Source organism: Bordetella genomosp. 6 (assembly GCF_002119705.1).
GTDB lineage: Bacteria > Pseudomonadota > Gammaproteobacteria > Burkholderiales > Burkholderiaceae_B > Bordetella > Bordetella bronchiseptica_F.
Genome location: NZ_CP021107.1, coordinates 3332343 through 3441747, shown reverse-complemented (window position 1 = coordinate 3441747; position 109405 = coordinate 3332343). Strand labels below are relative to the sequence as shown.

At 68.1% G+C, this 109405-nt stretch carries 110 protein-coding genes, 4 tRNA genes and 1 pseudogene (2 of these 115 only partly in view); 77 read left to right on the top strand and 38 right to left on the bottom strand.

Annotation, left to right across the window (positions count from 1 at the left end; all coding sequences use genetic code 11):
* The 3 genes in view from CAL11_RS16100 to bopN are tightly spaced (at most 4 nt apart) and all read right to left on the bottom strand, a layout consistent with a single transcriptional unit that may run on beyond the window.
* Positions 1-228, bottom strand: the 5' portion of a protein-coding gene (locus tag CAL11_RS16100) for a hypothetical protein (protein WP_086093477.1). The gene continues 183 nt to the left of window position 1, outside the view; 228 of the gene's 411 nt are visible here — the first part of the coding sequence; its start codon is at positions 226-228; its stop codon lies off the left edge, out of view.
* A 4-nt stretch (positions 229-232) separates the two neighbouring features.
* Positions 233-610, bottom strand: coding sequence for a type III secretion chaperone SycN (gene sycN, locus CAL11_RS16095; protein ID WP_086093476.1), 378 nt, complete (start codon positions 608-610; stop codon positions 233-235).
* On the bottom strand, positions 607-1704 hold the full coding sequence (gene bopN / locus CAL11_RS16090) for a SctW family type III secretion system gatekeeper subunit BopN (RefSeq protein ID WP_086093475.1): 1098 nt from the start codon (positions 1702-1704) through the stop codon (positions 607-609). The genes sycN and bopN overlap by 4 nt, the downstream gene beginning before the upstream one ends.
* Positions 1705-1866: 162 nt before the next feature.
* Here bopN and bsp22 point away from each other — a divergent pair, with 162 nt between their 5' ends.
* Genes bsp22 through bscC form a run of 21 tightly spaced genes read left to right on the top strand, consistent with a single transcriptional unit; the run spans position 1867 to position 17478 of the window.
* Entirely contained in the window at positions 1867-2484 is a 618-nt protein-coding gene (bsp22, locus tag CAL11_RS16085; RefSeq protein ID WP_086093474.1) for a type III secretion system needle tip complex Bsp22, read from the top strand.
* Positions 2485-2506: 22 nt separating this feature from the next.
* On the top strand, positions 2507-2782 hold the full coding sequence (locus CAL11_RS16080) for a type III secretion system chaperone Btc22 (protein ID WP_086093473.1): 276 nt from the start codon (positions 2507-2509) through the stop codon (positions 2780-2782).
* Positions 2783-2798: 16 nt separating this feature from the next.
* Positions 2799-3284, top strand: coding sequence for a SycD/LcrH family type III secretion system chaperone (locus tag CAL11_RS16075; protein ID WP_033466717.1), 486 nt, complete (start codon positions 2799-2801; stop codon positions 3282-3284).
* 47 nt (positions 3285-3331) lie between these two features.
* On the top strand, positions 3332-4273 hold the full coding sequence (gene sctB, locus CAL11_RS16070) for a type III secretion system translocon subunit SctB (protein ID WP_068925551.1): 942 nt from the start codon (positions 3332-3334) through the stop codon (positions 4271-4273).
* 29 nt (positions 4274-4302) lie between these two features.
* A complete protein-coding gene (sctE, locus tag CAL11_RS16065; RefSeq protein ID WP_086093472.1) occupies positions 4303-5505 on the top strand; it encodes a type III secretion system translocon subunit SctE in 1203 nt (400 codons plus the stop codon).
* Between the two features lie 24 nt (positions 5506-5529).
* Positions 5530-5991, top strand: coding sequence for a SycD/LcrH family type III secretion system chaperone BcrH2 (gene bcrH2, locus CAL11_RS16060; protein ID WP_033466711.1), 462 nt, complete (start codon positions 5530-5532; stop codon positions 5989-5991).
* 4 nt (positions 5992-5995) lie between these two features.
* Positions 5996-6517: a tetratricopeptide repeat protein gene (locus tag CAL11_RS16055; RefSeq protein ID WP_086093471.1), complete on the top strand. Its 522-nt coding sequence runs from the start codon at positions 5996-5998 to the stop codon at positions 6515-6517.
* Positions 6514-6942 carry a type III secretion system inner rod subunit SctI gene (gene sctI, locus CAL11_RS16050; protein ID WP_086093470.1) on the top strand — a complete coding sequence of 143 codons (429 nt, stop codon included), beginning with the start codon at positions 6514-6516 and terminating at the stop codon, positions 6940-6942. The genes CAL11_RS16055 and sctI overlap by 4 nt, the downstream gene beginning before the upstream one ends.
* The gene (sctJ, locus tag CAL11_RS16045; protein WP_086093469.1) at positions 6939-7760 is read left to right on the top strand and encodes a type III secretion system inner membrane ring lipoprotein SctJ; all 822 of its coding nucleotides are present in this window, start codon (positions 6939-6941) and stop codon (positions 7758-7760) included. Before sctI ends, sctJ begins: the two co-directional genes overlap by 4 nt.
* Positions 7753-8415, top strand: coding sequence for a SctK family type III secretion system sorting platform protein (locus CAL11_RS16040; protein ID WP_086094603.1), 663 nt, complete (start codon positions 7753-7755; stop codon positions 8413-8415). The genes sctJ and CAL11_RS16040 overlap by 8 nt, the downstream gene beginning before the upstream one ends.
* The gene (locus CAL11_RS16035; RefSeq protein ID WP_086093468.1) at positions 8385-9023 is read left to right on the top strand and encodes an HrpE/YscL family type III secretion apparatus protein; all 639 of its coding nucleotides are present in this window, start codon (positions 8385-8387) and stop codon (positions 9021-9023) included. Before CAL11_RS16040 ends, CAL11_RS16035 begins: the two co-directional genes overlap by 31 nt.
* A gap of 4 nt (positions 9024-9027) precedes the next feature.
* Positions 9028-10362: a SctN family type III secretion system ATPase BscN gene (gene bscN, locus CAL11_RS16030; protein WP_086093467.1), complete on the top strand. Its 1335-nt coding sequence runs from the start codon at positions 9028-9030 to the stop codon at positions 10360-10362.
* The gene (locus CAL11_RS16025; protein ID WP_086093466.1) at positions 10362-10871 is read left to right on the top strand and encodes a type III secretion protein; all 510 of its coding nucleotides are present in this window, start codon (positions 10362-10364) and stop codon (positions 10869-10871) included. Before bscN ends, CAL11_RS16025 begins: the two co-directional genes overlap by 1 nt.
* Positions 10868-11416, top strand: coding sequence for a hypothetical protein (locus CAL11_RS16020; protein WP_086093465.1), 549 nt, complete (start codon positions 10868-10870; stop codon positions 11414-11416). Before CAL11_RS16025 ends, CAL11_RS16020 begins: the two co-directional genes overlap by 4 nt.
* On the top strand, positions 11413-12492 hold the full coding sequence (gene sctQ / locus CAL11_RS16015; protein WP_086093464.1) for a type III secretion system cytoplasmic ring protein SctQ: 1080 nt from the start codon (positions 11413-11415) through the stop codon (positions 12490-12492). Before CAL11_RS16020 ends, sctQ begins: the two co-directional genes overlap by 4 nt.
* Complete coding sequence (gene bscR, locus CAL11_RS16010; RefSeq protein ID WP_086093463.1) at positions 12489-13160, top strand: SctR family type III secretion system export apparatus subunit BscR; 672 nt, start codon at positions 12489-12491, stop codon at positions 13158-13160. The genes sctQ and bscR overlap by 4 nt, the downstream gene beginning before the upstream one ends.
* Before the next feature lie 5 nt (positions 13161-13165).
* Positions 13166-13432 carry a SctS family type III secretion system export apparatus subunit BscS gene (gene bscS, locus CAL11_RS16005; protein ID WP_167382520.1) on the top strand — a complete coding sequence of 89 codons (267 nt, stop codon included), beginning with the start codon at positions 13166-13168 and terminating at the stop codon, positions 13430-13432.
* A gap of 11 nt (positions 13433-13443) precedes the next feature.
* Positions 13444-14244, top strand: coding sequence for a type III secretion system export apparatus subunit SctT (gene sctT, locus CAL11_RS16000; protein ID WP_086093461.1), 801 nt, complete (start codon positions 13444-13446; stop codon positions 14242-14244).
* Complete coding sequence (gene sctU, locus CAL11_RS15995; RefSeq protein WP_086093460.1) at positions 14241-15290, top strand: type III secretion system export apparatus subunit SctU; 1050 nt, start codon at positions 14241-14243, stop codon at positions 15288-15290. Before sctT ends, sctU begins: the two co-directional genes overlap by 4 nt.
* Positions 15287-15685: a CesT family type III secretion system chaperone gene (locus CAL11_RS15990; protein ID WP_086093459.1), complete on the top strand. Its 399-nt coding sequence runs from the start codon at positions 15287-15289 to the stop codon at positions 15683-15685. Before sctU ends, CAL11_RS15990 begins: the two co-directional genes overlap by 4 nt.
* Positions 15676-17478 carry a SctC family type III secretion system outer membrane ring subunit BscC gene (gene bscC / locus CAL11_RS15985; protein ID WP_086094602.1) on the top strand — a complete coding sequence of 601 codons (1803 nt, stop codon included), beginning with the start codon at positions 15676-15678 and terminating at the stop codon, positions 17476-17478. Before CAL11_RS15990 ends, bscC begins: the two co-directional genes overlap by 10 nt.
* A 22-nt stretch (positions 17479-17500) precedes the next feature.
* Here bscC and CAL11_RS15980 read toward each other — a convergent pair whose 3' ends face one another.
* A complete protein-coding gene (locus tag CAL11_RS15980) occupies positions 17501-18103 on the bottom strand; it encodes an RNA polymerase sigma factor (protein ID WP_033464135.1) in 603 nt (200 codons plus the stop codon).
* A gap of 174 nt (positions 18104-18277) precedes the next feature.
* Positions 18278-18978: pseudogene (bspR, locus tag CAL11_RS15975) on the bottom strand (type III secretion system regulator BspR).
* Between the two features lie 36 nt (positions 18979-19014).
* On the opposite strand from bspR, the gene CAL11_RS15970 reads away from it, so the two are divergent.
* Positions 19015-20499 (top strand): glutamate-cysteine ligase family protein, encoded by a 1485-nt coding sequence (locus CAL11_RS15970; RefSeq protein ID WP_086093458.1) that lies wholly within the window; start codon positions 19015-19017, stop codon positions 20497-20499.
* An 11-nt stretch (positions 20500-20510) separates the two neighbouring features.
* On the opposite strand, the gene CAL11_RS15965 is transcribed toward CAL11_RS15970, so the two are convergent.
* Both CAL11_RS15965 and CAL11_RS15960 read right to left on the bottom strand, forming a co-directional pair.
* Positions 20511-21731 (bottom strand): ABC transporter substrate-binding protein, encoded by a 1221-nt coding sequence (locus CAL11_RS15965; RefSeq protein WP_086093457.1) that lies wholly within the window; start codon positions 21729-21731, stop codon positions 20511-20513.
* Positions 21728-23749: a SpoIIE family protein phosphatase gene (locus CAL11_RS15960; RefSeq protein ID WP_086093456.1), complete on the bottom strand. Its 2022-nt coding sequence runs from the start codon at positions 23747-23749 to the stop codon at positions 21728-21730. The genes CAL11_RS15965 and CAL11_RS15960 overlap by 4 nt, the downstream gene beginning before the upstream one ends.
* Before the next feature lie 84 nt (positions 23750-23833).
* On the opposite strand from CAL11_RS15960, the gene CAL11_RS15955 reads away from it, so the two are divergent.
* Complete coding sequence (locus CAL11_RS15955; RefSeq protein WP_086093455.1) at positions 23834-26269, top strand: MFS transporter; 2436 nt, start codon at positions 23834-23836, stop codon at positions 26267-26269.
* On the opposite strand, the gene alr is transcribed toward CAL11_RS15955, so the two are convergent.
* On the bottom strand, positions 26266-27426 hold the full coding sequence (alr, locus tag CAL11_RS15950) for an alanine racemase (RefSeq protein ID WP_086093454.1): 1161 nt from the start codon (positions 27424-27426) through the stop codon (positions 26266-26268). The genes CAL11_RS15955 and alr overlap by 4 nt on opposite strands.
* A gap of 83 nt (positions 27427-27509) precedes the next feature.
* Positions 27510-27938, bottom strand: a complete 429-nt coding sequence (locus CAL11_RS15945; RefSeq protein WP_033464116.1) for an ATP-binding protein — start codon at positions 27936-27938, stop codon at positions 27510-27512.
* A gap of 143 nt (positions 27939-28081) precedes the next feature.
* On the opposite strand from CAL11_RS15945, the gene CAL11_RS15940 reads away from it, so the two are divergent.
* On the top strand, positions 28082-28432 hold the full coding sequence (locus CAL11_RS15940; protein ID WP_086093453.1) for an STAS domain-containing protein: 351 nt from the start codon (positions 28082-28084) through the stop codon (positions 28430-28432).
* Here CAL11_RS15940 and CAL11_RS15935 read toward each other — a convergent pair.
* Entirely contained in the window at positions 28429-29886 is a 1458-nt protein-coding gene (locus tag CAL11_RS15935; protein ID WP_033464111.1) for a phospholipase D-like domain-containing protein, read from the bottom strand. The two genes, CAL11_RS15940 and CAL11_RS15935, sit on opposite strands and share 4 nt — an antisense overlap.
* A gap of 160 nt (positions 29887-30046) precedes the next feature.
* Between CAL11_RS15935 and CAL11_RS15930 the strand changes: the two genes are divergently transcribed.
* A tRNA-His gene (locus tag CAL11_RS15930) sits at positions 30047-30122 on the top strand.
* 169 nt (positions 30123-30291) lie between these two features.
* Here the strand turns inward: CAL11_RS15930 and CAL11_RS15925 are convergent.
* Positions 30292-30759 carry an acetyltransferase gene (locus CAL11_RS15925; protein WP_086094601.1) on the bottom strand — a complete coding sequence of 156 codons (468 nt, stop codon included), beginning with the start codon at positions 30757-30759 and terminating at the stop codon, positions 30292-30294.
* 155 nt (positions 30760-30914) lie between these two features.
* On the opposite strand from CAL11_RS15925, the gene CAL11_RS15920 reads away from it, so the two are divergent.
* Positions 30915-33626 carry an autotransporter outer membrane beta-barrel domain-containing protein gene (locus CAL11_RS15920; protein ID WP_086093452.1) on the top strand — a complete coding sequence of 904 codons (2712 nt, stop codon included), beginning with the start codon at positions 30915-30917 and terminating at the stop codon, positions 33624-33626.
* Positions 33627-33966: 340 nt separating this feature from the next.
* Positions 33967-34239, top strand: a complete 273-nt coding sequence (locus CAL11_RS15915; protein ID WP_003809939.1) for a hypothetical protein — start codon at positions 33967-33969, stop codon at positions 34237-34239.
* A gap of 72 nt (positions 34240-34311) precedes the next feature.
* Here CAL11_RS15915 and CAL11_RS15910 read toward each other — a convergent pair whose 3' ends face one another.
* From CAL11_RS15910 to ypfJ, 3 genes are all read right to left on the bottom strand, one after another.
* The gene (locus tag CAL11_RS15910) at positions 34312-35076 is read right to left on the bottom strand and encodes a DUF1828 domain-containing protein (protein WP_068925587.1); all 765 of its coding nucleotides are present in this window, start codon (positions 35074-35076) and stop codon (positions 34312-34314) included.
* Complete coding sequence (locus tag CAL11_RS15905; RefSeq protein ID WP_080699819.1) at positions 35073-35672, bottom strand: hypothetical protein; 600 nt, start codon at positions 35670-35672, stop codon at positions 35073-35075. The genes CAL11_RS15910 and CAL11_RS15905 overlap by 4 nt, the downstream gene beginning before the upstream one ends.
* A gap of 90 nt (positions 35673-35762) precedes the next feature.
* Positions 35763-36614, bottom strand: a complete 852-nt coding sequence (ypfJ, locus tag CAL11_RS15900) for a KPN_02809 family neutral zinc metallopeptidase (RefSeq protein WP_033464105.1) — start codon at positions 36612-36614, stop codon at positions 35763-35765.
* A gap of 61 nt (positions 36615-36675) precedes the next feature.
* Between ypfJ and CAL11_RS15895 the strand changes: the two genes are divergently transcribed.
* The 4 genes from CAL11_RS15895 to bamC all read left to right on the top strand — a co-directional run bounded on the left by CAL11_RS15895 (position 36676) and on the right by bamC (position 40133).
* Entirely contained in the window at positions 36676-37302 is a 627-nt protein-coding gene (locus tag CAL11_RS15895) for an L-threonylcarbamoyladenylate synthase (protein ID WP_086093451.1), read from the top strand.
* A 54-nt stretch (positions 37303-37356) separates the two neighbouring features.
* The gene (locus CAL11_RS15890) at positions 37357-38004 is read left to right on the top strand and encodes a site-2 protease family protein (RefSeq protein WP_033464102.1); all 648 of its coding nucleotides are present in this window, start codon (positions 37357-37359) and stop codon (positions 38002-38004) included.
* Positions 38005-38088: 84 nt separating this feature from the next.
* Complete coding sequence (dapA, locus tag CAL11_RS15885) at positions 38089-38994, top strand: 4-hydroxy-tetrahydrodipicolinate synthase (RefSeq protein WP_086093450.1); 906 nt, start codon at positions 38089-38091, stop codon at positions 38992-38994.
* Positions 38995-39005: 11 nt separating this feature from the next.
* The gene (gene bamC, locus CAL11_RS15880; protein ID WP_080699817.1) at positions 39006-40133 is read left to right on the top strand and encodes an outer membrane protein assembly factor BamC; all 1128 of its coding nucleotides are present in this window, start codon (positions 39006-39008) and stop codon (positions 40131-40133) included.
* Between the two features lie 87 nt (positions 40134-40220).
* On the opposite strand, the gene CAL11_RS15875 is transcribed toward bamC, so the two are convergent.
* From CAL11_RS15875 to mutS, 4 genes are all read right to left on the bottom strand, one after another.
* Positions 40221-40847 (bottom strand): fimbrial protein, encoded by a 627-nt coding sequence (locus CAL11_RS15875; protein WP_086093449.1) that lies wholly within the window; start codon positions 40845-40847, stop codon positions 40221-40223.
* A gap of 244 nt (positions 40848-41091) precedes the next feature.
* On the bottom strand, positions 41092-41304 hold the full coding sequence (locus CAL11_RS15870; RefSeq protein WP_049806325.1) for a hypothetical protein: 213 nt from the start codon (positions 41302-41304) through the stop codon (positions 41092-41094).
* Positions 41305-41572: 268 nt separating this feature from the next.
* Entirely contained in the window at positions 41573-42760 is a 1188-nt protein-coding gene (locus CAL11_RS15865; protein WP_086093448.1) for a cupin domain-containing protein, read from the bottom strand.
* On the bottom strand, positions 42757-45408 hold the full coding sequence (mutS, locus tag CAL11_RS15860) for a DNA mismatch repair protein MutS (protein ID WP_432206076.1): 2652 nt from the start codon (positions 45406-45408) through the stop codon (positions 42757-42759). Before mutS ends, CAL11_RS15865 begins: the two co-directional genes overlap by 4 nt.
* 199 nt (positions 45409-45607) lie before the next feature.
* On the opposite strand from mutS, the gene CAL11_RS15855 reads away from it, so the two are divergent.
* Entirely contained in the window at positions 45608-45823 is a 216-nt protein-coding gene (locus CAL11_RS15855; protein ID WP_033463305.1) for a dodecin, read from the top strand.
* 445 nt (positions 45824-46268) lie between these two features.
* Here the strand turns inward: CAL11_RS15855 and CAL11_RS15850 are convergent, their stop codons facing one another.
* The gene (locus tag CAL11_RS15850) at positions 46269-46823 is read right to left on the bottom strand and encodes an NADPH-dependent FMN reductase (protein WP_003809968.1); all 555 of its coding nucleotides are present in this window, start codon (positions 46821-46823) and stop codon (positions 46269-46271) included.
* Positions 46824-47090: 267 nt separating this feature from the next.
* On the opposite strand from CAL11_RS15850, the gene CAL11_RS15845 reads away from it, so the two are divergent.
* The 6 genes from CAL11_RS15845 to CAL11_RS15820 all read left to right on the top strand — a co-directional run bounded on the left by CAL11_RS15845 (position 47091) and on the right by CAL11_RS15820 (position 53725).
* Positions 47091-47651, top strand: a complete 561-nt coding sequence (locus tag CAL11_RS15845) for an antibiotic biosynthesis monooxygenase (protein ID WP_086093446.1) — start codon at positions 47091-47093, stop codon at positions 47649-47651.
* Positions 47652-47762: 111 nt separating this feature from the next.
* Positions 47763-49067, top strand: coding sequence for an imelysin family protein (locus CAL11_RS15840; RefSeq protein WP_086093445.1), 1305 nt, complete (start codon positions 47763-47765; stop codon positions 49065-49067).
* On the top strand, positions 49064-50575 hold the full coding sequence (locus CAL11_RS15835; protein WP_086093444.1) for a di-heme oxidoredictase family protein: 1512 nt from the start codon (positions 49064-49066) through the stop codon (positions 50573-50575). Before CAL11_RS15840 ends, CAL11_RS15835 begins: the two co-directional genes overlap by 4 nt.
* Positions 50576-50604: 29 nt before the next feature.
* Positions 50605-51693: an imelysin family protein gene (locus CAL11_RS15830; protein WP_086094600.1), complete on the top strand. Its 1089-nt coding sequence runs from the start codon at positions 50605-50607 to the stop codon at positions 51691-51693.
* Positions 51683-52789, top strand: coding sequence for a DUF1513 domain-containing protein (locus tag CAL11_RS15825; protein ID WP_167382519.1), 1107 nt, complete (start codon positions 51683-51685; stop codon positions 52787-52789). The genes CAL11_RS15830 and CAL11_RS15825 overlap by 11 nt, the downstream gene beginning before the upstream one ends.
* Positions 52790-52891: 102 nt before the next feature.
* Positions 52892-53725 (top strand): mechanosensitive ion channel family protein, encoded by an 834-nt coding sequence (locus tag CAL11_RS15820; protein ID WP_086093442.1) that lies wholly within the window; start codon positions 52892-52894, stop codon positions 53723-53725.
* A gap of 13 nt (positions 53726-53738) precedes the next feature.
* Here the strand turns inward: CAL11_RS15820 and CAL11_RS15815 are convergent, their stop codons facing one another.
* On the bottom strand, positions 53739-54497 hold the full coding sequence (locus CAL11_RS15815; RefSeq protein ID WP_033463297.1) for an IclR family transcriptional regulator: 759 nt from the start codon (positions 54495-54497) through the stop codon (positions 53739-53741).
* 161 nt (positions 54498-54658) lie between these two features.
* On the opposite strand from CAL11_RS15815, the gene CAL11_RS15810 reads away from it, so the two are divergent.
* On the top strand, positions 54659-55651 hold the full coding sequence (locus CAL11_RS15810) for a tripartite tricarboxylate transporter substrate binding protein (protein WP_033463295.1): 993 nt from the start codon (positions 54659-54661) through the stop codon (positions 55649-55651).
* A gap of 186 nt (positions 55652-55837) precedes the next feature.
* Here the strand turns inward: CAL11_RS15810 and CAL11_RS15805 are convergent, their stop codons facing one another.
* The gene (locus CAL11_RS15805) at positions 55838-56614 is read right to left on the bottom strand and encodes an RNA methyltransferase (protein ID WP_068925594.1); all 777 of its coding nucleotides are present in this window, start codon (positions 56612-56614) and stop codon (positions 55838-55840) included.
* A 107-nt stretch (positions 56615-56721) separates the two neighbouring features.
* On the opposite strand from CAL11_RS15805, the gene CAL11_RS15800 reads away from it, so the two are divergent.
* The 3 genes from CAL11_RS15800 to CAL11_RS15790 all read left to right on the top strand — a co-directional run bounded on the left by CAL11_RS15800 (position 56722) and on the right by CAL11_RS15790 (position 60133).
* Positions 56722-57504 (top strand): inositol monophosphatase family protein, encoded by a 783-nt coding sequence (locus CAL11_RS15800; RefSeq protein ID WP_033463291.1) that lies wholly within the window; start codon positions 56722-56724, stop codon positions 57502-57504.
* Between the two features lie 154 nt (positions 57505-57658).
* Entirely contained in the window at positions 57659-59245 is a 1587-nt protein-coding gene (locus CAL11_RS15795; RefSeq protein ID WP_086093441.1) for a TerC family protein, read from the top strand.
* Between the two features lie 24 nt (positions 59246-59269).
* Positions 59270-60133, top strand: a complete 864-nt coding sequence (locus CAL11_RS15790; protein ID WP_086093440.1) for an undecaprenyl-diphosphate phosphatase — start codon at positions 59270-59272, stop codon at positions 60131-60133.
* Between the two features lie 45 nt (positions 60134-60178).
* Here the strand turns inward: CAL11_RS15790 and CAL11_RS15785 are convergent, their stop codons facing one another.
* The 3 genes from CAL11_RS15785 to CAL11_RS15775 form a co-directional block, all read right to left on the bottom strand.
* Positions 60179-60955, bottom strand: a complete 777-nt coding sequence (locus tag CAL11_RS15785; protein WP_033463285.1) for a UDP-2,3-diacylglucosamine diphosphatase — start codon at positions 60953-60955, stop codon at positions 60179-60181.
* Positions 60948-61457, bottom strand: coding sequence for a peptidylprolyl isomerase (locus CAL11_RS15780; protein WP_033463310.1), 510 nt, complete (start codon positions 61455-61457; stop codon positions 60948-60950). Before CAL11_RS15780 ends, CAL11_RS15785 begins: the two co-directional genes overlap by 8 nt.
* Before the next feature lie 128 nt (positions 61458-61585).
* The gene (locus CAL11_RS15775) at positions 61586-62269 is read right to left on the bottom strand and encodes a tetratricopeptide repeat protein (protein WP_033463282.1); all 684 of its coding nucleotides are present in this window, start codon (positions 62267-62269) and stop codon (positions 61586-61588) included.
* Between the two features lie 239 nt (positions 62270-62508).
* On the opposite strand from CAL11_RS15775, the gene cysS reads away from it, so the two are divergent.
* The 20 genes from cysS to CAL11_RS15675 all read left to right on the top strand — a co-directional run bounded on the left by cysS (position 62509) and on the right by CAL11_RS15675 (position 80346).
* Positions 62509-63966 (top strand): cysteine--tRNA ligase, encoded by a 1458-nt coding sequence (gene cysS, locus CAL11_RS15770; RefSeq protein WP_086093439.1) that lies wholly within the window; start codon positions 62509-62511, stop codon positions 63964-63966.
* Positions 63967-63985: 19 nt separating this feature from the next.
* Entirely contained in the window at positions 63986-64630 is a 645-nt protein-coding gene (locus CAL11_RS15765) for a DNA-3-methyladenine glycosylase family protein (RefSeq protein WP_003810006.1), read from the top strand.
* Positions 64631-64665: 35 nt separating this feature from the next.
* Positions 64666-65631 carry an acetyl-CoA carboxylase carboxyltransferase subunit alpha gene (locus CAL11_RS15760; protein WP_033463275.1) on the top strand — a complete coding sequence of 322 codons (966 nt, stop codon included), beginning with the start codon at positions 64666-64668 and terminating at the stop codon, positions 65629-65631.
* Positions 65632-65759: 128 nt separating this feature from the next.
* A complete protein-coding gene (gene tilS / locus CAL11_RS15755) occupies positions 65760-66770 on the top strand; it encodes a tRNA lysidine(34) synthetase TilS (protein ID WP_208617588.1) in 1011 nt (336 codons plus the stop codon).
* 55 nt (positions 66771-66825) lie between these two features.
* Positions 66826-68091: an aspartate kinase gene (locus CAL11_RS15750; protein ID WP_033463980.1), complete on the top strand. Its 1266-nt coding sequence runs from the start codon at positions 66826-66828 to the stop codon at positions 68089-68091.
* Positions 68092-68175: 84 nt separating this feature from the next.
* Positions 68176-68268 (top strand) — tRNA-Ser (locus CAL11_RS15745).
* 258 nt (positions 68269-68526) lie between these two features.
* Positions 68527-69537 carry an NAD(P)-dependent oxidoreductase gene (locus tag CAL11_RS15740; protein ID WP_086093437.1) on the top strand — a complete coding sequence of 337 codons (1011 nt, stop codon included), beginning with the start codon at positions 68527-68529 and terminating at the stop codon, positions 69535-69537.
* Between the two features lie 62 nt (positions 69538-69599).
* Complete coding sequence (locus tag CAL11_RS15735) at positions 69600-70751, top strand: mandelate racemase/muconate lactonizing enzyme family protein (protein ID WP_033465589.1); 1152 nt, start codon at positions 69600-69602, stop codon at positions 70749-70751.
* A 30-nt stretch (positions 70752-70781) separates the two neighbouring features.
* Positions 70782-71753 (top strand): Bug family tripartite tricarboxylate transporter substrate binding protein, encoded by a 972-nt coding sequence (locus CAL11_RS15730; protein ID WP_086093436.1) that lies wholly within the window; start codon positions 70782-70784, stop codon positions 71751-71753.
* A 61-nt stretch (positions 71754-71814) separates the two neighbouring features.
* Complete coding sequence (locus CAL11_RS15725) at positions 71815-72516, top strand: FadR/GntR family transcriptional regulator (protein ID WP_033465585.1); 702 nt, start codon at positions 71815-71817, stop codon at positions 72514-72516.
* Between the two features lie 104 nt (positions 72517-72620).
* Positions 72621-73121 carry a cupin domain-containing protein gene (locus CAL11_RS15720; RefSeq protein WP_086093435.1) on the top strand — a complete coding sequence of 167 codons (501 nt, stop codon included), beginning with the start codon at positions 72621-72623 and terminating at the stop codon, positions 73119-73121.
* A gap of 41 nt (positions 73122-73162) precedes the next feature.
* Entirely contained in the window at positions 73163-73477 is a 315-nt protein-coding gene (locus CAL11_RS15715) for an NIPSNAP family protein (RefSeq protein WP_033465581.1), read from the top strand.
* 9 nt (positions 73478-73486) lie between these two features.
* Positions 73487-74428, top strand: a complete 942-nt coding sequence (locus CAL11_RS15710; RefSeq protein ID WP_086093434.1) for a 3-hydroxyacyl-CoA dehydrogenase — start codon at positions 73487-73489, stop codon at positions 74426-74428.
* Positions 74425-74949, top strand: a complete 525-nt coding sequence (locus CAL11_RS15705; protein ID WP_033465577.1) for a TRAP transporter small permease — start codon at positions 74425-74427, stop codon at positions 74947-74949. Before CAL11_RS15710 ends, CAL11_RS15705 begins: the two co-directional genes overlap by 4 nt.
* 2 nt (positions 74950-74951) lie before the next feature.
* Entirely contained in the window at positions 74952-76220 is a 1269-nt protein-coding gene (locus tag CAL11_RS15700) for a TRAP transporter large permease (RefSeq protein WP_086093433.1), read from the top strand.
* A gap of 28 nt (positions 76221-76248) precedes the next feature.
* Positions 76249-77232, top strand: a complete 984-nt coding sequence (locus CAL11_RS15695) for a TRAP transporter substrate-binding protein (protein ID WP_004568037.1) — start codon at positions 76249-76251, stop codon at positions 77230-77232.
* Entirely contained in the window at positions 77229-78038 is an 810-nt protein-coding gene (locus tag CAL11_RS15690; protein WP_086093432.1) for an alpha/beta fold hydrolase, read from the top strand. Before CAL11_RS15695 ends, CAL11_RS15690 begins: the two co-directional genes overlap by 4 nt.
* A complete protein-coding gene (locus CAL11_RS15685; RefSeq protein ID WP_033465569.1) occupies positions 78035-78838 on the top strand; it encodes an aspartate dehydrogenase in 804 nt (267 codons plus the stop codon). The genes CAL11_RS15690 and CAL11_RS15685 overlap by 4 nt, the downstream gene beginning before the upstream one ends.
* Positions 78839-78852: 14 nt before the next feature.
* A complete protein-coding gene (locus CAL11_RS15680; protein ID WP_086093431.1) occupies positions 78853-79620 on the top strand; it encodes an SDR family oxidoreductase in 768 nt (255 codons plus the stop codon).
* Between the two features lie 87 nt (positions 79621-79707).
* The gene (locus tag CAL11_RS15675; RefSeq protein WP_033465603.1) at positions 79708-80346 is read left to right on the top strand and encodes a TetR/AcrR family transcriptional regulator; all 639 of its coding nucleotides are present in this window, start codon (positions 79708-79710) and stop codon (positions 80344-80346) included.
* Between the two features lie 4 nt (positions 80347-80350).
* Here the strand turns inward: CAL11_RS15675 and CAL11_RS15670 are convergent, their stop codons facing one another.
* Entirely contained in the window at positions 80351-81304 is a 954-nt protein-coding gene (locus CAL11_RS15670) for a LysR family transcriptional regulator (protein WP_086094599.1), read from the bottom strand.
* 111 nt (positions 81305-81415) lie between these two features.
* Between CAL11_RS15670 and CAL11_RS15665 the strand changes: the two genes are divergently transcribed.
* The 6 genes from CAL11_RS15665 (at position 81416) to CAL11_RS15640 (ending at position 87071) form a co-directional block, all read left to right on the top strand.
* A complete protein-coding gene (locus CAL11_RS15665) occupies positions 81416-82540 on the top strand; it encodes an ABC transporter substrate-binding protein (RefSeq protein WP_086093430.1) in 1125 nt (374 codons plus the stop codon).
* A 10-nt stretch (positions 82541-82550) separates the two neighbouring features.
* Entirely contained in the window at positions 82551-84191 is a 1641-nt protein-coding gene (locus tag CAL11_RS15660) for an amidohydrolase (protein ID WP_086093429.1), read from the top strand.
* Positions 84192-84193: 2 nt separating this feature from the next.
* Positions 84194-85021: an ABC transporter permease gene (locus CAL11_RS15655; protein WP_033465561.1), complete on the top strand. Its 828-nt coding sequence runs from the start codon at positions 84194-84196 to the stop codon at positions 85019-85021.
* Entirely contained in the window at positions 85018-85821 is an 804-nt protein-coding gene (locus CAL11_RS15650) for an ABC transporter permease (protein WP_086093428.1), read from the top strand. The genes CAL11_RS15655 and CAL11_RS15650 overlap by 4 nt, the downstream gene beginning before the upstream one ends.
* Positions 85818-86909, top strand: coding sequence for an ABC transporter ATP-binding protein (locus tag CAL11_RS15645; protein WP_086093427.1), 1092 nt, complete (start codon positions 85818-85820; stop codon positions 86907-86909). The genes CAL11_RS15650 and CAL11_RS15645 overlap by 4 nt, the downstream gene beginning before the upstream one ends.
* Before the next feature lie 85 nt (positions 86910-86994).
* A tRNA-Arg gene (locus CAL11_RS15640) sits at positions 86995-87071 on the top strand.
* 237 nt (positions 87072-87308) lie between these two features.
* Here CAL11_RS15640 and CAL11_RS15635 read toward each other — a convergent pair.
* The 8 genes from CAL11_RS15635 to CAL11_RS15600 form a co-directional block, all read right to left on the bottom strand.
* Positions 87309-88337, bottom strand: a complete 1029-nt coding sequence (locus CAL11_RS15635; RefSeq protein ID WP_086093426.1) for an NADH:flavin oxidoreductase — start codon at positions 88335-88337, stop codon at positions 87309-87311.
* Positions 88334-89200 carry an IclR family transcriptional regulator domain-containing protein gene (locus CAL11_RS15630; protein ID WP_086093425.1) on the bottom strand — a complete coding sequence of 289 codons (867 nt, stop codon included), beginning with the start codon at positions 89198-89200 and terminating at the stop codon, positions 88334-88336. The genes CAL11_RS15635 and CAL11_RS15630 overlap by 4 nt, the downstream gene beginning before the upstream one ends.
* 8 nt (positions 89201-89208) lie before the next feature.
* Complete coding sequence (locus CAL11_RS15625; protein WP_086093424.1) at positions 89209-91341, bottom strand: acetate--CoA ligase family protein; 2133 nt, start codon at positions 91339-91341, stop codon at positions 89209-89211.
* Positions 91342-92298: a Bug family tripartite tricarboxylate transporter substrate binding protein gene (locus CAL11_RS15620; protein ID WP_086093423.1), complete on the bottom strand. Its 957-nt coding sequence runs from the start codon at positions 92296-92298 to the stop codon at positions 91342-91344.
* 68 nt (positions 92299-92366) lie between these two features.
* Positions 92367-92759: a RidA family protein gene (locus CAL11_RS15615; RefSeq protein ID WP_033465546.1), complete on the bottom strand. Its 393-nt coding sequence runs from the start codon at positions 92757-92759 to the stop codon at positions 92367-92369.
* A 3-nt stretch (positions 92760-92762) separates the two neighbouring features.
* Positions 92763-93251 carry a MaoC family dehydratase gene (locus CAL11_RS15610; RefSeq protein ID WP_086093422.1) on the bottom strand — a complete coding sequence of 163 codons (489 nt, stop codon included), beginning with the start codon at positions 93249-93251 and terminating at the stop codon, positions 92763-92765.
* 13 nt (positions 93252-93264) lie between these two features.
* Positions 93265-93600 (bottom strand): MaoC family dehydratase, encoded by a 336-nt coding sequence (locus tag CAL11_RS15605; RefSeq protein WP_086093421.1) that lies wholly within the window; start codon positions 93598-93600, stop codon positions 93265-93267.
* Positions 93601-93606: 6 nt separating this feature from the next.
* Positions 93607-94056: a PaaI family thioesterase gene (locus CAL11_RS15600; RefSeq protein WP_086093420.1), complete on the bottom strand. Its 450-nt coding sequence runs from the start codon at positions 94054-94056 to the stop codon at positions 93607-93609.
* A 207-nt stretch (positions 94057-94263) separates the two neighbouring features.
* Between CAL11_RS15600 and CAL11_RS15595 the strand changes: the two genes are divergently transcribed.
* Together CAL11_RS15595 and CAL11_RS15590 are read left to right on the top strand one after the other, a co-directional pair.
* Entirely contained in the window at positions 94264-94563 is a 300-nt protein-coding gene (locus CAL11_RS15595; RefSeq protein ID WP_080699872.1) for an ArsR/SmtB family transcription factor, read from the top strand.
* A gap of 40 nt (positions 94564-94603) precedes the next feature.
* Positions 94604-95716, top strand: coding sequence for an alkene reductase (locus CAL11_RS15590; protein ID WP_033465537.1), 1113 nt, complete (start codon positions 94604-94606; stop codon positions 95714-95716).
* Between the two features lie 4 nt (positions 95717-95720).
* Here CAL11_RS15590 and CAL11_RS15585 read toward each other — a convergent pair whose 3' ends face one another.
* Genes CAL11_RS15585 through pgaA form a run of 4 tightly spaced genes read right to left on the bottom strand, consistent with a single transcriptional unit; the run spans position 95721 to position 101711 of the window.
* The gene (locus CAL11_RS15585; RefSeq protein WP_086093419.1) at positions 95721-96371 is read right to left on the bottom strand and encodes a hypothetical protein; all 651 of its coding nucleotides are present in this window, start codon (positions 96369-96371) and stop codon (positions 95721-95723) included.
* Complete coding sequence (gene pgaC, locus CAL11_RS15580; protein WP_003820153.1) at positions 96352-97611, bottom strand: poly-beta-1,6-N-acetyl-D-glucosamine synthase; 1260 nt, start codon at positions 97609-97611, stop codon at positions 96352-96354. The genes CAL11_RS15585 and pgaC overlap by 20 nt, the downstream gene beginning before the upstream one ends.
* 3 nt (positions 97612-97614) lie before the next feature.
* Positions 97615-99720 (bottom strand): poly-beta-1,6-N-acetyl-D-glucosamine N-deacetylase PgaB, encoded by a 2106-nt coding sequence (pgaB, locus tag CAL11_RS15575; RefSeq protein ID WP_086093418.1) that lies wholly within the window; start codon positions 99718-99720, stop codon positions 97615-97617.
* Between the two features lie 5 nt (positions 99721-99725).
* Positions 99726-101711 carry a poly-beta-1,6 N-acetyl-D-glucosamine export porin PgaA gene (pgaA, locus tag CAL11_RS15570; RefSeq protein WP_068925621.1) on the bottom strand — a complete coding sequence of 662 codons (1986 nt, stop codon included), beginning with the start codon at positions 101709-101711 and terminating at the stop codon, positions 99726-99728.
* 208 nt (positions 101712-101919) lie between these two features.
* Between pgaA and CAL11_RS15565 the strand changes: the two genes are divergently transcribed.
* From CAL11_RS15565 to CAL11_RS15535, 7 genes are all read left to right on the top strand, one after another.
* Entirely contained in the window at positions 101920-102156 is a 237-nt protein-coding gene (locus tag CAL11_RS15565; protein WP_033465529.1) for a hypothetical protein, read from the top strand.
* A 51-nt stretch (positions 102157-102207) separates the two neighbouring features.
* Positions 102208-102284, top strand: a tRNA-Arg gene (locus tag CAL11_RS15560).
* Between the two features lie 210 nt (positions 102285-102494).
* The gene (gene bpsR, locus CAL11_RS15555) at positions 102495-102980 is read left to right on the top strand and encodes a MarR family transcriptional regulator BpsR (protein ID WP_086094598.1); all 486 of its coding nucleotides are present in this window, start codon (positions 102495-102497) and stop codon (positions 102978-102980) included.
* Between the two features lie 317 nt (positions 102981-103297).
* Positions 103298-104506, top strand: a complete 1209-nt coding sequence (locus tag CAL11_RS15550; protein ID WP_086093417.1) for an ABC transporter substrate-binding protein — start codon at positions 103298-103300, stop codon at positions 104504-104506.
* 91 nt (positions 104507-104597) lie between these two features.
* Entirely contained in the window at positions 104598-106547 is a 1950-nt protein-coding gene (locus CAL11_RS15545; RefSeq protein WP_086093416.1) for an ABC transporter permease, read from the top strand.
* Positions 106544-107320 carry an ABC transporter ATP-binding protein gene (locus tag CAL11_RS15540; RefSeq protein WP_033465520.1) on the top strand — a complete coding sequence of 259 codons (777 nt, stop codon included), beginning with the start codon at positions 106544-106546 and terminating at the stop codon, positions 107318-107320. Before CAL11_RS15545 ends, CAL11_RS15540 begins: the two co-directional genes overlap by 4 nt.
* Positions 107317-108084, top strand: a complete 768-nt coding sequence (locus CAL11_RS15535) for an ABC transporter ATP-binding protein (protein WP_086093415.1) — start codon at positions 107317-107319, stop codon at positions 108082-108084. The genes CAL11_RS15540 and CAL11_RS15535 overlap by 4 nt, the downstream gene beginning before the upstream one ends.
* 68 nt (positions 108085-108152) lie before the next feature.
* Here CAL11_RS15535 and CAL11_RS15530 read toward each other — a convergent pair whose 3' ends face one another.
* On the bottom strand, positions 108153-109405 hold the 3' portion of the coding sequence (locus CAL11_RS15530; protein WP_086094597.1) for a molybdopterin-dependent oxidoreductase. 1591 nt of this gene lie beyond the right edge of the window; only the last 1253 of its 2844 coding nucleotides appear in the window; the start codon falls outside the window, past its right edge; its stop codon occupies positions 108153-108155.

The window sequence follows — 109405 nt, the reverse complement described above, 5'->3', positions numbered from 1 at the left end:
TGCGCCATCCGTCAGGCGCGGCCGCGCCGACTCGTCGAGCATCGCGGCCAGGTCCGGGTGCACGAGCAGCGCCTTCAGATGATCGACCGCGCCGGTGTCGGGCGGCTCGAGCCAGCGCTCGGGTGGCAGGGCCGGGGCAGGCTCGCGGAGGGGGCTGCGCACGATGTGGTCGACGCCGCGCTCCAGGCCAAGGTGCATGGCATGCATGCCGGGTACGGCGGCGGACATGGCGTTACGCCTCCAGGCGGTCGAGCCAGTTCGCCAGGCTCAGCGCCGCCAGGCGTAATGCCGCCGCGTCGAGCGGGCGCTCCGGCAGCCGTGTCTGCGCGACGACCCAGTCTTCGCCGTCCCCGGACCAGAGCGACGTCTGGATGGCTGAGGCGCCGCCGCGCTGCTCATGGGCGCGTTTCCATGCCGCCAGCAACACGGAGGCGGCGTCGCGCTCCACACGTTGGGCGAGGTGGACCAGGGTCGCGCCGGCGACGCATTCGACGCCCAGGCGGCGCCCGTTGGACAGCGCTAGCGCCACCGATCGGGATGGCCCGAATGCCAGGCGATCGATGCCGATATCCTGGCCGAACTGCCGCAGCGCCATGTCGACGGTGCTCATGTGTTCTCCATTGCGATCGCGTTGTCCAGCGCGTCCTGCGCGGCCGCCAGGATGGCGGCCCGCACGTCCATGTCTGCGTAGATCTGCGTGGGCAGGTCTTTAAGAATCTGGCGCACCCCGCCGAGGAAGGCGATGCGCTCGGGGAGGGCATTCGCGCCATGGCGTTCGGCCAGCTTCTCGAACCGCGAGGGCGCAATCCATTTGTCCTCGCTGATTCCCACAAGATCGCGCATCAGACCCTGGGCGTCCACGCACGGCTGCACGCATGCGTTGCCCAGCCGTTGTTTCAGCGCATTGCATTCCTCCAGTACCGTGGCGGCCACCTCGACTTGATAGAGATCGCTCACCAGCACCTGCAGCCTGAGGCCGTCCGTCGACGGTGTCGCCGCGGCCAGGTCGTGTCCCAGCGCCTGAGTCAGCGCGCCCAGCGCGCCGTGGATGTCGTCGTTCCCATAGCGTTCCAGCACCATGTCCAGCGTACGCGCCAACGACAGCTGGCCCAGGGCGATGTCGCGGTACGCGTGCTGGAAGCCGGCCAGTTCGTCGGCGGAGCGCACGAAGGCGCCGGCCGCCGGCAGGGTATTGATGCCGGCGCGGATCTCGGGGCCATGGGCGAGTTCCAGATCGGCCAACGCATCGCGCAGGGCTTCGAGCGCGTGCGGCGCGGCGTCCTCGTGCTCGCCGCGCCGCAGCGCATGCTGCAGCGCGAGGTATTGCTGCGTGACGCCGGGGAACGCTTGCGCGGCCAGCTGCATGGGGGCGCCCCGGCCGCGCAGCAGCTCGGCGGTCAAGGCTTCCAGCTTTGCCTGCGCGTCGGGGTCATGGGTGTGGGAAAACAGTTCCGCCAGTTGCGCCGCGTCCAGCCAGAGCATCGGCCGTTCGGCGGTGACCTTGCGTTCCGAGTGATGTTTTTCCTCGGCAGTCTGCGCCATGTGCAGGCTGAGCTCCTCGGCCGCGTCCGCCAGCGATATGCCGGCGGGCGTCGGTGCGATGCGCTGGCCTTGCAGCCAGCCGGAAAGGGTGTTGGCGGGAGCATCGTGGCGCCCCTGCATGGCGGCATGGAAGGGATCGGGGGCGGCATCGATACGAGTCATGAGGAGTCCCGGAGAAAGAAGCCATTCGCTTACTGGAGCAGTGAGTGTCGCGTGTGCGGCCATGGTTCCCGGAATGGGCGCGATATCGGGCGGATCGCGGCCTGGAACTTGCCGCGGGCGGAGGGTTACTCAGCATGCGTCTTTCAATTCGAAGGAGCCCTGATGAGCATTGATCTCGGAATTTCACGCATGTCGCAGGCCGGCGGCCTGCAAGGCATCGACCTCAAGAGCATGGATATCCAGACTCTCATGGTGTATGTGCAGGGCCGCCGCGCCGAACTCCTCACGGCTCAAATGCAAACCCAGGCCGAAGTGGTGCAGAAGGCCAATGAACGCATGGCGCAGCTCAACGAGGTTCTGTCCGCGCTTTCCCGGGCCAAGGCCGAGTTTCCGCCCAATCCGAAACCGGACGACACCATTCCGGGCTGGGACAGCCAGAAGATCGACCGGATCGAGGTTCCGCTCAATGATGCGTTGCGCGCCGCCGGCCTGACGGGCATGTTCGAGGCGCGCGATGGTCGCGTGACCGGCCCCGACGGCCGGGGTGAGCAGGTCGTCAACGGAACGGGCGTCATGGCCGGCTCCACGACCTATAAGGAACTCGAAAGCGCCTACACCGCCATAAAGGGAATGCTGGATACGGCGTCCAATACGCAACAAATGGACATGATCAGGCTGCAGGCCGCCAGCAACAAGCGCAACGAGGCTTTCGAGGTCATGACCAACACCGAGAAGCGGCGCAGCGATCTGAACAGCTCCATCACCGGCAACATGCGCTGAGCGCTGCGCAAGGGGGTATTCCATGCAGGACCAAGACATTCAATCCATCATGCGCGCCGCGGAAGAGCTGGTCGAGCAGACCCGCCAGGCGTTGCGCAACGTCGACGAGATCTACGCCCACGTTGGCGTCGACCCCGCCCGACTGCGCAGCCTGGCGGTCGAGCAGGCACGGATAGAGGCCGAGGCCCAGGCGGCGTTTCGTGATGATCTCGCGGACATCGAGCGCGAGGCGGCGCGCGTCAAGGTGGCGTGCACCGATGCGCCGCCGGCTCGCAGGGTACCTTACAACCACGTCTGAGCGCGGAGGTCTTGCCATGGCAAAGTCAGCCAGCCAGGACGGCTCCCCGGCGTCCGCTTCACATGAGGCGTTGCGCCATATTCTCGATGCAGGCGCTTCGATGGGCGGCTTGCAGGGGTTGGATGAAGCGCAGCAGCAGACGTTGTACGCGGTCGGTCATGGCGCCTACGAGCAGGGGCGCCATGCCGACGCGCTGAAAATGTTCTGCCTGCTGGTCGCGTGCGATCCGCTCGAAACCCGTTATCTGATGGCCCTGGGCGCCGCGGCCCAGGAGCTGGGGCTGTACGAGCATGCCTTGCAGCAATACGCGGCCGCCGCGGCCTTGCTACTGGATTCTCCCGGGCCCCTGTTGCACGGCGCCGAATGCCTGTATGCGCTGGGTCGCCGTCGCGACGCCCTGGATACGCTCGACATGGTGCTTGAGCTGTGCGGGTCGCCGGACAGCGCGGCCCTGCGCGAACGGGCCGAGTTGCTGCGCAGGAGCTACGCGCGTGACGACTGAAGCGGCGCCATGTCCGCCGTCAAGATTTCAATTCGAGGAGGTTCCATATGTCAGTTTCCCCGACTTCGCCCGGCTCGTTCGGGGCCGGCCCTGTCTTTGATGCCGAATTGCAGGTCCCGGCCGCATCGGCGCAACGCCGCGGTGGCGCGGCGCCCGTGCCGCCGCCCGTCGATCGGCGCGGCGTCGAGCCGGGCGATCCCGCGCTGGGCATGCTGCCCGTGCCCGACCTGGCCGCGGGCGACGCAATCAGCCGCACCCGCGCGGCGCTCGACGATCTGGACGCCGCATGGCTCGGTGAAGACATCTACGCCTTGATGGCGGTATTGCAGCAGGCCAGCCAGCAGATGCGGGAGGCTGCCCGTGTCGCGCGTGATGCCGAAGCCACCCGGCAGACGCAGGCTCTCGGCGATGCGGCCAGCCAGATGCGCCAGGCGGCGAACGAGCGCATGGCCGGGGCGATCGTGGCGGGCGCCATGCAGATGGCGGGTGGCCTCGTGCAATTGGGGGCGGGCCTGGCGGCGGGCGTGCAGGCCATGGGCGGCGCCGCGGCGCAAGCCAAGGGCGCCGCATTCTCCGAGCAGGCCTCGACAAGCCGCAAGGTGGCGGCCGGCCTGCACGATGCTCCCGAACTGCAGGCCACGGTGCAGGCCCGCGCAGCCCAGTTCGAAGCGCAAGCTGCCTCGTTTGGTGCCGACGCCGCTCGTTCTTCGGCGAAATCGCAGCGTGTATCGAGTGTCGCCCAGGCCGGCGCCGCGGCGGCCGGCGGCATCGGCGGCTTGACCGGTGCCGCCCAGGAACGCCGTGCCGCCGAGCACGAGGCCAGGCGCGCCGAGCTGGAGGTCGAGGCGAAGGTGCATGAAACGGCTTCGCGGCGGGCCGACGAGGCCATGCAGCAGATGCTCGACATCATCCGCGGCATCAGGGAAAAGCTGGCCGGCATGGAACAGTCCCGCAGCGAGACTGCCCGTAGCGTGGCCCGCAATATCTGAGCGTGCGGCTTCAACCTTCGATCTAGAGGATGACCGTCATGAGTACGACCATATCCACAGCCCCGAGCGGCGCCGCGCTTTCGCCGGCTCGCGTAGATATGCGGACGCCGGAGCCCGGCAATGCCGGCGAAGGTGCCGGTATCCTGGCGCCGGTGACGAAGCTGGCGCTGGCGGCGGGCCGGCCGGCCTTTACGGATTCGCCGCCGCTGCGCGCCGCACCGGTCCTGGATCCGCCGGTGCGCGATCTCAGTCCCGCCGACCTGGCCGACCTGCTGCGCGCCTTGCGGTCAAGGGCGGTAGACGGGCAGTTGGCCACGGCGCGCGAGAACCTGCAGGACGCGCAAGTCAAGGCGAAGCAGAACACCCAGGCCCAGCTCGACAAGCTGGACGCATGGTTTCGGAAGGCCGAAGAGGCCGATGGCAAGGGTCGGCTGAGCAAGGTGTTCGGCTGGATCGGCAAGGTGCTGGCTGTCGTGGCATCGGCCCTGGCGGTGGGCTTTGCCGCCGTCGCCAGCGCTGCCACCGGGGCGGCGGCCGCACCCATGCTGGTGCTCAGCGGCATGGCATTGGTCAGCGCCGTGACGTCGTTGGCCGACCAGGTCTCGCGAGAGGCGGGAGGGCCGCCGATCAGCCTGGGCGGGTTTCTGTCCGGGCTGGCCGGACGTCTGCTGGTCGCGTTGGGGGTGGCTCAGTCGCAGGCCGACGATATCGCCAAGATCGTCGCTGGCCTGGCCGTGCCCGTCGTGCTGCTGATCGAACCCCAGATGCTGGGCGAAATGGCGCAGGGCGTGGCCAGGCTGGCGGGCGCCGACGATGCCACCGCGGGGTACGTAGCCATGGCGCTGTCCATCGTGGCGGCGATCGCGGCCGCCGCAATCAATGCCGCCGGCACGGCCGGCGCGGGCAGCGCCTCTGCAATCAGCGGTGCCTGCAACCGGGCCGCCGCGGTAGCCACCCAGGTCCTCCAGGGGGGAACGGCTGTGGCGCAGGGCGGGGTCGCTGTCTCGATGGCGGTCGATCGCAAGCAGGCCGATCTCCTGGTTGCCGACAAGGCCGATCTGGCGGCTAGTCTGGCCAAACTGCGGGCGGCCATGGAGCGTGAGGCTGACGATATCAAGAAGATCCTGGCGCAATTCGACGCGGCGTATCAAATGATCGCGCGGATGATCAGCGATATGGCGAGTACGCATAGCCAGGTCAGCGCCAACCTCGGACGGCGCCAGGTGGTGTAGCACCGGGCACTCAAGGAACTTTCCATGACTGTTCATGACGACGCGGCCGCGGCGCTGCGCGCCCGGCTGGATGCGCTGCCGGGCAGCCAGCGCCTGACGGCCGAGCAATTGGAAGTGATCTACGCGATGGCGTATGCGCACGTCGCCAGGTGTGAGTACGGCAAGGCGCTGCCCATCTTCGCCTTCCTCGCGCAGTATGGTCCCACGCGCAAGCACTATTGGGCCGGGCTGGCTTTGTGCCTGCAGAGGACGGATCGTCCCGACGAGGCGCGCAACATCTATGCGTTGATCCTCACGCTCTTTCCAGATTCCGCGGATGCCGTGTTGCGCACGGCCGAATGCGAGCTGGCGTTGGGTGAAAACGAACGGGCGCAGGCGGCCCTGTTCGGCGCCATTGCCATAGACGCGGAAAGTGGGCGGCCCGGTCCGGTCTCGCACCGTGCGCGCGCTTTGCTCGATCTTATTTCAGTTTCACATCCGGAGTAACTCCATGCATTCAGACTCAGGTTCAGATTCAGGCTCAGGCTCAGGTTCAGGCTCACCCATGGCCTCGTCGATACATCCATCGGAACCGATACAGCCGGTGGAGCATGTGCTCGAGGAGGCCGACGCCCGCCTGCTGACCGAAGTGGGTTTTCTGGCAGCGGCCGTCAGCGATCTGACGCGTGCCGACGCCATTTTCAATGCATTGCAACGTGTACGGCCGGGCCGGACGTATCCCTGCATCGGCCTGGCGGTCGCCCGCATGAATGCCGGGCTGCCCGACGAAGCCGCCGAGGTGCTGGCGAACTTCCAGCCGGCTGCGGCGCAGGACCGCTCGGAACTGGACGCCTGGTGCGGCTTCGCCCTGTTGCTGGCCGGCCGTTCGGACGAGGCGCGCCGCATGCTGCAGCGAGCCATCGATGCCGGCGGCGACGCGGCACAGCTGGCGCGGGTCGTGTTGGAGAGCGGACCCGCCATGATGCGGCCCGCGCCGTTGCAGTCCGAGCCATCGCCTGGAGCCTCTGGATGAATTTGGATCTGACGGCAATCAACGCCGTGCAGGAACGGTTGCTCGCCCGATCGTTCGATATGCCGCGGTCTCCCGCGGTGGCGGATCAGGCGCGCTTCGAGTCGGCGCTGGGCGAAATTCCCGGCGCGGCGATCCCGGACGGGGCCGCCGCCTTGGCGCCTGCTGAAGGCCCGGCGGCGCCGGTCGCGCTCGACGAGCCGTTGGGCCGTCGCATACTTGGGCAGTTGCGCGGCGGCCTGGCCGAGGTGGCGGGGAAATGGCAGGCGGTGCACACGGGCTTGGCCGAGGTGGGCCAGGCGCCTACCTTGGCGGGTATGCTCGATCTGCAGGCCAGGTTGCTGCAGGCGTCGATAGAGTACGAGCTGGTGGGCAAGGCGATAGGGCGCGCCACTCAGAACGTCGACACGCTGGCGAGGATGTCATGAACGCGATCGGGGCGATCCAACGGTCTTGGCGCGGCGCGGGATGGGCGGCCTTGGCGCTCTCCCTCGCATTGCTGGCCGGCTGCGGTGCTCGCGTCGAGCTGTTGGGCGCGGCGCCCGAGAACGATGCCAACGAAGTATTGGCGGCGTTGCTCGAGGCAGGCATCGCCGCGCAGAAGCAGTCCGGCAAGACCGGCTACGCGGTTTCGGTGCCTGCCGAGGCCGTGGCCCGGTCGCTGGAGGTCCTGCGGGCTGGCGGCCTGCCCCGCGAGCAGTTCGACGGAATGGGGCGCATATTCCGCAAGGAAGGCCTGGTTTCCTCCCCGCTTGAAGAGCGCGCCCGCTACATTTATGCGCTGTCGCAGGAATTGGCCGACACCCTGTCGCAGATCGACGGCGTGCTCAGCGCCCGCGTGCACGTGGTGCTTCCCGAGCGTGGCGCGGTTGGCGAGCCTGCCACGCCCTCGACGGCGGGAGTGTTTCTCAAGTATCGCGACGGACAGAGCCTCGACGCGCTTGTGCCCGAGATACGCAAGCTGGTTACGCATTCCATCCCGGGCCTGGTCGAAGACCGTGTGTCGGTTGCTCTGGTCGTGGCCCAGCCCGTTCAAGCGGCGCCCGTGCCAGTCGCGTGGCGCCGCGTGCTTGGCGTACAGGTCGCGGACGGATCGGTCTTGCGATTTTCGTTGTTGCTGCTGTCGCCGGTTCTGTGCCTGGTATTGGCGGGGGGCGCGTTCCATGTCTGGCGGGCGCGGCGCGCGCGCGGCGCAGGGTACGGTGGCTCCGACGCCGGCGCCACGGCGGGAGTCGGGCATGACTGAGGCGCGCTTGCCGTTCTCCGAGCGGCTCATGACATTCAATCTCCTGCCCAGCCTGACTCTGCATGCCAGCCGCCACGACGAGACGTTTCCAGCCGATTGGGTGCGCGCGTTGTGCAATGCCGACGCGGTGCTGGCCAACGCATGGCATCGCCATTGGTCGCGGTGGATCTTGTGCGAGCTGGGCCTGGAGAACCGGCCGGTTCTGAGTCTCGATCCGCCGCAGTTGAAGGTCGCGCTATTGTCCGCCGACGCCTTGCGCGTCTGCGCCGCCCACGCCGGAGCCCTTCTTTGCGCGCCGCGCCTGCGGCGCACGATAGACGGCGCCGAGGTCCGTACCTTGCATGCCGCGCTCGGGCGCGAGGTCGTGAATTTCGCCGTGTCTTCCGCCGCGCAGGCCCTGCATGACGGCATCGCCGCCAGTTCGGACTGGACCCTGGCCGCCACCGTCCAGGCGGCGCAGAAGCTGGGCTGGGGCCTGCTGCGCGACGCCGTGCGGGGCGCCTCCGACGAGATAGCGCTGCGTTGCGCGCTGAAATTGCCGCGCGACCTCGATCCCGCGCCCATCCTGCAACCCGAGGCGGCGCTTGCGCTGGTGCTGTCCATGCTCGAAATCCTGGATGCCGAATGGCTTTCCTCGTTCCCCGACCAAGCCTGATCCAGAGGGTGCGGCCCGGCCGTCCGGATCCCGCGGCCGAAGTCTTGCGCGGTGAGGACTACGCCGAGCTGCTCAGCGCCACGCAGATCGTTGCCCAGGCGCATCGGCAGGCCGAGGAAATCCTGGCCGAGGCGCGAGAGGAGTCCGAGCGCGAACGCAAACGAGGCTATGAGGAGGGACGCCGCGAAGCCCTGACTGATCAGGCGGAGAAGATGATAGAAACGGTAAGCCGCACCATCGATTACTTCGCGGGTATCGAGAACGAGATGATCGAACTGGTCATGAGCGCGGTCCGCAAGATCGTCGAGGGTTACGATGACCGCGAGCGCACCGTGATCGCCGTGCGCAACGCATTGGCGGTCGTGCGAAATCAGCGCCAGATGACCTTGCGCCTGCACCCCGCCGAGGTGGACGTGATCCGGGAAGGCATGAACCAGCTGCTGGCGGCCTATCCGGGCGTGGGCTACCTGGACCTGCTGCCCGACGCCAGGTTGGCGCCGGGAGCGTGCATACTGGAAAGCGAGATAGGCATGGTCGAGGCCAGCATCGAGGATCAATTGTGCGCCCTGCGGGCGGCCTTCGAACGTACATTCGGCCGGCGCGGATAGGGGCATGCGTCAGTACCACTACATTACCGAGATGATGCGGGTGGCCCTGCAGGACCTGTCCACGTTGCGGATAAAGGGCCGGGTGATGCAAGTGGTGGGAACGATCATCAAGGCCGTCGTTCCCATGGTCAAGATCGGCGAAGTGTGCCTGCTGCGCAATCCCGGCGAGGACTTCGAGATGCACGGCGAAGTGGTGGGCTTCGTCCGCGATGCCGCCCTGCTCACGCCGATCGGCGACATGTATGGGATTTCCTCGGCGACCGAAGTGATACCGACCGGACGCACGCATATGGTGCCGGTCGGTCCGGGCTTGCTGGGACGCGTGCTGGACGGGCTGGGACGTCCGCTGGACGTCGCCGAGTCGGGGCCGCTGCATGCCCACAAGTTCTATCCGGTCTTCGCCGATGCGCCAGACCCGCTTACGCGTCGCATCATCCATGCCCCGCTGGAGCTGGGTGTGCGCGTGCTGGATGGTCTGCTTACATGCGGGGAAGGCCAGCGGCTGGGCATCTTCGCCGCCGCAGGCGGCGGTAAGTCCACCCTGCTGGGCATGCTGGTAAAGGGCGCCGCGGTCGACGTGACGGTGGTGGCGTTGATCGGCGAGCGTGGGCGGGAAGTGCGCGAGTTCCTTGAGCACGAACTCGGTCCGGATGGCAGGCGCAAGAGCGTCATCGTCTGCGCGACCAGCGACAAGTCCTCGATGGAGCGTGCCAAGGCGGCGTACGTCGCCACCGCCATCGCCGAGTACTTCCGCGATCAAGGGCAACGCGTGCTTTTCCTGATGGACTCGGTCACCCGCTTTGCGCGAGCCCAGCGTGAAATCGGCTTGGCGGCGGGCGAGCCGCCGACGCGGCGCGGCTATCCGCCGTCGGTGTTCGCCACCCTGCCCAAGCTGATGGAGCGGGCCGGCATGAACCAGATGGGTTCGATTACGGCGCTGTATACGGTGCTGGTCGAGGGTGACGACATGAACGAGCCGGTGGCCGACGAGACACGCTCGATACTGGACGGCCACATCGTGCTCTCGCGCAAACTGGGAGCGGCGAATCACTATCCGGCCGTCGACGTGCTGGCCTCTGCCAGCCGGGTCATGAATGCCGTGGTGTCGCCACGCCACAAGTACCTGGCCGGGCGGATGCGCGAGCTGATGGCCAAGTACCAGGATGTCGAGCTGTTGGTGAAAATCGGCGAATACAGGCAGGGCGCCGATGCGTCGACTGATGAGGCGATACAGAAGATCGGACAGATCAATGCGTTTCTCAGACAACAAACTGACGAACGCCAAGCATTCGAGGATACCGTACTGCGTATGGCTGAAATCATCGAATCCGAATCCTGATGGACCTGGAAAGCCTGCTTGCGATCAAGCAATTTCGTGCCGACCAGGCCCAGCTTGCGCTGAAACGCCGACAGCAGGCCTGCGCGGTTGCCGCCGCGGCGCAGCGCCAGGCGCGAGAACGTCTCGACGATTTTCGTCTGCGGGCCAGGCAGCTCGAAGACCGCCTTTATGCGGAGCTCTGCCGGCGCATCGTCAGAACACGCGACATCGACGAGGTGTTGCAGCGAGTGGGCCAGGCTCGCGACCGCCAGGCCAGCCTGGCGCTGCAGTGCGATGACGCCGCGCGCCGTCTCGAGCGGGAAATCCAGTTGCTCACGCAGCAGCGCGAGCAACACCGGGAGTGCTTCAAGGCGCAGCAGCGCATCGCCGAGTTGGTGCGGCTGCAGCAGGTCGAGGCAGCGGCCTTGCGCGAGAGCCAGGAGGATCGTGAAATTCAGGAAGCCATTGAATTGTCGGCGCATGGGCGCGACGAAGCATCGCGAGCCGGTGATGGTCCGGCGCGGCCATGAACCGGTCGGACGGGCTGGGTTCGCCAATGCCGGGCGGCGAGCGGCACGCGGGCTTGGCGCGCACGCCGCATGCGCGTCAGCCGGATCGGGATGCGCAGCGCATCTTCGAGCGCGAAATGGAACACGGGCAAGCGAAGGAAGCGCTGTCCGAATCGCAACGCCTGGGGCCGGGTCCCGCCTGCGTCGGCTGGCTGGCGCCGATGGAGCCTGCGACCGGCGGTCCGCCAGCCAGTCTTGGCCTGGCGCTGGCCAGCGTGGCTGCGGGGCTGGCGGTGGGCGACGTGCGGGAGGGGCATCGCGAAGCCAGTATCGTTCTGGACGATACGCTGCTGCCCGACACCACCTTGTCGGTGCGGGAGTGCGGCGGCTGGATCGTGGCCGCTTTCGCATGCCGGCAACAGGATGCTTGCGAGCGCCTGCGCGCGTGCGCCGACAGCATGGCCATGGAGCTCGCGCTGGACTTGGAGCGCGACGTCGAGGTTGCGGTGGCATGCGACGGCGAGCCGCACGGACAGGTGGCGCGCGCGCAACGGCCGTGGCGATGAATCGATTGACCGGCGGCGCAGCGGCGCAGGCCGCTGCCATGGTGGAGCTGGCGGTTCCGCGGTTGAGCGCCGGCGAGGCGCATGCCCTGTCAAGAATCGCATGCCACGGCGCGCGCTTCGACGTTCGGCTTGGCGAACCGGCCGTGCGCTGGCACTGCGCCCTGACGCCTTACCGGCATGGCGACCTTGCCGATGCCGAAGTGGAAAGCCTGCAGCTGCAATGGGCCGGGACATACATCGGCCTGACGGTTCCGCGCGCGGCCGCGGCGGGATGGCTGGCGGCGCGCCTGCCCCGGTTTGCCGGCGTGCAGTTGCCGCAAGCCATTGCGACGGCGGCCCTGGAGGCCATGCTGGAGGAGGTCTGTCGAGGCATGGCCGGACTCGACCAGCAAGGCCCGGTCCGCTTGGCGCCGCTTGACGGGGCGCCACCGCTCCAGCCGCATCGCTGGACCCTGACGGTGCGGGCGCCTGACGGTGGCGTCTGGCGCGCGGCGGTAGCGTGCGACGCATGGGCGTTGCAGGCGATCGCGGCGGCGCTGGATTCTGTTGCGATTGCCGATGGTCCGGTCAGTCCGGAGCGGGTGCCGGTCAGATTGCGCGCCGATGTCGGCGCGGCGTTCGTGGCCGCAGGCCAGCTGCGGACGCTGCGACCGGGCGACGTCGTGCTGCTCGCGCAGTATCGGGTGGGCGATGCCGGAGAACTATGGCTGTCGGCCGGACCCAACGCGATCCGGGTACGGGCCGAGCACGCGTCTTTTCGTGTAACTCAAGGTTGGACTGCCATCATGACGGAACCCGCGACACCTGACCCTGGCGAGACCCCGGCACAGGCCGGGGCGACGCTGGACACCGACCAGATACCCGTGCGCCTGACGTTCGACCTGGGCGAGCGCGAGTTCACGCTGGCGCAGCTGCGCAGCCTGCATCCGGGCAGCACGTTCGACCTCGAGCGGCCTATCGCCGACGGGCCGGTCATGGTGCGGGCCAATGGCCTGTTGCTGGGCAGCGGCCGGCTGGTCGACATCGACGGCCGCATCGGGGTGGTATTGCAATCGGTCAGGCCTGGACTCGCATGAGCGATACCGACCCCTTCAGCCTGGCCCTGTTCCTGGCGCTGCTGGCGCTGGTTCCGCTCGTCGTCGTCATGACCACGTCGTTCCTGAAGATCGCCGTCGTGCTGGCCTTGGTGCGCAACGCGCTGGGCGTGCAACAGGTGCCGCCCAACATGGCCCTGTACGGCCTGGCGCTTATTCTTTCCGCGTATGTGATGGCGCCGGTCGTTCACCGGATTGGCACCGAGGTCCAGGCCTTGACCGCGCCAGCCGGGGAGGCCGGCGCCGCCGGGCCGATGGCGCTGGACGCCGTGCTTGGCGTGGTCGAGCGTGGAGCGGCGCCGTTGCGGGACTTCATGCTGCGCAACAGCCAGCCGGCCCAGCGTGATTTCTTCCTGCGCACAGCCCGTCACTTGTGGGGCGAGGAGGCGTCGCGGGGCCTGTCGGAAGACGACTTACTGGTACTGACGCCCGCGTTTCTGGTTTCGGAGCTGACGGCCGCATTCCAGCTCGGCTTTCTGCTTTACCTGCCGTTCATCATCATCGACCTCATCGTATCCAACATTCTTCTTGCCATGGGGATGATGATGGTTTCTCCCGTGACGATCTCCATGCCGTTGAAGCTGTTCCTGTTCGTCATGGTGGATGGCTGGACGCGCCTGATCCAGGGCCTGGTGCTCTCCTATCGGTGACCGGCATGCAAACCCAGGACCTGGTTTCGTTCATGACGCAGGCGCTGTACCTGGTGCTCTGGCTGTCGTTGCCGCCCATCGCCGCGGCGGCGATCGTGGGAACGCTGTTTTCCCTGTTGCAGGCCTTGACGCAGGTGCAGGAGCAGACCCTGTCCTTCGCGGTGAAGCTGATAGCCGTGTTCGCCACGCTGATGCTGGCGGCCCGGTGGATAAGCGCGGAGATCCATAACTTCACGATCGCGGTGTTCGATGTCTTTCATCGGATTCACTGAGCGGCCAGGCAATGCACACGGAGTTCAATTATGCCGAGGCAAAGGTTTTTCTGGGAACGCTGGCCATGACGCAACCGCGGATACTCGCGGCCATGCTCTTTCTGCCGATGTTCAACCGTCAGTTTCTGCCTGGTCCGCTGCGTTACGCCGTCGGCGCCTGCCTCGGGCTGGTCGTGGCGCCCTTGCTGGCGCCGCAGTACGCCACGCTGGATATCGGCTGGCTCCGGCTGCTGGCGCTGCTGGCCAAGGAGGCGATGGTGGGCATGTTCCTGGGTTGGCTGGCCGCCTTGCCGTTCTGGATCTTCGAGGCAATCGGCTTCGTCATAGACAACCAACGGGGCGCCAGCCTGGGCGCCGTCCTCAACCCGGCCACGGGCAACGACTCGTCGCCCTTGGGCATACTCTTCAATCTGGGATTCATGGTGTTCTTCCTGACGGCGGGCGGATTCGGGTTGTTCGCCACGATGCTGTATGACAGTTTCGGGCTGTGGAACATATGGGCGTGGTGGCCGTCCATGCCCGCGCAAGGCGCCGTGCGGATGCTGGACCAGTTCAGTGGATTTGCCGCGCGTGTTCTGCTGCTGGCCTCGCCGGCCATCGTGGCCATGTTCCTGGCCGAGCTGGGCCTGGCCCTGATCAGCCGCTTCGCGCCTCAACTGCAGGTGTTCTTCCTGGCCCTGCCGGTAAAGAGCGCGCTGGCGCTGCTCGTGCTGGTGTTGTACATGGCAACGCTGTTCCAGTATGCGGGCGAGGCACTGGGGGCCGTGGGACGAATCGTGCCGTTCCTGCACTCCGGCTGGAGCGGCTCATGAGCGGCGAGAAAACGGAGCAACCTACCCCGAAGCGCCTGCGCGACTCCCGCGAGAAGGGAGAGGTCGCACACAGCCGGGACTTTACCCAGACGGTGCTGATCTGCGCCTTGTTCGGATACTTTCTGATCAATGCCCCGTCGATTCTTGCTTCGCTGCGAGCGCTGATGCTGGCGCCGGCGGCTTTCGCCAATCAGGCGTTCGCCGCCGCACTGGGGCCTGTGTTGACGGAAATCTTCGATCAGGCCGTCCGCGTGCTCGCTCCGCTGATTCTCATCGTGCTTGGGGTGGGAATGTTCGCCGAATTCCTGCAGGTGGGCTTCGTGCTGGCGTTTCGAAAGCTCAAGCCGTCGGCGGAGAAACTCAATCCCGCCAGCAATCTGAAGAATATCTTCTCGTCGCGCAATCTGATGGAGTTCATCAAGTCCGTATGCAAGATCCTGTTCCTGACGGTGCTGGTCGCGTTGGTGATACGGGATTCCTTGCAGGCACTGATGGCCGTTCCCCATAGCGGGCTGGGCGGGTTGCGAACGGGCGTAGGCCGCATTCTGCGCACCATGCTCTGGAACATCGGACTGGCGTACGGAGCGATTTCCCTGGCGGATCTGGCTTGGCAGCGTTACCAGCATCGCAAGGGCTTGCGGATGAGCAAGAACGAAGTGAAGCAGGAATACAAGGAGATGGAAGGCGATCCCCATATCAAGCAGCAACGCAAGCACCTGCACCAGGAACTGATCATGCATGGCGCGGCGGCCCGGGTTCGCCAGGCGACGGTGCTGGTAACCAATCCGACGCACCTGGCCGTGGCCCTGTACTACGCGGCGGGCGAGACGCCCTTGCCACGCGTGCTGGCCATGGGGCAGGGAGCCGTGGCCGCGCTCATGGTCGAGGCCGCGCGGGATGCCGGTGTGCCCGTCATGCAGAACATCGCGCTGGCCCGCGCCTTGCACGAACAGGCTGAGGTGGACCAATACATCCCCGGCGAATTGGTGGAACCGGTCGCCGCGGTGTTGCGGGCGGTGCGCCAGGCGCTCAAGGAGCAGACATGACAGGAACCATTCATCCAGATATTGCCGATTATGCGCGACGCCATGGCCTCGACCCCCTGGTCGACGCCGACGGCGGGTTCGCCGTCCGGATCGATGGACGGCATCGCATCAGGTTGATGCCCGCCGGCGACGGCATGCTGGTGTTGCGGGCGCGGCTGGCCGAGCTGCCCGGTGAGTGGCAGGCGCGCGCGGCGCACTTGCGCCAGGCTGGCCTGTTGGCCAGCGCCATGGCCCCCGCGACGGATGCGTACTGCGGCATAGACGAGGGCGAAACCGCGTTGTATCTGCACCAGCGTGTCGCGCCGGCCGGAAGTGCGCTGGCGGTGGACGAGGCGGTGGGCGAGTTTGTCTATGCCCTGGCCACATGGAAAAGGGCGATGGCGCGATGGCAATAGGTCGGCTTGGGCATTTTGTTCGCGGCGCATGGGCTGGAGGTGCCATGCTGTGGGCGGCGGGTGGCGCGTGGGCGGCGCCGAACTGGCCTATGGCGCCATACACTTACTACGCGCAGCAGCAGGGCCTGTCCGATGTGCTGCGCGAGTTCGCCGCCGGCTTCAGCCTGGCGTTGCAACAGGGCAAGGGGGTGCAAGGCGTGGTCAATGGACGCTTCAATGCGCGCACACCCACGGAGTTCATCGAGCGCCTCGGCGGTATCTATGGGTTCAACTGGTTCGTGTATGCCGGCACGCTGTATGTCAGCCGCACCAGCGACGTGGTCACCCGCGCGGTGGATGCAGCCGGCGCTTCGACACCGGCGTTGCGCCAGGCTTTGCTGCAACTGGGCATCCTGGACGAGCGCTTCGGATGGGGAGAGCTGCCGGCGCAAGGCGTGGCCATGGTGTCAGGGCCGCCGGCCTATGTCGCGCTGGTCGAGCAAGCGGTAGCCGCGCTGCCAAAGGGGGCCGGCAATCAGCAGGTGGCGGTGTTCCGCCTCAAGCATGCTTCCGTGAACGACCGGGTGATCCATTATCGAGACCAGCAGGTCGTCACGCCGGGGATGGCCACCATGCTGCGCCAGTTGATCCTGGGGACGGGCCCGGGCAACGACGCGGCGCTGGCCGCGGTGGCGGCGCCGCTGCGGGAAAATCCACCGGTGTTCGGCGATGCGGAAGCCGACGGGAAAGAGCCGCTCTCTGGCGCGGTCCAGGCAGCTGGCCGGCGCCTGAGCGAGCCCAGCGTGCAGGCCGACACGCGTCTCAATGCCTTGATCGTGCAGGATATTCCCGAACGGATGCCGATCTATCGTGCCCTGATCGAGCAGCTGGATGTGCCCAGCACTCTGATCGAAATCGAGGCCATGATCGTGGACGTCAACACCGATCTGGTCAACGAACTGGGCGTCACCTGGGGGGCACAGATCGGAACCACCAGCCTGGGCTACGGCGATCTGGGGCTGCGCCCGGGCAATGGCCTGCCCGTGGACGGCGCGGCGGCCGACCTGGTGCCCGGAACCTTGGGGATCAGCGTCAGTACCCGGCTGGCGGCGCGCCTGCGTGCCCTGGAGTCGGACGGGCAGGCCAATATCCTGTCTCAGCCGTCCATCCTCACCGCCGACAACCTCGGCGCCATGATAGACCTGTCGGACACCTTCTACATTCGTACCCTGGGCGAGCGCGTAGCGACGGTCACGCCCGTCACGGTGGGTACGTCCTTGCGTGTGACGCCACGCTATATCGCCGCCAAGGGAGGGCGCAGGGTGGAGTTGGCGATCGATATCGAGGACGGGCGGGTCCTGCAGGAGTATCCCATCGATGGTCTGCCCCGGGTGCGGAAAAGCAGCATCAGCACGCTGGCCGTGGTGGGGGACGACCAGACGCTGCTGATCGGTGGCTACAACAATCGCCGCGACGAAGAGCAGGTCGAGAAGGTGCCGCTGTTGGGCGATATTCCCGGCCTGGGACTCCTGTTCTCGAGCAAGTCCAGGGCGGTGCAGCGCCGCGAGCGGCTGTTCCTGATCCGGCCGCGTGTCGTGGCCATCGAGGGCAAGCCGGTCTTTACTCCCATTGCGGGCACGTCGCAGGTGTTCATGAGCACGGCCTGGGGCGGGCATGGCAGCAGCCTGAGCATTGCGCCTGGCGAGAGCGGGCGTACGCGAGTGCGCCATGATGCCCGGGCGGGCAAGCGGACCCGGCTTGTGCCGGATTCATTGCATGTGGAGTATGGCGAGGCGGGGGAGGCGTCGCCCTGAGAGTGGTGCGTGCCAGGGCAGGCTACGGCACGCTGTCGTAGCCTCGTTCGCGCAGCGCCTCCCGCAAGGCACAGCGGGCGCGGGAAAGTCGGCTGCGAATGGTTCCTACGGGAACCGACAACAGCGCGGCCGCCTCTTCATAGGAGAGTTCTTCGACACCGACCATGAGGATCACGTCGCGCATGCTTTCGGGAAGCTGCTCCAGCGCTTCGCGTAGCAAGCGCATGCGCTGGCGCTGCTCGGTCACGGCTTCGGGGTTGGGCGCATTGCATGGCATGACACCCAGGCTGGCGTCGGAGGTGAATTCATACCGGCGCTCTGGGGCGCGCGACAAATGATTGCGGACCAGATTGAGCGCGATGCCGTACAGCCAGGTCGAAAGCTGCGAGTCGCCACGGAAAGATTGATATGCGCGCGCCGCTTCGGCGAAAGCCTGTTGCGCAAGGTCCTCGACGTCGCTGCTGTGGCCGATGTGCTTGGCGATGAATCTCTGCAATCGGCCGGCATGTTCGGCTACCAGGCTGCTCAGCAACTGCTGGTCCGATCGCTCGGTGGCGATATCGGGATATGCGTTGTCCGGCTTTTCGAGAGAAGCGGGAAGACCGGATGACGGGGGAGAAACCATGCAAAGCGATACCAAGTGAAAGGGTGATAATTCACGTCACCAAGATACTGACTGCCGGTTTTATCTGGCAGTTGTTAAGTTCCGAAACTAATGTCGGATCGCGGTCGCTGCCGGAGCATTCAGATACAACGCGCTGAATGTCTTCCGCAAAACTGACGACGCAATGTATGTGGACTACATCAGGTGGTGCGCAAGGAGCTCGCGCAACCATTCTTGCGCCGTATGGGCGGATACCGGCGCCTTACCTGACTGTGCGGCGGATGCGAAGCGTAGCTGCATGCTTTCGTCGATCGCGGCGCGCAACGTTCCGGATATCTGATCGGGAGAGACACCGGTGTCGTGACAGACTTGTCGGAAGCCGGCGGTGTCGGCGCGGGCAGACCAGGACAGGAAGGTGAGGAAATCCACGCCCTGCAGGGCGTTGCGCGAGGTTTCCGCCATGTCGACGGCGCGCGCGACGACGCGCGCCGACAGCGATGTCGCCGGGACCGCGTGCAGATCGAGTTCCTTGGCGACGGCGCGGGCGATTCCCGTGCCGTAGGTCAGCGCCAGCGCGCTGGAAAACATGACAAGCGTGTCCTCGTCGGTGGCGACCCAGGATACGTTGCGCCCTGATGGAGTCGTGCCGGATGCAATGACCTGGAACTGTTCGCCTGCTTTGGTGACATAGAGGATCTCTCCTTGGCTGGCGGCGCGCGCGAAGACATCAAGCTCCAAAGCAGGTAAAGCGGGTGGGATCTGGAAGTTCATGCGGTGTGGGCCGTTGTCTCGAATCCTTGGGTGTATCGCGTTCTACGGAGCGGGAACATGGAATATGCACTGTGTGACGCTTTCGGCTCTTCGGTTCCATGCCGGCACGGCAAACCCGACTGCATGCATGTCTCGTTCCCGTCCGACGCGGGAGGCTCGCCTTGAGCGCCGCGCCATGTGTCGGCCATACGCTGGGCCTCGAACTGGAAATGGTGGTCGCCTGTCGCGCGACCGGGGCCAGCCATCCGGTGGCGCGCCACTTCGAATCGCTGCGCAACTTGCGCCGTCAACGCGGAGAGTCGGTGCGGGAGTACCGCCTGGGCGCGCGCCTGTGCGGCGTAGGCGGTCCCCATGGCCTGAGCGGACTGGATAACGGCTACAACCTGCTCGAAACCGCATTCGCGCCCGTGGGCGGCGGCGCGGGTGGGCTGCGACGATTGGCCGAGGCGGTGCGCCGCGAGCTGCGCGACACGCAGCGCGCCCTGGCCGCGGAAGGGGCGATGCTGATCAACGCGGCCGAGCATCCCGCCGCCAGCCTGGATGCCGACTGGTACCGGCGAGTGCGGGTGCCGCGGCCCATCTACGAGGAGCTTGTCGGCCAGCGAGGCTGGCTGCACCGGATCGGGATGGACGCCAAGGCGCAGAACAGCCCGTGCACGTCGGTTCCCGTGGCCATCGCCGCGCGCTGCCTGAACGTCGTGCTGGCGCTGGCTCCCGCGCAGATCGCCATGTTCGCCAACAGCCCGCTGGAGGCGGGGCGGGTGACGGGGCTCAAGGAAAACCGCCTGACCCTGTGGCCGCGCATGTTCCGAGGCGCGCGCTACCTGGGCGACGACCTGCTGCATCGCCTGCCGGCAAGGCCGTTTCGCGACCTCGGCGATTATTTCCGCTGGATGTTCGGCGGCTTGACCGCCAGCCGGGCGCTACCGCTGGGCGACGCCTGCGACTACAAGAACGCCGACGTGGCCTGCCTGGTGGGAGCCCCCTCGCTGGCCGAGTTCCTGTACGCGGGTGCGTGGCCCGCGCGCAACCTGAATGATGGCGGTTCCATTCGTCTGACCGCTCGCAGCGGGCATTTCGTCTATTCGCAGTTCGCGCAGTTCCTGGACGCGCGTTGGCGCTACAGGGTGTCGGTTGTCCCCGCCTTGCCGGCGCTGTTGCGAGCCTGGGACAGGCGCGGCGGCCTGGAGGGGCTGTTTGAGCAGGCCGGCGCGCAAGGTTACATAGAGGGGCGTGCGCCGGGCGCCGTATTTGCCGATGCCGAATTGCTGCACGCGGCCGGCGATGCCGTCGCGGCCAGTGCGCCGATGGCGGCGTCGGCGCTGCAGTTGGGGCTGCTGCGCAATCTGCGCGACGCCGAGGCCCTGGTGAGGCGATGGGGCTGGTTGCGATTGCGCGCGTTGCGCGATCGGGCCATCGCTTTTGCATTGGACGATGCGCAGGTACGCCGCCTTTGCCAACAGGTCGTGGCGGTAGCCGAAGGCGGACTGGCCGGCGACGAGCAGCAATGGCTCGATTACGTGCGCTACGTGGTGGAAACCGGCGAGACCGCCGCGGACCGCATGCTGCGCTTGTGGCGCCAGGCGCGCGGCACACCTGAAATGCGCTGCGCTCAGGTGTGCCGGCAGCGCGCGGTGTTGTCCTAGGATCCGACACTTTATCCTCCGGGTCCTGCTGGCCGGACCTGCCATTGTTCCGCTTGGTACACCTCGTCGGCCGCCAGCAGAATATCCACCGGCGGATCAAAGCCTATGCGCCGCGCCGTTTCCAGATTGATGGCTATCTTGGCGGGGGCATTCCAGACCTGGCTGATGCTGCGCGGTTTTTCCCCGTTGAAGATGCGGGCAATGGTCTGGGCGTGGAACATGCCGACGCTGGAGTAGTCCGCCTTGGCCAGGCTCATCAGCAGGCCGGCCTTGACCTCGTCGGAGCCTTGCATCGAGAAACTGGGAACGCGGGCGTCGCGCAGCAGCGTGGCGAGCTGCTTGATGGACGTCGAGGTGATGCCCCGGTGCTCGGTGACGTAAAAGGCGTCGACTTTGCTCGACAGCTCCTGGTAGCAATGCAGGACGTTCTGGATTGCCACGGCGATTGAGACGCCGGTCGCGCGTGCGTCGCAACGCTTGACGGAGAAACCCAATGTCGGCATCAGTGCGGCAACCTTGTCGATGGCCGCGTAGGTGCGGCCTGCTCCGGTGTCTTCGTAGACCAATCCAAGCGTCTTGAATGGCACGATGTCATGGAACAGCTGGATCTGCCGCTGGTAGTGAGCGGGTTGCACCCGCGCATGCAGGTTGTCCTGGCCGCTGTCGGCCGCATTGGGTACGATCCGGGCGCTTATCGGGTCGGTCGACGAGACGACCACGGTGGGTACGGGCGTGCCCAGTTCGACCATGTCCTGTCCGGCCCAGGTGCCCATGGCGATGATCAGGTCGATGTCCTTGGCGTCGCGCAGGCGCGCCGCGACTGCTTCGCGCAGGGCGGGCCGCAGGGCGGTGTCGAAGTTGCCGGGCTGCCACCACGCGTCGGGCACGAACTCGATGTAGTCGCTGCGGGCGTGCGTGGCCAGGTAAAGCCAGGCCTTTTTCATATCGGCTATCTCAGGCATGTTGTCGATACGCAGCCATCCGAGTTGTTGCAATCCGCGCGCGATAGCGTAGAGCGTGCGCGAATACTCTTGGTATTCGCCACTTCCCACATAGCCGATACGCCATTTCCGGCCGGAGAGATGGGAGGGGGGCGGGCGGCGGGGCGAGGTAAGGGCGGCCCCGGAGCCCAGGGCCGCCGCGGCAGGGGGAGGGCTGGATGCCGCCGCGACTGGCCACGCGAGGCCGAGAAACAGGGCGAGCGGGGCGAGTATTCCGAGGCGAAGGCTCATGGTCGATGAATGGCGATGATGGTGAGATCGTCGGACTGTTCGGAATCGGCGGCGAATTCGCGTAGGTCGTGCAGAATGTGCTCGATGAGTTCGGCCGCTCCGCGCGGAGCTCCCTGCAACAGGGCAACCAGTCGTGGCAGCCCATACTGGGCGCAGCCGCCGTGGATGGCTTCGGTGACGCCGTCGGTAAACGCGACCAGCGAGGTGCCGTTCGGCAAGGTGGTGCTCAAGGTCGCATATGCCTGGTTGTCCAGCACGCCACAGGCCGCACCGCTGCTTCCTTGAAGCAGAGAAACTTCGCCGCGTTCGTCGATGAGCAGCGGCGGCGGGTGGCCGGCGTTGACCCAGGCCAGGACGCCGGTTTCCGGAGTGAATACGCCTATCAGCAAGGTGACGAACATCAGCTTGGGATTGTTCTCGGCCAGACGGTGGTTCACCTTGGCGGCGATGGCGCCGGGGTCGTGCTCTTCTTCCGCCACGCTGCGTATCAAGGTCCGGACGATGGCCATGAACAGGGCCGCGGGTACGCCTTTTCCGGATACGTCGCCGATGGCAAAGCACAGAACGCCGTCTGCCAGCAGGAAGTAGTCGTAGAAATCTCCGCCGACCTCCCTGGCGGGGTACATGACGGCGCGCAACTGGCTGCCCTGCAGGGTCGCATCGGACAACGGCCGGGGCAGCAGGCCAAGTTGGATGGAGCGGGCAATGCTCAATTCGCTTTCGAGGCGCTCGCGGTTCGATATCTGCGCCATCAGGGCCCGCACATTGTGGTGCAGCTGTTCGTTCATGAACAGGAACGATTCGGCGAGCTGTCCGACCTCGTCGCGCCGCCGGGTCGGCAGGCGCGCCACGGACGGCGGAACCTGGACCGGCTGGGTGAGGTCCTGGGTGGGAAGCTGGCGCGCGTAGTTGCTCAGTTGCGCCAACGGCCGGGCGATGCGCACTGCCACCGCCCATGCCAGCATCAGCGCGGCCAGCAGAGTGGCGGCGAAGATCAGCGCCTGCCGGCGCACCAGATTCTGCGCCGGGTCGGTCAGGTCCGGCTCGGGAACGACACCGATGATGGTCCAGCGCAGCGGCTTGTATCGCAGGGCGTCGATCTGCCAGGCGCTTTCGCCGTTGGTGAAGCGCAACGTCAGGCCGCGGGTGGACGAGATTTCGCCAAGCATCGTACGTAATATCCGTCCCGATTCGGCGTCTCTCGAGTCCAGCAACCGGGCGGCCGACGGAGGAGGCGGCACGATCACTGTGCCGTCGTCCGCAACCACGAAGACGAAACCATGGCGGCTGAGCCGCAGCTCCGACAGGTTCCGGTCTATCGCGGCAATCATGTGGGCTTTCTGGGCGGCGACCTTGTCGATGATGGCTTGCGAGCTATCGGAGACGGCAAGAACCCACTTCCACGCGGGGAAATACACGAAATAGCCGTGCCGCATCCGGGCGGGATCGCCCAGAGGAGACGGATAGATGGCGAAGCCGCGACCGTTATTGCGGCTTTCTTCGTACATGGCGGCGGCGAGCGGCTGGCCCTTGAAGTCGCGGATCCCGGAGAGGTCCCGGTCGATCAGCCTGGGGTTGGTGCTGGCCAATACGGTGCCTTCCGCGTCATAGGCGAATGCGGCGCGCCGTGGTCCCAGGTCGAGATGGTTGAGCCAGACACGCGCCATGCCCTTGGCGGCGCCGGCAGTGACGTGTCCGCGCTCGGCCTGCGCGGCATAGTCGTTCAGTACCGATATCACGACCGAGCTGAGCTGGATCAGTTGCTTGCGGCTTTCCCGGATGGTGCGGATCTTGTCGTCGAGCAGCGTGGACCAGCGCGTGTCGGTGTCACGAACTACCAGGTCCATGATGTTACTGACGGCATGCAGTTCGTTCTTGATGATGTTGTTCGTGACATCGCGCTGGGTCACGAGCATCACGACCATGCCTACGAGCACCAGCGTGGATGCAATGAGAAGGAAGAACTTCCCACGCAAGGAAAGCGGAAACTCCAGCCGGGAAATGCGGCGCATGAACATGAAAAGGTTTTGTACTACGCGTGGACAGGGCGCGTTGGATGGCGTGATGTGCCGCCACAGGCTGTCGCATGGTCGGGCTCAGCCATGAGTACGCTGTTCGACCGCGCAAACGGGGCGCTGCGCAAGCTGAGCTCGCGCCCGTTGCTGGGCGTGACGCTGGCATGCGTGACGCTGCTGTGGCTGGCGCAGGGACTGACCGGCGTGTTGACGCTGAGCGCCCTGCAGCGGCAGATCGTGGACGCGACCGCTGCGCGGGTCGAGGTGAGCGCGCGGCAATCGGCGATCGCCATCGAGAACGGCGTGCGCCTCGGCAAGCCGCTGGAGCAGTACTTCGGCCTGGGCGGCTTGCTGGACGGGTTGCTGGAGGAGTCCCATGGTGTCACCGGAGTAGCGGTTGTGCTGAAAGACGGCCGATTAGTGGCATCGGCCGGAGCGTTGGTTCCGCATGCGGCGCGCCTGGCGCGCGCCCTGGCCTTTCCCGATGACGAGCCGGGTGTGCCGCGCCAGCCGTCGGGCAGCGTGCGCCTGGTTGGCGACGAAGCGGTTTCGCTGGGTATTCCGTTGGCGGGAAGCGACGGGAACGTGCGTGCCGCGCTGGTGCTGGGCTGGCAGCGCGATCCCGCCTTCATGCATGCGCTGATGTGGCGTAACCTGCGGGTCCTGGCCTTGGTCACGGCGGCCGTTGCGCTGGCCCTGGCGCTGGCCCTGCGACGCGGCGAACGGCGCACGCGGGAAAGCGGCGGCGCCCGGGCCCGTTTCGTGCTGCCCCTGGTTGCGCTCTTGATGGCGCAGGGCGTGTACGCGGGCTACACGATAGGCATGTTCCGCGAGGTGTGGCTGGACGTTGCCCGCCACAACGCCGTCGTGCTGGCCACGGGTTTGCAGCGCGGCCTGGATCGCGTATTGAGCTACGGCCTGGAACCGCGCGAGTTGCGCGGCGTGGACCGGCTGTTTTCCCGCACCATACGCGCCTATCCATTGATCGGCTCGATCGCGCTGGTGGCAAGCGATGGCAGGGTGTTGCAGGAGGTGGATGCGCACGGCAGCGTCACCGGCGATGCGCAGCGGCGCTTTGCGGACGACCCGGGCTACACGGTCTCGCTGCCGCTGGGCGTCTCTGACGCCAGCCGCGGCGCGCTGGCCCTGCGGCTGGACGGCGGCGCGGTCGCGGCGGCCTTGCGCGATCGCGCCCTGGACGCGGCGACGGTGGCGGTCGTGGCGCTGGTGGCGGCGGTCGAGTTGCTGCTGCTGTTGGTGGTGGTCATGAACCGGGCGTTGCCAAACGGCCAAGGTCGGCAAGCGCCTGCCGACGGTTCGGATGTGGGCGGATCGGCGCGTCCCGTGATGTTCGGCTACCTGTTCGCCTGCGCCATGCCGGCCAGTTTCTTGCCGCTGTTTGCCCGCAGTCTGCCCGCCGCGAGCCTTCCCCTGCCGCCCGCCCTGCTGATCGCCTTCCCGATCTCCATGGAGATGGGCTGCGGGTTGCTCGCGGCCCTGGTGACGGGCAGATTGAGCGAGCGCAGGGGTTGGCGCCATGCCGTGCTGCAGGGCTTGCTGCTTTCATGCATCGGATTCGTGGCCAGTGCGCTGGCGTCCGACCTGGCATGGCTCGTGGCGGCGCGTGGCGTCGTCGGCCTGGGATACGGTTTGACGTGGATGGGGCTGCAGGCATTGGTCGTCAGCCGCAGCCCGCCGACGCATCGCGGCCGCAGCATGGCCGGTGTGGTCGCGGGCCTGTTCGCCGGGCAGCTTTCGGGAGTCGCCGTGGGCGCAATGCTGATGGAGCAACTCGGCTTCCGCGCCGTTTTCGCGATCGGGGCGGTCCTGCTCCTGCTGCCCCTGGCCGGCGTTTTCTCGCTGTTGCGGGCCTACGCGCTTCCTCCCGCAATGGCCGCGTCGACGTCCGCCCTGCCGGGCGGGCGCGCGCCCTTGGGGGCGCTGCTGCGCGGGCGCGGCTTCGGCATGTTGCTGTTGACGAGCGTGATTCCCTTTTCCATAGCCCAGGCGGGCCTTATGTCGTTCGCCTTGCCCCTGTACCTGGAAGCCGAAGGCGCGACGCCGGCGAGCATCGGTCGCGTACTCATGATCTATGGGGTTTGCGTGGTCTACCTGGGGCCGCTCGTGGCGAAGTGGGTGGACCTGTCCAGCGTGCGCTGGCCGTGGATCGGACTGGCGGGTGCGCTCGGGACCGCCGGCTTGCTGGTGTTCCGGCTGCAGCCTGACGGATTGCTCGCCGCTGGCGTGGCGCTCTCGCTACTCGCCTTGGCCGGCTGTTTCGCGGGCGCCTCGCAAATGCCTTATGCGCTGGAGTTGCGCGTTGTTCGCGAGCATGGCGCCGCGGGCGCGGCCAGCGTGATGCGCGCGGCCGACAAGCTGGGGCAGATGCTGGGGCCCTTGCTGATCGGGGCGGTGGCTGGCCCGCTCGGATTGGGCGCCGCCATGGCGGCGCTGGGGATCCTGTACCTGGGCGCCACGCTGTGGTTCGTGCTGGCGCGTTCTTGGCGGCGGGAGGAGGGTTAGCCAGGAGGTCGGCGCAGCGCCGCGTGGTCGGCGCGCATCAGGGGTACGCGCGCCGTCAGCCCGGTGAGGAGCTCGGCGGCGATGGTGCCCGCCGCGTGCGCGATATGTTCCACCGGCAGCTGTGGCGAGCCCCACAGTACGACGGGCGCGCCCCGGGCCGCGGTCGGGACCGGCCGCAGATCGACAGCCATCAGGTCCATCGACACCCTGCCCACCGTCCGTGTCAGTGTGCCGTTCACCTGGACAGGAAGGCTGGCTCGCGGATTGTGCGGGTAGCCGTCGCCGTACCCGCAACGCACCAGACCCAGCGCCATCGGCTGGTCGGCCACGAACGTGGAGCCGTAGCCGACCGAGGCGCCGGCAGGCAGCTCCTGCGTCGCGCACAAGGTGCTGCGCAAGGTCATGGCCGGGCGCAAGCCCAGGTCGCGCCCGACGCGACCCGGAATGGGGCTTACGCCATACAGCGCCAGGCCGGGGCGGACCCAGTCGGTTCGCGCCGCCATCGTCGGCATGAGACAGGAGGCCGCCGAGTTGCAGGTGGAAACCGGCCCGGGCAGGCCCCATATGCAGGTTTCGAAATCGGCGTGCTCGCGTTCGAGATCGCGGACGCTGGCGGCGTTCGCGTGGTGGTTCAGATGGCCCACGCCACGCAGCGCGCCGTGCTGTTGCAGCTCACGGCAGCGCGCATAGGCGCGTCGGTAGTCGCCGGCGTCCAGCCCGCCCAGCCGCGTGGCGCCGATGTAGCGCAACCATACCCAAGGCGCGCACGAGTACAGGGGCGTGCCGGGCAGCCATTCGAGTTGCGTCATGTCGGTGATGACCAGATGCAGCTGTTGCAGCGTCAGGAGCGCCGCCTCGCGTTCGTGGGTCAGCCCGGCATAGACCATGATAGGGCCGCGCCAGCCGGCGCGGCGGCACTGGTGGGCTTCGTGCAGGTGTCGGACGGCCACGCCATCGGCGGCGCGCAGTCCTGGCAGCACGTTGTGCAGTCCGTGCCCGTAGGCATCGGCCTTGACGGTGGCCCATATGCGCGGACCGTCGACGCCCACGCCAAGCCGTTGGCGCAGGACCTCCAGGTTGTGGGCCACCGCGACCGGGTCGATGCAGGCATGGGGGCCGGGAGTCGGGGCGTCGAACGGATCGGACGCGAGGGGCATGGCTGTGGCCTCGTCGATGTCGATGGGTGCAGGACGATCACGCCGGGCATGGCATGCGTAGCGGGCGGCGCACGGCGCGGCGATCAGGATTCAGGCGCTGAGTGCGATGTCAGGGTGAGATGGTTCCATCCGTCGCGGCGCTGGTAACTGATCGCGTGCATGAAGTGGCGCATCAGCCGCAGACCGTGCCCGCCCGGCTGCGCATCGTCCAGGCTGCGGGCCAGCGGGGGGGAAGAGGCCTGCGTGGGGTCGCAGGCGGCGCCGTTGTCGGCAATGTGCAGACGAACTTCCTGTCCTGTCTGGCGTAGCGCCAGGTGTATCGCGGTCGGATAGCCCGGCGTCGACGCATGGGACATGATGTTGTTGAGCGCCTCGTCGGCGCACAGCGTCAGCGTGAAGCGCAGGTGGGCGGACCAGCCGTCGCGCCGGGCGATATGCTCCAGCCAGTACAGCGCGTCGGTTGCCGTCGTGGCGGTGACGGACAGCTCCAGCGTATCGGTTCTGCTTGTCATGACGTATCGCGCAACGCAATGCCGGCAAGTATGCCCGAGTCGTGGGAACGCAGAGGATTCGTACAACGTCGGATATTTCGCGCACTAACGCTGTCCCGTATTATTTGCGCAGACGAAGGCGCGTTAGCAAGCGAGGTCAGCGCATGAAGTTGACGATGGACAAGATGGACGGCATGTTGATTGCGTGCCCGCAGGGTGTGGTGAACAGCGCGAATGTGGAGCAGTTCGAAGCCGAGCTGATGGCGCAGGTCGACAAGGGCGAGCGCCGTGTCGTGCTGGATCTGGGGCGGCTTGACTACATTTCCAGCGCCGGGCTGCGCGTGGTGTTGCTGGTGGCCAAGCAACTGCGGCAGGTCCAGGGCGAGCTGGTGCTGTGCGAACTGAAGCCGCACGTGCGGGAAGTATTCGAGATCAGCGGGTTTCTCACCATATTCCCGGTAGCGGCTTCGCGAGAGGCCGCCGCCGCCGCGTTCAAGACGGCCTCGCCCCGCTAGAGATACGGCGTGGCCAGCCAGATCACCTTGTTGCGCAGGCGCTTGATGAACGGCTGCGCGTTCAGGGCCTGCAGCGTTTCCTGCCGCGCCTGGCGGATCTGCGCGTCGATGCGCTGCCCGATCCAGCCGGCCAGTTCACGGTCGTAGATTTCGGTGTCCAGCTCGAAGTTCAGGCGCAGGCTGCGCGGGTCCATGTTGGACGAGCCCACATAGGACCAGGCATCGTCCACCGTCAGCAGCTTCGAGTGGTCGAAGGCGCCGGCCGAGCGCCAGACGCGGCAACCCGTGCGTATGACCTGGTCCAGCTGCGCGCTCATGGCGTAGTTGACCAGGCGCAGGTTGTTCGAGCCCGGTATCACGATATCGACCTGGATGCCGCGGCGCGCGGCGGTGCCCAATGCGCCGATCAGCGTCTGGTCCGGCAGGAAATAGGGCGACTGGATCCGCACATGGCGCTGCGCCACCGCCAGCGCGCCCAGCAGCATCTTGTGCGTGCTGCCCAGCGCGCTGTCCGGCCCGGAGGCCACGCAGCGCATCGGCACCGAACCCGGCGCGCGTTCCGGAGCCGGCGGGAACCAGGTCGGGCCTTCCAGCGATTCGCGGGTCGTGAAATTCCAGTCGTGCGCGAACACCGCCATCAGTTGCGCCACGACCGGACCCTCCAGGCGGAAGTGGGTGTCGCCGTTGGCGGCCTTGCCGGCCAGGGCGGTCACGAAGGCGGCGCGGATGTTCATGCCCCCGGTGAAGCCGACATGTCCGTCGACCACCAGGATCTTGCGGTGGCTGCGCAGGTTGGCGTAGGGCATGCGCATGACGCCCAGCGGGTTGGTCATGAAGCGCGCGGTGCGCACACCGCCACGCACCAGCGTACGCACGATCGGCGGGCGCGAGTACTTGCTGCCGATGGCGTCGATGAGCACGCGCACCTGCACGCCGCGTTGCTGCGCCTCGACCAGGGCCTGCGCCATTTCGCGGCCGATCGGATCGCAGTCGAAGATATAGCTCTGCATGGCGATCGAGACGCGCGCCTGGCGTATCGCCTGCATCATGGCCGGATAGGCCTCGTCGCCGCCGGCCAGCGGCCGCACTTGGTTGCCGCCCAGCAGGCGGAAACGGCTGACCTGATCGCCCAGCACGCGCAGCGAGGCGAATTGCGGCCCGCTGCAGGGCACCACGTCCTCGACCTGGGCGTCGGGATGGCCCGTGTAGGCCAGCATGGCGTCGTCGTGCTGCTGCGAAACCAGCGAACGGCGGATGCGGTTGATGCCGGCGACGAAATAGAGCAGGGCGCCAAAGAGCGGCGAGAACAGGGCGACTCCGACCCAGGCGATGGCGGCGCGCACGTCCTGCTTGGTCATGGCGGCATGCACGGCGGCGCCGGTGCCGGCGACCAAGCTGATCGCGAAGACGATATGCGGCCAATAGTCGCGCAGCAATTGTTCCAACGGGTCCATGGCGTCCTGGAGTAAGGCCTGCGTGGCGGCGGGGGGCCGCACGCGGCGGTGCCGGTATGTGGGTACGGATGCGCAAGGATAGCAACAAGCTCTGCCTGCTGAAAGCACGAGGGCTGATACGGCATTTATTTTTGTGCTAGAATCTCGTTTCTTTGCTGCGGTGGCTGTAGCTCAGTTGGTAGAGTCCCGGATTGTGATTCCGGTTGTCGTGGGTTCGAGTCCCATCAGCCACCCCACCCGAATTCGTTGGAAAACAGGCACTTAGGCGCAAGCCGGGTGCCTTTTTTCTTGGGCGGATGGTGGCAATATCCCGATTCGGTGGCAAGGCGTTCGCGCAGAACGCCGGCTGCCGCCCTGATCCTGATTGGGTTGCGCAAAACTGCCCGGCCCTCGCAGAGGCGGGACCTAGGTGAACGATCCCGCCAAAAGTGGCCTGGCCTGCGAGAGCTCGAGGTGGATCAGCGGATAGGGCCTGCCCTGATCGTCGAGCGGTGAGCGTCCTGTGCGTTGGAAGCCCAGCTTTTCATAGAAACCGATTGCCTGGGCATTTTGTTCGTTGACGTCGGTCGTCATCCTGGGATACAACATGGCGCCGTGGCGCACCAGGGCGGCGCCGATTCCCCTGCCACGGGCGGCAGGGTCGACGAACAGCGCCTGCATGTGGCCGTCTTCGATGAGCATGAAGGCCATCGGATAGTCGTTGTCATCGACGGCAAGCCAAAGCGGAGCCTGGGGCAGGAAGCCACATACCATCTCGTCGATCGCCAGGCGGTCTTGCGGCGTCAGGAAATCATGGGTGGCGTCCACCGCGGCTCGCCAGATTTCAACGGTGCGCGCGCCGTCTGCGGGGCGGGAAGCTCTGATGCTGGTCATCCTGGCATGATATATCGGTTGGACGTCGGCTTCGCCGGGCGACGCCGGCGCGGGGCAACCCGCGTCCACCTCCTGCACGTGATGCCTGTTAAGAATTCGTGCACGATGCCGTATTGAGCGTATATATTTCGCGTCTACTTGGGGGGGGGCTGGTCATGGTCGGCAGGAGTTGTCATCGTGCAGGGTGGTTATACCGGGCGACCTTCCTCTTATACGCCGCAAACTGTGCTTATCCCGCGAACGCCCAATCGGTTTCTGGTTCCGGCCAGGTGTCGAGCGGGCCGATCCAGTCACCGCACTGGGTGGTGGGCAGGGAACTGATCGTCGCGGATACGGGCGCCGGGACCTTGCTCATCGAGGCCGGCGGCACCGTGCTCAACGACTGGGCCTATATCGGCAGTGACAATGGCGCTGTGGGCACCCTGACGGTGTCGGGCCGCGACGGCGCCGGGGCCGCGTCGACCTGGACGACTGTCGAAGATGTGTCGATCGGCGTTGGGTCGGGCAGCAGGGGCACGCTCGAGGTGCTCGATGGGGCCATGGCGCAAAGCGGATGGGGCACCATCGGCGTCGCTTCAGGCAGCGTCGGAAGCGTGACCGTGTCCGGGCCCGGGTCGGTGTGGAATATCGCTACGGTCAATTCGTTCCAGATCGGCTCGGGCGGCAGCGGGACGCTGTGGATCGACCAGGGGGGCGCAGTGTATAGCGGGCAGGGCGTCATCGGTTGGAACCCCGGCAGCGACGGGCACGTCACGGTATTGGGCCCGGCAACGGTATGGAACCCGCTGAACAATATCTATGTCGGTCTCGGCGGGACTGGTGAACTGGATATCCGGGACGGCGCGGCCGTTGCGACGGCAGGGTCGAGCCCGCCGGGCGCCGCGGCATCGATCTACATCGGGACGAGCGCAGGGAGCGCCGGCACGGTAACGGTGTCGAGCGCGACGGCCGACATCTCGACGCTCACGTCGACCGACCGTATCGAAATCGGCTCGGGCGGCGCCGGGGTGCTGACTGTCGCCAAAGGCGGGATGGTGGGCGTCGCCAGCGACGCCTGGATAGCCATCACCGGCACATCCTCCGGAACGCTGAACCTGACCGGCGATGCCAGCGGCCGAGGCGTGCTGGAAACGGGCTCGGTCATCAAGGGCGCCGGTAACGCGACCTTCAACCTGGATGGCGGGGTCCTGCGCGCCAATCGTGACGAGGCCAATTTCCTCAATGGTTTCTCCACGCAGGCGGTGGGAAGCGGCGGCGCCTGGTTCGATACGAATGCCCATGACGTGGGCGTTGTCACCGCCTTCTCGGGTACGTCCAGCTTCAACAAGCTGGGCGCGGGCACGCTGACCCTGTCGGGCGACAGCGCCGCGTTCACGGGAGACACCGAAGTCCAGGCAGGTACGCTGCAGGTTGACGGTACGCTGGGCGGGCCGGTGAATGTGCTTGCGGGAGCGCGGCTGACCGGCACGGGACGCGTCGGTGCGACGGCCAACCACGGCACCATCGCGCCGGGCCCGCGCAGCGGCTTCGGCACGCTGACCGTCGCCGGCGACTATGCGGGCCAGGGCGGCAACCTGGAGATCCGCACGCAGCTGGGCGCCGATGACTCTCCCACCGACAAGCTGGTGATCACGGGCGCCAGTTCGGGCGTGACGCCGGTCACGGTGACGAATATGGGCGGCGCCGGCGCGGCGACCCAACAGGGCATACGGGTCGTGCAGGTGGACGGCGTGTCGGCGGGCCGGTTCAACCTGGCCAATGGCGATTACGTCATCAATGGCCGTCCGGCGCTGGTGGCCGGTGCCTATGGCTACGTCCTGCAGCAGGACTCCGGCGACGGCAGCTGGTATTTGCGATCGTCGCTGGCCGACCCCGGCACGCCCCAGGGCGGCGGCGGTTCGCCGGCCGCGGGACAGCCCGTGCTTTATCAACCCGGCGTGCCGGTATATGAAGCCTACGCCAACACGCTGCTTCAATTGAGCCGGCTTTCCACCTTGCGCCAGCGGGTCGGCAATCGGCTCTATGATCCGGCCGATACCGGCCGCAACGGCGTATGGAGCCGGGTGGAGGGCGCCACGGGCCGCCTCGATCCTTCCGTGTCCACCACCGGCCAGCACCAGGATATCGACAGTTGGAAGGCGCAGTTCGGCGTCGATCGCGTGCTGGCCGGCGAGCAGGAGGGTGCGCGCCTGGTTGGAGGCCTGGCCCTGCACTACGGCAAGGCCGACACGCGTGTCGCGTCGATGTATGGCAACGGCACGATCGATACCACCGCCTATGGCCTGACCCCGACGCTGACGTGGTACGGCAGGAACGGTGTCTATGTCGATGCACAGGCCCAGGCGACCTGGTTCGACAGCGACCTGCATTCACGATTGGCCGGCAAGCTCAAGGATGGCCGCAAAGCGCGCAGCTATGGGCTGGGCATTGAAGGAGGCAAGGCCTTTGCGCTGAGCGAAGGGCTGGCCCTGATCCCGCAGGCGCAATTGACGTACGTATCGACCCGCTTTGACAGCTTCCGCGACAAATTCGGCGCACGCGTCGAAGACGACAAGGGCGACGGCTTGCAGGGCCGCCTGGGCATTGCGCTGGACTACCAACGAAGCTGGCAGGCGGCCGGCATGAATCGGGAGTTGAGCGTCTTCGGCGTCCTCAATGCGAAGCATGAATTCCTGGATGGAACACGGACGCGCGTTGCCGGCGTGCCGGTGGCCAGCCGGATGGCGCGTACCTGGGGCAGCGTAGGGGTGGGGGCCGATTACGGCTGGGGAGAACGCTACGCCATCTACGGCCAGGTGGATGCCGATGCGGACTTCGCCGGTAGCTATGTCGTCACCGCCACCGCCGGATTCAGGATGGCATTCTAAGCGAGCGGTCGAGCGTGTTCGGTCCGCGGTGCAGCGCGATCCTTTTGCGCACGCAGAGGCCGTTTTGCCCATCGACGACGTGGCACTGGCTTGCCTGGGCCGGCGCGTCAAACGCTGCCTGCAGGCCGGCTTTTGCCAGGCAACGGCCGGGATCTGCATGGTTTTCCCGTCGCGCCGGGACCAGTATGCACCCCGCATGGGTATGGGCGGAAGCTGATGGCTCTCAGGGAAATTACGGGTGGTTCGACGGAGATGTGTATCTTTTCTCTGCCATAGTTACAAAATATAAAGACCACTGCACGCGGATGCGGGGTATGCTCAATGAAGAGAGGGCATCCGCGTGTATCAGAACAATTTGATCTACAAGGGATACCGCTTGACCGCCAAAGTAGCCAGACACACTGTCGAGGTTAACGAAGCCGCGCCGAGCGGCCCCTTATTCCAGGCAACCGTTTCGGTGGTTCAGGCCGATTCCATCCAGGATACGGGTGACGAGTACCCCGTACCGTATTTTGCCGACGGCGGTTTCGTGTACAGTCCGCGCGAAGCAGTGCACCAGGCAATCAGCCACGGCCGCGAAATCGTCGACGCGCTGATCGGCCTGCCGGCCTGAGGCTTCCCGAGACCATCCCCGCCGCGCCGTCATGGCCGCATCCGTGCGGCCAGTGCGCATCGGCGGCATGCTTCAGGTCGCGAAGACTTCCTGCCAGTCGCGGGTCTTGGCCAGCGTGCGCACGGCCGCCGATTGTTCCAGGATGGCGACCGCTTTCTTGAATTCCTCGGCCGAGGCGCCGTCTTCCAGGATGACCAGGCGGGCGTTGCGCGCATCGGCCATTTTCACATCCGACATCTTGCCGTGGGTCTGGTAGACCTGCGTCCAATCGACCTTGCGGCCGGCCTTCAGCGCGATGGGTTCGATGTAGGTCATCGAAGTCGAGGTCGCTCCGCGCACCGCGAAGGCGAAGTCGGCGGTGTGTCCGCTGCTTCCCTGCGCCTTGGCGCCCTTGACCATGCGGTTCGCGCCGACGGCCTCGGCCAGGGTGCGGCCGACCTGGGCGCGAAAGCGCAGCCGGCTGAACTTGGGCATCCATTTCGCGCACTGGAACGACAGCGCCATGGCCAGCTTGACGGCATCCCACAACGCGTCCTGCAACTGCTCGTTGGGGCCGTGCGCCACGATGGCGCCGGCCTTGTCGAAGCGGGCCAGGCTGACGCCGGGGGTCTGGTTCAGGATCTCCAGCCGCTTGGCCACCAGTTCGATGCCGAAGGTGGCCGCGTGCAAGGCGGTTTCGCAGGCGTCGGTGAGATGGAAGGTGTGGGCGTCGGGATGGGCGATGAAAAACGCGGCGTGCTGGCCATCCAGGCCCAGTGTCATGGGAGAGATGGCGCGAATCGCGTGTTCGCCCGCGGGCTGGATGCTCCAGCCCGACGCTTCCAGGAAGTTGCTCATAGGATCAGTTCGATTTGGCGGCCCTTCAGCGGATGAGCGAAGCCGCCGGTCAGCGTCAGGTTTGCGCGCGGCAGGAAGTAATCGACCAGCGCGCCGATGCTCTCCAGGGCGGGCACGACCGGTTCCGCGTAGCCTTCGCCGGCTTCCACCCAGATGTGCTGGTGGCTGCGATCGGCCAGCGCCTTGCGGAACTGCGGCAGGTTCTCGCCCACCATGCTGGTGTGGAACGAGTCGTCGGTGTCCACGCCGAACACGCGGTGCGGGCCGACGAACAGGCTGGCCCCGAAGGCTTCGGGCAGGAAGATGGTGGCCTGGCCGAACACGGCGGTGCGCGCACCGCGGTAGGTGATGCGAAAGAGGATGTCCTCGCGCACCTCTCCCTTGACCCGGCACGCACAGCTGAATTCCTGCCATTGCGAGTTGCTGGCGGCCGGCTTGTGGGCCCAGCTGATGGGCTTGATGGTCTCCTTGGGCTCCGCGAGAATTTCCTGCACCTCGTCCGGGGTGATCAAGGGTTCGACTTTGTTGGCCATGGGCACTCTATTGAATCCGAAAATGCGGCGGCGCCCATGCATGGCGCGCGCAAGCAACGGCATATGCGGTTGCGAGGGGGCGTAATCTTACAAGACAGAGGCAGGAAAGATCGAATGGCTGTATGGGCATACAGCCATCGAGCGGTCCGCGCGCTAGAGCTGCGCGGCGCCGAAGGTGTCGCACTGGCGCAGGTCGCCGCTTTCCAGGCCGCGCTTGAACCAGCGCACGCGCTGGGCCGACGAGCCGTGCGTGAAGGCGTCGGGCACGACATAACCCTGGCTCTTCTTCTGCAGCGTGTCGTCCCCGATGGCGCTGGCGGCGTTCAGGCCTTCCTCGATGTCGCCCGCCTCGAGGATGTTGCGCGCCTGGTCGGCGCGCCGCGCCCACAGGCCGGCAAAGCAGTCGGCCTGCAGCTCCATGCGCACCGACAGGGCGTTGGCCTGGGCCGGATTGCGCTGGCGCAGGCGGTCGACCTGCTCGGCCACGCCCAGCAGGTGCTGCACGTGGTGGCCCACCTCATGGGCGATGACGTAGGCCTGGGCGAAGTCGCCCGGGGCGTTCAGGCGGCGCTCCATTTCGTCGAAGAAGCCGAGGTCGATGTACACCTTGCTGTCGCCGGGACAGTAGAACGGGCCCATGGCGGCCTGGCCGGTGCCGCAGGCCGTGGGCGTGGCGCCGCGAAACAGCACCAGCCTGGGCGGCACGTAATTGCGGTTGAGGCTTTGCGTGAAGATGGCGCCCCAGGTGTCTTCGGTTTCGCCCAGGACCTTGGCCACGAAGCGCGCCTGCGGGTCGTTGGCCGGCGGCGCGCCGGCGGGCGCCTGTTCGTAGGTGGCGGGGCCTTCGGCCATCTGCAGCACCACGGAAGGATCGATGCCGAAATACATGGCGACCAGCGCAAGCACGATGGTGCCGAGGCCGATGCGGCCCTTGCCGCCCAGCCGGGGGCCCGCGGCGCGCCGGTCTTCGATGTTCTGGCTTTCGCGCGAGTCGTCCATGCGCATGGGGTGTCTCCTGCCGCGCGCACGTGCGCGCATACTCGATCAAGAGTGTTAGGATAAACCCATGGCCCTGCTTCTGACACTACATCCCGAGAATCCGCAGCCACGCTTGATCAAACAGGCTGCGCAATGGTTGTCCGACGGCGGGCTGGTGGCCGTGCCGACCGACTCCAGCTACGCCGTGGTGGCGCCGCTGGACGACAAGGCGGCCGCCGATGCGCTGCGGCGCCTGCGCGGCCTGGACGAACGCCACCACCTTACCCTGCTGTGCCGCGACCTGGCCGAGATCGGCCAGTTCGCGCGGGTCGACAACAAGCAGTACCGCCTGCTCAAGGCGGCCACGCCAGGGCCGTGGACGTTCATCCTGGAAGCCACTCGCGAAGTCCCGCGCCGCGTTTCGCATCCGTCGCGCAAGACCATCGGCATCCGGGTGCCGGCGCATGCGGTGGCGCTGGCGCTGCTGGAGCAGGTGGGCGCGCCGCTGCTGTCGACCACCCTGATTCCCAGGGATGAGGAAGACGCGCTCAACGACCCCGAGATCATCCAGGAGCGCTATCAGCATGAGCTGGCGGCGGTGATCGATGCCGGAGCCTGCCCGCAGACGCCCACGACGGTGGTCGACCTGACCGGCGCCGAGCCGGCGGTGCTGCGGCGCGGCGGCGGCGATCCGGCGGCGCTCGGGCTGGATTGACGTCCGGAACGGCCGCCGTCCGGCCGGGCGTTGCGCGCACTACAATGCGTCGCTATGAATGAAATCATCCAGCTCATCGCGATCTACGCGATTCCCGTGATCTTCGCGATCACGCTGCACGAGGCCGCGCACGGCTACGTGGCGCGCATGTTCGGCGACCCGACTGCCTACCAGGCCGGCCGCATCAGCCTCAATCCCATGCGCCACATCGATCCGGTCGGCACGCTGCTGGTTCCCGCTGCGATCCTGCTCGCCTCCAAGCTGATGGGCGGCGCCGGCCTGCTGTTCGGCTGGGCCAAGCCGGTGCCGGTCGATTTCGGCCGGCTGCGCCGTCCCAAGAAGGACATGCTGTGGGTGGCGCTGGCGGGCCCTGCCGCCAACCTGCTGATGGCCATCCTGTGGGCGCTGGCGATCCGCCTGTATTTCGAGGCGGGCGTGCAGGAGGGCTATTGGTTCGAGATGGCCCGCGCGGGCGTCAATGTCAATCTGGTGCTGATGGCGCTGAACCTGCTGCCCATCCTGCCGCTGGACGGCGGGCGGGTGGTGTTCAGCCTGCTGCCGCACCGCCTGGCGTTCCAGTACGCGCGGATCGAGCCTTACGGGCTGGTGATCGTGCTGCTGTTGCTGGTGACGGATGCGCTATGGGTGCTGATGCGTCCCGTATTAGGTTTGGGGGCCGAAATCGTCAGCTGGTTTTTATAAGATTCCGGCCAATATCCGGTAAACTCGTTGGTTTGATTGATTGAGGTCCGGCCAGACAGCGCCGGGCCGCGGAGCCCGATAAACATGGCATCCTCAGCATCTGCCGCAACCGTGCAGTTCCAAGGCAGTTTGGTGGCCCTGGTCACCCCGATGCAGCCCGACGGCGGCCTCGACTACGACGCATACCGGTCCTTGATCGACTGGCACGTGGCCGAAGGCACCGATGGCCTGGTGGTGGTCGGCACCACCGGAGAATCTCCTTCCGTGTCGATGGAAGAACACGCCGAGCTCATCCGCGTGGCGGTCGAGCATGCCGCCGGCCGCATTCCGGTCATCGCCGGCGTGGGCGCCAACTCCACCGACGAAGCCATCCATCTGGCCCGCCACGCCAAGGCGGTCGGCGCGCAGGCCGGCCTGTCGGTCGTGCCGTACTACAACAAGCCCAACCAGGAAGGCATCTACCGCCATTTCCGCGCGGTGGCCGAGGCGGTCGACCTGCCGACGGTGCTGTACAACGTGCCCGGCCGTACGGTGGCCGACATGTCCAACGACACGGTGCTGCGTCTGGCCGAAGTGCCGGGCATCATCGGCATCAAGGAAGCCACTGGCGATATCGCCCGGGGCGCCTTGCTGCTGCGCGAGGCGCCCGCCGGCTTCCAGGTGTTCAGCGGCGACGATCCGACCGCCGCGGCCCTGATCCTGCTGGGCGCGCGCGGCAATATCTCGGTGACGGCCAACGTGGCGCCGCGCCTGATGCATGAACTCTGTACAGCGGCCCGCGGCGGCGACGTGCCGCGCACGCGTGAACTCAATGCACGGTTGGCCCGTCTCAACAAGGCCTTGTTCATCGAGGCCAACCCTATCCCTGTCAAATGGGCCCTGGCCCAGATGGGCCGCATGGCTCTCGGTTATCGTCTGCCGATGGTCGAGCTGAGCGAGCAGTACCACTCGCTGGTACGTACCGCCCTGCAGGAAGTGGGTCTGCTCTAAATATCGTGAGGATGCGTATGAACAAACGTCATGCCGGAGCGTCGGCATTGATGGCCCTGGCGTTGCTGGCGGGCTGCAGCGATGTCAACCAGTTGCTGGGCAATGAAGAGTCGGTGGATTACAAGAGCACGCGGCGCGGCGACCCGCTCAGCATTCCACCCGACCTGACCCAGGCCAACAACGATCCGCGCTACAAGGCGCCTGCCTCCGGAACCGCGACCTACTCGCAGTTCCAGCAGCAAGGCCTGCAGCAGCAGGCCAGCGCCGGCCAGAATACCAATGTGCTGCCGGAGCGCTCGGACATGCGTGTCGAGCGCGACGGCGACCTGCGCTGGCTGGTGGTCGACCGTCCGCCCGAGCAGCTGTTTCCCAAGGTGGTCGATTTCTGGACCGACACGGGTTTCACGGTCTCGACCAACAATCCGCAGGCCGGCATCATCGAGACCGACTGGGCCGAGAACCGCGCCAAGATTCCGGAAAGCTGGCTGCGCCAGGTGCTGGGGTCCGTGCTGGAGACGGCATGGGATAGCGGCGAGCGCGAGAAATTCCGCACCCGGGTCGAGCGCGTCAACGGGCATACCGAGATCTACATCACGCACAACCAGATGCTGGAAAAGCGCGTGGGTTCGGACGGCGGCCAGGTGCAATGGACCCATGGCAAGGAAGACCCGGGCCTGAACGCCGCCATGCTGGCGCGCCTGATGGTCTACCTGGGCACCGATGTCGACGCGGCGCGCAAGCTGGTGGCGCAGGCCGAGACGTCGCCGCAGGCGCCCAAGGTGCAGAGCGTGCGCGCCGAAGGCGCCATGCTGGTCGTCGACGAGTCGTTCGATCGCGCCTGGCGGCGCGTGGGCGTGGCCCTGGATTCGGGCGGCTTCGCGGTGGATGATCGCGACCGCAGCGCCGGCGAGTACTTCGTGCGCTATGTCGATACCGACACTGGCGCGCAGAACGACCAGCCGGGTTTCTTCAGCCGCCTGTTCTCCAGCGACAAGAAGGCCCAGGCGCCGCAGTACCGCATCCGCCTGACGGGCTCCGGCACGCAGACGCAGGTCACGGTGCTCGATGCCAACGGGCAGCGCGACAGCAGCGCAACCGCCCAGCGCATGCTGAGCGTGCTGAAGGACAAGATGGTCTGAGACCGTCCGTCTCCTGGCGCCGCGTGGCGACACAAGAAACCGGCAAGCCTTGCGGCTTGCCGGTTTTTTTTGGCCTGGCGCGCCGGCTCAGGGGTAGACGACGGAAAAGCCGACGTAGCTGGTGATCTGCGCCGCGTCGACATCTTCGTTGGGTTTCTTCACGTACGAGGCGAGATAGCGCAGGGTGTAGCTCTTGGTGGTATTGCCGCCATTGGTGACCTCGGTGCCGGTAAAGGTTTGCGCGGCTTGCGTGGTTTCATCCGTGCCCATGCGGATGTGCTGGCCGTTGAGGTTGGCCAGGCGGAACTCCACGCCCTTGGCCTTGGTGGCGGACGATACCGTGCTCAGGTTGCCGTTGCCGGCGGGGTTGTAGGCCTGCTTGTAGGCGATCAGGTTGCCGGTGTCATAGTTGGTGGTGATGCCGGGTTCGAAATACAGCTTGAGCGCGCCCAGCGCCTGGGGGCATTCCTTCAGCCTGATGTCGAAGGGCGTGGCGCCGGCGGTGTCGCCGTCGTTCTTGAGTGCGGTCTTGGAGATCTTGGGCAGTTGCACGACTTTGATGTGATTGGGCGCGCTGGGTTCTTCGATGACGCAGGTCTGGTCGGAGATGCTGCCGGTGATGACGATGGTGCCGTCGTTGGCCAGCGCTGGCAGCACGGGCGAGGCAACAAGGAAAAGCGCGGCGCGCAAGGCCGGGGAGGAAAACTTGGACATGATGATTCCGATACTTGAGGACGCCGCGATCTGCTCGGCGTTGGCATCAGAATATTAGGTCCTGGGGGGGGGGGGGGGCTGATGATCGTGTGGGAATTTGCCGGTAATCTGGTCAGATTACCGAGGTCTTCCTGCAATGAAAATGGCCCCCGTCTCCGGGGGCCATGCGCATGCCTGCCCGCGAGCAAGCAGGCATCCTGGCGACGAGCCGGCCGGCACAGGGGCTGGCCGGCGGCGCCGGGAATCAGGACGACGGCGTCGTGGCGCCACCCGAGCTGCCGGGCGCCGGTTCGGCGGGCGAGGGAGCCGGCGCGGGCGCGGGAGCGGGGGCCGAAGGAGCCGGGGCCGTCGTGGCCGGGGCGCCGTCGCCAGCGGGGGCGGCCGCGTCTTCGTTCTTGTTGCAGGCCGTGAGGGCGACTGCCATCACCGAAGCCAGAATCAAGGTTTTGCTCATCATGGTCGACACTCCTGTTGATGACGATTTCGTGGCCCCATTAGGGGAAACCAGTAGTCAGGCTACAGGAATCATTCAACGGCTGGCGTTTGGAAATTAAAGCGGTCGCATCACAAATGAAACAACCCTTGCGAGCGTGTGTGTGATCTGTCAAGTTGTTTCCGCGTCTACAGAGTTCGGAGCGTTATGTATCGGATGGACGCATTTAGGTGTCCGGATCGTACCGGGAGGCGCCCTGACTGGCGCGCCGCCGCAACACTCGCGCCCGCGCTCAGGGCTGGTAGCGCAGCCAGCCGGCGTCCAGCCAGTCGGCCAGGCAGCTGCGCGCTTCGTCGCTGAGCCTGGCGCAACGCGGATCGTCGCAGGCCAGCGCCCGGGCATCCGCCAGGTGGCGCAGCGCGGGTTCGGCCGCGACGCTGGCAGCCTCGCCATTGATGAACAACTGGCGGCCGCGGTAAAGCATGCGGCTGCGCCGGTCCAGCGCCAGCACGCCGCTCGCGGGCCAGCTGTCTTCCAGGTCGATTTGATCGCCGCCGGCGTCGAACACGCTGAGCTGGCTGGGCTCGGTCAGCCAGCAGCCGAGGAAGCGCGCCGCCAGCGCTTCATCGAAGCGCAGACGGTCCAGCGTCGCCAGCGTGGCGTCGATCAGGCCGTCCGGCACGGCCGCGGGATGCGCGACAGCGGGCTGGCCCGGGTCGCGGTACAGCCCGTCCAGGCGCGCGCCCGGCAGGGGCGGCTCGCCATACGGGCCGCCCAGCAGGCCGACGCGCGCCATCACCTGGTCGGCCGCCGCTTCGAGCAGGCCGCGCGCCAGCATGGCCTGCGAGGGCGCGCGAAACCCGATCGAGATCGTCATGCAGTCGCCGCCTTCGGCCACGCCGTCGTGCGCGGCCTGCGGCGGCAGATAGAGCATGTCGCCCGGTTCGAGCACGTGCTCTTCCTCGGGCTCGAAATGGCTGAGGATCTTCAGCGGCAGGTCCGGTTGCAGCGACAGGTCTTTCTGCCGGCCGTAGCGCCAGCGACGGCGTCCGCTGGCCTGCAGCAGGAAGACGTCATAGCTGTCGAAGTGCGGCCCCACGCCGCCGCCATCGCCGGCCACGCTGATCATGATGTCGTCCAGGCGCGCGTCCGGGATGAAGCGGAACTGCTGCAGCAAGGCGCTGACGGCGTCGTGATGCAGGTCCACGCTCTGCACCAGCAGGGTCCAGTCCGGTTCGCCCGCCTTGGGCAGGCGGGCGAACGGGCCGTTTTCCATGTTCCATTGGCCTTGTTCGCGCCAGATCAGGCGTGACTCGACATCGTCGCGGCGCGCCATCTGGCGCAGGGCGGCAATGCTGACTGGCGGCTTCAGGCCGGGGATGGCCTGGCGGATCAGCAGGGGTTTGCGCTGCCAGTAGCGGCGCATGAAGTCTGCGGGGGCAAGCCCGCCCAGCAGGGCGAGCGCGGTGGCTGGATTCATGTCAGGTGCTGTTTGAGGCGGTAGAGCGCGTCGAGGGCTTCGCGCGGGGTCAGGCTGTCGGGGTCGATGGCCGCGAGTTGGTCGCGCAACTGCGCCAGCGCGGCGGCATCCTCGGCCTGCTCGGTCATGGCCTGGCTTTGCGCATCCGCATCGAGCGCCGCGGCGAACAGGCCCAGCTGCGGGGTGGGCGCGCCCTGGGCTTCGAGGCGTTCGAGTTCGCGCGAGGCCTGGCGGATGACCGCGGCGGGCACGCCGGCCCGCTGGGCGACCTGGATCCCGTAGCTGCGGCTGGCGGGGCCTTCGCGCACTTCGTGCAGGAACACGATGCCGCCGGCCGACTCGGCCGCGGCCAGGTGCACGTTGGCCGCGGTGGGTTGTTCGGCGGGCAGGCGGGTCAATTCGAAGTAGTGGGTGGCGAACAGCGTGAGCGCGCGGTTGTGCGTCAGCAGCCGGTACGCGATGGCCCAGGCCAGCGCCAGGCCGTCGTAGGTGGACGTGCCGCGGCCGATTTCGTCCATCAGCACCAGGCTGGCCGGCGTGCTGGCCGCCAGGATGGCGGCCGCTTCGGTCATTTCCATCATGAAGGTGGAGCGGCCGCCGGCCAGGTCGTCGGCCGCGCCGATGCGGGTGAAGATGCGGTCGAGCCGGCCGACGCGCGCGCGGGTGGCCGGCACGAAGCTGCCGGTGCGCGCCAGCAGGGCGATCAGGGCCACCTGGCGCATATAGGTCGATTTACCGCCCATGTTGGGTCCGGTGATCAGCAGCATGCGGCGGGTCTGGTCCAGGCGACAGCCGTTGGGCGTGAAGCGTTCGATGGCGCGTTCGACCACGGGGTGGCGGCCGGCCTCGATATCGATCTCGGCGCCGTCGATCAGTTCGGGAGCGACCCAGTCGTGGCGCCGGGCGTGTTCGGCCAGCGCGGCCAGCGTGTCCAGTTCGGCCAGCGCGCCCGCGCAATGCGACAGGGGACGCACATACTGCGCCAGCGCGTCGAGCAATTGCTCGTACAGCCATTTTTCGCGGGCCAGCGAACGGTCCTGCGCCGACAGCACGCGGTCTTCCCAGGTCTTGAGCTCGGGCGTGATGTAGCGCTCGGCGTTCTTGAGGGTCTGGCGGCGCCGGTAATCCTCGGGCACCTTGTCGGTCTGGCCCTTGGTGACTTCGATGTAGAAACCGTGCACGCGGTTGAACTCGACGCGCAGGTTGCCGATGCCGGTGCGCTCGCGTTCGCGCGCTTCCAGTTGCACGAGGAAGTCGCCGCCGTCGGTGGCCAGCGCGCGCAGTTCGTCCAGTTCGCTGTCGAAGCCGGCGGCGATGACGCCGCCGTCGCGGATGGCCACGGCCGGCTCGCTGGCGACCGCGCGCGCCAGCAGTTCGCCGATGTCCGGCGGCATGGCCAGTTGCGTGGCCAGCTCGCGGGCGCGCGGCGAGCCGGCCAGGGGCGCCAGGCTGGCATGCAGGGCCGGCAGGGCGGCCAGGGCGTCGCGCAGGCTGGCCAGCTCGCGCGGGCGCACCGAGCGCAGCGCCACGCGGGCGGCGATGCGCTCGATGTCGGGAAAGGCGTTGAGCGCGTCGCGCAGCGTCTCGAGCAGGCCCGCCGCGGCAAACGCCTGTTCGCCTTCCTGGCGGGCGGTCAGCATGGTGGCGATGGCGTGCTGGCGGGCCAGCGCCGGCTCGTTCTCGCGCAAGGGGTGGTGCAGCCAGCGCCGCAGCAGCCGGCTGCCCATGGGCGTGCGGCAGCCATCGAGCAGGGAGAACAGCGTGGGCGATTCCTCGCCGCTCAGGGTCTGGGTCAGTTCGAGGTTGCGGCGTGTGACCGGATCGAGCAGCACATACTGCCCGGGCCGTTCGGCCGCGATGGTCTGCACGTGCGCCAGCGCCTGCGACTGGGTGCGCGCGGCATAGCGCAGCAGGGCGCCGGCCGCGCACACCGCGGCCGGCATGTCCTCGACGTCGAAGCCGCCCAGGCTGTCGGTCTTGAAGTGCGCCAGCAAATGGGCGCGCGCGCCGTCGGCCTCGAAATGCCAATCGGGAACGCGCGTGCGCGCGCCTTCGAAGGCCAGGTGCAGCTCGGCGCTTTCGGCCTGGATCAGTTCGGCCGGCGCGATGCGGTGCAGCTCGGACTCGAGCTGGGCGGGCGCGCACTCGGTGACGTGGAAGGCGCCGCTGGCCAGGTTGAGCCAGGCCACGCCGGCGCGCGGTTCGCGCTTGCCCATGACGCAGACCGCCGCCAGCGCGCGGTCGGCCTTGGCCGGCAGCAAGGCTTCGTCGGTGAGGGTGCCGGGCGTGACGATGCGCACGATACGGCGCTCGACCGGGCCCTTGGCCGCGGCGGGATCGCCGATCTGTTCGCAGATGGCGACCGATTCGCCCAGCGCGACCAGGCGCGCCAGGTATTGCTCCATGGCGTGCACGGGGATGCCCGCCATCGGGATCGGCGTGCCGTTGGAGTTGCCGCGCTTGGTCAGCGTGAGGTTGAGCAGGCGCGCGGCGCGCTCGGCGTCTTCATAGAACATCTCGTAGAAGTCGCCCATGCGGTAGAACAACAGCAGCGGCCCGGCCTCGGCTTTCAGGCGCAGGTACTGCTGCATCATGGGAGTATGACCGGCCAGGGCGTCGCCGGTGGTTTGCTTTGGTGTGGAAGACATAGGCAGGATTGTATCGGGCCGTCGGTGCTCTCCGCCATGCGAAGGCGACCGGCCGCCATGGTGTCGCGCGATGACGCATTGCGCAACATCCGGTGCTGTGCGCCGTTTCTTCCCTGTGCTCAAATGAATCAGCCGGCGGCGCAGTGCGCGCACGAGGCGCGTCCGGTCGGCGGCCCGCAACCGTACAAGGAGCAACGCCATGTCGAGCCACGTCTACAAGCAGATTGAGTTGGTGGGGTCGTCCACCGTGTCGTCCGATGATGCGATCGCCCAGGCCATCGCGCGTGCTTCCGATACGCTGCGGCACCTGGATTGGTTCGAAGTGACCGAGACGCGCGGCCATATCAAGGATGGCAAGGTCGCGCACTGGCAGGTGAGCCTGAAGATCGGCATGCGCCTCGAAGCCGACGGCTGACGCCGCCATGCGCGGCGCGCGCTGCGCAGTTGTTGCACACGCGGCCTAACCCAATGGCGGGGAAGGCTTTTTTCCTCTTGTCAGAACACTGTCAAGAGGTTTGTCCACATTTGCCGGGGATAACGCCGGACCGTGCCCGGCGGCGCCTTGCGGCGCCGCCGGATGGCCGCAAGACGCGGCATGCCTGCGCGTTTCTTGCCCCGCATGGGCAAGGCCTTGATCGGCAAGGGATTTTCGAAGCTGCCCGCAAGCTGTCCTCATGCTTATCCACAGTTGGCGGGGACAACTACGACGGGGTGCGGGGCGGGCTGGGCCATTTTTGATCACCGCTTGCAAGCCGATGATTCGATTGGCGATTTTCAGCCTGCCCCAAGGCTGTCCTCAGTGTTTTCCACATTGGACGGGGATAAGCGGCGGGTGTGTGGGTAACCCGCCGCGCGCGGCCTCAGCCCGCCAGCCGGGTGACCCAGGCCACATAGCGATCGAGCCATCCCTGCAGGAACTTGCGTGTGTCCTCGTTGGTGATGTTGAACTGTTCGTCGATCAGTCCTTCCTTGAATTGCAGGAACACTTCCGGCGTGGTGAGCACGTTCACGCCTTCGGCCGCCAGGATATTGCGCAGGTGCTGCTGCGCCATGGCGGTGCCGGCGGCGCTGGGCGAGGTGCCGACGATGCCGGCGGTCTTGCCGATCCAGCTGTTGTGGCCCCAGGGACGCGAGCCCCAGTCGATGGCGTTCTTGAGGGCGGCGGGAATGGAGCGGTTGTGCTCGGGCGTGACGAACAGGATGCCGTGGGCATCGGCGATCTGCTGCTTCAGCTTGGCCGCCGGCGCCGCCATGTCGTTTTCATGGTCCTGGTTGTAGAGCGGGACGTCGCCCAGGCTGACATGCTCGAACTCGAAGTTGGCGGGGGCCAGTTTCTCCAGCGCGCGCGCCAGGCGCAGGTTGAACGATGCAGCACGCAGGCTGCCGACGAAAACAGCGATTTTGTAGGTACTCATGGCACGCGGACTCCAGGGGGTGAGGAACCGCCAGTGTAGACCTGTCCATGTGACCGCTCAACGGCAGGCCGGGCGCGTCCGCGCGCTGCACCACGATGGGGCCGGGGAGAGGGTTTTCACCAGGATGGGGGGCCAGGCGGTGCATCGGGGCGGCCATCCGCCGGGATGCCGGAGCAGCCCGCTGGAGCGAGGGCTGGCACGCCGTTTGCAAGAAGAACGAGGAGGGCGGCCGCGGCGTTGGGCCGGGCCGCCGCAGCCAGGAGTTCCATGATGTCCGCCGCGCCTGTTTCCCTTCCCGTCACGATGCTGGTGACGCGCCATATCTCGCCCGACCGCTACGGGGATTTCCTGGCATGGATGCGCCAGGGAGAAATCCTGGCAGCCGGGTTTCCGGGGTTCCTGGGCTCGGGCGTGCTGCAGCCGCCCGAAGGCGGCGATCAATACCAGATCGTGCTGCGCTTTGACAGCGAGGCCAGCCTGGTCCGCTGGGAGCAGTCGCTGCCGCGCCGCATGTGGCTGGAGCGCGGCGCGGCGCTGGTGCGCGCCAGCCACGCGCGCCGCGTCACCGGCATGGACAGCTGGTTCGGCGTCTCGGCCAGCGCGCCGCCGCGCTGGAAGCAGGCGGTCAGCATCTGGCTGGCGTATTTCCCCATGCTGCTGCTGTTCAGTACGGCGCTCGACGCGCAGCTGAGCGCATTGCCGCTGTTCTGGCGCGTGCTGGCGACGACCCTGTGCATGACGCCCGTGCTGTCGTTCCTGTGCATTCCGCTGATTACCCGCGTGCTGCGCGGCTGGCTGCATCCGCGCGCCGTTGGCGCGTCCGATTGACCGGAAACTGACGTTTTTCTGAATCTCAAACGAAAATTGTTTACACTTGCATCCGCAAATGGAACCATGCGGCCGGCCAGCGGGGCGGCCGGCTGATAAGGGAGAATGTGGATGCGTGAATTGTTGCGGAAGACCGTGCTGGCGTTGGCGCTTGGCGTTGCGACGCCCTTGGCCATGGCGGCCGCCCAGCCCAAGGCGGTCGTGCAGACCTATTCGGATATCGCGCTGGCGGGCTACCAGGATGCGCTGGTTTCGGCGCAGGCGCTGCGCACCGCCGTCGATGCGCTGATCGCTGCGCCCAGCGCCCGGACGCTGCAGGCGGCGCGCCAGGCATGGCTGGCCGCCCGCGTGCCGTACCAGCAGACCGAAGCGTTTCGCTTCGGCAACCCGGTGGTCGACGACTGGGAAGGGCGCGTCAACGCCTGGCCGCTGGACGAAGGCCTGATCGACTATGTCGATGCCGCCTACGGCACCGAGAGCGACGCCAACGCGTTCTATACGGTCAACGTGATCGCCAATGCCAGGATCTCGGTGGGCGGCAAGACCATCGACGCCAGCAAGATCACGCCGCAGCTGCTGTCCGAGGTGCTGCACGAGGCCGATGGCAACGAGGCCAACGTGGCCACCGGCTATCACGCCATCGAATTCCTGCTGTGGGGCCAGGACCTCAACGGCACGGGTCCGGCGCCCAAGGATCGCACCGGCACGCCGCAGGAGCGCCATGCCGGCGATCGTCCCCATACCGATTTCGATCCCACGCAGTGCACCGGCGGCAATTGCGAGCGCCGGGTGCAGTACCTGAAGGCGGTGACCGACCTGCTGGTGGACGACCTGCAGGAAATGGTCGATAACTGGAAGGCCGGCGGCGCCGCGCGCAAGGTGGTCGAGGAGGACCCCAAGGCTGGCCTGATCGCCATGCTGACGGGGCTGGGCAGCCTGTCGTATGGCGAGCTGGCGGGCGAGCGCATGAAGCTGGGGCTGATGCTGCATGATCCCGAGGAGGAGCACGATTGCTTCTCGGACAACACGCACAATTCGCACTACTACAACCAGATCGGCATCCGTAACGTCTACCTGGGCAACTATGCCCGCGCCGATGGCAAGACGGTTTCCGGGGCCAGCCTGTCGGACCTGGTCAAGGCCAAGGATGCCAAGCTGGATGCCGAGGTGAGGGCCAAGCTGGATGCCACGGTCAAGGCCATGGAAGCGATGAAGCAGCGTGCCGAAACAGTGGAAACCTACGATCAGATGATCGCCCAGGGCAATAAAGAGGGCAATGCGGTGGTGCAGGCCGCCATCGACCGCCTGGTCGACCAGACCCGCAGCCTGGAGCGGGTGATCGCGGCGCTGGACTTGGGCGACATCGAGCTCGAAGGCTCGGACAGCCTGGACAAACCGGACGCCGTATTCAAGTGAAATCCGCGTTCGTCGTCGTACTGGCGGCGCTGGCGCATGGCGCCGGCGCCGCCCCGCCGGGCCGCACCGATCTGTCGGCCGAGGACCTCGCGCGGGTGCAGGCCATCACCGCGCCCACCGCCGATTTTTCGGCGGCCGAGCCGTTCGAGACCATGCAGGCCGGCGCGGCGACGGTCAAGAAACTGCTCAACGCCGACATTTTTTCGCACCCTTCGGCCAACATGACGTTCGAAGGCCGCCAGCGCTTCCAGGTCGGCAACGGCCTGTTTCGCAAGCTGTGGGTGTCGGCGCCGGCGTCGACGCAGGCCTCCGACGGCCTGGGGCCGCTGTTCAATGCGCGCTCCTGTCAGGCTTGCCATGTGAAGGACGGGCGCGGCACGGTGCCGGGCTTCGATCCCGATCCGCTCGAGCGCAGCGACGCCGTGGCGCTGTTGCTGCGGCTTGCGGTGGAACCGTCCAACGAGGCCGAGCGGCGCCTGCTGGCCGAGGGCAAGGTGCCGTTCCTGCCCGATCCCACCTACGGGTCGCAGTTGCAGAATTTCGCGGTGGCGGGCCTTCCGGCCGAAGGGCGCCTGGAGATCGAATACGAGCCGGTGAGCGTGGCGCTCAATGGCGGCGAGACCGCCACCCTGATGAAACCCGCCTACCGGATCGAGGATCCGGGTTACGGGCCGCTGCGCCCGGACCTGCATTTGTCGCCGCGCCTGGCGCCGCCCATGATAGGGCTGGGCCTGCTCGAGGCCATCCACGAGGCCGACATCCTGGCCAACGCGGCCGCCGATCATGGCGATGGCGTCAGCGGCAAGCCGAACTGGGTGCGCGACGCGCGCACCGGCCAGAAGGTGCTGGGCCGCTTCAACTGGAAGGCCGGGCAGCCTACCGTCGAGCAGCAGAGCGCGGCCGCGTTCTCCAATGACATGGGCCTGTCCACGCCGCTGTTTCCCAGCCATTTCGGCGATTGCACGCCGGCGCAGGCCGAGTGCTTCAAGATGCCGCACGGCGCCCAGCCCCATCTGGGCGAGCACGAGGTGCCAGGGCACTTGATGGATTTCGTGACCACCTATTCGACCAACCTTGCCGTGCCGCAGCGGCGCGACGCCGACGACGAGCGCGTGCTGGCGGGCAAGAAACTGTTCTACCAGGCCAACTGCGTGGCCTGCCACGTGCCCAAGTACGTGACGCGGCGCGACGCGGCGCAGCCCGAGCACCGCTTTCAGCTGATCTGGCCGTACACCGACATGCTGCTGCACGACATGGGCGACGGGCTGGCCGACGGCGTGTCCGAGGAACAGGCCAACGGGCGCGAATGGCGCACGCCGCCGCTGTGGGGCATAGGCCTGACCCGCCTGGTCAATCCGTCGGCGACCTGGCTGCACGATGGCCGAGCGCGTACGCTGCTGGAGGCCGTGCTGTGGCACGGCGGCGAGGCGCAGGCGGCGCGCGATCGGGTGGTGGCGATGTCGCCCGGCGAGCGCGCGGACCTGATCCGCTTTCTGGAGTCGCTATGAACGCGGCGCTACGTTTGGAGTGTTTGGCCATGCTGCATGGATGGATCGCGAATCGCTGGCGCCGGGCCGGTGCCGCGTTGGCGCTGGCGGCCGCCGCTGGCGGCGCGCAGGCGGCCTTGCCGGCCGACCTGGGCATGCGCCTGGCCGATGGCTATGCGCGGCCGGCTTTCGGCCGGCTGGCTCAGGCGACGCAGTCCCTGGGCGAGGGCCTGGGAAAATGGTGCGCGCGGCCCGACGCGGCCGGCGCCGAGCAGGTCCGCACGAGGTTCGCGCACGTGGCGCGCGCCTGGGCCGGCGTGGAGTTCCTGCGTTTCGGGCCGCTGGTGCAGGGCAACCGCTACGAGCGGCTGGCGTTCTGGCCCGATACCCGCAACGTGATGGCGCGCCAGGTGCAGGCGGCGCTGGCCGCGGCCGATCCGGCGCTGCTGGCGCCCGGCGCGCTGGCCGGCCGCAGCGTGGCCTTGCAGGGCCTGCCGGCATTGGAGTTCGTGCTGTACGGCGAGGCCGGCCTGCTGCAGCAGCCCGAGGCGCCCGGCTTTGCCTATGGCTGTGACTTGGCGCAGGCGATGGCGCGCAACGCGGCCGGGCTGGCCGGCGAGCTGGCGCAGGCGTGGAGCGCGCAGGGCGAGTTCGGCCGCCAGTTCACCCACCCGGCGCCGGCCAATGATTTGTATCGCAGCCCGCAGGAAGTGGCGGCCGAGGCCATCAAGGCCTTGTCGACCGGCCTGCAGTTCGCGCGCGACGTCAAGCTACTGCCGGTGCTGGGCGATAGCGCGGCGGCGGCGCGGCCCAGGCGCGCGGCGTTCTGGCGCAGCGGCCAGACCGCCGCCACGCTGGCGGCCGGATTGCGCAGCATGCGCGCGTTCTACGAGGCCGGCGGGTATCCGCTGGGCGATGCCGGCTGGATCGACGCCACGATCAGGAGCGAACTGGACCAGGCGGCCGGGGCCGCCGCGCGGGCCGAAGGGCCGGCCGAGTCGCTGGCCGAGGACGGCGAGCCGCGCGATGCGCTGGCGCTGGCCGCCCTGGTGATCAGGAACGCCAAGGATGTGGTGGACCAGCACCTGGCGCCCGCCGTCGGCGTGACCATCGGATTCAATGCCCTCGATGGAGATTGACCGCCGCGCCTTCCTGGCGCTGGCGCTGGCAGGCGGCGCCGCGCCGCGCGCCCTGTGGGCGGCTGCGCAGGCCGACCCGCTGTACCTGGCCGCGCGCCGCCGCGGCGAACGGTACGAGGCGGTCGTGCTGGGCCCCGATGGCCGCGACCGTCTCGCCGTACCGATGCCGGCGCGCGGGCACAGCTTCGCGCTGGATGCGCCGCGCCGCCGCGCCGTGGTGTTCGGCCGCCAGCCGGGGTTCTTCGCGGTGGCGTTCAACGTGGACGGCGCGCAACCACCGCAGGCGCTGGCCGCCGCGCCGCAACGCCACTTCTTCGGCCACGGGCTGTTCCTGCCCGATGGCCAGCGCATGCTGGCGACCGAGAACGACTACGAGGCCGGCCGCGGCGTGCTGGGCGTCTACGACGCCTCGGCCGGCGGGGGCTACCGGCGCCTGGGCGAATTCGACACCGCCGGCATCGGCCCGCACGAGGCGCTGCTGCTGCCCGACGGCAAGACGGTGTGCGTGGCCAACGGGGGGATCCTGACCCACCCCGACTACGGCAAGCTGGAGCTGAACCTGGACAGCATGCGTGCGTCGTTGGCCTACCTGGACGCGGCCGATGGCCGGCTGCTCGAAAAGGTGGAGCTGGATCCGGCGCTGCACCGGCTGTCGATCCGCCATCTGGCGGTGGCCGCCGACGGCGCGGTCTGGTTCGGCTGCCAGCACATGGGTCCGCAATCGGAGCGGCCGGCCCTGGTGGGGCGGCACCGGCGCGGCCGCGCCATCGAGCTGTACGGCGGGCCGGCCGAGACGCTGCGCGGCTTGCGCAATTACATCGGCTCGGTATCGGCGGGCGACGGCGGCCGCGTCATCGCGACTTCCAGCCCGGTGGGCGGGCAGGTGGCGTACTGGGACAGCGCCACGGGGCGCTGCCTGGGCGTGACGGCGCTGGCCGATGGCTGCGGGGTGGCGCCGCTGGAGGCGGGCGGCTTCCTGATTTCCAGCGGGCTGGGCGCACTGGTGCACGGCGCGCCGGCTGGCGGCGCACGGGCCGTGCTGGAGGCGGGCGGCCAGGTTTCCTGGGACAATCACCTGCGCCGCTACGCGGCCTAGCCCGGCTCGCTGCGTCCGTCATGGGCGCGCCGGGGCGTGTCTGATAGAGTCTGCGCTATCGGCACCGCGCCGCCGCGCGCGCGAATCTTGACAGGAGCCCGCATGAAAGAAACGCTGAACGAAATCTCCACCCTGATGCCGCAGGTCGTCGACCTGGGGATCAACCTGGGGGTGGCATTGCTGATCCTCATCCTGGGCTGGTGGGCCTCGTCGCTGCTGGGCGGCTGGGTGCGGCGCGCCGCGCAGCGCTCGCCGCGCATCGATCCCACCATCGTGCCGATGTTCCAGAGCACGGTGATCTGGACGGTGCGCATCTTCACGGTGATCGCGGTGCTGGCCCGTTTCGGCGTGCAGACCGCCAGCCTGATCGCGGTGCTGGGCGCCGCCGGCCTGGCGGTCGGCCTGGCCCTGCAGGGCACGCTGCAGAACATCGCGGCGGGCATCATGCTGCTGATCCTGCGCCCGATCCGCGCCGGCGAGTACGTGGCCCTGAGTTCGGGCTCGGACGGCACCGTGGAGGAAGTGGGGTTGTTCCTGACGCGGCTGGTCCAGGTCGATGGCATCCACATCACCCTGCCCAACAGCACGGTCTGGAACGCCACCATCATCAATTACAGCCGCAACGCCAACCGGCGCCTGGATATCCCGGTGACGGTGCATTATGGCGACGACCTGGGCGAGGCCATCGCCAGGCTGGAGGCGCTGGTGCGCGGCCACGACATGGTGCTGCAGGACCCCGCGCCCATCGTCAAGGCCAGCGAGTACCGCGACAACGGCACGGTGGTCAATGTGCGCGTCTGGACCCAGGCGGCGCAATACTGGGACCTGCGCTGGGATCTGTTCCACCAGATCCGCCGCGCCCTGGGCGAGGCGGGGTTCCGCGCGCCCATCCCGGTGCGCGAAATCCAGGGCGGCGCCAAGGACGCGGCCGCCTGACGCCCGCGGCCTGCTAGGCCTTGGGGGCCAGGCGGGCCAGTTCGGCGCCGATCCAGCCGGCGATCTCGCGCTGGCGCTGCGCCGGCATGCGATCGATGATGGCGGTGACGCTGACCGCCAGCACGGGCGCGCCCTGCGCGTCGAGCAGCGCGCAACCCACCCCCAGCGCGCCGCGCACCGCGTGGTTGCCCACCACCGAGTAGCCGCGCGCGCGCGTGTTCTCGATCAGGCGGTGCATCTCCTGCGGCGTCATGCCGCCATATTCGTCCAGCCGGCCCGAGTTGCGCCGCACGATGGCGTGCGCGATCTCGTCGGGCAGGGCGGCCAGCAGCGCCATGCCGCCCGAGCCCACGCCCAGCGGCTGGCGCTTGCCGGCGTAAGTGGCCAGGATCTGCACGGGATAGCTGCCGATTTCCCGGTGCAGGCTGACCGAATCGTCGCCATCCCGCACCACCAGGAACACCGCGTCGCCGGTGCGGTCGGCCAGCCGGCGCAGCACCGGCAGCATCTGGCGCACGCGCGGGTCGGGCGCCGCCAGGTCGGCGTCGGCCGCCAGCTGGGTGCGGTACTTCTTGGTGCCCTGCAGCGGGACCACCAGCCCGGCCTCCAGCAGGGCGGCCAGCAGGCGATAGATGGTGGGACGCTGGATGCCGGTCTGGCGCGCGATGTCGGTGACGCTCAGGCCGCGCGGGCCCTGGTCGCGCAGGGCCGCCAGTACCATCAGGCCGCGCCGCAGGGTGCGCGGGCCGGCACCGGAATCAGTCTCTTGCATGGTGCTTGGATATCGGATCGGGTATGCATGGGCGGAACCAGGGAAAACCATCGTCCGCACAGTGGACTCTACCTTGCCCCGGCGCTCGTGTATAGCGCAAAATCAGCGGCTAAACAATTCTTATACGTCCATTACATGGACATTTTTCAGGAGACCTTCCGATGACCAAAAGTCAGCTGCCTCGTCTCGGGCGTTTTGCCGTGCGCCTGTTTGCCGGCATCCTGGGCGCCGCCGCCATCAGCGCGACGGCCCATGCCGCCTATCCCGACAAGCCGGTGCGCATCGTGGTCGGCTTTTCCGCCGGCGGCACCACCGACGTGATCGCGCGCATCATGGCCAAGGAACTGACCGAGGCGCTGGGCCAGTCGTTCGTGGTGGAGAACAAGCCGGGCGGCGGCAGCAACATCGCCACCGACTATGTGGCGCGCGCCACGCCGGATGGCTATACCTTGCTGTTCGTGGCGGTGACCAGCGCCATCAACCAGACGCTCTACAAGAACGTCAATTTCGACCTGACCAAGGATTTCACGCCGGTCGCGCTGGGCGCCAAGGTGCCCAACATCCTGGTGCTCAACCCCTCGGTGCCGGTCAAGTCGGTGCAGGAGCTGGTGGCCTACGCCAAGGCCAACCCGGGCAAGCTGGCATTCGCCTCGTCGGGCAGCGGCACCTCGATCCACATGGCCGGCGAACTGTTCAAGCAGCGCGCCGGCATCGACGTGCTGCACGTGCCGTACAAGGGCAGCGCGCCGGCGGTCACCGACCTGATCGGCGGCCAGGTGCAGTTCATGTTCGACAACATGCCGTCGTCGTGGCCGCACGTGCAGGCCGGCAAGCTGCGCGCGCTGGCGGTGACCACCACCGAGCGTTCGGCCAGCGCGCCCGACCTGCCGACCATGAAGGAATCGGGTTTCGAGAACTTCGACGTGTCGTCGTGGTTCGGCCTGATCGCCCCGGCCGGCACTCCGCCCGAAGTCGTGAACACGCTGAACGCGGCCATGGTCAAGGCGCTGGACAAGCCGGAGGTCCTGCAGTCGTACGAGAAGCTGGGCGCGGTGGCGCAGAAGACCACGCCGGCCGAGTTCGGCGCTTTCATCAAGTCCGAAGTGGAAGGCTGGGCCCCGGTGGTCAAGGCCTCGGGCGCCACGGTGGACTGACGACGTCGCGTCCCGAGAGCGGAGAAGACGCCCGTGAGGGCGTCTTTTCTTTTTGGAGGACGGTTTTCGTGCGGGGAAGGAGGCCAGCCGGGGGGGCTGCCCCCGGGTGAGGGCTGACATCCGCGGCGAGGTGCGCCATGAACGGTTGACGGCCGGGACGGTATCCGTCCCCCAGCGCCCGCGGGGTTATTTCGGGCGGTTCGGGGCGATCATGGCGGTGCACACGCCGCGCAGCATGTCCACCTCGTCGCGGCTGAGCGCGCTGCGCGTGAGCAGGTGCTTCATGCGCGGCATCAGTTTCTTGGGATGCGCGGGGTCGAGAAATCCCACGGCGACCAGCGCCTGCTCCCAGTGCGCCAGCAGGGCCTGGACGGCCGCGCCGTCGGCCGGGGCGGCGCCCGGGTTGGCCTGCAGGGCCGTCGAGACCGGCAGCAGCGACTGGCCGGTGCCGGCCAGCAGGGCGTAGCGCAGCTCCCAGGCAGCCAGTTGCAGGGCCTGGGCGACGTTCAGCGAGCTGTACTGCGGGTTGGCCGGGATATGGCAAATACGGTGACAGAGCTCGATCTGGGCATTGGTCAGGCCGGCGCGTTCGGTGCCCAGGACGATCGCCACCACGCCCGCCTCGGTGTCGTCCAGGTGGCGCCGGGCCAGGCCGGCCGCTTCGCGGATGTCGCACGGGGGCGGGCCCAGGTCGCGCACCCGCGCGGTCAGGGCAAAGGCCAGGGTGACCGGGGCAAGCGCTTCTTCCAGCGTGTCGTGGACCGCGGCGCTCTCCAGCACGTCGAGCGCGCCGCTGGCCAGCGCCACGGCCTCCGGCTGGGCGGCCATGTCGGGAAAACGAGGGGCGACCAGAACCAATTCGCCAAAGCCCATGGTCTTGATCGCGCGGGCCGCCGAACCCACGTTGCCGGGGTGGCTGGGCTGGGTCATGATGAACCGAACGCGTGAAAATGCTTGAGTCATTTAAAATGCCATGTTTGGCTTAGCGCCTTCCTGGTTTCCGATTGTATTGGCCGCGTGTTTTTCCGGCTTGCAAGGCGGCCGCCCTCACTGCGTTTGTACGGAATTCTATGCATCCGATGCTCAATACCGCCATCAAGGCGGCCCGGCGTGCCGGCACCATCATCAACCGCGCCAGTCTCGACCTGGAGCGCCTTACCGTGGCCCGCAAGGGGCCGCGCGATTATGTCACGGAAGTCGACCGCGCCTCCGAGGAGGCGATCGTCGAAGTCCTGCGCACGGCCTATCCCGAGCATGCGGTGCTGGGCGAGGAGTTCGGCCTGCAGGGGCCCGAGCAGGCCGAGTTCCAATGGATCATCGATCCGCTGGACGGCACCACCAACTATATCCACGGCCTGCCCAATTATGCGGTCTCGATCGCCTTGCTGCATCGCGGCCAGGTGACGCAGGCGGTGGTCTACGATCCGTCGCGCAACGAACTGTTCACGGCCAGTCGCGGCAGCGGCACGTTCCTGAACGATCGCCGGGTGCGCGTGTCGGGCCGCATCCGCTACCACGATGCGCTGCTGGGCGCGCACTGGCCGCACTCGACCGACCCCGAGCAGGGCTCGGGCCGCTTCCGCGCCATGGCCGAGGGCAGCGCCGGCGTGCGCCGGCTGGGGTCGACCGTGCTGGACCTGGCCTATGTGGCCTGCGGCCGCCTCGACGGTTTTTGCGGCGTGGGCCTCAAGCCCTGGGACGTGGCCGCTGGCAGCCTGCTGGTGCTGGAAGCCGGCGGCCTGCTCGCCGACTTCGACGGCGAGCAGGGCTGGCTCGATACCGGCAATGTGCTGGCGGGCACGCCCAAGGTCTTTACCCAGATGCTCACCGCGCTGCAGCCGCGTACGGCCTGATGCGCCACAGGCCGGCTGATCGGCCGGCAGGCCGCGCCCATGCTCGATGCGCGGCCGCCGAGCCGCGCCGGCGCGGGCGCAGCCGCGCGCCGTCACCGGCGTGTCATGGCATTTCCATGTACGATTACCGGTTCCAAAACTTCCGGAGCTCCTGATGGAGTGGCTGCAGGACCCCGCCGCGTGGGTCGGCCTGCTTACCTTGGTCGTCCTCGAAATCGTACTGGGGATCGACAACCTTATCTTCATTGCCATCCTGGCGGACAAGCTGCCCCCCGCGCAGCGCGACCGCGCGCGCATCGTCGGGCTGAGCCTGGCGCTGCTCATGCGCCTGGGCCTGCTGTCAGTGATGTCCTGGCTGGTCACGCTGACCACGCCGTGGTTCTCGGTGGGCCCGATGTCGTTTTCCGGCAGAGACCTGATTCTCATGCTGGGCGGGCTGTTCCTGCTCTTCAAGGGCACCATGGAACTGCACGAGCGCATCGAGGGCGGCCAGAGCATGGATACCGGCGGCCCGCGCGTCTACGCCAGCTTCTGGGTCATCGTGACGCAGATCGTGGTGCTGGATGCGGTGTTCTCACTGGATTCGGTCATCACCGCGGTGGGCATGGTGGACCACCTGGCCATCATGATGATCGCCGTCATCATCGCCATCGGCATCATGCTGCTGGCGTCCAAGCCGTTGACGCGCTTCGTCAACGCGCACCCCACCGTGGTGGTGCTGTGCCTGGGCTTTCTGCTGATGATCGGTTTTTCGCTGCTGGCCGAGAGCTTCGGCTTCAAGGTGCCCAAGGGCTACCTGTACGCCGCCATCGGCTTTTCCGTGGCCATCGAGGCGCTCAACCAGGTGGCGCGCCGCAACCTGCTCAAGCTGGACGCGCGCCGTCCGATGCGCGAGCGCACCGCCACGGCGGTGCTGCGCATGCTGGGCAAGCGCCCGCCCGCCAGCGACGAGTCCGACCTGCCCAGCGCCATGCCCGCCGTGCCGGCGTTCGGCGTGGAAGAGCGCAACATGGTCAGCGGCGTGCTGACGCTAGCCGAGCGCTCCATCCGCTCCATCATGACGCCGCGCACCGATGTGTCGTGGGTCAATATCGATGACGACGCCGCCACCATCCGCCAGCAGCTGACCGCCGCGCCGCACAGTTTCTTCCCGGTATGCCGGGGCTCGCTGGACGAAGTGGTGGGCATCGGCCGCGCCAAGGACCTGGTGGCCGACCTGATCACCGAAGGGCGGGTGCGCCGCAATCGCCTGCGCGACCCCATCATCGTGCACGAGTCGATCGGCATCCTGCGCCTGATGGATACCCTGAAGCGGTCGCGCGGCCAGCTGGTGCTGGTGGCCGACGAGTTCGGCGCGATCGAAGGGCTGGTGACGCCCATCGACGTGTTCGAGGCCATCGCCGGCGAGTTCCCCGACGAGGACGAACTGCCCGATATCGTCGCCGAAAGCGAGAACGTCTGGAAGGTCGACGGCGCCGCCGACCTGCACCACCTGGAGCAGGTGCTGGAGGTCGAAGGGCTGATCGACGAGTCCGAGGACTACGCCACCCTGGCAGGCTACCTGCTGGCCCGGTTCGGCCATCTGCCCAAGCCCGGCGATACCTGCGAGTTCGAAGGATCCCATCATCGGCGCGTGCGCTTCGAAGTGCTGCAGATGGACGGGCGCCGCGTGGCGCTGGTGCGGGTCGAGCGCCTGCCCTACGACGCCATCGACGACAGCGAGGCGGCCGACGCCGATTAACCGTTCTTACCCGGATACTGATTAGTGACTGATAGCACGCTCCACCTGCTCAAGGCATTCTTTCTCGGCATCGTCGAAGGCCTGACCGAGTTCATCCCGGTGTCCAGCACCGGGCACCTGATCGTCATCGGCGACTGGATCAACTTCGCGTCCAGCTCGGGCAAGGTGTTCGAGGTGGTCATCCAGTTCGGCTCGATCCTGGCCGTGATGTGGATATTCCGGGCCCGCCTGTGGCAACTGATCCGCGGCACCCTGACCGGGGTGCGCCAGGAGGTCAGCTTCACGCGCAACCTGCTGCTGGCGTTCCTGCCGGCGGCGGTCATCGGCGCCATCTTCATCAAGTCCATCAAGCAGGTTTTCTACCACCCGGGCGTGGTGGCGGTGACGCTGGTGCTGGGCGGGTTCATCATGCTGTGGGTCGAGCGGCGCGCGCCGCGCACGCCGGGCGATGCGCCCGGGGCTGCCGACGATACCGCCTCGGACGAGCGCGCCACCGCGCATACGCTGGAGCAGATCAGCGGCAAGCAGGCGCTGGGCGTGGGCGTGGCGCAGTGCGTGGCCATGATCCCGGGCGTGTCGCGCTCGGGCGCCACCATCATCGGCGGCATGATCGCCGGCATCCAGCGCAAGACCGCCACCGAGTTCTCGTTCTTCCTGGCCATGCCGACCATGCTGGGCGCGGCGGTCTACGACCTGTACCGCAATATCGGCCTGCTCACCCAGCACGACATGTCGGCCATCGCCGTGGGTTTCGTGGCGGCCTTTCTCAGCGCGCTGGTGGTGGTGCGCGCGGTGCTGCGCTTCGTCGCCAACCATACCTACCGCGTGTTCGCGTGGTATCGCATCGCCCTGGGCCTGGTGGTGGCGGCCTGGATCTACGCCAAATGACAAGGCGCCTGTCCCTGCGGGGACAGGCGCCTCATGACTGGGCCTTCAGTCTTCGTCTTCGACCAGGTCGAAGCACTGCAGGCCGTCGCGGTCGATCACCAGCCAGCCGCCGCGCGGCGGAACGGCGTGGTCGCAGTCCCAGTCCGGCAGCACCCAGCGTTCGCGCTTGCGGCCGTCGACCGACAGCACATGGCGCGCCGGCCGGTGGGTGTGGCCATGGATCAGCACGTCGACGTCGGCCTCGCGTAGGGCGGCCTCGACGGCCGCCGCATTGACGTCCATGATTTCCATCGACTTGGCCTGGTTGGCCGCCTGGCTTTCGCCGCGGGCCTGCTGGGCCATGGCCAGCCGTTCGGGGATGCTCCTGGCCAGGAACTGCGCCTGCCATTGCGGGTCGCGCACCATGGCGCGGAACTGCTGGTAGGCGCTGTCGTCGGTGCAATACTCGTCGCCGTGCGTGAGCAGGATGCGGCCGTAGTCGGTCTCGAGCAGCACCGGCTCGGGCAGCAGGTGCGCGCCGAGCGCGTCGGCCAGTTCCTGGCCGATCAGGAAGTCGCGGTTGCCGCGGCCCAGGTAGACCGGGATGCGGCCGGCGGCCGCGCGGATGCCTTGCAGCACCGCCGCCAGCCAGGGCGGCGCGGCCCGGATGACGTCGTCCCCGATCCAGGCGTCAAAGATGTCGCCCGGAAGCAGCAGGGCCGACGCCTCTTCGGCGGCGGCCTGCAGCAGCCCCAGGAACGCTTCGGCGGTGGCCGGCGTGGCCGGCCCCAGGTGCAGGTCGGAAGCCAGCCACAGCGGCCCCTGCAGCGCCAGCCTATTCAAGGACTTCGGCCTTTTCGATGATCACGTCCTCGGTCGGCACGTTCTGGTGGAAGCCGCGGTTGCCGGTCTTGACGTTCTTGATCTTGTCGACCACCTCGGTGCCCTCGGTGACCACGCCGAACACGGCGTAGCCCCAGCCGTTGGGCGTGGGCGCGGTGAAGTTGAGGAAGTCGTTGTCGGACACGTTGATGAAGAATTGCGCGGTGGCCGAGTGCGGATCGCTGGTGCGGGCCATGGCGAGCGTGTACTTGTCGTTCTTCAGGCCGTTGTTGGCCTCGTTCTCGATGGGCGCCTTGGTGGGCTTTTGCTTCATGCCGGGCTCGAAGCCGCCGCCCTGGATCATGAAGCCGTCGATGACGCGGTGGAACACCGTGCCGTCATAGAAGCCGTCCTTGGTATAGGCGACGAAGTTTTCCACGCTCTTGGGCGCCTTTTCGGCATTCAGGGTGATGACGATGTCGCCCTGGTTGGTGTGCAGCTTGACGCGGGGATTCGTGCTCATGGATGAGGTGCCTTTTGAAGTGGGGGTGGAGTTGGCGGGCTGGGCGCCCGCGCCTGCGGGCAGCATGGCTGCCAGCGCGATCGTGCACGCCGTCAGGCGCAGCATCTTAAGCGGAAAATGGCGGGACATCATTTAGGCTGTTTATCCTTCAACAGGGATTCGATTTCCTGGACGCGGGCCTTCATGCCCGGCACGCCGCGAGCCGCCTCCTGGCGGTAGGTGCGCAAGGCCATCATCAGCTGGATGTCGCCGAGGTTGGCGCGCGCCGCGGCGTAGTCGGGATTCGCGCGCAGGGCCATCTGTAGACTGTCCTGGGCGCGTTCGAGTTCACCGCGCGACGCATAGAGGGCCGCCAGGTTGTTCCAGGGCTCGGGCAGCTCCGGGAATTGGTTCGTCATGTCACTGTATACCGCAATGGCCTCGTCGGCGCGACCCAGCGCGGCCAGCGCGCGGGCGTGCTGGAACATCAGTTGCACGTCGGCGCCGCGCTGGCCCTTGATGGCGGCCTCGCGCCGCTCGATCAGGCTGAGGGCTTCCTCGTTGGCGCCGCGGTTGAGCAGCTCCTCGATGCGGTCGGTGATCTGCGAGGGCGTGGGGTCCAGGCGCGTGTCCACGCCGGGCTTGGCGGCCTCGAGCAGGTTGGCCAGCCCCTGCCAGCCGCCTTCGGGCGGGTAGGGGTCCAGCTTGGTCTGGTTGGCGTAGCGGTTCTTGGCCGAACCGCCGGCCATCGATTGCGCCAGCACGGGGGCGCTGGCCGATACGGCGATGGCCAGGGTCAGGAGGGCAGTGCAAAGGCGCGGCTTGGTGGTCACGATGGCATCCGTAGTAAGGCCCGGGGAACCGCGCGCTGCGCGTGCAGTCAGGCCGCTTGCTATACTTGACGATCGCCATTTTAGCCCTGGTTGCGTTTCAGGCTCGAGCGCGGCCGCGCAGGCTGTCCGGGCCGGCGCCGCGCGCCTGCCGGCGGGCCCGCCGCGGCGCCCCGGGGCGGCCTGGGCGCGGCGGCGGTGCCGCCTTGCCCGCGCAACCTTTCCAACAATTCCAGAGCGCCATGCTGCACATCTACAACACGTTGTCGCGTACCAAAGAACCGTTCAAGCCGGCCCATGCCGGCCAGGTGCGCATGTACGTGTGTGGCATGACCGTCTACGACTATTGCCACCTCGGGCACGCCCGCATGCTGGTGGCCTTCGACGTGGTGCAGCGCTGGCTGCGCGCCAGCGGGCTGGCGGTCGACTACGTGCGCAACATCACCGATATCGACGACAAGATCATCCGCCGCGCGGTCGAGACCGGCCGGCGCATCGGCGAGGTCACCGAATACTACATCGCCGCCATGCACGCGGACGAGCGCGCCCTGGGCGTGCAGCCGCCCGACCGCGAGCCGCGCGCCACGCAGTACGTGGGCGAGATGCTGGACATCATCGGCCGCCTGGAGGGCAAGGGCCTGGCCTACCGGGCCGAGGACGGCGATGTCAATTACGCGGTGCGCGGGTTCGCCGACTACGGCAAGCTGTCGGGCAAGTCGCTCGACGACCTGCGCGCCGGCGAGCGCGTCGCGGTGGGCTCGGCCAAGCGGGATCCGCTGGATTTCGTGCTGTGGAAGTCGGCCAAGCCGCAGGAGCCGGACGACACCAAATGGGAGTCGCCCTATGGGCTGGGCCGCCCGGGCTGGCATATCGAATGCTCGGCCATGAGCAAGACCCTGCTCGGCCTGCCGCTGGACATCCATGGCGGCGGTCCGGACCTGAAGTTCCCCCACCACGAGAACGAGATCGCCCAGACCGAGGGGGCGTTCGGCGGCGCGCTGGCCAATGTCTGGATGCATTGCGGCCCGCTGATGGTCGACGCCGACAAGATGTCGAAGTCGCTGGGCAACTTCCGCACCATCCGCCAGACCATCGCGCAGGGCGCGCTGTCGGACACGCAGGCCGAATACGCGGTCAATCCGCGCGAGGCCGAAATGCTGCGCTTTTTCATCGTGCGCAACCACTATCGCAGCCCGCAGAACTATGCGCCGGACAACCTGGTCGACGCGCAGAACGCGCTCGACCGGCTGTACCAGGCGCTGCAGAACACCGCGGCCGACGGCCAGGGCGTGGACTGGAGCGAGCCGCAGGCGCAGGCCTTCAAGGCCGCCATGGACGACGATTTCAACAGCTCCGGGGCGGTCGCCGCCCTGTTCGAGCTGGCCTCCGAGGCCAACCGCACCGGCAGCGCGCGCGCCGCCGGCCAGCTCAAGGCGCTGGGGGCGGTGCTGGGCCTGCTGCAGCAGGATCCGCCGGCCTATTTCCAGTCGCCCACGCGCTATTCGGCCGCCGCCCTCGGGCAGGGCGCGCCCGCCGCGGCGCTGGACGCCGCCGCCATCGAGGCGCGCATCGCCGAGCGCGCGGCCGCCAAGGCGGCGCGCGACTTCGCCCGCGCCGACGCGATCCGCGCCGAGCTGCGCGCGGCCGGCGTCGAGCTCGACGACAAGCCCGGCGGCCTGACGCAATGGCGTCGCGCCTGAGCCGGGGAATCGCAGCTCCATGTCCAGCGCCGATATCGTCATCGTCAAGCCCGATTACTGGGACGACGCGGTTGCGCACCTGATGCGCCGCGACCGCATTCTCAAACGCATCATCCCTCAGCACGGCGAAACCTGGCTGACCTCGCGCGGCTCGCCGTTCGTGACGCTGGCGCGCGCCATCATCGGCCAGCAGATCTCCGTCAAGGCCGCCGACGCGCTGTGGCAGCGCTTCCTGGAAACCGTGGGCAAGCGCCCCACGCCGGCCACCGTGCTGCGCGCCGGGCTGCCGGCGCTGCGCGCGGCGGGCCTGTCGCAGCGCAAGGCCGAGTACCTGGTGGACCTGGCCACCCATTTCGGGCAACGCCTGGTGCATCCGGAGAAATGGGCCGCGATGGACGACGAGGCGGTCATCGCCGAGCTGGTCGCGATCCGCGGCATCGGCCGCTGGACGGCGGAGATGTTCTTGATTTTCAATCTGCAGCGCCCCGACGTCCTGCCGCTGGACGATCTTGGGCTGCTGAAGGCAATCTCGTTACACTATTTCAGCGGCGAGCCCGTTTCGCGCTTCGAGGCCCGTGAGGTCTCGCTGGCATGGCAGCCCTGGCGTACCGTGGCGACCTGGTATTTGTGGCGCAGTCTGGAACCGGCAGCGGTCCAGTACTGAACCGGCCGGGCGCCCATCAACGGAACCTCACTTACATGCGCAATACTTTCCTGGAATTCGAACAACCGCTCGCCGAGCTTGAGAACAAGATCGAGCAGCTGCGCTACGTGCAGGCCGACTCCGCGGTAGACATCTCCGACGAAATCGGCCGCCTGCAGCAAAAGAGCCAGAACCTGGCCAAGGAAATCTACGGCAAGCTGACGCCATGGCAGACCGCGCTGGTGGCGCGCCATCCGCAGCGCCCGTACACGCTGGACTACGTGCGCGAGATCTTCACCGACTTCCACGAGCTGCACGGCGACCGCATGTACGCCGACGACCAGTCCATCGTCGGCGGGCTGGCGCGCTTCAACGGCTCGGCCTGCATGGTCATCGGCCACCAGAAGGGCCGCGACACCAAGGAGCGCGCCGCGCGCAACTTCGGCATGCCGCGCCCCGAGGGCTACCGCAAGGCGCTGCGCCTGATGCGCCTGGCCGAGAAGTTCCGGCTGCCCATCTTCACCTTCATCGACACCCCGGGCGCCTATCCCGGCATCGGCGCCGAAGAGCGCGGCCAGTCCGAGGCGATCGGCCGCAACCTGTACGCCATGGCCGAGCTGAAAGTGCCGGTCATCTGCACCGTGATCGGCGAGGGCGGGTCGGGCGGCGCGCTTGCCATCGCGGTCGGCAACGCGGTGCTGATGCTGCAATACGCAACCTATTCGGTGATTTCGCCCGAAGGCTGCGCGTCCATCCTGTGGCGCAGCGCCGACAAGGCGCCCGAGGCGGCCGAGGCGCTGGCCATCACCGCGCCGCGCCTGAAGGACCTGGGCCTGGTCGACCGCGTGGTCAACGAGCCGGTCGGCGGCGCCCACCGTGATCCGCGCGTGATGGCGCGCCTGCTGCGCCGCGCCCTGGGCGACGCCCTGCGCCAGCTGCAGGGCATGGGGCCCGAGCAATTGGTCGACCAGCGCCTGCAGCGCCTGATGTCGTACGGGCGCTTCCAGGAAGTCCGCGCCTAGCGGCCGCGCGGGCTGGCCAGGCCAGCCCGCAGCGCGTCGCGCCGGCGCCGCCAGCCACCATGCCCACCTCCCCCGCAGCGCCGGCTCCCCCTCTTTCCGATCTGTGCCCCGCGGCCTTGCGCCGGCCGGTGGCGGCCGCCCTGCGCGCGCTGGACCCGGCGCCGGCGCGGCTGGCGGTGGCCGTCAGCGGCGGCGCCGACTCGGCCATGCTGGCCGTGGCGGCCGCCGCGGCCCTGCCGCCCGGCTGCGCGCTGCGCCTGTTCCATGTCCACCACGGGCTGCAGGCGGCGGCCGACCAATGGGCCGCGCAGGTGCGCGACCTGGGCGCGCTGCTGGGCGTGGCGGTGGACGAGGCGCGCGTCACCGTGCCGCCGGGGCAGGGGCTGGGCATGGAGGCCGCCGCCCGCCTGGCGCGCTACCAGGCCCTGGCGGGGTTGGCGCGCCGGCACGGCGTGCGCCACATCCTGCTGGCGCATCACCGCAACGACCAGGCGGAGACCGTCCTGCTGCGGCTGCTGCGCGGCACCGGTCTGCAAGGCATGGCGGCCATGGCGCCGTTCAGCGAGCGCGACGGGGTGGCCTACCTGCGGCCATGGCTGGACGTGGAGCGCGCGGCCATCCTGGCGCTGGCCGGCGCGGTGCGCGCGCAGTGCGGCTGGCAGGCGGTGCAGGATCCCACCAATGCCGACCCGCGCTATGCGCGCGCCGCCGTGCGCACGCAGCTCGCCCCGGTGCTGGACGCGCGCTGGCCCGGCTGGCAGGCCATCGTGGCGCGCCATGCGCGGCAAATGGCCGAGGCGGCCGAGATCGTGGCCGAGGTGGCGCGCGACGACTTCGATACGCTTGAACCGGCCGACGCCGGCCGCAGTTTTTCGCTGGCGGCCTGGCGCGGCCTGTCGGCCGCGCGCCAGGCGCAGGTGCTGCGGCACTGGCTGGCCAGCCAGGGCGCGCCGATGCCGACCGAGGCGCGGCTGGCCGAGCTGCGGCGCCAGTTGCGCCAGCTGCACGCGCTGGGGCACGACCGCCACCTGCGCTGGCAGCACGCCGGGCGCGTCGTGCGCTGCGAGCGCGGCCGCGTCTGGATCGACGATCAGGGCGCTGGCGCGCCGGCGCTGCGCAAATTTTTACCGTCGCGTTAAAATACTCAGCTTTGCCCGCCCAGACCCTATGCGGGCTTGTCAGCCAGAGTACGAGATGTCCCTGATCGTTCAAAAGTATGGCGGTACTTCGATGGGCTCGGTCGAGCGCATCAAGAACGTGGCGCGCCGCGTCGCGAAGTGGCATGCTGCCGGCCACAAGGTCGTGGTGGTGCCGTCGGCCATGGCGGGCGAGACCAATCGCCTGCTGGGCCTGGCGCGCGAAATCAGCCCGCAGCCCGACGGCCGCGAGCTCGACATGATTGCCGCCACCGGCGAGCAGGCCAGCAGCGGCATGCTCGCCATCGCCCTGCAGGCCGAGGGCGTGCCCGCCCGCAGCTACGCGGGCTGGCAGGTGCCGGTGCGCACCGACTCGTCCTATACCAAGGCCCGCATCAAGTCGATCGACGACAAGCGCGTGCTGGCCGACCTGGACGCCGGCCGCGTGGTCATCGTGACCGGGTTCCAGGGCGTGGACGACGACGGCCACATCACCACGCTGGGCCGCGGCGGTTCGGATACCTCGGCGGTGGCCGTGGCGGCCGCCATCAAGGCCGACGAATGCCTGATCTTCACCGACGTCGACGGCGTGTACACCACCGATCCGCGCGTGGTGCCGGAAGCGCGCCGCATGGCGGTCGTGTCGTTCGAGGAAATGCTCGAAATGGCCTCGCTCGGTTCCAAGGTGCTGCAGATCCGCTCCGTCGAGTTCGCCGGCAAGTACCACGTTCCGACCCGCGTGCTGTCCTCGCTGACCGACCCGCTCATCCCGCTCGAAGAAGAAATGCGTTCGGGCACGCTGATTACTTTTGAGGAAGACGAAAAAATGGAAGCCGCCGTTGTCTCCGGCATCGCCTTCAGCCGCGACGAAGCCAAAATCACCCTGCTGGCCGTGCCGGACAAGCCGGGCATCGCCTATTCGATCCTGGGCCCCGTGGCCGCGGCCAATATCGATGTCGACATGATCGTGCAGAACCAGTCGGTGGCCGGTACGACCGACTTCTCGTTCACCGTCAATCGCAACGAATACCAGCGCACCCTGGACCTGCTCAAGCGCGAGGTCATCCCCGCGGTGAGCGCGCGCGAACTGGTCACCGACGAGAAGGTCGCCAAGGTGTCCATCGTCGGCATCGGCATGCGCTCGCACGTGGGCGTGGCCAGCCTGATGTTCCAGACGCTGTCGCAGGAAGGCATCAACATCCAGATGATCAGCACCAGCGAGATCAAGACCTCGGTGATCATCGACGACAAGTACATGGAACTGGCCGTGCGTTCGCTGCACAAGGCATTCGGCCTGGACCAGGTGCCGGGCGACCAGGTCTAGGAAAGGATCGGCACGATTTTTCGCGGTTCGGGGCAGGGCGCCTGCAGACGCAGTGGAAATCGTGCTAGAATCCTCGACTCTTTTGGAGATGTGCCCGAGAGGCTGAAGGGGCTCCCCTGCTAAGGGAGTATGTGGCTAAAAACTGCATCGTGGGTTCGAATCCCACCATCTCCGCCAAAGATCAAAAAGGCCCTTGAGCAATCAAGGGCCTTTTTCTTTGCGCCGATGCGAAGCGCCTGTCCCCGCTGGGACAGGCGCTCCGTCCACGCCATCGACGCTTGACGGCCAGGACGGTATCAGTCCCCGCAGCAGGGCCAGGCATGACGGCCGTTGCTGCGCCGCATCCCTTTCCCCCGCTTCTCGCAAACCCTGGTTGACGCGCCAGGCCCGGCCTCTTTAAGATTCCAAACTGGTACTACCAGATTGGTTTATAAAATGTCCGTGGTATTCGCGACCGACCATATCCATCCCGACGCGGCGCGGCGCCTCGGCGAGGTGGCGCGTTTCGCCGTCGTTGCCTGGCGCGAGGGGCCGGACTATGCCGACGCACTGGCCGGGGCCGACGTGGTCATCGTGCGCAACCGGCTGCCGGCCGAGCTGTTCGCGCGCGCGCCGCGCCTGCGGGCGGTCATCCGCCATGGCGCCGGCCTGGACATGATTCCGCTGGCCGAGGCCGCGGCCCATGGCGTGCTGGTGGCCAATGTGCCGGCGGTCAATGCGGCGGCGGTGGCGGAGTTCGCGATCGGCCAGATGCTGGCGCTGGCGCGCGGCCTGGCAGCCACGGAAGCGCAACTGCGCACGGTCTCGTGGGAGGCCGGGCGCGTCCGCGCGGCCGCGGGCGGGCAGCTGGGCGGCGCGACGGTCGCCATCGTCGGCATGGGCGCGGTCGGCCGGCGCCTGGCGGCCATCTGCGCCCAGGGCTTCGGCATGCGGGTGCTGGGCGTGCATCCGGCCCGTACCGGCGGCGCCGATGCGTCGTGCACCTACGTGGCGCTGGAGCAGGCGCTGGCCGTAACGGATTTCCTGGTGCTGGCCTGTCCGTTGAATGCAGCCACCCACCATCTGATCGGCGCGGCCCAGCTGGCGCTGATGAAGCCGGGCGCGTTCCTGGTCAACGTCGCGCGAGGCGCCGTGGTCGAGAGCGCCGCGCTGGCGCGCGCGTTGGCCGAAGGCCGCATCGCCGGCGCCGCGCTGGACGTGTTCGAGACCACGCCGCTGCCTGCCGGCGACCCCTTGTTCGACCTGCCCTCGGCCCGTCTCACGCCGCATGTCGCAGGTATTTCGGCGCAAAGCCTGCTGGCGATGAGCATGGGCGCGGCCGAGCAGGCGATCGAGGTACTGGCCGGCCGCTACCCGGCGCATTGGGTCAACCGCGAGGCGCACCACGCCATCCAGTCGCGCTGGGCCGCCTTGCCGGCGGACCCGCTCCGCGGCCCGGGCGGCTGAGCCGCGCCCGCGCAGTCCGCCACCTTTCGTTTCCAGTCCGTTCATCGAGGAACCCAGACGGCATGTCCAAAATCATTTCCCTCAAGGCGATTCCGTTGTCCTTCCGCCTGCCCGAAGGGCAGACAGTCACCCTGGGCATAGGCAGCACCATCAAACGCGACACCATCATCGTCCGCGTCGAGACCGAGAGCGGGGTGGTCGGCTATGGCGAGGCGCATCCGGGGCGCAGCCCCGGCGCGGTGGCCAGTCTGATCGCCAACACGCTGGCGCCGCTGGTGGTGGGCATGGACGCCTTCGACACCAACGGCGTGTGGAGCCGCGTACACAAGATGCAGCTGGCCAGCCATGGCCTGGGCGCCGGCGCCTCGCTGGCGTTGTCGGGCATAGACATGGCGTTGTGGGACGCGCGCGGCAAGCTGTGCAAGCAGCCGCTCTACAAGCTGCTGGGCGGACGCAGCAGGCCGATCGCGGCCTACGCCGGCGGCATCGCCCTGGGCTACCAGCCGCCGCAGGACCTGGCCGAGGAGGCCCAGGAATACATCGGCGCCGGTTACCGGGCCATCAAGCTGCGGCTGGGCGACAGTGTCGCCAACGATGCGGCGCGGCTCAGGCATGTCCGCGCCGCCGTGGGCGAGGAGATCGACATCCTGACCGACGTCAACGCCTCGTACTCCATCGACGAGGTGCGGCGGCTGATGCCGGTATTGGAGGAGGTGCGGGTGGGCTGGCTGGAGGAGCCATTTGCCTGCGACAACTTCGGCGCCTATCGGACGGCGGCCACCTTCAGCACGCGCGTGCCGATCGCCGCCGGCGAGAACCACTATACGCGCTACGACTTCGCCCGGTTGCTGGAGGAGCGCGCGGTGCAGGTGTTCCAGCCTGACCTGTCGAAGACCGGCGGCGTGACCGAGGCGATGCGCATTGCCGCGCTGGTGTCGGCCTGGGGGTACAAGGTCCACCCGCACAGCTCGGCCACCGGCATCAACCACGCCGCCTGCATCCACTACCTGGCGGCGGTCGACAACCCGGGCTATTTCGAGGCCTGCGTGTCGCGCCACAACCCCTTGCGCGACATGTTCGGCCCGGTGTTCCGGATCGACGGCGCCGGTTGCGTCAAGCCACTGGAGGGGCCCGGCCTGGGGCTGGAAATCGACGAGGCGCTGTTCGAACAGTATGCCTTCATCGACGGCCCCGGCTATGTCGTGAAGTTCTGAAAACAGATATTCAACGGAGGAGACACAAGCATGAGAGCATTTCGTACCTTCGCGGCCGGCGCGGTTGCCGCGGCCGCAGTGCTGGCGGGACCGGCGCACGCCGCCGACAACTTCCCCAGCCGCGCGATCACGCTGATCGTGCCCTGGAATGCCGGCGGGTCGGTGGACATGACCGGCCGCAAGCTGTCGGAGATCATGGGCAAGTCGGGCGTCAACGTGGTGGTCGAGAACCTGCCGGGCGCGACCAGCACCATCGGGCTGTCCAAGGTCGCCAACTCGGCCCCGGACGGCTACACCGTGGGCCTGGCCACGTCGTCGCTGATGGGCGCGGTGGCGCAGGACATGACCAAGCTGCGCGTCGACCAGTTCGCCGCGCTGAACCAGACCACGGTGGAGCAACTCATCCTGGTGGTGCCCAAGGCCAGCCCGGCCAACAGCATCGAGGACTTCGTGGCCCAGATGAAGGCCAAGAAGGGCGGCGTGTCGATCGGCACGCCCGGCACCAACAATGTCAACCATACGTTCGCGGCCATGCTGGCGCGCGCGGTGGGCACCGAGTACGTGAACGTGCCCTATACCGGCGGCGCCAAGGTGCTGACCGACCTGGCGGGCGGCCAGATCGACGCGGCCGTGCTCAAGCCCTCCGAGACCATCGGCCACATCCAGGGCGGGCTGATCAAGCCCATCGGCGTATTCGCCGCCAAGCGCACGGCCGTCATGCCCGAGGTGCCTACTTTCGCCGAGAAGCAGATCGATGTATTTCCGTACGGCGCGCTGGACCAGATGTCGTACCTGGTGGGCCCGAAGGGCCTGACGGCCGAACGCGCGCGCGAACTGCAGGAGTTGTTCGCCAAGGCCATTGCCAGCGACGCCTATCGCAAGTTCGCCCAGGACAACGGCATGACGGTGGCCGACGTGCGCGGCGACGATTTGCAAAAGCAGGCGGTCGCAATCCAAAATACGTTCAACACGGTTGCGCCGAAAATATTCACCAAGCAATAGCGCCAACCGCGCCGGCGCCGTCCGCTCCCGCCGCGCGCGGCGGGAGCCACTTTATGCCGATATGACCTCCGAAAAGCAGGAACTGACTACCCGCACCCTGGCCGACGTCCTGTCCTTCATCCAGAAGCGCAATTACGACCCGGGCGAACGCCTGCCTTCGGAGCGCGAGCTGGCCGAGCGTTTTGGCGTGGGGCGCGGCGTGATCCGCGAGGCCTTGTCGGTGCTGGAGAACCTGCGGTACCTGACGCGCCGCCCCAATTCGGGCGTGTTCCTGGCGGATGCGCCCGAGCGCGTGAGCCTGGAGACGCTCAGCCTGTTCGCCGAACTCGGCATCAGCCTGACCGGGGACAAGCTGCGCGAGGCCCTGGAGGTGCGGCGCATCGTCGAGATCCAGGCCGTGCAGCTGGCTTGCCAGCGCCGCACCGACGAGGACCTGGCCTGCCTGCAGGGCATCATCGACCGGTTCGACGCGGCCATCGCGGGCTCGCATGAGCAGACGGCCGACCTCGACTATGCCTTCCACATGGCCATCTTCAATGCCGCGCACAATACCGTGCTGGCGCAGATGGTGCATCCGTTCTACCTGATGTCGGCGCACCGGCGCGCCACCTTCTTCGCCGACAAGACGCGCAGCGCGGCGTCCAACCGGCAGCATCGCGCCTTGCTGCAATGCCTGCGCCGCCGTGATGCCGACGAGGCGCAGCGCATCATCGGTGAGCACATCGGACGCGTGGAGTCCGAGTTGCGCGCACGCCACGAATAACAGGCGTGTCCTGACATAATTGTCAGTTTTCCGGGAATTCCCTAGTATTGTCCGTGCTTGCTCGTCCATATACTGACTGGCATGTCAGTAAAAATGAGCGCAACATGAAACAGCAGCATGAGCCGGGCATCGCCGTGGTGGTGGGGCCGGACGAGGGCGACAGCTTCTGGCAGCCGGTGCCGGCCAACGGCTTCGTGCGCACCTTGCTCAACCGCGCGAACACCGGCGCCTCGATCGACTTCAGCGCCGGCACCCAGACGGTCGCGCCGGGCTGCCACGTGCGCGAGCACTTCCACGACGACCGCGAGGAAGTGATCTTCATCACCGAAGGGCGCGGCACGGCGCTGATCGACGGCGTCGAGCATGCGCTGGCCCCGGGCGCCTGCCTGTTCCTGGGCAAGTCGCGCAAGCACAGTTTCCTCAACGCCGGGCCCGGACCCCTGTCGTTCTTCTGGATCCTCATGCCGGGCGGGCTGGACGATTTCTTTCGCCAGATCGGCCGCGTGCGCCAGCCGGGCGAGCCGGCGCCGCAGCCGTTCGCGCGCCCGGCCGACATCGACCGCATCGAAGCCAATACGGTATTCGGCTGGACCGCCAAGTCCTGAGCCGCTTGCCCCGTTTCACCTTTACCAGTACGGAAGTTCCTGTGTTTATCGAAGAACGCGATTACCGCATCAAGCCGGGCAAGGCCGGCCTTTTCGTGGCGACCTACGAAGAGCATGGCCTGGCACTGCAGAAGAAGTACCTGGGCCGCTTCCTGGGCTATTTCATGTCCGAGATCGGCGAGCTCAACCATGTGGTGGCCTGGTGGGCCTACGACAGCCTGGATGAGCGCGACGCGGCCCGCTCGCGCATGCTGGCCGATCCCCAGTGGCAGGCGTACCTGGAGCGGGTGACCGACCTGATCGACCTGCAGCAGACCCGCATTCTCAAGCCGGTTTCGTTCTCGCCCATCCAGTAGCAAGCGATCATGAATCACGTAGCAGTAATCGGGGGCGGCATCATTGGCGCCTCCTGGGCCGTTGTGTTCGCGCGCCGCGGGCTGGAAGTGACCGTCGTCGAGCGCGACGCGGCGTGCCTGGCAGGGCTGCCCGCGCGGCTGGCCGGCATGATCGAGCGCAGCGCGTCCCTGCTGCGCGCGGGCGAGCGGCCCGGCGACGTGGCGGCGCGCATCGGCGCGACCGACGAGCTGGCGGCCGCGGTGGGCCGCGCGGATTATGTGCAGGAAGCGGTTTCGGAGAACCTGGCGCTCAAGCGCACGCTGTTCGCCGAACTGGACGCGCTGGCGCCGGATCATGCGCTGCTGGCCAGTTCCACCTCGACCTATGGCGCCAGCCAGTTCACCGAGGCGCTGGCCGGACGCGCGCGCTGCCTGGTCGCGCATCCGATGACGCCGCCGCATCTGTCGCCGGTGGTGGAGATGGCGGCGTCGGCCTGGACCGACCCGCAGGCCCTGGCCGGCGCCGAGGCGTTCATGCGCTCGCTGGGGCAGCATCCGGTGCGCATCAGGAAAGAGATTCCGGGCTTCGTGCTCAACCGGCTGCAAGGCGCCTTGCTGATGGAGATGTTCCGCGTGATCGCCGACGAGGTGATTTCGCCGGCGGACGCCGATGCCCTGATCAGCCAGGGGCTGGGCCTGCGCTGGGCCACGCTGGGCCCGCTGGAGGGGGTGGACCTGAACGCGCCGGGCGGGATCGCCGACTACCTGCAGCGCTATGGCCACATCTTCAATGACATGGCTGCCGGCCAGGGCTTGCCCGCACCGGTCGATGCCGAACTGATCGGCGCGCTGGACCGCTCGATGCGCGCGGCGCTGCCGCTGGAGCGGCTGGAGGCCAAGCGCGGCTGGCGCGATCGCGCCATCGCCGGCGTGCGGGTGGCGCTACACGATTACACAGGGGAAAAACCATGAAACTGATCGGGGCCGTCGATGGCCTGAATCGCCTGGTCTGCTGGCTGATGGCCGGGCTGATGCTGGGCATGACATTGTGCACGCTATGGCAGGTGTCGGTGCGTTTCCTGCTGACCGGGCTGGGCTGGAACGTGGCCGCGCCGTGGAGCGAAGAGGTGTCGCGCTACCTGATGATCTGGATCATCTTTCTGGGCGCCGGCGTGGCCTGCCGCAAGGCGCAGCTGATCGCGCTGGAGCTGGTGGTGACGCTGCTGCCCGCGCCGCTGGGGCGCGCGCTGCGCTTTGCCGCGCTGCTGGGCTGCCTGGCGTTCTTCACGCTGATGATCTACCTGGGCCTGGAGTTCATGGAGTTCGGCGCGATCGAGACCAGCCCCGTGCTGTCCATGCCCAAGACCTGGATCTATCTGGCCATGCCGGTGGGTTTCGGACTGATGTTCCTCAATACCGCGACGCTGATCGTCGAATGCCTGTCACAGGGTATCGACATCCGCCACGCCGGCCAGCCAGAACCCCAGGAGTAATCATGCTTTCAGCCGTTGTTCTGCTGTTGCTGCTGTTCGCCGCCAGCATCCCCGTGGCCCTGAGCCTGGGCATCGCGCCGCTGCCGGCGCTGCTGGCGCGCGACGTGCCGCTGCTGGCCGTGCCGCAGACCATGTTCGAGTCGATGGACTCGTTCGCGCTGATGGCCGTACCGTTCTTCGTGCTGGCCGGGCGCCTGATGCAGACCGGCGGCATCGCCGGGCGGCTGATGGACCTGGGCCTGGCCCTGATCGGCTGGGTCAAGGGTGGCCTGGGCGGCGCCGCGGTGCTGACTACCATGTTCTTCTCGACCATCTGCGGTTCGTCCTCGGCCACCACCGCGGCCATCGGCTCGGTGATGATTCCCGAGATGGAACGGCGCGGCTATCCGCGTCCGTTCGCCGCGTCGGTGGTGGCTTCCAGCGGCGAGCTGGGGGTGATCCTGCCGCCGTCGGTGCCGATGATCATCTACGCGATGCTGACCGGCACGTCGGTGGCGCAGATGTTCGTGGCCGGCATCCTGCCGGGCCTGCTGATCGGCCTGTCGCTGATCATCACCATCCTGATCATGTCGCGCCTGGGCGATTACGGCGGTTCGCAGCGCGTGAGCGTGGGCGAGTGGGCGCTCAATGTCTGGCGCGCGCTGCGCCGGGCCAGCCTGTCGCTGCTGATGCCGGTGATCATCCTGGGCGGCATCTACGGCGGCCTGTTCACCGCCACCGAGGCGGCGGTCGTGGCGGTGGCCTACACCTTCGTGGTCAGCGTGTTCATCTACCGCGAGATCAAGTGGAAAGACCTGCCCGAGATCTTCTGGTCGTCGGCGGTGACCTCCGGCATCGTGCTGCTGATCGTGGGTTTCGCGTCGGTGTTCGCCTACGTGCTGTCGCTGTACCAGGCGCCGCAGCAGGTGGCCGCGCTGTTGCTGGGCGTGTCCGACAACCCGCTGGTGTTCCTGCTGCTGGTCAACATCGCCCTGCTGGTGGTGGGCCTGTTCATGGAGACTTTCGCGGCGATCCTGATCCTGGCCCCGGTGCTGGCGCCGGTGGCCGTCAGCCTGGGCATCGATCCGGTGCACTTCGGGCTGATCGTGATCGTCAACCTGGCGGTGGGCATGGTCACGCCGCCGGTCGGGGTCAACCTGTTCCTGGTGTGCGGCATCGCCCGCGTGTCGATGGAGCGCCTGATGCGGCCGCTGTCGGTATTCCTGGGCGTGCTGCTGCTGGACCTGATGATCATCACCTACGGGCCGGTGCTGTACGCCCGCCTTTTCTGAACCCTGTCACTTCCCAAGGAAGCGCAACATGAACGTCGTGAAATCCCTGTTTGCCGCGCTCGCACTGGCCGGCGCATCGTTCGGCGCCAGCGCCGAGCCCATCCAGATCAATATCGGCCACGCGCTGGGCGACACCAGCTCGTACCAGGTGGCCGGCCTGCATTTCGCCGAGCTGATGAAGCAGAAGGTGGGCGACAAGGTCAAGGTCACGCTGTATCCGTCCGGCGGCCTGGGCGGCGAGCTCAAGCTGGTGCAGGGCGCGCGCACCGGCGTGGTCGACGCCATGATCATCGCCCAGGCCTCGCTGGAGAACACGGTGCGCGAGTACCGCGTGCTGTCGCTGCCGTACCTGTTCACCGATTACGAAGAAGCCAACCGCATCATGCAGGGCCCGGTGGGCGATCGCCTGCTGGACGTGCTGCCCAAGTACAACATGGTCGGGCTGGGCTGGGGCGCGGTGTACGCGCGCAGCCTGGCGTCGATGAAGCCGGTTCCCGACCTGGCCGCGATGAAGGGCCTGAAGGTGCGGGTCATCCAGTCGCCGGGCTTTGTCGAAGCCTATCGCGCCCTGGGTTCGCAGCCCACGCCGACCGCCTATGCCGAACTGTTCCTCAGCCTGCAGAACGGCGTGGTGGACGCCGCCGAGCTGAGCCCCGACCAGACCGTGGCCGATGGCTTTGCCGAAGTGATCAAGTATTACTCGGTGACCGCGGCCCACCAGCTGCCCAGCCTGTTCATCATCTCCAAGGCCAAGTTCGACCGCCTGCCCGAGGACGTGCGCAAGGCCGTCGAGGAAGCGGGTCGCGAATCCATGCAGGTGGCGGTGAAGTTCCAGGACCAGAAGCTGGCCGAGGCGTTCGACGTGCTCAAGCAGCGCGGCGTGCAGGTGCAGTACCCCGACCAGGCGCCGCTGCGCGAGGCCGCCCGTGGCGCGTGGGACCAGATCGCCAAGGCAGCGCCCGGGGGCGAGCAGTTCCTGGTTGAAATCGAAGCGGCCCGCGCGGCCAAGTGATCCGGCCGCGCATGACGGACTTCACCGTAAACCTGCCTGACGGCGCGCGCCTGGCCGCGCGCGAGACGGGTGCGGGCGATGCCGTGCTGCTGGTCAGCGGACTGGGCGGCACGGGCGCTTTCTGGGCGCCGGTGGCGGCCGGCCTGCAGGGAAAGCGCTGCCTGGCGTTCGACCAGCGCGGCGTGGCCGGCTCCACGCGCGGCGAGGCCGCGGTGGACATCGCCCGGCTGGCCGCCGACGCCTGGGCCGTGCTGGATGCGCGCGGCATCGAACGCGCCCATTTGGTGGGGCATTCGACCGGCGGCTGCATCGTGCAGGAGATGGCCCTGTCGGCGCCCGCGCGGGCGGTCAGCCTGGTGCTGGGCGGCACCTGGGGCGGGCGCAACGCCTATATGCAGTCGCTGTTCGCCATGCGGGCGGCGCTGCTGCAGGCCTCGCCGGCGCTGTACGAGCAGGCGGGCGCCTATCTGTCGTATCCGGCCGCCTGGCTGCTGGCCCATCCCGGGGCCGTGCCGGCGGAGGTGCCGCCATGGCCCGCCCAGCGCGTGGCCGTGGTGCGCGAGCGCATCGCCGCCCTGTTGGCGTACGATCGCCTTGACGACCTGCCGCGGCTGGACGTGCCCGCGCTGGTGCTGGGCGCGCGCGACGACCAGATCGTGCCGTTCGCGCTGCAGCAGCAGCTGGCGCGCGCGCTGCCGCGGGCGCTGTTGCGCCCGCTGGAGCATGGCGGCCATTTCTTTCCCATTGTGCGCGGCGCCGATTACATCGCCGCGCTGCTCGACTGGCTTGGACATCACTCCCCATGACGCATCGCATTGCATTCATCGGCCTGGGCGCCATTGCTTCGGACGTGGCCGCCGGCCTGCTGGCCGATGCCGCGCAGCCGTGCCAGCTGGCGGCGCTGACGCGCGCCGCCGCGGACCTGCCGCCCGCGCTGGCCGGGCGCGTCACCTTGCTGGACTCGCTGTCCGACCTGCTGGCCTGGCGTCCCGACCTAGTGGTCGAGGCGGCCGGCCAGCAGGCGATTGCCGAGCACGCCGAGGGCTGCCTGAAGGCCGGCCTGGACATGATCATCTGCTCGGCCGGCGCGCTGGCCGATGACGCGCTGCGCGCGCGCCTGATCGCCGCGGCCGAGGCCGGCGGCGCCCGTATCCGCGTGCCGGCCGGGGCGATCGCCGGCCTGGACTACCTGCAGGCCGTGGCGGGCCGCGACGACGCCGAAGTGGTGTACGAGTCGCGCAAGCCCGTGGCGGCCTGGCGCGCCGAACTGCCCGGCATGGGCATCGATCCGGATACGCTGGCCGAAAGCCGCACGCTGTTCAGCGGACCGGCGCGCGAGGCGGCGCTGCGCTTTCCCAAGAACCTGAACGTGGCGGCCACGCTGGCGCTGGCCGGCATCGGCATGACGCGCACGCGCGTGGAGGTGGTGGTCGACCCGCGGGCGCGCGGCAACCAGCACCGCATCCAGGTGCGCAGCCCGCTGGGCGAGATGCAGATCGAGCTGGTCAACGCGCCGTCGCCGGCCAATCCCAAGACTTCATGGCTGGTGGCGCAAAGCGTGCTGGCCACGATCCGCCGCCATCTGGCGCGCTTTACCATCGGCTGAGCCGGGAGCAGGACATGACGCAACGTTTATCCGGCAAGGTCGCCATCGTGACCGGCGCGGGGTCGGGAATCGGCGAGGCCACGGCCCGCCTGATGGCGCGCGAGGGCGCGGTCGTGGTGGTGGCCGACAAGGCGATCGAGGCCGCCGAACGCGTCGCGCAGGCCATCGCCGCCGAGGGCGGGCGCGCCGAGGCGCGCCAGACCGACGTGGGGCAGGCGCAGTCGGTGCGCGCCCTGGTCGACGCCGTGACGGCGCGCTGGGAGCGCATCGACGTGCTGGTCAACAACGCCGGCTATGGTATCGCCGCCACGGTGGTCGACACCGACGAGGCCGACTGGTCGGCGCTGATGCGCGTCAACGTCGACGGCGTGTTCCTGGGCTGCAAGTACGTCATCCCGATCATGCAGCGCCAGGGGGCTGGCGTGATCGTCAATACGGCATCGGCGGGCGCGCTGGTGGGCTTGCGCCAGCGCGCCGCGTATTGCGCCTCCAAGGGCGCGGTGGCGGCGCTGACGCGCGCCATGGCGCTGGACCATGCCACCGAGGGTATCCGCATCAACTGCGTGGCGCCGGGCACGATCGAGTCGCCGTATTTCCGCGAGATCTACGCGCGCAGCGACGACCCCGATGCCTTGCGCGCCAGCCTGGCGGCGCGCCAGCCCATGAACCGCCTCGGCCAGCCCGAGGAAGTGGCGCGCGCCATCGTTTTCCTGGCCAGCGACGACGCCTCGTTCGCCACCGGCAGCACGCTGGTGCTCGACGGCGGCCTGACGGCGGCGTAGCCGAGGGCGCGCAACAGGCCCTAGAATGCACTGTTTGCCGTGGCGCGGCGGGCCGCCCGGCATGACATCGAAGGAGGCAAGAACACGGTGAAGGCAACCCCGGCTCAGGTTCCCATGAAAGAGCGCATCAAGGAAGTCGCCACCGATATGCTGATCGCGCACGGCAGCTCGGGCTTTCGGTTCCAGCAGATCGCCCAGGCGCTCGATTGCACGCGCGGCAATATCCACTATCACTACCGGCACAAGCATGAGCTGGTGGAAGACGTCACGATCGAGTATTGCCAGCGCACGATCGGCCATTTCGACCAGATCTGGCTGTCGGACTCCACGCTGTCGCAGAAGATCCAGCTCAGCATGCAGTTCAACGAGATGCGCTATCTCAAGCGCAACCCGCAGGGCGACACCAGCCATCCCTGGAGCCTGATCGCCCGCATGCGCCTGGAAAGCGCGCTGATCACGCCGGCGGCGCGCGAGGCGCTGGCGCGCTATTCGCACGAGCTGCAGCGCAGCGTGGTGGCGGGGGTGCGCCGTGCGGTGGAAAAGGGCGAATTGCAGCCCGATACCCCGGTGGAAATGGTGGCCCTGCCCATCATCGAGATGGCCAACAGCGCCGATCCGATCACCCGCGACGCGGGCCGCTTCGACCGCCTGCGCCAGATGTACCAGGCCGTCGACCGCCTGATCCACGACGCCTACGGGATGGCTCGGCACAAGCCGGCGCCTTGAGCGACTAGGCCTGGAAGCTGTCGGGCCGCGCCTGCAGCACGACCGCCCGGTACGCGTCGAGCAGCAGCTCGGCGTGGCGCGTGAGCGGGCGCAGGCGCGAGCGCACGATGCGCGAGTGCACCGGCAGCGCCGGCAGGAAGGGCTTGATGACGAAACCGCCGGCGCCAAAGGGCGCGATGGCGGCCGGCTCGACCAGCCCCACGCCCACGCCGGCGCGTATCAGCGCCAGCAGGGCCGCCGACGAGGTCACTTCCACGGCCACCGGCATGCGCACGCCGGCCGCGGCGAAGGCCGTCTCCAGCATGGCGCCGAAGTTGGTCTGCGGCCCGTAGGAAAGAAAGGTCTCGTTCTTCAGGTCGTGCGCGGCGACATGCGGCAGGCCGGCATAGCGGTGGCCGGCCGGCGCCACGCACACCACGTGCTGCAGGCCCAGGTCTTCATTGAGGGTGGACACCGACGGCGTGATGTCGTGCACCAGCCCGAAATCGGCCTGGCCGCTCTGCACGCGTTCGACGATGGGCTGGTTGGCCAGGATCTCGACCGTGACCGTGATGCCCTGGTAGCGCTCGCGCAGCCGCTTGATGGCCTGCGGCAGGAAGGTCGTGGCCTGCGTCGGGATGGCGGCCACGTTGACGTGGCCCGTGTCCGGGTCGGCCAGGCTGTCGATCTGGCGCTGCACCACCCCGTAGGCGCCGTAGAGCTGCTCGACGCTGTCCTGCAGCCCCTGCGCGTGCGGCGTGGGCACCAGCCGCTGGTGCTGGCGCTCGAACAGGCGCAGCCCGGTGTCGTCCTCGAGCTGGCGCAGCATCTTGCTGGCGGCCGATTGCGTCATGCCCATCAGCCGGGCGGCGCGCGAGACCGAGCCGGTGATCATGATTGCATGGAATACGCCCAGTTGCGCAAAGCTGGGCTCGTGCAGCGCCTTGGGCTTGGCCAGGCCGACGGGTAAGGGTGGCATCAAGGGGAGACCTAGGGATAGTACGGACAGGTGCAAAACTCATATATTGCATGAAGCCGGCCCGGTCATCACTATGGTTTTTCCCCAAGTTCCCATGCGAGGACGCATACCATGAAGATGTCTGTACCGCAGGATGGCTGGCTGGCCGACGCCGCCGAACTGGCGCTGCAATCCCCTGGACTGACGTCGGCGCGCCGGCGCCAGCTGCTGGGCATGCTGGGCGCGGCAGGGCTGGCGTCGCTGGCGCCCATGCGGCCCGCGGCGGCCGCCGCCGACCGTATCGTCGTGTGCAACTGGGGCGGCGACGCCATCAAGAACCAGCCGCTGGTGTGGGGCAAGCCGTACGAGAAGGCCACCGGCACCAAGGTCGAGTTCGACGGCACGGGGCCGTCGTTCGGCAAGATCCGCACCATGGTCGAGTCCAGGAACGTGGTGTGGGACGTGTGCGACGCCAACCTGGCCGCGGGCCACTCGCTGGGCAAGCGCGGCTACCTGGAACCCATCGACTACAGCGTGGTCGATCGCGACAAGGTGCGCCCGGGCTTCAGCAGCGAGTTCGGCGTCTCGCATTTCATCTACAGCTTCGTGCTGACCTACGACAAGAAGGCCTTTGGCGACCGTCCGCCGCGCACCTGGGCCGACTTCTGGAACACCAAGGACTTCCCGGGCATGCGCATCCTGCCCGACCGGGTGCTGGCCACGCTGGAGGCGGCCCTGATGGCCGACGGCGTGCCGGCCGACGCGTCCCAGCTGTACCCCATCGACGAGCGGCGCGCGCTGGACAAGATCGCCGCCATCAAGGACAAGACCATTTTCTGGAAGACCGGCGCCGAGAGCCAGCAGCTGCTGCGCCAGGGCGAGGCCACCATGGGCCTGGTCTGGCATACGCGCGCCACCGTGATGCGCCGCGAACCGGGCTCGACCATCGATTTCACCTGGAACCAGGGCATCCTGATCCCGGCGGGGTGGCTGGTGCCCAAGGGCAACCCGGCCGGCCGCAAGGTGTTCGATTTCATCGCGTCGACGCAGTCGCCCGAAAGCCAGATCGAACTGCTGCGCCTGATGGGCAACGGCCCGGCCAACCCGGCGGCCAACGCGCTGGTGCCGCCCGAACTGCGCCAGGACAACCCGACCGACGAAGACAACTTCCGCCAGCAGGTGGTGGCCAACTACACCTGGCATGGCGATAACCAGGACCGCATCTACAACGAGTACGTCAAGGTGATCACGGGCTGAGCAACGCACCATGTCGATGTACGCGGATTTGGTATTGCATGGCGGCAGGATCGCCACGCTGGATGACAGGCTGGAGCAGGCCCAGGCGGTGGCGATCGCCGCCGGCCGCATCATCGCGGTGGGCTCGGACATGGAGTGTCTGGCGCTGGCCGGTCCGGGCACGCGCCGCATCGGGCTGGGCGGCGCGCGCGTGATGCCGGGCATCAACGACAGCCATTGCCACCCGGACGGCCAGGCGGTCAAGGCCGGCCGCTGGGACGACGTATCGCAGGTGGCGACGCAGCAGGCGCTTCTGGCGCGCATCGCCGATTTCCACCGGCGCATGCCGGCCGGCGCCTGGTACCTGGGTTTTCGCTTCGACGATACGCACAGCGGCGGCTATCCGGCGCGCCAGGCGCTCGAACAGGCGGCGCCCGGCCGGCCGGTGTTCCTGCTGCGCCGCGATGCGCAGGTGGGGCTGGCCAGCGCGCCGGCCCTGGCCGCGCTGCTGGCCGGCGGCCTGGCGGCGCAGGTGCCGCCGCATTGCCTGGACGCCGCGACCGGCCTGGCGCGCGGGCGCGGCGTGTTCGCCTTCACCACCCATATCGCCGCCGCCGACAGCCTGGACGACTACCTGGAGGGCTTCCCGACGCTGTTCGCGGAAATGGGGCGCATGGGCATCACCAGCGTCCACAACGCCCTGACCAGCGCGCTGGCGGTGCAGGCCTACCGCGCGCTGCACGGCGCGGGCCGCCTGCCGGTGCGCGTGGGCATGATGCTCAACGGCCGCGACCAGCGGCTGGTGGACGAGACGCTGGCGGCCGGGCTGCGCTTTGGCGCGGGCGACGACCAGCTGTACCTGCTGGGCGTGGAGTACGGCTCGGATGGCAGCACGAGCGGCCGCACGGCGGCCTACTACCAGCCCTATGTGGGCGAGGAGGGGGGCGATGGCCGGCCGGCCAACCGCGGCGACGTGAATTTCTCCGCCGAGGACCTGGCCGCCAAGGTCGGGCGCGTGATGGCGGCGGGCCTGCAGGCGGCCGCCACCGGCAACGGCGACCGCGGCATCGACTTCGCGCTGGACGCCTTCGAGCAGGGCCTGCGAGCCCACCCCGGCGCGGTGCCGCCGCGCATCGAGCATTGCTGCTGCGCGCCGCCGGCCATCCAGCAGCGCATGGCGGCGCTAGGCGTGATCGACTCGTCGGCGGCGGGCTTCGCCTACAACCTGGGCGACGCCTATCTGCGCAATCGCCCGGGCGAGGAAATGGCCTGGATGTGGCCGCACCGCGACATGCTGGACCGCGGGGTGCTGGTCTGCGCGCACTCCGACGCGCCGGTGTGCGAGCGCAATCCGTTCCTGGGCATGTGGTCCATGGTGACGCGCAAGACCGCGTCGGGCGCCAGCCTGGGCGCCGGGCAGGCCATCACGCCGCTGGAGGCGATGCGCTGCTATACCGCCAATCCGGCGCGCGCCGAGGGCCAGTCCGCGCGCAAGGGCACGCTCAGCCCCGGCAAGCTGGCCGACCTGATCGTGCTGGACCGCGATCCCTGCGCCGTCGACCCGGACGAGATCCGCCATACGCAGGTGCTGGCCACCCTGGTGGGCGGCCAGGCCACCTATCGCGCCGCGGGCGCGCCATCCTGGGCGGACGAACTGCCCATGTGGGAGTAACCATGCGACGATCCCTGCCAGCCCTGCTGGTGTTGCCGGCCGCCGTGCTGATAGGCGGGATGTTCCTGCTGCCGGTGCTGCGCATCCTGGCCATCAGCTTCACCGAGCCGCACGCCGGCCTGGGCAATTACGCGGCGCTGTTCACCGAGCCGCTGTACCTGAAGATCATGGCGACCACGGCGCGCATCTGCGCCTGGACCACGCTGATCGCGCTGGCCCTGGGCTATGTGCTGGCCTACGTGATGGCCAATTCGTCGCCGCGCATGCGCAGCTGGATGACCATCGGCCTGCTGGTGCCGTTCTGGCTGTCGGTGCTGGTGCGCGCCTTCGCCTGGGTGCTGCTGCTGGCCAGGGAAGGGCCGGTCAACGCCACGCTGATGGCGCTGGGCGTGATCGACAGCCCGCTGGCGCTGCTGCGCAACGAAACCGGGGTGCTGATCGGCATGGTCCATTACATGATTCCCTATGCCGTGCTGCCCATGCTGACCAACATGCTGGGCATCGACCGCTCGCTGATGGCGGCCGCGCGGGCGCTGGGCGCCGGGCCGGTGGCGACCTTCCTGCGCGTCTACCTGCCGCTGTCGCTGCCGGGCGTGCTGGCCGCCGGCGTGCTGGTGTTCATCTTTTCGCTCGGGTTCTTCATTACGCCCGCGCTGCTTGGAGGAGGCAAGACCGTGATGGTGGCGCAATACATAGAATTCGGTATCAGCGAGACCATGAACTGGGGCATCTCGACCGCCTTCGCGGCCACGCTGCTGGTGGCGGTGGTCATGAGCCTGGTGCTGGTGTCGCGCGTGGTGCGCGTGCCGTCTCTGTTCGGTGCGCCATGAGCGTGCGTCCCTCGTGGTGGTTCGCCGCGGCGGCGGTGGTGGCGGCGCTGGTGCTGGGCTTTCTGTTCCTGCCGGCGCTGGTCGTGATCCCGGTGTCGTTCACCGACCGCTCCTATCTGTCGTTTCCGGCCGAGTCGTGGTCGTGGCAGCACTACCGCCAACTGGTCGACAGCCCGGTGTGGCGCGGCAGCCTGCTGCAAAGCGTGGGGGTGTCGGCGGTGTCCACGCTGGCGGCCACCGTGCTGGGCGCGGCCGCGGCCATCGGCGCATGGCGGCTGGGCGCGCGGCTGGGGGCGCTGGTGCGCCTGCTGGCGCTGCTGCCGCTGATCGTGCCGACCATCGTGGGCGCGCTGGCGTACTACCGCCTGTACATCGACCTGGGCCTGCTCGACACCTTCACGGGGGTGGTCATCGCCCACGTCGTGGCCGCCATGCCCTTCGTATTCGTCTCGGTCGGTTCGGCGCTGGCCAACTTCGATCCGCGCCTGGAGCAGGCCGCGCGCTCGATGGGCGCGCGGCCCTGGCAGGTGCTGTGGCGCATCACCCTGCCGGGCGTGCGCAGCGGACTGATCTCGGGCGCCATCTTCGCCTTCATCGTGTCGTGGGACGAACTGGTGGTGCTGCTGTTCGTGACGACCCGCAACGTCTACCTGCTGCCGCGCGCCATGTGGGACGGCATCAACGAAAACGTCGACCCCTCGATCGCGGCGGTGGCGACGCTGATGATCGTCATCACCTTCATCTGCCTGTGCGCCGAACGGCTGCTGGCCCACCATCGACAAAAACAGGAGCTGTCATGACTGCTGCGGCCACCACGCCGACGCCCTTGCTGCGCGTGCGCGCGCTGAACAAGCGCTTTGGCGCATTCCAGGCGCTGCGCGGCGTCGATTTCGAACTGGGCGCGGGCGAGTTCCTGACCTTGCTCGGCCCGTCCGGTTCGGGCAAGACGACCACGCTGATGTCGATCGCCGGGTTCGTCGCCCCGACCTCCGGCGACATTCTCTACCAGGGCGCCTCGATCACCGGGCAGGCGCCCGAGGCGCGCGGCTTCGGCATGGTGTTCCAGGGCTATGCGCTGTTTCCCCACATGACAGTGGAGCAGAACGTGCGCTTTCCGCTGGCGATACGCGGCGTCGGCCGCGAGCAGGCGCGCCGGCGCGCCCAGCAGGCGCTCGAACAGGTGCAGCTGGGCGGCTTCGGCGCGCGCCATCCGCGCCAATTGTCGGGCGGCCAGCAGCAGCGCGTGGCGCTGGCCCGCGCGCTGGTCTACGATCCGCGCATCCTGCTGCTGGACGAGCCGCTGTCGGCGCTGGACAAGAAGCTGCGCGCCGACCTGCAATGGGAGCTGCGCAAGCTGAACAAGGAGTCCGGCGCCTCGTTCCTGTACGTGACGCACGACCAGGAGGAGGCGCTGTCCATGTCCGACCGGATCGCCATCTTCAACGAAGGCGGCATTGCCCAGATCGGCTCGCCCACGGAACTCTACGAGCGGCCGGCCAATCTGTTCGTGGCGGGTTTCCTGGGCCGCAGCAATGTGCTGGCCGGCAAGGTGCGCCAGGCCGGCGCCGACGGCGTGGCGGTCGAATACGAGGGCGGCGTGCTGGAGGTGCCGAAGCCGCGGCGCCAGTATGCGCCGGGCGAGGCCGTCAGCCTGGTGGTGCGGCCGCACCAGATGCGCCTGGACGCCGCCGGACGCCAGGGGCTGGCCGCCAAGGTGGAGGCCATCAGCTATGCGGGCAACCTGATGAACTACCTGTTGCGCACTCCGCGCGGCACGGCGTTGTTCGCCGAGGCGGTGGCCGGCGCCGGCGCGGCCCTGCGCCAGGGCGATTCCGTATCGGTGGGCCTGGACGCGGCGGCGGTCAGCCTGCTGGAGGCCGCCGACTGATCATCCGTCCCCCGCGGGCGAGGCGGGCCGAGGTCACCCGTTTTACAACCTCGAAAAAAGCCTGCTATAATCTTTTTTCTTTACAGCGCCCGTAGCTCAGTTGGATAGAGTACTTGGCTACGAACCAAGGGGTCGTGGGTTCGAATCCTGCCGGGCGCGCCATATTTGCGGTTGCAGTTGCGCTTTTTGCGTCGTTGCAGCCGGCAAGCAGTACCGAAGCGGCTTGAGAATGCATTCTCAAGCCGCTTTTTTGCGCCTGTCCGCGGGACGGATGCCGTTTCGGCGGTCAAGCGTGCATGGCGGGAGCCTGTCCCGGCGGGGACAGGCTCCCTTGCCGCAGGTGTCGCCTGCCATGCGGGGACAGGCGCCTCGCGCCCGGCGGCGGGCCAGCCGCCCGGTTCAATCCAGCAGGGGACGCTGCTCCATGCCAGGCTCGTAGGCGCGCAGGGGTTCGCCCGCCAGGTTGCGAGCCAGCCAGTCGGGGTTGGCCAGGAAGGGGCGGGCCAGCGAGACCAGGTCCGCCTGCGTGGCCGCGAGCGCGGTTTCGCAATCCTGCAGCGTGGCCAGGCCGCCATTGACCATCAGCGCTTTCGGACCGGCCGCGCGCGCCAGCCCGGCCAGCAGTCCGCCCCACGGCTCGGGTTTCAGGACGCGGCGGCTGCTGATGTGCAGGATGTCGGCGCCCGCCTGGCACAGCCGGGCCAGCAGCGCCGCGATCTCGGCGCCGCCGCCGGGCGGCTGATAGCGGTATTCGTCCATCTTGTAGATGGAGTAATTGAATCCGAGCGGCAGCGGGCAGCATCGCCGCACCGCGCGCAGCACGGCCTCGGCGATGCGGACGCGGTCGGCGCCCCATTCGTCGTCGCGCGCGTTGTACGCGCTGAGGAAATCGTTGACCAGGTAGCCGCGGGCGCCGTGGATTTCCACGCCGTCGAATCCCGCGTGATGCGCCAGGCGCGCCGACAGCGCGAAGCCCTCGATGATGCGCTCGATCTCTTCGGCGGTGGCGGCATGGGCCGGCGCATTGGGCTGCCGGGTCTGCCACGACAGCCCCTGCGCCGCTCCATCCACCGGGCCCAGCGGACGGGCGTGCAGGCCCGGCTCGGCCAGCTTGCCGGCATGCTGCAACTGGGCGATGATGCGGCCGCCCTCCTGGTGGACGGCGCGCACGGTGGCGCGCCAATGCTCGGCCTGCGCCTCGCTGGCCAGCCCGGGCTGGTTGAAGTAGGCGCGCGCGGCGGGGCCGGCGGTATAGAGCGCCTCGGTGATGACCAGCCCGGCGCCATGGCGCGCGTAACGGGCATAGTAGGCGGCGGTTTCGGCGGCGGGATGGCCTTGCGCGTCGGCTTGCGTGCGCGACATGGGGGCCACGGCGATACGGTTGCGCAGCGCGATGCCGGCGATGTCGATGGGCGAGAGAATGTTCATGGCTTGGCGGGCAGGCAGGGTTCCCCGCCGGTGGCGGGAAGGGTGGCGGGGCAGGCCGGGCTGCGTTCCATGCGGACGATGCGCGGGCTGTGGTCCACCGACAGCGCCGCGGTCAGGCGGCCCGCGGCGCGGCGCAGCGATTGCAGGTAGCTGCCGCACCACAGGCTTTCGTCGTCGGCCGAGTGCATGCGGCTGACGTTCAGCGCGGCGATCAGCCGGCCGTGCTGGAAGATCGGCACGGACAGTCCGGTGGTATGGTCCTCGACCTCGCCGCAGCTCCATGCGTAGCCGCGCCGCCGGACCTCCTGGATGATGTCGCGCAGGGCGGCCCGCTCGGTCACCGTGCGGGCGGTCAGCGGCCGCAGCTCGGCGCCCTGCAGATAGCTCTCCAATTGTTCCGGGGTGAATCCGGACAGCAGGACTCGCCCGGCCGAATGGCAATACAGGGGAATGCGCGAACCGATCGACAGCCCCTGGCTGAGGGTGCGGTGCAGCGGAATGCGGGCGACGTAGACCAGCTCGCTGCCGTCCAGCGCGGCGATGCTGCAGGTCTGGCGCAGTTCCTCCACCAGCGCCTCCAGCACGGGTTCGGCGAAGCGCCACAAGGGCATGGACGACAGGTAGGCATAGCCCAGCGACAGCACGCGCGGGGTGAGCGCGAAGTGGCGGTCGCCGCAGCGCGCCGCGAAGCCCAGCTCGACCAGGGTCAGCAGCACGCGCCGTGCGGCGGCCCGGCTCAGTCCGGTGCGATAGGCCGCTTCGGCCAGGGTCAGGGCGCGCGCCTCGTTGTTGAACGCCTGGATGATGGCCAGTCCCTTGGCCAGGCCATTGATGAAATAGTCTTCCTGCCGGGATTCAGCCATGGCGTCGCCTAGACCTCGACCAGCGCGTCGGCGGCATACAGCCTGCCATCCGGGCCGGCGATGAGTGGGTTGATATCGACCGAGGCCACCGCGCCTTGCTGCGCATGCAGCCAGGCGCCCAGGCGGGTGGCTGCATGGGCGAGCTCCCGCACGGGCAGCGCACTTTCGCCGCGCACGCCGTCAAAGAGCGCGGCGACGCGCAGCGCGCGCAGGCATTGCTCGGCATGGGCCTGGTCGAACGGATACACCAGCGTGGCGACATCGGGCATGGCCTCGACGTACTTGCCGCCGTCGCCAACGATGACGATACAGCCAAACTGGCTGTCCCAGCGCGCCCCGATCATGAATTCGCGCCGGGGCTTGACCATGGACGCGACGATCACGCCATCGAACGATTTGCCCATGCCCAGCACTTCCTGCCGCAAGACGGGAAACAGCGTCCGCGCGCGCTGCTCGTCGGCGATGCCCAGGTGCACCAGCCCGTATTCCGATTTGTGCGGAATCTGCGCCGAGCAGGCCTTGACCGCCCAGGGGCCCGGCAGGCTGGCCAGCGCCGAGCCCATGCTGGCGGCGTCCAGGCACAGGCGCCACGGCACGGTACGGATGCCGATGGCTTCGATCTGTTCCAGGCTGTCGGCCTCGGACAGCAGGCCCGCCGCGCGCGGCGCCGGCGCGGCCGGCGCGTCCGGCGCGGGCTGCGCCAGCCGCAGCGCGGTTTCGCGCAGGCCGGACAGGCGCGCCAGCTGGCCCAGGGCGGCCAGCGCGTCCTCGTCATGCTCGAAGGTGGCCAGGCCGGCCTGCGCGAAAATCCGGCGGCTGGCGGCCAGCGGGCAACTGACCGCCACCGGCAGGCCCGTCCCGGCGGTGAAGGCGGCCGCGTCGCGGGCGAATTGCTCCGTGTCGTATCCCTTGCCGGACATGGGCAGGGTGATGAACAGCGCGTCGCAGGCGCGCGCCGAGGCCAGGATGGGCAGCACCTGGCCGAACAGGTGGTTGTTGCTCAGCAGGGCCGCGGTGAGGTCGATGGGGTTCAGGCTGCTGGCGAAGCCGGGCAGCACGGCGTCGATGCGGGCGCGTGTCTCGGCGGGCAGGGGCGGGACCTGCAGTCCATGCCGCTCGGCGGCATCGGCGCCGGTGACGCATGCCGCGCCCGAGTTGCTGAGGATGGCCAGGCGGTTGCCGGGCAGGTGGCCGCAGCGCAGCAGCAATTGCGCGCCCATGACCAGGCTGCGCGCGTCGGGCACGCGCAGGATGCCGTGCTGGCCGAACCAGGCGTCCAGCGCCTTGTCCTCGGTGGCGATGGCGCCGGTGTGCGATTGCGCGGCCCGCAGGCCTTGCGGCGAAACGCCGGCCTTCAGGGCCAGCACGGGCACCTGGCGCGCGCCCGCCAGCGCGGCCGCGCGCGCCAGCGTGGCAGGCGCGGGCAGGCTTTCCATGTAGAGCAGGATCAGCCTGACCTCGGGATCGCGCAGCACCGCCTCGGTGAAGTCCGCGACGTTGAGGTCGCATTCGTTGCCCGTGGCCACCGAGTAGCGCACGCCGATGCCCTCGGCGCGCAGGTGCGCGTACGGGACCATGCTCATCGCCCCGCTCTGGCTGATGATGGCCACCGGCCCGTCGGCGGGCGGGACTTCGCCCAGCAGGGTGGCGAAGGTCGCCAGGGCGCCGTTGCTGAAATTGGCCAGGCCCTGGGTGTTCGGCCCCAGCAGGCGCATGCCGGCCGCCGCGGCGGCCGCTTTCATGTGCTCCTGGGCCTGCCGTCCGGGTTCGCCGGTTTCCGCGAAGCCGGAAGAGATGACGACGCATACGCGCACGCCCAGCCGCGCGCCGTCCCGCACGGCCTGCACCGCGGCCTCGCCGGCCACGCAGACGACCAGCATGTCTATCGGGCCGTCCACGGCGTCCAGGCTGTGCCAGGCGGCGATGCCCTGGACGCGGTCGCGGCCGGGGTTGATCGGCAGGATGCGGCCCGGGTAGCCGTGCTGCAGCATGTACTTGATCGGCCGGCCGCCGATCTTCTCGGGGTTGTCGGAGGCGCCGACGATGGCGACCGAGCGCGGCGCCAGCGCGGCGTCGATCCAGTCGCCGGCGCCGGCGCCGGCGCCGGCCATGCGGGGGGCATTGTCCGCGAGTGTGCTCATTCAGTCGGCCCTCGAACCCGTGCGCTCGATCACGTCGCGCCATTTGGCGGACTCGGCGCTGATGAACTGGCTGAACTGCGCGGGCGTGTTCGGGCGGAAGCTGACGCCTTGTTCGCCCAGGATGCGCGCGACATCAGGCGCCTGCAGGGCGGCGTTGATTTCCTTGTTCAGGCGTTCGACGATGGGCGCGGGCGTGCCGGCCGGCGCGGCGATGCCGAACCAGGCGGTGGCGTCGAAGCCGGGGAAGCCGGATTCGGCCACGGTCGGCGTATCGGGCAGCAGGGGCGCCCGCTCGGCGCTGCTGACGGCCAGGGCGCGGGCGCGGCCGGCCTTGATCTGCGGCAAGGCCGTGGGCAGGTTGTCGCACATCAGCTGCACCTGGTGCCCCAGCAGGCCGGTCAGCGCGGCGGCGCTGCCCGGATAGGCGATATGTTCGGCCTCGATGCCGGCCTGCGCCTTGAACAGCTCGGCGCACAAGTGCCCGCTGGTGCCCGTGCCCATCGACGCGTAGTTCAGGCTGGGTTGCGCGGACTTGGCGTACTTGACCAGTTCCGGCAGGGTCTTGACGGGGACGACCGTGTCGACGATCAGCACATTGGGCACGCTGCCGGCCAGGATGACCGGCGCGAAGGCCTGGGCGGGGTCGTAGCGCAGGCTGCGATAGAGCCATTTGTTGACCGCGAAGACCCCGGAGGAGGCCAACAGCAGGGTATAGCCGTCGGGTTCGGCGGTGGCCACCTGCTGGGCGCCGATGTTGCCGCCGGCGCCCGGGCGGTTGTTGACCACGACGGTCTGGCCCAGCGCGGGCGATATCTTGTTGGCGATGGCGCGCGCGAGGATATCGTTGGTGCCGCCCGGGCCATACGGAACGATCAGCGTGATGGGGCGGGTCGGGTAGTCGGCGGCAAACGCGCCGCCGGCGCACAACGCCAGCGCCATGGAGGCTATCCACTTCATGGTGTTTCTCCTTTGTTGAACTGCTTCGGTATGACAGGCGGACAGGCCGCGGGGCGGCCGCCGCGGGTTCAGCCCAGATAGGCGACGGCGCGGATCTCGATCAAGGCCGTCGGACGCACCAGGCCGCTCACCAGCACGCCGGTGGCGGCCGGGAACGGACCCGGGCCGAAGACCTCGCGGCGCACGTCGGCGGTCTGGCCGTAGCCGTCGAAGGTCGTGACATAGTCGACGGTCTCGACGACCTGGCTCAGGTCCGCGCCGGCCTGGGCGAGGACGGCGGCGATCTTCCGGTAGATGTAGCGCGCCTGCGCGGCGATATCGCCCTCGCCGACGATCTCGCGCTGCTCGTTGAGCGCCGTCATGCCCGAGATGTAGAGGAATCCGCCCGCCCGGACTGCGGGCGAGAAGGTCGAGTTCGGATTGGCGCCGGGCGGCAGCACGGCCTGCAGACTGGAATGCATGGGTTACCCCTGGAGGTGGGTTTTCAACAGGAACGTCAGGTGGACCACGCAGTGCGCCTGGCGCGCCGCGTCGGCGGGCGCGTGCGCCGTGTGGATGGAGACTTCTATCGTGGTCTTCGAGCGGCCCTTGGCAACGGGTTCGATCTGCGCGACCCGGTAGACGCACTGCACCGTCTCGTCCACGTAGACCGGGCGCATGAACACCGCCTCGACGCCCACCATCGCGACCATGGCGTCGTGCAGCTGCGCCGACAGCGGCGTGGCGCCGAGCGCGCTGATGGCCACCAGCAGCAGGCCGTGCGCGATCGGCGCGCGCAGGCCCTGGCGCTGTGCGTAGCCGGCATCGTAGTGGATCGGATGGGCATCGCCCGTGAGCGCGGCGAATTGCGCGAAGGCCTGGGCGTCCAGGCGTATTTCCCGCTGCGCGACGACCTGGCCGATGGCGAGGTCGGCGGCCGCGAGCTGCCGGGGCGCATGGGAGGGCGGTTGCACGGGCGCGTCCCCTTCAGTCGACCAGCGAGGCGCTGCCGACCATCACGGTCTTGCCGCCGGCCACGGCCTCGATCTCGCCCTGTTCGTTCAGCGCCGCGACGAAGGTGTCGCCGGGGCAGACCGGGCCGATCCATTTCGTGTGCAGCTTGCCGCGGTACAGCCAGTCGCGCGCATAGCGGCGGGCGCCCAGGTCGGCGGCCAGCGCGGTCATGTGCGGGCCGTGCAGCAGGGTGCCGCGAAAGCCGCGCTGCACCGCATAGTCGTGGTCGTAGTGGATGATGTCGTTGTCGCCGTTGATGCGGCCGTAGCCGTCGATCATGGCCTGGGTGATGTCGAGTGTGCGTTGCATGCGGACTTACTCCGGGACGTGGAAGGTGTTGAGCAAGGTGGCGATGCGCTGGCCGTCCGCGTCGCGGAAGCGGCCTTCCCATTGCACGTAGCGGCGGCCGCGCTTCTCGAATTTGCGCAGGATCGTGCCGGTGGCGGTCACGCGGGTGGTCTCGTCGGCCCAGATCGGGCGGTGCCAGGACATTTCCAGTTCCGCCATCACGATGCCCTGGATCGGCGGGTAGGTCTGGTACACCGGCACGGTCATGTACGGCAGGATGACGTTCGGCGCGGCGGCCTGGCGGCCATCCACCTCGTACAGGGCGGGATCGGCCTGGGAGGCCTCGAAATACTCCTGGACGATGGCCGGGGTGATGTCGAAGGACACCGGGCCCAGCTCGGCGCCTTCGACGAAGGCGGCGTAGGGGGTGCCGGGCGTATCCCCTTCACGGGGCTTGATGTCGCTGGGTCGGGTCATGGCGGTCTCGTTCGGTTGCGGGAGCGGCCATCGTAGGAGCGGCGCGCCGATCCCGCCCGTACGCCGGCGATCTGTGCGCTAAGCGCACGCGGACGGCGCGAGCCGCGCCGATTGCGTCCGGCCGGCGTAAAACCCTGCTGTTATATCGATATATCTGTATATCTAGATTTTTCGATATATGATGCGAACACGCAATGAGGCACTCGCATGGCCATCAATACCGAAGACATTCTCAAGGCGCTGGCGCATCCGGCGCGGCGCAACATCCTGGCCTGGCTCAAGGAGCCGCGGCGGCATTTCCCGCGGCAGGAGCACCCGCTGGAGCTGGGCGTGTGCGCCGGCCAGTTCGAGCGTTGCGGCCTGTCGCAATCCACCGTGTCCACCCATCTGGCCATCCTGCAGCGCGCGGGGCTCATCCAGAGCCGCCGGGTCGGCCAATGGGTGTTCTACCAGCGCAATGAGGCCTGCATTGCCGAGTTTCTCCAGACCATGCAGGCCGAGCTGTAGAGCCGTCCGCCGGTCGTCCGCCTATCCGAGAGGTAAATCCATGTCCACGCTGTTCCAACCGCTGACCGCCGGCAAACTGCGGCTCGCCAACCGCATCGTGATGGCGCCGTTGACGCGCAACCGTTCGCCCAATGCCGTGCCGCCGCCCTTGACGGCCACCTACTACGCGCAGCGCGCCAGCGCCGGCCTGATCATCACCGAAGCCACCGCCATTTCCCACCAGGGCCAGGGCTACGCGGATGTGCCGGGGCTGTACGCGCCCGAACAACTGGCCGGCTGGCGGCGCGTGACGGACGCGGTGCACGCGGCCGGCGGCACGATCGTGGTGCAGCTGTGGCACGTCGGGCGCATTTCGCATACCACCCTGCAGCCGGAGCAGGGCGCGCCGGTCGCGCCTTCGGCGATCCGCGCCCAGGCCCGCACGTACCTGGTCGACGCGCAGGGCAAGGGGCAGTTCGCCGAGACCTCGGAGCCCCGCGCGCTGGCGCTGGACGAATTGCCGGGCATCGTGGAGGATTACCGGCGCGCCGCCCGGGCCGCGATCGACACGGGTTTCGACGGCGTCGAGCTGCATGCCGCCAACGGCTACCTGCTGGACCAGTTCCTGCGTTCGGGCAGCAACCATCGCGACGACGCGTACGGCGGCTCGATCGAGAACCGGGCGCGGCTGCTGCTGCAGGCGCTCGATGCGGTCTGCGCCGAGGTCGGCGCCGACCGCGTCGGCATCCGGCTCTCGCCGGTCACGCCGGCCAATGACGCGCACGACGACCAGCCGCAGCCCTTGTTCGAATACGTGCTGCGCGAGCTGGCGCGGCGCGGCCTGGCCTACGTGCACGTGATCGAGGGGGCGACCGGCGGCGACCGCGCCTACCAGCAGGGGCCGGCTCCGTTCGACTACGCGGCGCTCCAGGCGGCCTACCGCGCCGCGGGCGGCGCCGGCGCCTGGATGGTGAACAACGGCTACGACGCCAGCCTGGCCGAAGAGAAACTGTCCAGCGGGCAGGCCGACCTGGTGGCGTTCGGCAAGCCGTTCATCGCCAACCCCGACCTGGTGGCGCGCCTGCGCCAGGGCGCGGCGCTGAACGAGGGTGATCGCGATACGTTCTATGGCGGCGGCGAGCGCGGCTATACGGACTACCCCGCGCTCGCCTGAGCGCTTACAGGGTCAGGGCGCGGCCGTCGTGCAGCGTGGGCTCGATGCGTCCGTCGGGCTGCCGTTGCATGGGCGGCCCGCTCCAGGCGGGCGGTTCGTCCGCTTCGTCGGGCGGCGCCGCGGCGAGCGGCGCGGGCTCCGGTCGCGGCACCGGCTGCGGCATGAGCGCGGGCGCCGCCACGGGCCCCGCGGCGGCGGCCGCGACCGGTTCGATCTCCGCCGGCACGTACCAGGCGCTGACCTGGACGATGGCGCCGGCTTCGTCATGGTCGACCAGCAGGCGGTTGGCGCCTTCCGGCAGCGGCCAGCGCGGCGGCAGCGCATATTCGGGGTCCAGCCCCACGCCGACCTCTTCGTTGTCGCGCGCGCGGATCCAGCCATGGAAGCGGCAGACGATCATCCAGGCCGTGAGCGCCGCCGCCATGGTCGCGACCACGGTGATATAGACCAGCAGCTCGGCGATCTGCGCGGCGGTGCCGCCCACCGTGACCAGCGAGTGATGGATGTACAGGCTGAACGCGACCCAGGTCAGGATGACCAGCAAGGGACGCACGATGCGGTACCAGCAGCCGTACAGCAAGCCATCGGCCACCCCGTGCTGGTGCACATACTCGCGCAGCGGCGACGCGCTTATATCAATGATCAACGCTTTCATGTTTGATTCCTCGGTCGGGGCTTACCCACCGCGCCCGGCTTTGGGCTCGGCGAAACAGGACGCGCGGCAGCGCGAATACGGTGGTGATCATGCCGATGATCCAGAACGCGATCGGATACCAGACGGCGTCGGCGAAATAGCGGAAGATCCGGTAGTCGTAGGCGCGGTCGACGATGCAGCCGGCAAACAGCTGCGCCAGGCAGGTCAGGAACAGCAGCGTGCCGTGCCAGCGCGGGAATATCTCGAACTGCCAGGCGGGCGGCAGGGCCACGAACTGGCCCAGCACGGCCATGCAGATCAGGAACAGCATGGCGTAGGCCCATAGCACGCTCAGGCTGAACTCCAGGAAGATCGGCCACATCAGGATCTGGCGCGGGTTGAGCATGCGCGGGGCGTATTTCAGCGCGGTCTCGATGCCGCCGCGCGCCCAGCGGTAGCGCTGCTTGAACAGCCCGCGGAAGGTCTCGGGCATCAGGATCCAGGTCAGCGCGCGCGGCTCGTAGCGCAGGGTCCAGCCCGCCAGCTGCAGCTTCCAGCTGATGTCGATGTCCTCGGTCTGCATGTCGGGGCTCCAGTAGCCGACCTGGTGCAGCGCCTGCTTGCGGAACATGGTCATGACGCCGGAGACGGTCATCAGCTTGCCGTAGAGCTGCTGGGTGCGCTTGATCAGCCCCACGATGGACGAGAATTCGCCCACCTGCATGCGGCCCAGCACCGTCGAGCGGTTGCGGATGCGCGGGTTGCCGGTGACCGCGCCGACGTGGCCGGCGTGCAGGAAATGCGTCAGCATGTAGGTGATCGAGTCGGGGTGGGGCAGCGAGTCCCCGTCGATGCACAGCAGGAACTCGGCGTCGCTGAGCTGCGCGGCCGTGTTCAGGCCGATCGCCTTGCCCTCGTTGCGGCTCTGGTGCACCACCAGCAGGCGCGGGTATTGCTCGGCCAGCTCGTTGAGCAGCGCCCCGGTATTGTCGCGGCTGCCATCGTTGACGGCGATGATGCGGTAGTTCGGGTAGTGCATGCGGTCCAGGTGCGCGATCACCTCGGCCACGTTCTCGCCCTCGTTGTAGCAGGGCACGACGATGGCCACGCGCGGCACCCGCGGCAGCAGCGTGGCGCGGTGCTTGCGCCCCTGCTCGAACAGGAAGAAGTGCAGCAGCCCGCCCACGATCCAGAAGTACGACATGAAGAACGGGTAGTAGAAAACGAAGCTGGACAGCACGCTCTTGACGGAGTCGTTCATGGGCTACCTCTGCGTCGGCTCGGCCTGCGACGCGCTGCCGTACAGCGTGGTCTGGCGCGATAGTTCCTGGGCCTTGGTCAGGCGGCGCTTTTCCAGCGTCGACTTGAGCGACATCACATCGCGCAGCACTTCGGCGTCAGGGTGGTTGGCGATGAAATCGTCCGGGTAGTAGCCGTAGTTGATGGCGCCCAGGCTGCGCAATTGCACCATCTGCCTGCGCAGTATCTCGGTATCGATCGGCTTGCCCACGCGCCAGTCGCGCGCCTGCAGCTCGAAGATGGTGCGCTCCAGGCCCTTCTGGCGCGCCACGGCGGCCACCAGCTGGCGCATCCATTGCTCGGGCCGCGCGGCGCCTTCCATGTTGGGCATGGCCATCAACGCCACGAAATCGTAGCTCTTGAGGAATTCCGGCAGGCTCTGGCCGTACCACGCCTCGGAGACGGGATCGAGCACCGGCTGGGCGTAGAGATTGCGCGCCACCACCATGTCGCGGTCGTTCTGGTAGCCGGACACGATATGGCGCAGGTGCATCGTGAAGTCGATCAGGTAGCGGATCTTGCCCTTGGACCATTGCTGGGCCAGCTTGGGGTCGGCGCGTATCGCCGCGATGTCGGGCGGCAGGCCCCAGCCCTGGTAGGTGGCCAGCGCCTCGGGGCTGCTGTCCTCGGTGTCGTCGAGCACGGCGTCGTCATGGAACAGCAGGCCGTCGAAGTGGGCCGCCTTGGCGAGGTCTTCGTAGATCTCGCTGATGACGCGGTGGGCGTCCGGGTGGAACGGGCTGAGCCGGGTCGGGCTGCCCAGGCCGCGCTCGCCGGGCTTGCGGGTCGTCGACTGCACCACCTTGCCGTAGGCCGGGTTGCCGGGCGGCACCGAGAAGGTCAGCACGGGCAGCCAGGCGTACACCATCACGCCGGCGCGGGTTTTCAGCTGCCAGGCCACGCGGTTGAACAGGTCGGCGCGCATCGGCAGGTGGCGGTTGGGAAAGTACACCTCGGTGATGTCGCCGTCGCCCTTGGGGTCGGCGAAGGCCTGCAGGTAGACGGCGCTGGGCGCCAGGTCCTTCATGCGGTCGATCAGCTGGCCGAGGTTGCGGTTCTGCTGCTCGGGGTCGGGGTCGTAGATGTAGTCCAGGTCGACCTGCACGATGCGCTCGATGGGACGGACCTGGCCGTGGTAGCTGACCGGTTCGCGCATGGCGCGGGCCACCGTGGCGACGTTGACCTCGTAGTCCACCAGGCTGCGACGGATCTGCGTCAGCGCCACGTCGGGTGTGTTGGGGCCGGGCTGCAGCGTCAGGCCGATGTTCAGGCCCAGTTCGGCGGCCACCTGGTCGGTGTCGCGGTTGTGCGCGCCATAGGGCCAGACGATGGAGCGGATGGTCACGCCGGTGTGTTCGCGGATCAGGTCGGCGCTGGTCTTGAGGTCCTGCCGCACGCGGGCGCGGTATTCGGCGTCGTTCTCGTAGCGGCCGCTGGCCGGCAGGTACTGGCGCGAGGACGCCGCCGGCTGTTCATTGCCCTGCGGGTTGGCCAGCACGCCGCGGTGCATGTTGTGCGAATGGGAGGCCAGCTCGACCAGGCCGGATTGCGCCATTTCGCGCAGCTGCGCCCAGGTCATGAAGAAGTCGTGCGGCACTTCGATCTTGGGGCTGAGGCGGATCTTGGTGCCGGCCGGCGCGTCGGTCCAGCTGGTGACGACGGCGACCACCGCGGGGTAGTTGAATTTCTTCAGCAGCGGAAACACCTTGGTGTAGGTGCTGGCGTAGCCGTCGTCGAAGGTCAGCAGGATGGGGCGCGGCGGCAGCGGGCGCACGCCGGCGCGCGAGTCGATGATCTGCTGCATGCTGACCGGGTTGAGTCCCTTTACGCGTATCCACTCGAACAGGTCGGTCAGCGTGCGCGTCTCGATGGCGAACTGATCGGGCATGTCGGCGAACGAGGCGCGCAGGTTGTCGCGCACGTCGTGCATGCACAGCACCCGGAACGTCAGGCCGTCGTCGGGATCCGGGGGCGGGAGCATGTCCACCTTGTAGGCGTGCGCGGGCAGCATCAGCAGGCCCAGCGCGCAGCAGGCAAGCCATTTCAGCAGGGTCCGGTGCATGGTGGTCATGGTGCTCAGAAGGGAATGTTCAGGGTGAGGTAGAACAAGGTGCGGTTCTCCGGGTCGCCGTCATAGCTGTGGCGGCCATAGCCCACGCCGTAGGTGATGCTGGTCTGGCGCGGCAGGTCCCAGACCTGCTCCAGGCGCAGCTGCCACAGGGCGCTGTTGCCGTGCTCGGCCTGGTTGTAGACCCCGCCGGTGGCGTAGACGCGCTGGCGGAACGCGTACTGGCCGTCGCGCCACGGACGCCATTCGTACATGGCGGTGACCTGCGCGGTCAGGTCATGGTCGGGGCTGAAGTACTCGGTGTTGGTCTTGCTGTTGTTCGAGTACGCCACGCTGGTCCAGGTGCTGACGCTGTGGCGCGGCACGGTCCACAGGTTCTGGAACCAGGTGGCGCCGATGGTCTGGCGGGTGTTCGAGTCGCTATAGCGCTGCAGCTGGTAGGCCACGTCGTAATAGGTGCGCTCGGTCGGCTGGTAGCGCGCCGACACGCCGCTGCTCCAGCCATGGATGCCGGCCCGGTAGGCCTTCCACGGCAGGTCGTTGCTGTCGCTGTCGAAGTTGGCGGCCAGCCGCCAGCCGTCCGATGGTTGCCAGGCCACATTGGCCGAGGCGCCGAACCGGCCCGACGGGCCGGTGGACTGGTGCAGCTCGGTCGAGGCCTCGATGCTGCCGCGGCGGTACTCCAGGCCGGCGCCGTTGCGCACCCGCGACTTGTCGCCGTCGCCCAGGTCCGCATAGCCGGTGAACTGGTGGAAGAACAGGCGGTAGTTGTGCGAGATCGGGCTGGTGTACAGCATGGTGTTGAGCGACCATTCCCGGTTGGCGATGGTGGAGTTGTCGTTGCTGCTGTTGTCGCCGCCGTGGCCGATGTCTCCGCCGAAATCCATGGTCAGGAGCGGCGACTGGTACACCTCGTAGTCGCGCTTGAGATTGCGCACGCTGCTGCTTTCGGGAAAGCGCTCGGACAGCGTGTTGACGATGGCTTCGGCCTCGGGGTATTCGCGCAGCGCCATCGAGGCGCGCGCCAGGCCGGTCATGGCCTGGATATCGTCCGGCCGCTCGGCCAGCGCGGTGGTGAACGCCGCCTTGGCCTCGCGCGGGCGGGCATCGCCCAGCCGCGCGCTGGCCGCCGCGTTGCGCAGGCCCGAGCTGAACGGCGCATCGTGCTGCAGCGCGTCGATGGCCAGCGTGCCGGCCTCGGTTTCGCCGGAATACATCAGGTACTGCGCGCGCAGGCGCTGCGCCGTGGCGTAGTCTTCATTGGGCCGTTCGGCCACCGGCGCGTTCTCGACATATTGCGGCGAGGTTTTCTCGATGCGCTGCAAGAGCTCTTCGGCATCCTCGTAGCGGCCGCGGTCCATATAGGCGAAGAACAGCGACTCCTGGGTCGGGACGCGGTCGATGTCGCCCGGGCCGGCCTTGGCCAGCGCTTCCTCGTAGCAGGCGATCGACTCGTCGTAGCGCTCTTCGTAGGCGTAGGCGTTGCCGGCCGAAACCAGCACGTAGGGGTGCACCGGCGTATTGGTGGCGCGCAGCCCCTCGTACAGCTTGATGGCGTCCGCGTAGCGGCCGCGCAGGCCCAGGCCATAGATCATGTCGCTGATCACCGCCGTGCGCAGCGACGCATATTCGGGCGCCAGCGGCAGGCTGTCGAGCAGTTGCCAGCCATCGGCCAGCGCCGCGTCCAGCGTCGCGAAACGCTCCGGCCCGGTCAGGTTCCAGGTTTCGGCACGCGACCAGCGCAGGCGCTGGGCGATCGCGGCATGCTGCAGCTGCGCATATTCCAGCGGCGTGAACAGCGACCGGTGTTCGGTGGCCAGGTCCAGCGCCAGGTTGGCCGCGCCGCTGCGGCTGGCCTCCTGCACCTGATCCCGCACCGGCGGGGCGGCGGCGGCCGCCGCGCCCACGAACGCCAGCCCCGCCACCAGCAGCCGAGTCCGCCGCAGGCCGCGCACGGATGCGGGCCGGGTACGCCTGGTTTGTTCGTTGTTCATAGGACAGCGTTCTACGAAAACGCCAGATCCGCGCGGGACGTGGCCGATTGATGGGGTGGAGGCCATCTTAGAAATGACGCCACCGTTTGAATAGGGCGCCATTTGGCGTACCGCCCTTACACCATCCTTCAGATAGCACTTTTGGATGAGGGCAATCTTTTGTATGCTGTAAAAAAATCCACTGACGTATTGTGCAATGAGCCAATCTATGAGAAGCGCCGCCAAATGGTGGGGCCCCGCGGCCACCTGGACGATGGCGGCCCTGCTGGTGTTGCTGGTGGGCCATGGCGTGGTGCCGGAGGCGGCGCGGGTCTCCGATGCGCCGCTGCTGGACGCCATGGCCGCGCATGCCTACCTGCTGAACTGGGCCGCCGGGTTGATGGCCCTGATCGGCTGGGGCGACAGCCTGGTGCTGTACCGGCGCACCCGTCGCCGCGCGGTTTGAAAACACGGCTGGACAGTTTGAAAAAACGCGGTATAATTTCGCCTCTTTACAGCGCCCGTAGCTCAGTTGGATAGAGTACTTGGCTACGAACCAAGGGGTCGTGGGTTCGAATCCTGCCGGGCGCGCCAATATGAAAAGCCGCCATGCCTTGCGCATGGCGGCTTTTTGCTTTGCGGCGGCGGCGCTTGCCGTCTCGCGGGTTTGAGGGCTGGCCGTATGCCCTTACACTTGCCGTACTTTTCGCAGCCACTTTGACTCTTCGAGGTGAAGGCGGACTGCCGTGGCGTGCCTTGCCGGCGAGCGGGGCGCGCGGCCGCGGCGGCGCGCCGCAGGAGCCTATGCCCGCATCCCAGGACAAACCCGATGTGCCGCCCGGTCCTTATCATTTTTCCGAGCAGGTCGGCCATTTGTTGCGGCGCGCCTACCAGCGCCACGTGGCGATCTTCCAGCAGACCATTCCCGATTCCAAGCTGACCGCGGCGCAGTTCGTGGTGCTGTGCGCGCTGCGCGACCAGGGCGCGTGCTCGCTGGTCGACGTGGTCAAGGCGACCGCCATCGACCAGGCTACCGTGCGCGGCGTCATCGAGCGCCTGAAGGCGCGCAAGCTGCTGGCCGTCTCGCACGACCCGGCCGACCGCCGCAAGGTGCTGGTGACGCTCACGTCCGACGGACGTTCGCTGGTCGAGGAAATGGTGCCGTTTGCCGAGCAGATCACGCAAAGCACCTTCGGCGGGCTCAATCCCGCCGAGCGCGTGGCCATCGTCTACCTGCTGCGCAAGATGAGCGACGCCGACGATCCTGTCGGACGGCAGCCCGAAGTGTAGGGGAAAGTACTAGGCAAATTAAAGCGTCAACACTCTAATTTTTGGCTTTGCCATCAATCTCGCGGGACGTCGATGCAGGCAGCAAAAGGCGTTTTCCCTGCATTTTATTGATTTGTAATTCAATGATTTTGTGTGGATATTCGGGTATTCCCGTAGAAATTCGAATAGCCTTTTCAACGATGTGGTTATAGCGTGCCGGCTTGGTGTTTACATGCAGAATTCAAGTGTGTACGCTTTATCATATCCCGCGCGTCCAGGCTTGCAGGCTAGCCGCGTCCACACGCAGTGATACCGTCGTCAACTCAAGGGGAAAAATCATGAACGGTCGCAACCGCTACGCCCGATTGCTGGGCGCAACCTGCCTGACGCTGCTGGGCGCATCGGCCTGGGCGCAGGACACCATCAAGATCGGCGAGATCAACAGCTACAAGTCGCAGCCCGCCTTTCTCGAGCCCTACAAGAAGGGCATGCAGCTGGCGCTGGACGAGGTCAACGACGCGGGCGGCATCGCGGGCAAGAAGCTGGAGCTGGTGATCCGCGATGACAACGCCAACCCGGGCGAGGCGGTGCGCGCCGCCGAGGAACTGATCTCGCGCGAACGCGTGGACATGCTGACCGGCTCGTTCCTGTCGCACATCGGCCTGGCGCTGACCGACTTCGCCAAGCAGAAGAAAGTGTTCTTCCTGGCCAGCGAGCCGCTGACCGACAAGATCGTCTGGCAGGACGGCAACCGCTACACCTACCGCCTGCGCACCTCGACCTACATGCAGGTCGCCATGCTGGTGCCCGAGGCGCTGAAGCTGAAGAAAAAGCGCTGGGCCATCGTCTACCCCAACTACGAATACGGCCAGTCGGCCGTGGCGACCTTCAAGACGCTGATGAAGGCCGGCCAGCCCGACATCGAGTTCGTCTCGGAACAGGCCGCGCCGCTGGGCAAGGTCGATGCCGGCAGCGTGGTGCAGGCGCTGGCCGACTCCAAGCCCGACGCGATTTTCAACGTGCTGTTCGCCGCCGACGTGACCAAGTTCGTGCGCGAGGGCACGACGCGCGGGCTGTTCAAGGACCGGCCGGTGGTCAGCGTGCTGACCGGCGAGCCGGAGTACCTCGATACCTTCCGCGACGAGACGCCGGCCGGCTGGATCGTCACCGGCTATCCGTGGCAGTTCATCGAAACCCCCGAGCACCAGGCGTTCCTGAAGGCCTACCAGGCCAAGTTCAAGGATTATCCGCGCCTGGGTTCGGTGGTGGGCTACAGCGCCATCAAGTCGCTGGCCGAGGGCATCAAGCGCGCCGGCGGCAAGACCGACACCGAGTCCATGATCAAGGCGTTCGCGGGCCTGAAGCTGACCATCCCGTTCGGTCCGATCGAATACCGCACGCTGGACAACCAGTCCACCATGGGGGCTTATGTGGGCAAGCTGGCGTCCAGGGACGGCAAGGGCGTGATGGTCGACTTCCGCTATGTCGATGGCGCCGCCGCCCAGCCTGCGGACGAGGAAGTGCGCAAGCTGCGCAAGGCCGATTGATCCACGCGCGGCGCGTCCGTGTCGCGGACGCGCCGTCGCGGGCGGGGTGCATCGTCGCGACGATGCGTGATTTCCTAGAGGTATCGCGGTTATGGATCTGACAGGTTTCCTGGCGCAGCTGCTCAACGGGCTGGCCGAGGCATCGTCGCTGTTCCTGGTGGCGGCCGGGCTCTCGCTGATTTTCGGCGTGACGCGCATCGTCAATTTCGCGCACGGCTCGCTCTACATGCTGGGCGTGTACGTGGCGTATTCGATCGTCGAGCGCGTGGGCGGCACCGCGCTGGGTTTCTGGTTCGGCCTGCTGGCCGCGGCGCTGGCCGTCGGCGTGGTGGGCGCGGCCATCGAGGTCGTGCTGTTGCGCCGCATCTATCGCGCGCCGGAGCTGTTCCAGCTGCTGGCGACCTTCGCCCTGGTGCTGGTCATCAACGACGCCGCGCTGTGGATCTGGGGCGCCGAGGATCTGCTGGGGCGGCGCGCGCCGGGCCTGACCGGCGCGGTCGACCTGCTGGGCCGCCAGTATCCGGTCTACAACCTGGTGCTGATCGTGGTCGGGCCGGTGGTGCTGGGGCTGCTCTGGCTGCTGCTCACGCGCACGCGCTGGGGCACCCTGGTGCGCGCGGCCACGCAAGACCGCGAGATGCTCGGCGCGCTGGGCGTGAACCAGGCCTGGCTGTTCACCGGGGTGTTCGCGCTGGGCGCCATGCTGGCCGGGCTGGGCGGCGCGCTGCAGCTGCCGCGCGAGCCGGCCAGCCTGAGCCTGGACCTGCGCACCATCGGCGATGCGTTCGTCATCGTGGTGGTGGGCGGCATGGGATCGATTCCGGGCGCCTATGTGGCCGCGCTCATCATCGCCGAGATCAAGGCGCTGTGCATCGGCCTGGGCACCGTGACCCTGCTGGGCCTGAGCATTTCGTTTTCCAAGCTGACGCTGGTGGTGGAGTTCGCCTTCATGGCGCTGGTGCTGGTGTTTCGCCCCTGGGGCCTGTTCGGGCGCCCGCAGGGCGCCAGCCGCAACTCGGCGCCCATCGAGGCGCCGCTGCGGCCCGCCGGGCCGCGTCTGCGCATCCTGTGGGGCGTGCTGCTGGCCGCGCTGGCGGTGCTGCCGCTGCTGGCGCAGTGGCTGCCGTACGCGGTGGTGCTGACGCAGGACATCCTGATCGCCGCGCTGTTTGCCGTCAGCCTGCATTTCATGATGGGGCCGGGCGGCATGCATTCGTTCGGCCACGCGGCGTACTTCGGGCTGGGCGCCTACGGCGCGGCCTTGCTGCTGAAGGCCGCTGCGCTGCCCATGGAAGCGGCGCTGGCCTTCGCGCCACTGGTGGCCGCGCTGGGCGCGCTGGTGTTCGGCTGGTTCTGCGTGCGCCTGTCGGGCGTCTACCTGGCCATGCTGACCCTGGCGTTCTCGCAAATCGTCTGGTCGGTGGTGTTCCAGTGGGACGACTTCACCGGCGGCTCCAACGGCATGATCGGCGTCTGGCCGGCCGAGTGGCTGTCCGGCACCGCCTACTACTATCTGGCGCTGGCCGTGGTCGCGGCCGCCGTGCTGGGCCTGCGGCGCGTGCTGTTCTCGCCATTCGGCTACGCGATGCGCGCCGGGCGCGATTCCAGCCTGCGCGCCGACGCCATCGGCATCGACGTCAAGCGGGTGCAGTGGGCGGCCTTCGTGGTGGCAGGCGCGTTCGGCGGCCTGGCCGGAGCGCTGTATGCGTTTTCCAAGGGCAGCATTTCGCCCGACACCATGGCGGTCAGCAAATCGGTCGACGGCCTGGTGATGGTGCTGCTGGGCGGCATCCAGACCCTGATCGGCCCGGTCGTGGGCGCGACGGCGTTCAACGTGCTGCAGGATTACATCATGCGCGCCACCGAGTACTGGCGCGCGCTGTTCGGCGGCGTCATCCTCCTGCTGGTGCTGGTGTTCCCGCAGGGGATCGCGGGATTCTGCCAGCAGGCGGGGCAATGGTGGAGCGCGCGCGCCGGCAAGGACCGGCCGCCGCGCAATGGCGGCGCCTTCGTCGGCGGACCGCGGGAGAAGCAGGCATGAGTCTGTTGCAGGTCAGGAATCTCAGCAAGGCGTTTGGCGGCGTGCGGGCCGTCGATGACATCAGCTTCGATCTGGCGGCCGGCGAACTGCTGGCGTTGATCGGCCCCAACGGGGCGGGTAAGTCCACCACCTTCAACATGGTGGGCGGACAGCTGCCGGCCACCACGGGCTCGGTCAGGCTGGACGGCCACGAGCTGGTGGGCATGCGCCCGCGCGACATCTGGCGCCTGGGCGTGGGCCGCACCTTCCAGATCGCGGCGACCTTCGCCTCGCTGACGGTGGCCGAGAACGTGCAGATGGCGCTGTTGTCGCATCATCGCCGCATCTTTTCGTTCGGCTCGCTGGCGGCGCGCCAGTACCGCGAGCCGGCGCTGGCGCTGCTCGAGCAGGTGGGCATGCGCGACCAGGCCGAGCGGCCCTGCAGCGAGCTGGCCTATGGCGATGTCAAGCGGGTCGAGCTGGCCATGGGGCTGGCCAACGACCCCAAGCTGCTGCTGATGGACGAGCCCACCGCCGGCATGGCGCCGCAGGAGCGCAATGCGCTGATGGCCTTGACCAAGCGGCTGGTGGTCGATCGGGGCATGGCGGTGCTGTTCACCGAGCACAGCATGGACGTGGTGTTCGCGTACGCGGACCGCATGATCGTGCTGGCGCGCGGCCGCCTCATCGCCGAGGGGAGCGCGCAGGAGATCCGCAACCATCCCAAGGTGCAGGAAGTGTATTTCGGCACCGGCAAGACCTTCGAGAAACATTCCGCCGGAGCCGCAGCATGAACACAGTCGCCGAGCCTGCCCGCGCCGCCGCCACGCAGGCGCCCGCGCTGCTGCGCGTGGCGGGACTCAATGCCTGGTATGGCGCCGCCCATATCCTGTTCGACGTGGACCTGGAGGTGCGGCGCGGCGAGGTCGTGGCGCTGATGGGACGCAACGGCGCGGGCAAGTCCACCACCTTCAAGGCCATCATGGGCCTGCTGGCCAAGCGGCGCGGCGCGGTCGAGTTCATGGGCCGCGACATCGCCGGCATGCAGCCGTTCGAGATCGCGCGGCTGGGGCTGGGTTTCGTGCCCGAGGACCGGCGCGTGTTCACCGATCTCACGGTCACCGAGAACCTGGAAGTGGGGCGCCAGCCGGCGCGGCGCTGGCCGGACGGCAGCGCGGCGCTGAACTGGCAGCCGGACGCGCTGTACGAGCTGTTTCCCAACCTGGGCGCCATGCAGGACCGTCCGGGCGGGCAGATGAGCGGCGGCGAGCAGCAGATGCTGACGGTGGCCCGCACGCTGATGGGCAACCCTTTCCTGGTGCTGCTGGACGAACCCTCCGAGGGGGTGGCGCCGGTCATCGTCGAGCAGATGGCCGGCATGATCCTGGCGCTGAAGGCGCAAGGCGCCAGCATCCTGCTGTCGGAGCAGAACGTGCATTTCGCCGAGCTGGTTTCCGATCGCGTCTATGTGCTGGAGAAGGGCCAGATCCGCTACAGCGGGTCGATGGCCGAACTGGCCGACAACGAGGAAGTGCGCCGCGCCTACCTGACGGTGTGAGTGCTGCCTGGCGCGGGCAACAGGTGCCTGTCCCGGTTGGGACAGGCACCTGTTGCCGGCGGCGCCGCTCATTCCTGCCGCGACAGCTCCCGCACCCGTTGCGCGACGTCCCGCCAGGCCGGTTCGTCCGGCGCGAAGCGGGCGCGCATGTATTGCACCAGGTCGGCGACCTGTCCGGCGTCCAGGCTGTCGCCGAAGGCGGGCATGTAGCCCAGCTGGCCATTGGCGGGCTCGACGATGCCGTGCAGGATGACCTGGATCAGATTGTCGGGGCGCGCGCTGTGCAGGTTGGTATTGAGCGCCAGCGACGGCCGCACGCCGAATTGCGGCGCGGTATTGCGCGTTTCGTGGCAGACGGCGCACGCGCCCTGGAACAGGCGTTCGCCGTTCGGCGGCAGCAGGCGCGTGCCGGGTTCGCTGGCGTTTTCCAGCGCCTGCACCGTGGCGTCGACGTCGACGCTGTCGGCGGGCGGGCCCAGCGACGACAGATAGTGCGCCATGGCGCGCACGTCCGCGTCGGGCAGCTGGGCCATGCTTTGCACGACCGGCGCCATCGGGCCGGCGGCCACGCCGTGGCGCGCCGAGAAGCCGGTGCGCAGATACGCGTAGAGGTCCTGTTCGGTCCACGGCACGGGCGCGCGCGACAAGGCGTTCAGGGCGGGCGCGTCCCAGCCCTCGGCCACGCCGCCGCCCAGGAAATGCCGCGCGCCGCCGCGTTCGGCGCCCAGGCTGTTGCGCGGCGTGTGGCAGGCCCCGCAGTGCCCGGCGCCCTGCACCAGATAGGCGCCGCGGTTCCACAGCGTGGAGCGTTCGGGGTCGGGCTGGTAGGGGCGCGGATCGTGGAACAGCGCATTCCAGCCGGCCATCAGCGGGCGCAGGTTGTAGGGGAAGGGCAGGCGCGTCGGCGGCGGCGTGGCCGCCACCGGCGGCTGCGCCATCAGGTAGGCGTACAGCGCCTGCATGTCGGCTTCGCTCAGCTTGGCGAACGAGGTGTAGGGAAAGGCGGGGTACAGCTGGCGGCCATCGCGGTGGATGCCTTGGCGCATGGCGCGCTCGAACGCCGCGTATGACCATTGCCCGATGCCGGTCGCGACGTCGGGCGTGATGTTGGTGGTGTGGATGGCGCCGAACGGCGTGTCCAGCGCCAGCCCGCCGGCATTGGGCGCGCCGCCGGGCGCAGTGTGGCACACCACGCAATCGCCCGCGGCGGCCACCAGCCGGCCGCGCTCGATCGCCGCGGCAGAGTACAGGCCGGGTTCGGGGCCGGCGATGGGCGCGATGGCCGGGCGCCACGGCCAGGCGGCGACAACCAGCCCGGCCG

Bases quoted from the DNA above. Each gene is read 5' to 3' on its own strand.
- CAL11_RS15665 (WP_086093430.1), top strand. From the start codon at position 81,416: ATGAAGATGTCTGTACCGCAGGATGGCTGGCTGGCCGACGCCGCCGAA.
- CAL11_RS15840 (WP_086093445.1), top strand. From the start codon at position 47,763: ATGCGTGAATTGTTGCGGAAGACCGTGCTGGCGTTGGCGCTTGGCGTT.
- CAL11_RS15655 (WP_033465561.1), top strand. From the start codon at position 84,194: ATGCGACGATCCCTGCCAGCCCTGCTGGTGTTGCCGGCCGCCGTGCTG.
- bpsR (WP_086094598.1), top strand. From the start codon at position 102,495: ATGCCCGCATCCCAGGACAAACCCGATGTGCCGCCCGGTCCTTATCAT.
- CAL11_RS15870 (WP_049806325.1), bottom strand. From the start codon at position 41,304: ATGATGAGCAAAACCTTGATTCTGGCTTCGGTGATGGCAGTCGCCCTC.
- pgaB (WP_086093418.1), bottom strand. From the start codon at position 99,720: ATGACCACCATGCACCGGACCCTGCTGAAATGGCTTGCCTGCTGCGCG.
- CAL11_RS16020 (WP_086093465.1), top strand. From the start codon at position 10,868: ATGAACCGGTCGGACGGGCTGGGTTCGCCAATGCCGGGCGGCGAGCGG.
- sctU (WP_086093460.1), top strand. From the start codon at position 14,241: ATGAGCGGCGAGAAAACGGAGCAACCTACCCCGAAGCGCCTGCGCGAC.
- alr (WP_086093454.1), bottom strand. From the start codon at position 27,426: ATGCCCCTCGCGTCCGATCCGTTCGACGCCCCGACTCCCGGCCCCCAT.
- CAL11_RS15550 (WP_086093417.1), top strand. From the start codon at position 103,298: ATGAACGGTCGCAACCGCTACGCCCGATTGCTGGGCGCAACCTGCCTG.
- CAL11_RS15695 (WP_004568037.1), top strand. From the start codon at position 76,249: ATGAACGTCGTGAAATCCCTGTTTGCCGCGCTCGCACTGGCCGGCGCA.
- CAL11_RS15635 (WP_086093426.1), bottom strand. From the start codon at position 88,337: ATGAACATTCTCTCGCCCATCGACATCGCCGGCATCGCGCTGCGCAAC.
- CAL11_RS15625 (WP_086093424.1), bottom strand. From the start codon at position 91,341: ATGAGCACACTCGCGGACAATGCCCCCCGCATGGCCGGCGCCGGCGCC.
- CAL11_RS15905 (WP_080699819.1), bottom strand. From the start codon at position 35,672: ATGCCGTTGCTTGCGCGCGCCATGCATGGGCGCCGCCGCATTTTCGGA.
- CAL11_RS15865 (WP_086093448.1), bottom strand. From the start codon at position 42,760: ATGAATCCAGCCACCGCGCTCGCCCTGCTGGGCGGGCTTGCCCCCGCA.
- CAL11_RS15820 (WP_086093442.1), top strand. From the start codon at position 52,892: ATGAAAGAAACGCTGAACGAAATCTCCACCCTGATGCCGCAGGTCGTC.
- bscN (WP_086093467.1), top strand. From the start codon at position 9,028: ATGCGTCAGTACCACTACATTACCGAGATGATGCGGGTGGCCCTGCAG.
- sctT (WP_086093461.1), top strand. From the start codon at position 13,444: ATGCACACGGAGTTCAATTATGCCGAGGCAAAGGTTTTTCTGGGAACG.
- CAL11_RS15845 (WP_086093446.1), top strand. From the start codon at position 47,091: ATGATGTCCGCCGCGCCTGTTTCCCTTCCCGTCACGATGCTGGTGACG.
- bamC (WP_080699817.1), top strand. From the start codon at position 39,006: ATGCGTATGAACAAACGTCATGCCGGAGCGTCGGCATTGATGGCCCTG.
- CAL11_RS15955 (WP_086093455.1), top strand. From the start codon at position 23,834: ATGAGTACGCTGTTCGACCGCGCAAACGGGGCGCTGCGCAAGCTGAGC.
- cysS (WP_086093439.1), top strand. From the start codon at position 62,509: ATGCTGCACATCTACAACACGTTGTCGCGTACCAAAGAACCGTTCAAG.
- CAL11_RS15735 (WP_033465589.1), top strand. From the start codon at position 69,600: ATGTCCAAAATCATTTCCCTCAAGGCGATTCCGTTGTCCTTCCGCCTG.
- bscR (WP_086093463.1), top strand. From the start codon at position 12,489: ATGAGCGATACCGACCCCTTCAGCCTGGCCCTGTTCCTGGCGCTGCTG.
- sctJ (WP_086093469.1), top strand. From the start codon at position 6,939: ATGAACGCGATCGGGGCGATCCAACGGTCTTGGCGCGGCGCGGGATGG.
- CAL11_RS15710 (WP_086093434.1), top strand. From the start codon at position 73,487: ATGAATCACGTAGCAGTAATCGGGGGCGGCATCATTGGCGCCTCCTGG.
- CAL11_RS15595 (WP_080699872.1), top strand. From the start codon at position 94,264: ATGGCCATCAATACCGAAGACATTCTCAAGGCGCTGGCGCATCCGGCG.
- CAL11_RS15650 (WP_086093428.1), top strand. From the start codon at position 85,018: ATGAGCGTGCGTCCCTCGTGGTGGTTCGCCGCGGCGGCGGTGGTGGCG.
- sctE (WP_086093472.1), top strand. From the start codon at position 4,303: ATGACCGTCATGAGTACGACCATATCCACAGCCCCGAGCGGCGCCGCG.
- CAL11_RS15800 (WP_033463291.1), top strand. From the start codon at position 56,722: ATGCATCCGATGCTCAATACCGCCATCAAGGCGGCCCGGCGTGCCGGC.
- dapA (WP_086093450.1), top strand. From the start codon at position 38,089: ATGGCATCCTCAGCATCTGCCGCAACCGTGCAGTTCCAAGGCAGTTTG.
- CAL11_RS15780 (WP_033463310.1), bottom strand. From the start codon at position 61,457: ATGAGCACGAATCCCCGCGTCAAGCTGCACACCAACCAGGGCGACATC.
- CAL11_RS15660 (WP_086093429.1), top strand. From the start codon at position 82,551: ATGTCGATGTACGCGGATTTGGTATTGCATGGCGGCAGGATCGCCACG.
- CAL11_RS15805 (WP_068925594.1), bottom strand. From the start codon at position 56,614: ATGACTCAAGCATTTTCACGCGTTCGGTTCATCATGACCCAGCCCAGC.
- CAL11_RS15935 (WP_033464111.1), bottom strand. From the start codon at position 29,886: ATGGACCCGTTGGAACAATTGCTGCGCGACTATTGGCCGCATATCGTC.
- CAL11_RS16025 (WP_086093466.1), top strand. From the start codon at position 10,362: ATGGACCTGGAAAGCCTGCTTGCGATCAAGCAATTTCGTGCCGACCAG.
- CAL11_RS16080 (WP_086093473.1), top strand. From the start codon at position 2,507: ATGCAGGACCAAGACATTCAATCCATCATGCGCGCCGCGGAAGAGCTG.
- CAL11_RS15850 (WP_003809968.1), bottom strand. From the start codon at position 46,823: ATGAGTACCTACAAAATCGCTGTTTTCGTCGGCAGCCTGCGTGCTGCA.
- CAL11_RS16035 (WP_086093468.1), top strand. From the start codon at position 8,385: ATGGCTTTCCTCGTTCCCCGACCAAGCCTGATCCAGAGGGTGCGGCCC.
- CAL11_RS15620 (WP_086093423.1), bottom strand. From the start codon at position 92,298: ATGAAGTGGATAGCCTCCATGGCGCTGGCGTTGTGCGCCGGCGGCGCG.
- CAL11_RS15590 (WP_033465537.1), top strand. From the start codon at position 94,604: ATGTCCACGCTGTTCCAACCGCTGACCGCCGGCAAACTGCGGCTCGCC.
- pgaA (WP_068925621.1), bottom strand. From the start codon at position 101,711: ATGAACAACGAACAAACCAGGCGTACCCGGCCCGCATCCGTGCGCGGC.
- CAL11_RS15920 (WP_086093452.1), top strand. From the start codon at position 30,915: ATGGTCGGCAGGAGTTGTCATCGTGCAGGGTGGTTATACCGGGCGACC.
- CAL11_RS15700 (WP_086093433.1), top strand. From the start codon at position 74,952: ATGCTTTCAGCCGTTGTTCTGCTGTTGCTGCTGTTCGCCGCCAGCATC.
- CAL11_RS15925 (WP_086094601.1), bottom strand. From the start codon at position 30,759: ATGACCAGCATCAGAGCTTCCCGCCCCGCAGACGGCGCGCGCACCGTT.
- bsp22 (WP_086093474.1), top strand. From the start codon at position 1,867: ATGAGCATTGATCTCGGAATTTCACGCATGTCGCAGGCCGGCGGCCTG.
- CAL11_RS15565 (WP_033465529.1), top strand. From the start codon at position 101,920: ATGAGAAGCGCCGCCAAATGGTGGGGCCCCGCGGCCACCTGGACGATG.
- pgaC (WP_003820153.1), bottom strand. From the start codon at position 97,611: ATGAACGACTCCGTCAAGAGCGTGCTGTCCAGCTTCGTTTTCTACTAC.
- CAL11_RS15725 (WP_033465585.1), top strand. From the start codon at position 71,815: ATGACCTCCGAAAAGCAGGAACTGACTACCCGCACCCTGGCCGACGTC.
- CAL11_RS15895 (WP_086093451.1), top strand. From the start codon at position 36,676: ATGGCCCTGCTTCTGACACTACATCCCGAGAATCCGCAGCCACGCTTG.
- CAL11_RS15545 (WP_086093416.1), top strand. From the start codon at position 104,598: ATGGATCTGACAGGTTTCCTGGCGCAGCTGCTCAACGGGCTGGCCGAG.
- CAL11_RS16055 (WP_086093471.1), top strand. From the start codon at position 5,996: ATGCATTCAGACTCAGGTTCAGATTCAGGCTCAGGCTCAGGTTCAGGC.
- CAL11_RS15630 (WP_086093425.1), bottom strand. From the start codon at position 89,200: ATGGCTGAATCCCGGCAGGAAGACTATTTCATCAATGGCCTGGCCAAG.
- CAL11_RS15685 (WP_033465569.1), top strand. From the start codon at position 78,035: ATGACGCATCGCATTGCATTCATCGGCCTGGGCGCCATTGCTTCGGAC.
- CAL11_RS15855 (WP_033463305.1), top strand. From the start codon at position 45,608: ATGTCGAGCCACGTCTACAAGCAGATTGAGTTGGTGGGGTCGTCCACC.
- CAL11_RS15940 (WP_086093453.1), top strand. From the start codon at position 28,082: ATGAAGTTGACGATGGACAAGATGGACGGCATGTTGATTGCGTGCCCG.
- CAL11_RS16075 (WP_033466717.1), top strand. From the start codon at position 2,799: ATGGCAAAGTCAGCCAGCCAGGACGGCTCCCCGGCGTCCGCTTCACAT.
- CAL11_RS15740 (WP_086093437.1), top strand. From the start codon at position 68,527: ATGTCCGTGGTATTCGCGACCGACCATATCCATCCCGACGCGGCGCGG.
- CAL11_RS15680 (WP_086093431.1), top strand. From the start codon at position 78,853: ATGACGCAACGTTTATCCGGCAAGGTCGCCATCGTGACCGGCGCGGGG.
- sycN (WP_086093476.1), bottom strand. From the start codon at position 610: ATGAGCACCGTCGACATGGCGCTGCGGCAGTTCGGCCAGGATATCGGC.
- CAL11_RS15910 (WP_068925587.1), bottom strand. From the start codon at position 35,076: ATGAGCAACTTCCTGGAAGCGTCGGGCTGGAGCATCCAGCCCGCGGGC.
- CAL11_RS15615 (WP_033465546.1), bottom strand. From the start codon at position 92,759: ATGCATTCCAGTCTGCAGGCCGTGCTGCCGCCCGGCGCCAATCCGAAC.
- CAL11_RS15585 (WP_086093419.1), bottom strand. From the start codon at position 96,371: ATGAAAGCGTTGATCATTGATATAAGCGCGTCGCCGCTGCGCGAGTAT.
- ypfJ (WP_033464105.1), bottom strand. From the start codon at position 36,614: ATGCGCATGGACGACTCGCGCGAAAGCCAGAACATCGAAGACCGGCGC.
- CAL11_RS15945 (WP_033464116.1), bottom strand. From the start codon at position 27,938: ATGACAAGCAGAACCGATACGCTGGAGCTGTCCGTCACCGCCACGACG.
- CAL11_RS15730 (WP_086093436.1), top strand. From the start codon at position 70,782: ATGAGAGCATTTCGTACCTTCGCGGCCGGCGCGGTTGCCGCGGCCGCA.
- mutS (WP_432206076.1), bottom strand. From the start codon at position 45,408: ATGTCTTCCACACCAAAGCAAACCACCGGCGACGCCCTGGCCGGTCAT.
- CAL11_RS15875 (WP_086093449.1), bottom strand. From the start codon at position 40,847: ATGTCCAAGTTTTCCTCCCCGGCCTTGCGCGCCGCGCTTTTCCTTGTT.
- CAL11_RS15980 (WP_033464135.1), bottom strand. From the start codon at position 18,103: ATGGTTTCTCCCCCGTCATCCGGTCTTCCCGCTTCTCTCGAAAAGCCG.
- CAL11_RS15720 (WP_086093435.1), top strand. From the start codon at position 72,621: ATGAAACAGCAGCATGAGCCGGGCATCGCCGTGGTGGTGGGGCCGGAC.
- bopN (WP_086093475.1), bottom strand. From the start codon at position 1,704: ATGACTCGTATCGATGCCGCCCCCGATCCCTTCCATGCCGCCATGCAG.
- CAL11_RS15645 (WP_086093427.1), top strand. From the start codon at position 85,818: ATGACTGCTGCGGCCACCACGCCGACGCCCTTGCTGCGCGTGCGCGCG.
- CAL11_RS15890 (WP_033464102.1), top strand. From the start codon at position 37,357: ATGAATGAAATCATCCAGCTCATCGCGATCTACGCGATTCCCGTGATC.
- CAL11_RS15535 (WP_086093415.1), top strand. From the start codon at position 107,317: ATGAACACAGTCGCCGAGCCTGCCCGCGCCGCCGCCACGCAGGCGCCC.
- CAL11_RS16040 (WP_086094603.1), top strand. From the start codon at position 7,753: ATGACTGAGGCGCGCTTGCCGTTCTCCGAGCGGCTCATGACATTCAAT.
- CAL11_RS15765 (WP_003810006.1), top strand. From the start codon at position 63,986: ATGTCCAGCGCCGATATCGTCATCGTCAAGCCCGATTACTGGGACGAC.
- bcrH2 (WP_033466711.1), top strand. From the start codon at position 5,530: ATGACTGTTCATGACGACGCGGCCGCGGCGCTGCGCGCCCGGCTGGAT.
- CAL11_RS15670 (WP_086094599.1), bottom strand. From the start codon at position 81,304: ATGCCACCCTTACCCGTCGGCCTGGCCAAGCCCAAGGCGCTGCACGAG.
- CAL11_RS15795 (WP_086093441.1), top strand. From the start codon at position 57,659: ATGGAGTGGCTGCAGGACCCCGCCGCGTGGGTCGGCCTGCTTACCTTG.
- bscC (WP_086094602.1), top strand. From the start codon at position 15,676: ATGGCAATAGGTCGGCTTGGGCATTTTGTTCGCGGCGCATGGGCTGGA.
- CAL11_RS15600 (WP_086093420.1), bottom strand. From the start codon at position 94,056: ATGACCCGACCCAGCGACATCAAGCCCCGTGAAGGGGATACGCCCGGC.
- sctI (WP_086093470.1), top strand. From the start codon at position 6,514: ATGAATTTGGATCTGACGGCAATCAACGCCGTGCAGGAACGGTTGCTC.
- bscS (WP_167382520.1), top strand. From the start codon at position 13,166: ATGCAAACCCAGGACCTGGTTTCGTTCATGACGCAGGCGCTGTACCTG.
- sctQ (WP_086093464.1), top strand. From the start codon at position 11,413: ATGAATCGATTGACCGGCGGCGCAGCGGCGCAGGCCGCTGCCATGGTG.
- CAL11_RS15990 (WP_086093459.1), top strand. From the start codon at position 15,287: ATGACAGGAACCATTCATCCAGATATTGCCGATTATGCGCGACGCCAT.
- sctB (WP_068925551.1), top strand. From the start codon at position 3,332: ATGTCAGTTTCCCCGACTTCGCCCGGCTCGTTCGGGGCCGGCCCTGTC.
- CAL11_RS15815 (WP_033463297.1), bottom strand. From the start codon at position 54,497: ATGCAAGAGACTGATTCCGGTGCCGGCCCGCGCACCCTGCGGCGCGGC.
- CAL11_RS15960 (WP_086093456.1), bottom strand. From the start codon at position 23,749: ATGTTCATGCGCCGCATTTCCCGGCTGGAGTTTCCGCTTTCCTTGCGT.
- CAL11_RS15540 (WP_033465520.1), top strand. From the start codon at position 106,544: ATGAGTCTGTTGCAGGTCAGGAATCTCAGCAAGGCGTTTGGCGGCGTG.
- CAL11_RS15810 (WP_033463295.1), top strand. From the start codon at position 54,659: ATGACCAAAAGTCAGCTGCCTCGTCTCGGGCGTTTTGCCGTGCGCCTG.
- CAL11_RS15825 (WP_167382519.1), top strand. From the start codon at position 51,683: ATGGAGATTGACCGCCGCGCCTTCCTGGCGCTGGCGCTGGCAGGCGGC.
- CAL11_RS15750 (WP_033463980.1), top strand. From the start codon at position 66,826: ATGTCCCTGATCGTTCAAAAGTATGGCGGTACTTCGATGGGCTCGGTC.
- CAL11_RS15605 (WP_086093421.1), bottom strand. From the start codon at position 93,600: ATGCAACGCACACTCGACATCACCCAGGCCATGATCGACGGCTACGGC.
- CAL11_RS15965 (WP_086093457.1), bottom strand. From the start codon at position 21,731: ATGAGCCTTCGCCTCGGAATACTCGCCCCGCTCGCCCTGTTTCTCGGC.
- CAL11_RS15705 (WP_033465577.1), top strand. From the start codon at position 74,425: ATGAAACTGATCGGGGCCGTCGATGGCCTGAATCGCCTGGTCTGCTGG.
- CAL11_RS15830 (WP_086094600.1), top strand. From the start codon at position 50,605: ATGCTGCATGGATGGATCGCGAATCGCTGGCGCCGGGCCGGTGCCGCG.
- CAL11_RS15760 (WP_033463275.1), top strand. From the start codon at position 64,666: ATGCGCAATACTTTCCTGGAATTCGAACAACCGCTCGCCGAGCTTGAG.